At 62.2% G+C, this 95515-nt stretch carries 89 protein-coding genes, 1 tRNA gene, 1 other RNA gene and 1 pseudogene (1 of these 92 cut by a window edge); 42 read left to right on the forward strand and 50 right to left on the reverse strand.

The genetic code is table 11. The annotated features are described in order from the left end of the window. The 7 genes from rnpB to katG form a co-directional block, all read right to left on the reverse strand. Positions 1–122, reverse strand: an RNA gene (gene rnpB / locus JP75_RS25625) — RNase P RNA component class A; it reaches 267 nt to the left of the window's first position. A gap of 45 nt (positions 123–167) precedes the next feature. Beyond that, positions 168–914: a J domain-containing protein gene (locus JP75_RS23015; protein ID WP_051961237.1), complete on the reverse strand. Its 747-nt coding sequence runs from the start codon at positions 912–914 to the stop codon at positions 168–170. Between the two features lie 115 nt (positions 915–1029). After that, entirely contained in the window at positions 1030–1821 is a 792-nt protein-coding gene (locus JP75_RS23020; RefSeq protein ID WP_035087256.1) for a hypothetical protein, read from the reverse strand. A 127-nt stretch (positions 1822–1948) separates the two neighbouring features. Next, entirely contained in the window at positions 1949–2845 is an 897-nt protein-coding gene (metF, locus tag JP75_RS23025) for a methylenetetrahydrofolate reductase [NAD(P)H] (protein WP_051961239.1), read from the reverse strand. 4 nt (positions 2846–2849) lie between these two features. Further along, positions 2850–3800, reverse strand: coding sequence for an ArsR/SmtB family transcription factor (locus JP75_RS23030; protein WP_152565961.1), 951 nt, complete (start codon positions 3798–3800; stop codon positions 2850–2852). Positions 3801–4033: 233 nt separating this feature from the next. Further along, on the reverse strand, positions 4034–5179 hold the full coding sequence (locus tag JP75_RS25595; protein ID WP_051961241.1) for a DUF2336 domain-containing protein: 1146 nt from the start codon (positions 5177–5179) through the stop codon (positions 4034–4036). A 171-nt stretch (positions 5180–5350) separates the two neighbouring features. Then, positions 5351–7546: a catalase/peroxidase HPI gene (gene katG / locus JP75_RS23040; RefSeq protein WP_051961243.1), complete on the reverse strand. Its 2196-nt coding sequence runs from the start codon at positions 7544–7546 to the stop codon at positions 5351–5353. Between the two features lie 93 nt (positions 7547–7639). Between katG and JP75_RS23045 the strand changes: the two genes are divergently transcribed. Further along, complete coding sequence (locus JP75_RS23045; protein ID WP_152565962.1) at positions 7640–8536, forward strand: hydrogen peroxide-inducible genes activator; 897 nt, start codon at positions 7640–7642, stop codon at positions 8534–8536. Here JP75_RS23045 and rarD read toward each other — a convergent pair. Then, positions 8533–9477, reverse strand: coding sequence for an EamA family transporter RarD (gene rarD, locus JP75_RS23050; protein ID WP_051961247.1), 945 nt, complete (start codon positions 9475–9477; stop codon positions 8533–8535). The two genes, JP75_RS23045 and rarD, sit on opposite strands and share 4 nt — an antisense overlap. A gap of 190 nt (positions 9478–9667) precedes the next feature. Between rarD and JP75_RS23055 the strand changes: the two genes are divergently transcribed. Then, the gene (locus tag JP75_RS23055) at positions 9668–10117 is read left to right on the forward strand and encodes a host attachment protein (RefSeq protein WP_051961249.1); all 450 of its coding nucleotides are present in this window, start codon (positions 9668–9670) and stop codon (positions 10115–10117) included. 191 nt (positions 10118–10308) lie between these two features. Here JP75_RS23055 and JP75_RS23060 read toward each other — a convergent pair whose 3' ends face one another. The 9 genes from JP75_RS23060 to ettA all read right to left on the reverse strand — a co-directional run bounded on the left by JP75_RS23060 (position 10309) and on the right by ettA (position 17550). Further along, positions 10309–11145, reverse strand: a complete 837-nt coding sequence (locus tag JP75_RS23060) for an alpha/beta fold hydrolase (RefSeq protein WP_051961251.1) — start codon at positions 11143–11145, stop codon at positions 10309–10311. Next, complete coding sequence (locus tag JP75_RS23065) at positions 11145–11477, reverse strand: hypothetical protein (protein ID WP_035087261.1); 333 nt, start codon at positions 11475–11477, stop codon at positions 11145–11147. The genes JP75_RS23060 and JP75_RS23065 overlap by 1 nt, the downstream gene beginning before the upstream one ends. Then, positions 11474–11812: a hypothetical protein gene (locus tag JP75_RS23070; RefSeq protein ID WP_035087262.1), complete on the reverse strand. Its 339-nt coding sequence runs from the start codon at positions 11810–11812 to the stop codon at positions 11474–11476. The genes JP75_RS23065 and JP75_RS23070 overlap by 4 nt, the downstream gene beginning before the upstream one ends. A 136-nt stretch (positions 11813–11948) precedes the next feature. After that, the gene (locus tag JP75_RS23075; protein ID WP_035087265.1) at positions 11949–12326 is read right to left on the reverse strand and encodes a response regulator; all 378 of its coding nucleotides are present in this window, start codon (positions 12324–12326) and stop codon (positions 11949–11951) included. Positions 12327–12399: 73 nt separating this feature from the next. Further along, positions 12400–12993 carry a DUF6969 family protein gene (locus JP75_RS23080; protein WP_035087266.1) on the reverse strand — a complete coding sequence of 198 codons (594 nt, stop codon included), beginning with the start codon at positions 12991–12993 and terminating at the stop codon, positions 12400–12402. Continuing rightward, a complete protein-coding gene (locus JP75_RS23085; RefSeq protein ID WP_035087268.1) occupies positions 12993–13382 on the reverse strand; it encodes a hypothetical protein in 390 nt (129 codons plus the stop codon). Before JP75_RS23085 ends, JP75_RS23080 begins: the two co-directional genes overlap by 1 nt. After that, a complete protein-coding gene (locus JP75_RS23090; protein ID WP_035087270.1) occupies positions 13379–14593 on the reverse strand; it encodes a YeeE/YedE family protein in 1215 nt (404 codons plus the stop codon). The genes JP75_RS23085 and JP75_RS23090 overlap by 4 nt, the downstream gene beginning before the upstream one ends. Positions 14594–14796: 203 nt before the next feature. Beyond that, positions 14797–15702, reverse strand: a complete 906-nt coding sequence (locus JP75_RS23095) for a sulfurtransferase (protein ID WP_035087271.1) — start codon at positions 15700–15702, stop codon at positions 14797–14799. A gap of 192 nt (positions 15703–15894) precedes the next feature. Continuing rightward, on the reverse strand, positions 15895–17550 hold the full coding sequence (gene ettA, locus JP75_RS23100) for an energy-dependent translational throttle protein EttA (RefSeq protein WP_035087273.1): 1656 nt from the start codon (positions 17548–17550) through the stop codon (positions 15895–15897). A 148-nt stretch (positions 17551–17698) separates the two neighbouring features. Between ettA and JP75_RS23105 the strand changes: the two genes are divergently transcribed. Both JP75_RS23105 and JP75_RS23110 read left to right on the forward strand, forming a co-directional pair. Beyond that, the gene (locus tag JP75_RS23105) at positions 17699–19048 is read left to right on the forward strand and encodes a M16 family metallopeptidase (RefSeq protein WP_152565963.1); all 1350 of its coding nucleotides are present in this window, start codon (positions 17699–17701) and stop codon (positions 19046–19048) included. Next, positions 19045–20385 carry a M16 family metallopeptidase gene (locus JP75_RS23110; protein WP_035087277.1) on the forward strand — a complete coding sequence of 447 codons (1341 nt, stop codon included), beginning with the start codon at positions 19045–19047 and terminating at the stop codon, positions 20383–20385. The genes JP75_RS23105 and JP75_RS23110 overlap by 4 nt, the downstream gene beginning before the upstream one ends. A gap of 12 nt (positions 20386–20397) precedes the next feature. On the opposite strand, the gene JP75_RS23115 is transcribed toward JP75_RS23110, so the two are convergent. From JP75_RS23115 to JP75_RS23130, 4 genes are all read right to left on the reverse strand, one after another. Next, on the reverse strand, positions 20398–22569 hold the full coding sequence (locus JP75_RS23115; RefSeq protein ID WP_035087279.1) for an FdhF/YdeP family oxidoreductase: 2172 nt from the start codon (positions 22567–22569) through the stop codon (positions 20398–20400). Positions 22570–22746: 177 nt separating this feature from the next. After that, entirely contained in the window at positions 22747–23682 is a 936-nt protein-coding gene (ppk2, locus tag JP75_RS23120) for a polyphosphate kinase 2 (RefSeq protein ID WP_051961253.1), read from the reverse strand. Positions 23683–23846: 164 nt separating this feature from the next. Next, the gene (locus JP75_RS25600; RefSeq protein WP_051961255.1) at positions 23847–24662 is read right to left on the reverse strand and encodes a hypothetical protein; all 816 of its coding nucleotides are present in this window, start codon (positions 24660–24662) and stop codon (positions 23847–23849) included. Between the two features lie 351 nt (positions 24663–25013). Continuing rightward, on the reverse strand, positions 25014–26174 hold the full coding sequence (locus JP75_RS23130; RefSeq protein WP_035087280.1) for a porin family protein: 1161 nt from the start codon (positions 26172–26174) through the stop codon (positions 25014–25016). Between the two features lie 198 nt (positions 26175–26372). Between JP75_RS23130 and JP75_RS25605 the strand changes: the two genes are divergently transcribed. Further along, complete coding sequence (locus tag JP75_RS25605; RefSeq protein WP_051961258.1) at positions 26373–27011, forward strand: helix-turn-helix domain-containing protein; 639 nt, start codon at positions 26373–26375, stop codon at positions 27009–27011. 103 nt (positions 27012–27114) lie between these two features. Here JP75_RS25605 and JP75_RS23140 read toward each other — a convergent pair whose 3' ends face one another. From JP75_RS23140 to JP75_RS23150, 3 genes are all read right to left on the reverse strand, one after another. Continuing rightward, the gene (locus JP75_RS23140) at positions 27115–27441 is read right to left on the reverse strand and encodes a hypothetical protein (protein WP_035087282.1); all 327 of its coding nucleotides are present in this window, start codon (positions 27439–27441) and stop codon (positions 27115–27117) included. A gap of 140 nt (positions 27442–27581) precedes the next feature. Next, positions 27582–28508, reverse strand: coding sequence for a response regulator (locus tag JP75_RS23145; protein WP_035087284.1), 927 nt, complete (start codon positions 28506–28508; stop codon positions 27582–27584). Beyond that, positions 28495–31869 carry a hybrid sensor histidine kinase/response regulator gene (locus tag JP75_RS23150; protein WP_035087286.1) on the reverse strand — a complete coding sequence of 1125 codons (3375 nt, stop codon included), beginning with the start codon at positions 31867–31869 and terminating at the stop codon, positions 28495–28497. The genes JP75_RS23145 and JP75_RS23150 overlap by 14 nt, the downstream gene beginning before the upstream one ends. 238 nt (positions 31870–32107) lie before the next feature. Here JP75_RS23150 and urtA point away from each other — a divergent pair, with 238 nt between their 5' ends. The 5 genes from urtA to urtE all read left to right on the forward strand — a co-directional run bounded on the left by urtA (position 32108) and on the right by urtE (position 37791). Continuing rightward, on the forward strand, positions 32108–33406 hold the full coding sequence (gene urtA, locus JP75_RS23155) for an urea ABC transporter substrate-binding protein (protein ID WP_035087288.1): 1299 nt from the start codon (positions 32108–32110) through the stop codon (positions 33404–33406). 75 nt (positions 33407–33481) lie between these two features. Next, entirely contained in the window at positions 33482–35095 is a 1614-nt protein-coding gene (gene urtB, locus JP75_RS23160) for an urea ABC transporter permease subunit UrtB (protein WP_035087290.1), read from the forward strand. Positions 35096–35135: 40 nt separating this feature from the next. Then, the gene (gene urtC / locus JP75_RS23165) at positions 35136–36335 is read left to right on the forward strand and encodes an urea ABC transporter permease subunit UrtC (RefSeq protein ID WP_084587889.1); all 1200 of its coding nucleotides are present in this window, start codon (positions 35136–35138) and stop codon (positions 36333–36335) included. A 5-nt stretch (positions 36336–36340) separates the two neighbouring features. Continuing rightward, positions 36341–37090 carry an urea ABC transporter ATP-binding protein UrtD gene (urtD, locus tag JP75_RS23170; protein ID WP_035087292.1) on the forward strand — a complete coding sequence of 250 codons (750 nt, stop codon included), beginning with the start codon at positions 36341–36343 and terminating at the stop codon, positions 37088–37090. After that, entirely contained in the window at positions 37087–37791 is a 705-nt protein-coding gene (urtE, locus tag JP75_RS23175) for an urea ABC transporter ATP-binding subunit UrtE (protein WP_035087295.1), read from the forward strand. Before urtD ends, urtE begins: the two co-directional genes overlap by 4 nt. 53 nt (positions 37792–37844) lie before the next feature. Here the strand turns inward: urtE and JP75_RS23180 are convergent, their stop codons facing one another. Then, positions 37845–38177 carry a hypothetical protein gene (locus JP75_RS23180; RefSeq protein ID WP_152565964.1) on the reverse strand — a complete coding sequence of 111 codons (333 nt, stop codon included), beginning with the start codon at positions 38175–38177 and terminating at the stop codon, positions 37845–37847. 77 nt (positions 38178–38254) lie between these two features. Here JP75_RS23180 and JP75_RS23185 point away from each other — a divergent pair, with 77 nt between their 5' ends. From JP75_RS23185 to JP75_RS23260, 16 genes are all read left to right on the forward strand, one after another. Beyond that, entirely contained in the window at positions 38255–39109 is an 855-nt protein-coding gene (locus JP75_RS23185; protein ID WP_035087298.1) for an urease accessory protein UreD, read from the forward strand. Positions 39110–39119: 10 nt separating this feature from the next. After that, positions 39120–39422: an urease subunit gamma gene (locus JP75_RS23190; protein WP_035087300.1), complete on the forward strand. Its 303-nt coding sequence runs from the start codon at positions 39120–39122 to the stop codon at positions 39420–39422. 10 nt (positions 39423–39432) lie between these two features. Further along, positions 39433–40011, forward strand: a complete 579-nt coding sequence (locus JP75_RS23195; RefSeq protein WP_035087303.1) for a HupE/UreJ family protein — start codon at positions 39433–39435, stop codon at positions 40009–40011. A 10-nt stretch (positions 40012–40021) separates the two neighbouring features. Further along, positions 40022–40327, forward strand: coding sequence for an urease subunit beta (locus tag JP75_RS23200; protein WP_035087305.1), 306 nt, complete (start codon positions 40022–40024; stop codon positions 40325–40327). A gap of 102 nt (positions 40328–40429) precedes the next feature. Then, positions 40430–40849 (forward strand): hypothetical protein, encoded by a 420-nt coding sequence (locus tag JP75_RS23205; RefSeq protein WP_152565965.1) that lies wholly within the window; start codon positions 40430–40432, stop codon positions 40847–40849. Positions 40850–40963: 114 nt separating this feature from the next. Next, complete coding sequence (ureC, locus tag JP75_RS23210; protein WP_035087307.1) at positions 40964–42673, forward strand: urease subunit alpha; 1710 nt, start codon at positions 40964–40966, stop codon at positions 42671–42673. Between the two features lie 174 nt (positions 42674–42847). Beyond that, a complete protein-coding gene (locus tag JP75_RS25610) occupies positions 42848–43981 on the forward strand; it encodes a tetratricopeptide repeat protein (RefSeq protein WP_051961260.1) in 1134 nt (377 codons plus the stop codon). 62 nt (positions 43982–44043) lie between these two features. Further along, a complete protein-coding gene (locus tag JP75_RS23220; RefSeq protein ID WP_035087401.1) occupies positions 44044–44883 on the forward strand; it encodes an SDR family NAD(P)-dependent oxidoreductase in 840 nt (279 codons plus the stop codon). A 102-nt stretch (positions 44884–44985) separates the two neighbouring features. Further along, entirely contained in the window at positions 44986–45417 is a 432-nt protein-coding gene (locus JP75_RS25615; protein WP_051961261.1) for an MliC family protein, read from the forward strand. 6 nt (positions 45418–45423) lie between these two features. Next, positions 45424–46011, forward strand: coding sequence for a hypothetical protein (locus tag JP75_RS23230; RefSeq protein ID WP_051961264.1), 588 nt, complete (start codon positions 45424–45426; stop codon positions 46009–46011). A gap of 18 nt (positions 46012–46029) precedes the next feature. Next, on the forward strand, positions 46030–46503 hold the full coding sequence (locus JP75_RS23235) for an urease accessory protein UreE (protein ID WP_035087308.1): 474 nt from the start codon (positions 46030–46032) through the stop codon (positions 46501–46503). Then, positions 46500–47156 (forward strand): urease accessory protein UreF, encoded by a 657-nt coding sequence (locus tag JP75_RS23240; protein WP_035087309.1) that lies wholly within the window; start codon positions 46500–46502, stop codon positions 47154–47156. The genes JP75_RS23235 and JP75_RS23240 overlap by 4 nt, the downstream gene beginning before the upstream one ends. Further along, complete coding sequence (locus JP75_RS23245) at positions 47153–47584, forward strand: DUF3995 domain-containing protein (RefSeq protein WP_084587890.1); 432 nt, start codon at positions 47153–47155, stop codon at positions 47582–47584. Before JP75_RS23240 ends, JP75_RS23245 begins: the two co-directional genes overlap by 4 nt. A 15-nt stretch (positions 47585–47599) precedes the next feature. Continuing rightward, positions 47600–48232 carry an urease accessory protein UreG gene (gene ureG / locus JP75_RS23250; protein WP_035087311.1) on the forward strand — a complete coding sequence of 211 codons (633 nt, stop codon included), beginning with the start codon at positions 47600–47602 and terminating at the stop codon, positions 48230–48232. A gap of 2 nt (positions 48233–48234) precedes the next feature. Next, the gene (locus JP75_RS23255; RefSeq protein WP_035087312.1) at positions 48235–48699 is read left to right on the forward strand and encodes a GNAT family N-acetyltransferase; all 465 of its coding nucleotides are present in this window, start codon (positions 48235–48237) and stop codon (positions 48697–48699) included. 153 nt (positions 48700–48852) lie between these two features. Beyond that, positions 48853–49707 (forward strand): alpha/beta fold hydrolase, encoded by an 855-nt coding sequence (locus JP75_RS23260; RefSeq protein WP_035087404.1) that lies wholly within the window; start codon positions 48853–48855, stop codon positions 49705–49707. 39 nt (positions 49708–49746) lie between these two features. On the opposite strand, the gene JP75_RS23265 is transcribed toward JP75_RS23260, so the two are convergent. The 9 genes from JP75_RS23265 to JP75_RS23305 all read right to left on the reverse strand — a co-directional run bounded on the left by JP75_RS23265 (position 49747) and on the right by JP75_RS23305 (position 64950). Further along, complete coding sequence (locus JP75_RS23265; protein WP_035087313.1) at positions 49747–50475, reverse strand: metallophosphoesterase; 729 nt, start codon at positions 50473–50475, stop codon at positions 49747–49749. After that, positions 50472–52481, reverse strand: coding sequence for a glycogen debranching protein GlgX (gene glgX, locus JP75_RS23270; RefSeq protein WP_051961266.1), 2010 nt, complete (start codon positions 52479–52481; stop codon positions 50472–50474). The genes JP75_RS23265 and glgX overlap by 4 nt, the downstream gene beginning before the upstream one ends. Before the next feature lie 10 nt (positions 52482–52491). Next, positions 52492–54123: an alpha-D-glucose phosphate-specific phosphoglucomutase gene (locus JP75_RS23275; RefSeq protein ID WP_035087314.1), complete on the reverse strand. Its 1632-nt coding sequence runs from the start codon at positions 54121–54123 to the stop codon at positions 52492–52494. After that, positions 54104–55564, reverse strand: a complete 1461-nt coding sequence (glgA, locus tag JP75_RS23280; protein WP_035087406.1) for a glycogen synthase GlgA — start codon at positions 55562–55564, stop codon at positions 54104–54106. The genes JP75_RS23275 and glgA overlap by 20 nt, the downstream gene beginning before the upstream one ends. Next, positions 55564–56835, reverse strand: coding sequence for a glucose-1-phosphate adenylyltransferase (gene glgC / locus JP75_RS23285; protein ID WP_035087315.1), 1272 nt, complete (start codon positions 56833–56835; stop codon positions 55564–55566). Before glgC ends, glgA begins: the two co-directional genes overlap by 1 nt. A 55-nt stretch (positions 56836–56890) precedes the next feature. Further along, positions 56891–59080 carry a 1,4-alpha-glucan branching protein GlgB gene (glgB, locus tag JP75_RS23290; RefSeq protein ID WP_035087316.1) on the reverse strand — a complete coding sequence of 730 codons (2190 nt, stop codon included), beginning with the start codon at positions 59078–59080 and terminating at the stop codon, positions 56891–56893. 97 nt (positions 59081–59177) lie between these two features. Then, complete coding sequence (locus JP75_RS23295; protein WP_035087317.1) at positions 59178–61649, reverse strand: glycogen/starch/alpha-glucan phosphorylase; 2472 nt, start codon at positions 61647–61649, stop codon at positions 59178–59180. A gap of 95 nt (positions 61650–61744) precedes the next feature. Continuing rightward, on the reverse strand, positions 61745–63598 hold the full coding sequence (locus tag JP75_RS23300; protein WP_035087318.1) for a monovalent cation:proton antiporter-2 (CPA2) family protein: 1854 nt from the start codon (positions 63596–63598) through the stop codon (positions 61745–61747). Between the two features lie 101 nt (positions 63599–63699). Then, positions 63700–64950: an AI-2E family transporter gene (locus JP75_RS23305; RefSeq protein WP_084587892.1), complete on the reverse strand. Its 1251-nt coding sequence runs from the start codon at positions 64948–64950 to the stop codon at positions 63700–63702. A 141-nt stretch (positions 64951–65091) separates the two neighbouring features. Here JP75_RS23305 and JP75_RS23310 point away from each other — a divergent pair, with 141 nt between their 5' ends. Then, the gene (locus JP75_RS23310) at positions 65092–66033 is read left to right on the forward strand and encodes a nucleoside hydrolase (RefSeq protein ID WP_035087320.1); all 942 of its coding nucleotides are present in this window, start codon (positions 65092–65094) and stop codon (positions 66031–66033) included. Positions 66034–66211: 178 nt separating this feature from the next. On the opposite strand, the gene JP75_RS23315 is transcribed toward JP75_RS23310, so the two are convergent. After that, positions 66212–67798 (reverse strand): ABC-F family ATP-binding cassette domain-containing protein, encoded by a 1587-nt coding sequence (locus JP75_RS23315; RefSeq protein WP_035087322.1) that lies wholly within the window; start codon positions 67796–67798, stop codon positions 66212–66214. Positions 67799–67982: 184 nt separating this feature from the next. On the opposite strand from JP75_RS23315, the gene JP75_RS23320 reads away from it, so the two are divergent. Both JP75_RS23320 and JP75_RS23325 read left to right on the forward strand, forming a co-directional pair. Continuing rightward, positions 67983–68594 (forward strand): LysE family translocator, encoded by a 612-nt coding sequence (locus JP75_RS23320; protein ID WP_035087323.1) that lies wholly within the window; start codon positions 67983–67985, stop codon positions 68592–68594. Positions 68595–68628: 34 nt separating this feature from the next. Continuing rightward, complete coding sequence (locus JP75_RS23325) at positions 68629–68835, forward strand: hypothetical protein (protein ID WP_035087324.1); 207 nt, start codon at positions 68629–68631, stop codon at positions 68833–68835. Here JP75_RS23325 and JP75_RS23330 read toward each other — a convergent pair. The 6 genes from JP75_RS23330 to JP75_RS23355 form a co-directional block, all read right to left on the reverse strand. Beyond that, entirely contained in the window at positions 68832–69389 is a 558-nt protein-coding gene (locus JP75_RS23330; protein WP_035087325.1) for a DUF2087 domain-containing protein, read from the reverse strand. The two genes, JP75_RS23325 and JP75_RS23330, sit on opposite strands and share 4 nt — an antisense overlap. 191 nt (positions 69390–69580) lie before the next feature. Next, complete coding sequence (locus JP75_RS23335; protein WP_035087326.1) at positions 69581–71197, reverse strand: dipeptide ABC transporter ATP-binding protein; 1617 nt, start codon at positions 71195–71197, stop codon at positions 69581–69583. After that, on the reverse strand, positions 71197–72060 hold the full coding sequence (locus tag JP75_RS23340; RefSeq protein ID WP_051961269.1) for an ABC transporter permease: 864 nt from the start codon (positions 72058–72060) through the stop codon (positions 71197–71199). Before JP75_RS23340 ends, JP75_RS23335 begins: the two co-directional genes overlap by 1 nt. After that, on the reverse strand, positions 72057–72989 hold the full coding sequence (locus JP75_RS23345; RefSeq protein WP_035087327.1) for an ABC transporter permease: 933 nt from the start codon (positions 72987–72989) through the stop codon (positions 72057–72059). Before JP75_RS23345 ends, JP75_RS23340 begins: the two co-directional genes overlap by 4 nt. Before the next feature lie 10 nt (positions 72990–72999). Next, entirely contained in the window at positions 73000–74598 is a 1599-nt protein-coding gene (locus tag JP75_RS23350) for an ABC transporter substrate-binding protein (protein ID WP_035087328.1), read from the reverse strand. A 199-nt stretch (positions 74599–74797) separates the two neighbouring features. Then, positions 74798–74873 (reverse strand) — tRNA-Ile (locus tag JP75_RS23355). A 154-nt stretch (positions 74874–75027) separates the two neighbouring features. On the opposite strand from JP75_RS23355, the gene JP75_RS23360 reads away from it, so the two are divergent. The 7 genes from JP75_RS23360 to phoB all read left to right on the forward strand — a co-directional run bounded on the left by JP75_RS23360 (position 75028) and on the right by phoB (position 82374). After that, positions 75028–75783: an IclR family transcriptional regulator gene (locus JP75_RS23360; protein ID WP_035087330.1), complete on the forward strand. Its 756-nt coding sequence runs from the start codon at positions 75028–75030 to the stop codon at positions 75781–75783. Positions 75784–76057: 274 nt separating this feature from the next. After that, positions 76058–77080 carry a PstS family phosphate ABC transporter substrate-binding protein gene (locus tag JP75_RS23365; protein WP_035087332.1) on the forward strand — a complete coding sequence of 341 codons (1023 nt, stop codon included), beginning with the start codon at positions 76058–76060 and terminating at the stop codon, positions 77078–77080. 69 nt (positions 77081–77149) lie between these two features. Next, the gene (pstC, locus tag JP75_RS23370; RefSeq protein ID WP_035087334.1) at positions 77150–78523 is read left to right on the forward strand and encodes a phosphate ABC transporter permease subunit PstC; all 1374 of its coding nucleotides are present in this window, start codon (positions 77150–77152) and stop codon (positions 78521–78523) included. A 1-nt stretch (position 78524) separates the two neighbouring features. Continuing rightward, positions 78525–79892: a phosphate ABC transporter permease PstA gene (pstA, locus tag JP75_RS23375; RefSeq protein ID WP_084587893.1), complete on the forward strand. Its 1368-nt coding sequence runs from the start codon at positions 78525–78527 to the stop codon at positions 79890–79892. Positions 79893–79957: 65 nt separating this feature from the next. Then, entirely contained in the window at positions 79958–80740 is a 783-nt protein-coding gene (pstB, locus tag JP75_RS23380; RefSeq protein ID WP_035087410.1) for a phosphate ABC transporter ATP-binding protein PstB, read from the forward strand. A 23-nt stretch (positions 80741–80763) separates the two neighbouring features. Then, on the forward strand, positions 80764–81474 hold the full coding sequence (phoU, locus tag JP75_RS23385) for a phosphate signaling complex protein PhoU (RefSeq protein WP_035087336.1): 711 nt from the start codon (positions 80764–80766) through the stop codon (positions 81472–81474). Between the two features lie 198 nt (positions 81475–81672). Continuing rightward, positions 81673–82374, forward strand: coding sequence for a phosphate regulon transcriptional regulator PhoB (gene phoB / locus JP75_RS23390; protein WP_035087338.1), 702 nt, complete (start codon positions 81673–81675; stop codon positions 82372–82374). A gap of 4 nt (positions 82375–82378) precedes the next feature. Here phoB and JP75_RS25620 read toward each other — a convergent pair whose 3' ends face one another. Next, the gene (locus JP75_RS25620) at positions 82379–83518 is read right to left on the reverse strand and encodes a GGDEF domain-containing protein (protein ID WP_051961271.1); all 1140 of its coding nucleotides are present in this window, start codon (positions 83516–83518) and stop codon (positions 82379–82381) included. A 280-nt stretch (positions 83519–83798) separates the two neighbouring features. On the opposite strand from JP75_RS25620, the gene JP75_RS23400 reads away from it, so the two are divergent. Together JP75_RS23400 and rpsU are read left to right on the forward strand one after the other, a co-directional pair. After that, a complete protein-coding gene (locus JP75_RS23400; RefSeq protein ID WP_035087339.1) occupies positions 83799–84725 on the forward strand; it encodes an MYG1 family protein in 927 nt (308 codons plus the stop codon). Positions 84726–84850: 125 nt separating this feature from the next. Continuing rightward, entirely contained in the window at positions 84851–85126 is a 276-nt protein-coding gene (gene rpsU, locus JP75_RS23405) for a 30S ribosomal protein S21 (protein WP_035087341.1), read from the forward strand. 64 nt (positions 85127–85190) lie between these two features. On the opposite strand, the gene JP75_RS23410 is transcribed toward rpsU, so the two are convergent. From JP75_RS23410 to JP75_RS23425, 4 genes are all read right to left on the reverse strand, one after another. After that, positions 85191–85442 (reverse strand): hypothetical protein, encoded by a 252-nt coding sequence (locus JP75_RS23410; RefSeq protein ID WP_035087343.1) that lies wholly within the window; start codon positions 85440–85442, stop codon positions 85191–85193. Between the two features lie 606 nt (positions 85443–86048). Then, on the reverse strand, positions 86049–86255 hold the full coding sequence (locus JP75_RS23415; protein WP_035087345.1) for a cold-shock protein: 207 nt from the start codon (positions 86253–86255) through the stop codon (positions 86049–86051). A gap of 209 nt (positions 86256–86464) precedes the next feature. After that, positions 86465–86914, reverse strand: coding sequence for a YaiI/YqxD family protein (locus JP75_RS23420; protein ID WP_035087347.1), 450 nt, complete (start codon positions 86912–86914; stop codon positions 86465–86467). A 4-nt stretch (positions 86915–86918) separates the two neighbouring features. Beyond that, on the reverse strand, positions 86919–88544 hold the full coding sequence (locus JP75_RS23425; protein WP_035087349.1) for an MFS transporter: 1626 nt from the start codon (positions 88542–88544) through the stop codon (positions 86919–86921). Between the two features lie 404 nt (positions 88545–88948). Here JP75_RS23425 and JP75_RS23430 point away from each other — a divergent pair, with 404 nt between their 5' ends. Together JP75_RS23430 and JP75_RS23435 are read left to right on the forward strand one after the other, a co-directional pair. Next, entirely contained in the window at positions 88949–89446 is a 498-nt protein-coding gene (locus JP75_RS23430; protein WP_035087351.1) for a DMT family transporter, read from the forward strand. Next, the gene (locus tag JP75_RS23435) at positions 89443–89865 is read left to right on the forward strand and encodes a DMT family transporter (protein ID WP_035087353.1); all 423 of its coding nucleotides are present in this window, start codon (positions 89443–89445) and stop codon (positions 89863–89865) included. Before JP75_RS23430 ends, JP75_RS23435 begins: the two co-directional genes overlap by 4 nt. Before the next feature lie 59 nt (positions 89866–89924). On the opposite strand, the gene JP75_RS23440 is transcribed toward JP75_RS23435, so the two are convergent. Both JP75_RS23440 and JP75_RS23445 read right to left on the reverse strand, forming a co-directional pair. Next, the gene (locus JP75_RS23440) at positions 89925–91364 is read right to left on the reverse strand and encodes an aldehyde dehydrogenase family protein (RefSeq protein WP_035087355.1); all 1440 of its coding nucleotides are present in this window, start codon (positions 91362–91364) and stop codon (positions 89925–89927) included. Between the two features lie 55 nt (positions 91365–91419). Further along, a complete protein-coding gene (locus JP75_RS23445) occupies positions 91420–92571 on the reverse strand; it encodes a fumarylacetoacetate hydrolase family protein (protein ID WP_035087358.1) in 1152 nt (383 codons plus the stop codon). 269 nt (positions 92572–92840) lie between these two features. On the opposite strand from JP75_RS23445, the gene JP75_RS23450 reads away from it, so the two are divergent. After that, positions 92841–93554: an SIMPL domain-containing protein gene (locus JP75_RS23450; protein ID WP_035087360.1), complete on the forward strand. Its 714-nt coding sequence runs from the start codon at positions 92841–92843 to the stop codon at positions 93552–93554. Positions 93555–93738: 184 nt separating this feature from the next. Here JP75_RS23450 and JP75_RS23455 read toward each other — a convergent pair whose 3' ends face one another. Both JP75_RS23455 and JP75_RS23460 read right to left on the reverse strand, forming a co-directional pair. After that, the gene (locus JP75_RS23455; RefSeq protein ID WP_035087362.1) at positions 93739–94569 is read right to left on the reverse strand and encodes a sulfite exporter TauE/SafE family protein; all 831 of its coding nucleotides are present in this window, start codon (positions 94567–94569) and stop codon (positions 93739–93741) included. Positions 94570–94571: 2 nt separating this feature from the next. Further along, entirely contained in the window at positions 94572–94991 is a 420-nt protein-coding gene (locus tag JP75_RS23460; RefSeq protein WP_035087363.1) for a secondary thiamine-phosphate synthase enzyme YjbQ, read from the reverse strand. Between the two features lie 257 nt (positions 94992–95248). Between JP75_RS23460 and JP75_RS26375 the strand changes: the two are divergent. Next, positions 95249–95515: pseudogene (locus JP75_RS26375) on the forward strand (hypothetical protein); the annotation flags it as partial.

Here is a 95515-nt window from a genome sequence, read left to right on the forward strand (position 1 = left end):
TTCTGTGGCACTTTCCCTGGGGTCGCCCCCGGCGGCCGTTAGCCGTCACCGTGTTTCGAAGGAGCCCGGACTTTCCTCCGGCAGCAGGTTACCCCACTGCCCGCGGTCACCCGGTCAACTGGCGCGTCGATGTAGGGGCGCACCCTGCCCCGCGTCAAGCGCGAAGATCAGGTGAGGAGCGGCTGCGGGCGCGGCTTGGTGATGGCCTGATAGGCAAGGTTGATCGCAGCCATGCGGGCTGTGGCGACGTCGATCAGTTCCTCGGGCACGCCCTTGGCGATCAGGCGGTCCGGATGGTGCTCGGCAACGAGCAGGCGATAGACGCGGCGCACTTCCTCGGGCGGGGCTTCATGCGACAGGCCGAGGACCACATAGGGATCGACGCCCTCTTCGAGCATGACGTGCTGGGCCGCGATCTGCTCGAAGCGCACTTCGTCGAAACCGAAGATGGAGCTTACCGAACGCAGATAGTCGAGTTCGGCTTCGTGCACGAGCCCATCGGCCGTGGCGATGAAGAAGAGGCCATCGAGCACATGTTCCAGCGTCTCGGGCGTATCGGCGAAAAAGCGTGCGACCTTGCGGGCATAGGCCTCGTAGCCGGCGACATCCTGCTTGGCGAGATTGAACAGGCGCTCCACCTGGGGCTCCTGGCCCTTGGTGATTTCCACGGTGGCGTTGAAGGCGCGAACTTCGGAAGCGGTCACCGCGCCATCGGCCATGGCCATCTTGGCGGAAAGGGCGATCAGCGCGAGCGTGAAGGCCGCCTCGCGGCCACCGGGCAGCCAGGTATCGGGATCAAGGATATTGGCAATGTGGCCAGCCACGCCCGTGCGGCGCGAAAACGAGCCGAGGAAGCTCGAAAGCTTCTGCCAGACATCGCGATTTTCTTCCGCCTTGCGTACGCAGCACAACATCTGCCTGGCCCTCACGCCAATCGAGTCAGCCTAAAGAATAAGACGCGCAGATTATCCGGGCATTGCGCCTGGGTCCATGCCCTCCCGCGCATGGGAGCCGCCCATCCCTCGCCGATCAGAATGGCGTGTAATAGACGTCGTCGTCGCTATAGCGCTGGCTCCGGGGACCTTCGTCGAGCCAGAAGCCATTGCTGCCATAAGCCGGGGCCGGAGCGTTCTGCTGCACTCGATAGGTGGCGCTGCTCTGTTCGCCGCGACGGGCGAGGAATTCGTTGAGCGGGCCCGATTCCCAATCTTCGAGATCTTCCGCCGTAACGAAGTCGTTTGGCTGCTGCTGCACCGGCGCTGCTGGAGCCGCGGTCGGTTGGTCGATGATCAGCGGCTGGTTTGTGGCCAGGGGAACCGTGACGGGCTGCGGACGCATGGAAAGCGGCATGGGCGTCGGAGCGACCTTGGCAGGCAAGGCGGCAATCTGCTCGACAGGAGCCGGGGTTGGCGTCGCCGGGGCCGGTGTCGTGACGGCCTGCGTGGGCTTTGGCGCGGCTGGCTGGGTGACAGGCTTGGCCGGTGCAGCCGTCGACGGGCTGTCGCCCCCGGTGATGTAACTCGGGAGTGGCTTGCCTGACTGCTGGAAGGCCGAAACGGGGTCTGCAGCGCTGGCAACCACTTGTGGCTTGGCGGCGGGCGTCGGAGCGGTCTTGGGCGCGTCCGCCACTACAGGCTTGGGCGCGGCTGGCGGCACCACCGCAGCAGCCTCCGCGGCCACGGGCGAAGCGTCGACCACCGTCACGCTCGGCGTGCCGGAACTGGCAAAGGTGCCGGTGAGAAAATCGGCGGCAGGAATGCCGATGACGAGCAGCGCCCCGGCCCAGGCGAGGCCATTGGTCAGGCGACGATCCATCTTCATAGCTCTAGTCGGCTCCGCTTTGCGTCGCGATTGATCCGCCCTTCAAGGCGAACTTGGTGGCCATTTTATGAACCACCAGTTCACATCCTTTTGCCGCCAACAAGCTGAATGAAAGCTGAACGCGGGTTTAGTCCGGCCGACGGCCGAGCAAACGCGCCAGCGCCAGCACCAGATTGGAGCGGTTGAGCGTATAGAAATGGAACTCGGTGACGCCCTCATCGAGGAGCTCGGTCACCTGTTCGGCAGCGACCGCCGCGGCAACCAAAGCGTGGGTATCTGGATCAGCGTCCAGCCCGTCAAAACGCTCGGCCAGCCAATCGGGGATCGAAGCGCCGCAGCGGGCGGCGAAACCGGATATCTGCTTGAAGGAGTGGATCGGCTGGATGCCCGGCACGATCGGCGCGGTCACCCCAGCCTTGCGGGCACGCTCGACGAAACGCAGATAGTCCGCATTGCGGAAGAACATCTGCGTGATGGCGCGGTTGGCACCCGCATCGATCTTGCGCTTGAGATTGTCGATGTCAGCGTCCCAATCGGCGCTTTGCGGATGCTTTTCGGGATAGGCGGCGACGGAAATGTCGAAATCGCCCAGCTTGCGGATGCCGGCCACGAGATCGGCGGCATTCTGATAGCCCTGCGGATGCGGCGTGAACGGCTGGCCGATGCCTTCCGGCGGATCGCCACGCAGCGCGACGATGCTTTTGACGCCAACCTCGGCAAAGCCACGCACGACGTCGTCGATTTCGCCCTTGGAGGCGCCGACGCAGGTGAGGTGCGCAGCGGCCGGTACGCCCGTATCAGACGTGATGTGACGCACCATGCGCAGGGTGCGCTCGCGGGTGGTCCCCCCTGCCCCATAGGTCACGGAAACGAAGCGCGGCTTCAGCGGCGCCAGCTTGTTGATCGATTCCCAGAACTTTTCTTCCATCGCATCGGTTTTGGGCGGGAAGAATTCGAAGGAAATCTGCAATTCGGGGCGCTTGTCGGCGGTCAGGCGACTGGCGCGATGGTCGTCGTCGATCATGGTTCTATTCCGTCTTTGCGCGGTCGCTGAGGCGCCAGAGGCATACCGTCAGCCCGCCATCCTTGGTCTTGCTGGGAAATTCGCGCACCGATTGCACCTGCAATCCGGCGGCATCGGCCCAGCCCGTCATCTGTTCCCGCGACAGGCCAAGCCGGCGATGGGCGTGCTCGGTGCGCAGAAATTCGAGAGCATGCGGCGCAAAATCCACGATCAGGATTTCGCCGCCGCTCCTCAGCAGGCGTCGCGCCTGCCCCAGCATTCGGCCCGGATCGTCGAAATAATGCAGCACCTGGTGGATCACCACGACATCGGCAAGGCCGATGGCAGAATCGAGAGCGGCGATATCGCCGAGGCGCACCTGGGCCTGGTTGAGCCCGGCTGCCGCAAGGCGCGAACGGGCGACGGCCAGCATTTCGCGGCTCGAATCGACGCCAATGGCGCGCTTATAGGCCGGCGCCAAAAGTTCGAGCATGCGGCCGGTGCCGGTGCCGAGATCGACAAGGAGGTCGACGACGCGATTATTGAGCGTTTCGAGCAGCGCCGCTTCGACGGCCTCTTCCGGTACATGCAGGGTTTTGAGCAGGTCCCAGCTATCGGCCACCTTGGCGAAATAGGCTGTCGCCAGGGCCTGCTGCGCGGCGAGAGCTGCAGCCTGCCGATCCCGGTCGCGCTGGCGCTCGAGGCTGTTGTGATCGATACGGGCCACGAGCCAGCGCGCGAGTTCGGCACCATGACCGTGCGGGGCGAGACCATAGTAGGCCCAGGCACCCTCCGCATGGCGCTGGATAAGGCCGGCATCGGCAAGCAGCTTGAGGTGACGAGAAACGCGGGGTTGGCTCTGATCGAGGATCTCGGTAAGGTCCTTGACGGAATGATCGCCATCGGCGAGCAGCGCCAGGAGACGCAAACGCGTGTTCTCCCCCGCTGCCTTCAATACACCGACCAGTTCAGACACTTCACCCTCGCGAAACAGATATAAAGATATCTTTATATCTAGCGGAGAGACGAGGTCTAGTGGTTTCTTGGCGGAATTGAGGGGTGGTGCGATTAATCACCCACCATGCTGCCATTGGACTTGATCCGGTCACGCCCGAGGACAGCATAGGGGTTGAGAAGCAATCGACGGGATCAATCAGCAATTGCCGGCAAAACGAAAACGCCGCGTTGTGAACCGCGGCGTTTGAGTTCCTAGGCCGTCATCGCGTGCGACTCTTGCATATGAGATGACGCCGCGGCGGTGCGGCGCCGGAAGGAATGGGCGCGCCACAGCTCAAAGATGTTGCGGGCCTCCTCCTCGTCGAGCGCCTCGAAACGGCTGACCATCATCTCCTGATGATCCGCGGTCGGCAGGTCGCGCCAGGGCAAGGTGGGAGCGATGGCGCCGAAGAGGTCGGACTGGAGCCCGGCAGCGCGCAGGGCGACGGTGACAGCCGCATAGTCCTGGCTGGCGAGCCATTTCACTACGATTTCCGGAGCCACACGTAGCATCACCGCAATGGCGGCTGCGGCGTGGTGACCATAACCGAAGCGGGCAAAGCGGGCGAGTGCGCGATCATCGAGCTGCTTGCGGTCGGTCAGGGCGCGCACCTGATTATAGGCGACCTTCCATTCCTGCGCATTGAAGCCGGCGCGGTTGCGGATGCGCTTGTAGACGACGGCATTGACCTTGCCGGCGGTGATTGGGTCGAAGCGCCCATCGACCTCGCCGAGGGTTTCGAGAACCTTGTCGGCCACGGAGTCGATTTCGCCGCGCAGCGATTTCCAGTCGATCTCGGCCCGGTTGCGCAGGTCTTCGGCGATGGCCGCGTCGTGGCTGGCGCGCTCAACGAGCTTTTCGAGCGCGGTGCGGCCAATCTCGGCATTGGCATTGCGAACCAGCTTGATGACCGAAGAAGAATCGCCGTGCTCGACAATGGCTTCGCCGACGCGCTCGGTTACCGTGGCGCGGCCGGCAATGGCGGCACGATGCGCCTCGGATTGTTTTTCGATGATGTCGATCAGGTCGTCATCGCTGAGCACATTGGAAAATTCGAGCAGCGGCCGGGCGACTTCGATGTCGTCATTGGCGAGCTTGACCACCACGGTGCCAGGCGCCCGCTGCAGCGGCGCCAGGATTTTTGCCACATGGGCGCGGGCTTCGACCTCGACCAGCTCGGCAAGGAGACAGAGCGCCTCGTCGTACTGCACAACCTGTTCATCGTCGCACCGGTCGGAAACGAAGCTGAAGAGCTTGGCCATGTTTCGGATCAGTTGATCCCGCTCCGAATGGCTATCCTCGCCATTCAGCACACGAAAGCTCGCAAATGCGCGGCGGCCTTCTTCAAATTCACTCATAACCTTCTCCGGGCGGGATGCCGCATAGATGGAGTGAAGGTGCCCGCAGAGTCGCTTGGGAGTGCTGAAAGCATTAGGGAGCAATTGATTCAAATTGCCTTATCCCCGGCGGCGACAAAAAAGGCCTCGGGAATTTTCCCCGAGGCCCAAGAGCTTTTCGCCTAGTGCGAACTAGAGCAGATCGAAGCGATCCGCATTCATGACCTTGGTCCAGGCAGCCACGAAATCGCTGACGAACTTGGTCTGCGCATCGCCGCTGGCATAGACTTCGGCCAGGGCGCGCAGCACCGAGTTGGAGCCGAAAGCGAGGTCAACGCGGGTTGCCGTCCACTTGACTTCGCCGCTCTTGCGATCGGTGCCTTCGTAGAGCGTCTTGGCGTCCGAAGTCGCCTTCCACTGCGTGCTCATGTCGAGGAGGTTGACGAAGAAGTCGTTGGTGAGAACGCCCGGACGCTTGGTGAAAACACCATGCTCGGTGCCGCCGACATTGATGTTGATGGCGCGGAGACCACCAATAAGCACTGTCAGCTCCGGCGCCGTCAGTGTCAGGAGTTGGGCACGATCGAGCAGCACGACTTCGGCGGGAGCCGCCAGAGCCGGGTTCTCGTAATTGCGGAAGCCATCGGCCGGCGGCTCGAGATAGTCGAAGCTTGCCGCGTCGGTCTGCTCGACAGACGCGTCAGTACGGCCCGGCGTGAAGGGCACGGTCACATCGTGCCCGGCAACGCGAGCGGCCTGCTCGATACCGGCATTGCCGGCCAGCACGATCAGGTCGGCGAGCGAGATCTGCTTGCCGCCGCGAGCGTTCTGGTTGAACTCGGTGCGGATGGTCTCGAGAGCTTCGAGAATGCGGGCCAGTTCGAGCGGCTGGTTGACGGCCCAGTCCTTCTGAGGAGCCAAGCGGATACGAGCACCATTGGCGCCACCGCGCTTGTCGCCACCGCGGAAGGTCGAGGCCGAGGCCCAGGCGGTGCCGACGAGATCGGAAACCGTCAGGCCGGAGGCCAGAACCTTCTGCTTGAGCTCTGCGATGTCAGCGGCGTCGACGAGAACGCCGGTGGCTGCCGGGATCGGGTCCTGCCAGATCAGCTCTTCCTTCGGCACTTCCGGGCCGATGTAGCGCGAGCGCGGGCCAAGATCGCGGTGGGTCAGCTTGAACCAGGCGCGGGCAAAAGCTTCGGCAAAAGCCTGCGGATCTTCGAGGAAACGGCGCGAGATCTTTTCGTAGATCGGATCGAAGCGCAGCGACAGGTCCGTGGTCAGCATCGTCGGGCGATGCTTCTTGGACGGGTCGTGGGCATCCGGAATCACCGCGTCGGCGTCCTTGGCTTCCCACTGGATGGCGCCGGCCGGGCTGCGGGTCTGCACCCATTCGAACTTGAAGAGGTTCTCGAAGAAGAAGTTGCTCCACTGGGCCGGGGTCTGGGTCCAGGTCACTTCGAGGCCGCTGCCGATGGTGTCGGCGCCGTGGCCGGTGCCATAGGAGCTGGTCCAGCCAAAGCCCTGCTCTGCAAGGTCTGCGGCTTCCGGATTGACGCCCTTGTAGGATTCGGCCGAAGCGCCATGGGTCTTGCCGAAGGTGTGGCCGCCCCCGATCAGGGCAACGGTTTCCTCGTCGTTCATCGCCATGCGCTTGAACGTTTCGCGGATGAATTTTGCCGCCGAAAGCGGATCGCCATTGGCGCCCGGACCTTCGGGATTGACGTAGATGAGGCCCATTTCGGTGGCGCCGAGACCACGGTCGAACTTGTCGAGCGGACGGTGCTGCAGCCACTCGGTTTCGGTGCCCCAGTTGACGTCTTCATCCGGCTCCCACGTGTCTTCGCGACCACCGGCAAAGCCGAAGGTACGGAAGCCCATGGTTTCGAGCGCGACATTGCCGGCGAGGATCATCAGGTCGGCCCAGGAAATGCTCTGGCCGTACTTCTGCTTGATCGGCCACAGCAGGCGACGCGACTTGTCGATATTGACGTTGTCGGGCCAGCTATTGAGCGGCGCGAAACGCTGCTGGCCACGGCCGCCACCGCCGCGACCATCGCTGAGGCGATAGGTGCCCGCGCTGTGCCAGGCCATGCGGACGAACTGCGGACCATAATGACCGAAGTCGGCCGGCCACCAGTCCTGCGAGTCGGTCATGAGCTTGCGCAGGTCGTTCTTGAGCGCCGCATAGTCCAGCTTCTTGAAGGCTTCGCGATAGCTGAAGCCGGAATCGAGCGGATTGGACTTGGCAGAGTGCTGGTTCAGCAGGTCAACGCGCAGCTGATTGGGCCACCAGTCGCGGTTGGCGCGCACCTTGGCACTGCCGTGATCCACCGGGCACTTGCCGGCGGGGGCCTCGCCGTGAGGAGAATTCGTCGTGTCAGTCATATGGGGCTCCTTTGCTGCTGAGGCGCGTTATAGGCAGGTGGCTTTCATTAGGCCAATCGATTATTCTTTCTCCACCGATAGGAAGAAATTATCGTGACAATTACGCTCCGCCAGATGCGATATGCGCTCGCCGTCACCCGAACCGGCCATTTCGGCCAGGCGGCCGATGAATGCGCCGTTTCCCAGCCGGCCCTGTCCCAGCAAATCCTGGCGCTCGAAACGCTTTGCGGCTCGACGATCTTCGATCGCTTGAAATCGGGGGTAAGGTTGACCCCCTTCGGGCGCGATTTTATCGAACTAGCTCGACCCGCCGTGGCGGCATCGGAGGCGCTGGACAATTTTGCCATGCGCAATGTCGGCAAGCCCAACCGGCCCATCCGCTTCGGCCTGATCCCGACCGTCGCGCCCTATCTGCTGCCAGAGATTTTCCCGGCCCTGACCCGGGAGCTGCCGGCGCTCAAATTCACCATCAGCGAGAGCCGCACCGAAGCCATGCTGGAAAGCCTGGGCGATGGGAGCCTCGACATCGCGCTCATCGCCTCCGAGCCACCTGCAGGCGGCCCCAGGCTGGTGGTCTCCCCGCTCTTCGAAGACCCATTCGTGCTGGCAACGCCCAGCGACGAATTGACGGCGGAGCCGGTTTCGCTGGCCGCGCTCGAACCTGAGCGCATCCTGCTTCTCGACGAGGGCCACTGTTTTCGCGATCAAACCATCTCGGCCTGTCGGCTCGAAGGCGAGCGCTCGACCCGTACCTTTGCCGCGACTTCGCTCTCGACGATCGTGGAGTTCGTCGCCAGTGGGCAGGGCGTGACGCTGCTGCCGCAGATTTCGCTGCGGAAGGAGGCCAGCGACCCACGTATCGCGGTGCATCAACTCGATGATCCGCGCGCTGGCCGCCACCTCGCCCTTGTCTGGCGAGAGGCCACGCCGCTTGGCCGGACCTTCGAGGACATCGCGGCCGTGATCCGCGGAACGCGCCCCGGCGACTAGGCCCGCGCCAGGCTGCGTTGCCTGAAACTGTCATAGGAAAAGACGACCAGCGACAGCCAGATCAGCACGAAGCTCAGGAGGCGCATGCCATTGAGCTCTTCGCCGAAGAGGAAGACGGCGACGAGAAACTGGATGGAGGGCGCGAGATACTGGAACATGCCGATCGTCGTGAGCCGCAGGCGGCGCACGGCATAGGCAAAGAGCAGCAGCGGCACGGCCGTCGCCGGACCCGTAAGCACCAGCAGAATCATGGTCTGTGGGTCGCCATGCGGACCGATGCCGCGCGTCGCAAGGTCAAAGACCACATAGGCCAGGGCAAAGGGCGCGGCGATAACCGTTTCGGCGAAAAGGCCGGTGGCCGGACCCGATGGCGCCGTCTTGCGGAAAAAGCCGTAAAAGCCAAACGAGAGGGCAAGGCTCAGCGCCACATAGGGAATGCTGCCAAGGCCAATGGCCTGAATGGCGATGGCCGCGACGGCAATCAGGATGGCAATGGTCTGGAGCCGGTTCTGGCGTTCGCCTAGGAGGATCATGCCGATGGCGACGTTGATCAACGGATTGATGAAATAGCCGAAGCTCGCTTCAAGCACCTGCCCCGATTCCACGGCCCAGACATAGATCAGCCAATTGACCACCAGCAGAGTCGTCGAGAGCGCGACGACGCGAAACGTCTTCCAATTGCTCAGCAGCCGCTTCGCCTCCTGGAACCCGGCGCCGAAGGCGAGGATGCCGACAAGCAGGACCAGCGAGAACAGGGTCCGCTCCGCCACGATCAGCACCGAGCCGGCGGCTTCGAGCAGATGAAAGAGGATCGGCAAAAAGCCCCAGAGGAGATAGGCGCCGAGCGCGGCCATGACGCCGTTGCGGGTCTCTGTGGGATCGGACGACAGGGAGGACGGTGCAGGCTCGACCGTGTCGGGCGCCTGTTCGGGCAAGGTCATGGAAAGACTCCGCGCCACCAGGGCGCAGGTGAGCACTAACAGCCCCGGCCTTTCCCGACCAATCAGAGTTTGTGATCGCTTTGTCTTGCATTGCTGATCGAAAAGGCCAACCTTTCAGAGTGTTGGACGTTTGGCCTCAGGGAGCCGCGCAACACCCGGTTCCAGCCAGACCAACTTGCAGGAGCAGCGAATGAAAAAGACCGTCACCTGGATCTTGATCGCGGATGGTACTCAGGCCCGAGTGCTGGAAAATACCGGACCCGGAAAAGGACTGGCGACCGTGAAGGGGCTGGATTGGTCCATCGAGCCGCTCCAGAGCCAGGACATCAATTCCGACCGCCCCGGCCGCGGCTTTTCTTCTGGCGGCTCCGCCCGTTCCGCCATGGAGCCCAAGACCGACCCGGCCCAGCACCGGGAAGCCGAATTCGTGCGCTCGGTGGCCGAAGTGCTTGACCGCAAGGCCAAGGATGGCGCCTTCGATCGTCTGGTGATTGCGGCTGCGCCCATCGCCCTGGGCAATCTGCGCAAGGTCATGTCCGATCATGTGAAAAAGACCATTCTTGCCGAACTCGACAAGGACCTGACCAACCTGCCGACACCGAGCATCGACAAGCATCTGGATGGGATTATCGCCGTGTGAGCGGCGATTGGTTCACATCAACCAAAATTCCCCCTCAGTCGTCACCGCCCGGCTTGTCCGGGCGGTCCATGCTGCGGCTCGATGGATTGCCCGGACAAGCCGGGCAATGACGATGGAGTTTTAGATTTGCCACCAAGGGATTAGCGCCATCTGCGGAATCACCTCGCGAGGCCGATGAGTGCTGTTCGCGACTATTCGTCGTCGTCCGGCTCGAGATCCTCTCCCGCCAGCGCATCGAGAAATTCGTCGAGCATGCGGTTGATGAGATCGGGCCGCTCGATGCTGGGGATATGCGCTACCCCTTCGAGCACCGCAGCGAAGGAATTGGGCATGGTCTCGGAGAGATGCTCGTGCCGCTCGATCAGCGCGGTAAAATCCTCATCGCCGACGATCAGCATGGTGGGCGCCGTAACGGCATCGACACGGCTCCAGGCGTCGGGCCGCGGCTCTTCCCGCGTCAGTGCCGGCTTGGCCAGCGCCTTGGCGTTCATGTCGAGAAACAGTTCGCGCGTGGAGCCGCCGACGCGGCCGCTCTGGGCCCGCGGACCATCAAGCCATTCATGCGCCTGGACCTTGTTGAGAAGATCGAGATCGCCGCGCTCCCAGGCATCTTCCTCGGCCATTTCGATGGCGCTTTCCTCCGCCGTCGCAGTCCAGGGCGCACCGGTGATGGAGGTGCCGATCAGCACGAGGCCAATGACCCGGCCGGGGTTCTTCAAGGCAAAATCCACCGCCAGCCCGCCGCCCATGGAGCAGCCGACAAAGATGGCAGCATGAATATCGAAGGCGTCGAGAACCGCCTCGAGATCGTCGAGATGGCTGAAGGGTTCGTCGGCGCTGACCGCATCGCCATAGCCGCGCCGATCATAGGCGATCGCGTGCCAGCCATTGTCGGCAGCCAGCCGCATCTGGTCGTGCCACATGCGATGGTCGCACACGCCTGCATGCAGGAACACCACCGGCAGGCCATCGCCCAGTTCGACGCCCGTCAGTGTCGCGCCATCGATATCAATACTGAATTCGTCCATTACCACGCGCAGATTTCCGTTTCGGTCGCGTCGCTCTTCCAGCAGGCCCGGTCTTTCTTGGCCCTGAAATAGGTTCCCGGCAGGGGCACGGCGCGTCCGCCCGCTTCATAGGTGGCGCTGACAAAGCCCTGCCCGTCTGCCTCGATCCACAGTTCGAAGGTCGGCTTGCCGGCCGCAGAAATGCGGAAGCTGCCGGCCTCGTCGAGCCGCTGAAAGTCGCATCCATATTCGCCGTCGTCGGTGGTGAAGCAGCGCGCTTCCTTGGCCATCGCCGCCGGCATGACCATCAGCATGGCCAGCAATGCGGCGAAACTGGCGCGCGCCAGCTTCATTCGAACACCAGGGCGCAGAACTTGACCTCGTCCCGCTCCGCCTGCCAGCAGCCGGGTTCTTCCGCGAGCGGCGCGAACGTGCCCAGGTCGCCGGGAAGCTGTCCGGGCCTCGCGTCGGCCGCGATGAGATAGCCGAGCCCTTCATTTTCTTCGACAAGAACAAATGCGAAGGTCTGGCCGTCGGGCAAGGCGAAGGTCAGTCCGCCGCCATCGGTCTCCACCTCGCACTCGAACTCGTCGTAGCCCGTCAACGAGCACTGACCCGATACGGCCAATGCCGGAGCCGCGAGGGCAAGGCTGGCTGCCAGCATCGCCCCCGTGATCATAATCTTCATGCATTCCCCCAGAACGCCAGATAACCAAAGACCCTTGGGCCCTGGAAACCAAGCTTATGGCAGAAATCGCAGCAAACCCAATGTGTATTATTGCGCTTTGAAGACGATGGTAAAGGCCTGCTCTTGGGAAAGCGGCCTATTCGACGATACGGCCCGCCAGCAAGGGCGTCAGGGCCCGCTCGATATCCTGCTGGGAATAGGGTTTGACGATGACGGCATGGCTCTGCCATTCGGGTGGCAGACCGGCCCGGCCATACCCGGTTGCGAAAACCAGCGGCACGCCGCGCTCTTTCAAAATCTGCGCTACGGGAAACACAGTCGTGCCCCCGATATTGACGTCAAGGATGGCGACATCGACCGGCCCGAGCGTTTCCGCCACCGTAATGGCCTGATCGAGGCGCATCGCCTGCGCCACCACTTCGCATCCGAGATCGGCAAGCGCATCTTCGAGACCGAAGAGCACCAGCGTTTCATCCTCGACGACAAAGGCCCGGCTGCCGGCGAACTTGGCCAAGAACGACTCCCACACGCAATCGACGGCCGACTCATCCGACCATCGCGAAACTAACTGGCAGGCGCTTTGGGGCTCAAGACCCCGGTCGCAAAGCGACGATAAATTCCGACGTGACTTCCAGCGCCCTATCCTCCCGCGGCGCCACACCTTGCGGCGGAACGTGAGCTGCAAGCCAGGCGTCGCGAGCGCGGATCAGTTCGGAAATCTCGCTCTCATAGGCGACGAAGATAGCCGTAAGCCAGCGATTGACCAGATAGGACGGCGACGGCATCTGCATGTCAAAGCGGCCGAGAAGGTCTATCGTCCGCTCCGCATCGGCCCAGTCGTCGCCCACCACCCACTGATTGACCGTGAACAGCCGCAACAGGCGTCCGTTCGCGTCGACACCTATGGCGATGAGATGGTGGATGGCGCCATTGGGCCCATCGGGCCGGAGAAAGCAATGGAAGTGCCCGTGCTCGGCAGTGCCTTCTTCGGCCGGATGGCAGTGATAGAACCACTGCGCATTGCTGGCCGGGTCGAAGACGTCGCCGGGCGGATAATGTTCCCAGGCTTCGATATCGGAAACGCCGCGAAACGTGTCGCTGAGCACATTTAGGCCGCCCTTGGCGAGAATGGTCTCGCAAAAGGCGATCTCGTTGAGCGCATGTTCGCGGGCCGTGGACATCAGGCGCCGTCCACCACGAGGTCAGGGGCCTCCTGCCCCGCGGGCTTCGCCAGCGGTGGCGCGGGCGGAGCGGCCTTGGCCGGTGCCGCTTCGACCGGGCGCTGTGCCGGAGGCGGCGGTGGCGCGGCCTTTTGTGCCGGTGGCGGCGGCGGAGCCGCCTTGGCCGGTGCAGCAGCGGCGCATGGCGTAACAGGCGCTCCCGCAGCACAGGGCGCGACGGCCCCCGCAGCGCAGGGTGCAGAACCAGCCGCGCAAGGTGCCGAACCCGATGCAGCCGTGGCCTGCTCCGTCGGACGCGGCGGCACCGGATTGGTCACATGATCATAGGCGATGGCAGCAGTGGTGACGGCGAGCGCGGCACCGAAGAGCAGAGTGTTGCGTGCGCTCATTTCCTGGCGAACCCATCAAGACCGAAGAAGGGACGCAGCCAGACGCCCACGAAGGAACCGACAAAGGCGGCAGTGAACCACAGCCAGCCATGGAGGCTCCCCGTGGCAATGCCGGAGAACAGCGCCCCGATATTGCAGCCAAAGGAGAGGCGCGCGCCATAGCCCATAAGAAGGCCACCAATGATGGCCGCTAGCAACGAGCCGAGCGGCAAAGCCGCCTTCGGCGCGAATTTGCCGGCGATTGCCGCAGCCAAAGCCGCGCCGAGCACGAGGCCAAAGTCCATCACCGAAACGGTGTCGGCCAAGACGCTGGAATTCAGCGCCTGGGCCTGGGCTGGCCAGGTCCAGAACTCCCAGCTCGCAACCGGAATGCCAACCGCCGAAGCGATCTTGGCGCCCCAGAGGCCAAAGCCATAGGTGATCGACCAGGGGTGGCCCGCGAGCAGCAGCGTCGCGATATTGAGAAGGGCAAGCACCAGCCCTGCCCCGACCAGCGGCCACGGGCCATAGAGAATCCAGCTCCAACCCTGCCGCGCCGGAGCCGGTTCAGGTTCGATATTGCCGTGCACGCGCTTTTCGATCACCGCGGTGATCAGCGCCACGATGGCGAGCCCGGCAATGGTCGCCGCGATGGCAAAACCGACGCCCAGTTCAGCGCCCAGGCTGATGGCCGGCAGCGCCGGCTGCAGCAGCCAGAACGGCAGATGCGCCGTGCCGATGACGGCGCCGATAATGAAGAAAACCAGCGTGACCAGCATGCGTGCCGAACCGCCGCCGACGGTAAACAGCGTGCCCGAACCGCAGCCGCCGCCCAGTTGCATGCCGAGCCCGAAAATGGCCGCGCCGAGCAGCACGGAAACCCCGACCGGCGCCATGGCGCCCACCATAGCCTGACCACCGATATTGCCGGCAGCGACCAGCGGGATCATTGCCAGTGCCGCAACGCCGATCGTCAGCATCTGCGCCCGCATGCCGCGGCCGCGCCTCTCGACCACCATGCGCTTCCAGCCGCCAGTAAAACCGAACGAGCCGTGGTAAAGCGCCACGCCCAGAGCGCCGCCGATCAGAAACAGCGTGCCCTGGCGCAGATCGACCTGCCAGGTGATGAAAACAAAGCCGGCCAGCAACATGGCGGCAGCAACAAGAAGCGGCGCCCTATCCACCACGGCGGGCGGCAGGAATTTTGGCGCTGGTGCGGAAATATCGCTCATGATTCTCAAAATGCAGAAGTTCTAAAAGGTTTGGATGCTGCAGCCTTGCGGCGCAACATCCAATCTTCATCTCTATCGCTTCAGCCTCTCCCCGCGCGTCACCCTCGGGCTTGACCCGAGGGCTCTACACTTATGAAGGCCGGTGAAGTGAAGTCCCCTCGGGTCAAGCCCGAGGGTGACGACCGAGGCGTGAGGCCGCGATCTTACTGGATCGGGCGAGCCGGATCGGCAGCCCATTCGGCCATCGAGCCATCATACATGGCGGTATTCTTGTTGCCGCCCACTTCATGCAGGGCAAACCAGGCGATCGAAGCCCAGTGGCCGGTATTGCAGAAGACGATGTTCTTTTCGCTTTCGGCCAGGCCTGCACCCTTGGCGAGAGCAGCGATGGTTTCGGGCAGCGCGAAGCTGGCATATTCGGCGCTGTAGAAATTCGAGTGCGGGATGTTCACGGCGCCGGGAATGGTGCCTTCGATGCGCACGACCGGGCTCTTGGACTGACCAAGGAACTGCTCTTCCGGACGGCCATCGACGAGCTTAGTGCCGGCGGCAAGAGCAGCTTCCACGTCGGGCGTCGTCGCGCGCAGTTCCGGACGGACATTGACGGGGAACTCGGCCGCAGCCGGCACAGCCGCCTCGGCAACGCGCTCGCCGCCGACAGCGTCATACTGGCGCCAGCCGCCGTCGAGGATCGAAACGGCGTCATGGCCGAGATATTTGAAGGTCCAGTAGACGCGGGTCGCGCCACCAAATTCGGAGGAATCGGTACCCCACGGCACGATGACGACATGGTCGTCGGCATCGACGCCAAGGCTGCCGATGAGCGCCGCAATCTGCTCGGTCGGCGGGATCTGCCCCGGCACGCCATCGACCTCGGTGCGCCAACCAGCGCTCGCATAGGGCGCGACAGCGGCATTGGCGATGAACGGCAAATCGCCCAGGTCGGTCTCGTCGATCTTGTCACGGATATCGATGATCGCGACGTTCTCATCAGCAGCATGCGCCTTGAGCCATTCGGCGGTCACGAGCGGCGTGACATCAGAAGCAAAGGCAAAAACGGGAGCCGCAACAACAAAAGCAGCAGCGGCGGCAAACGATGCAAAACGCATGGCAATCCTCTAAAATGAATTGGAGGAAATCTATACGGGGCCGGTAGAGAAATCGAAGCGCAGGGGTCCAAAAGTCGCCGCGACGAGGCAAAAGTGCTCTCTGCGACACCCGCCTTTGAGAACGTTATTCCAAGGGCACGCTGCACACCGCAGAAACAAGAAGGGCGCGGTCTGCACCGCGCCCATAAAAGCTTATCGCGTCAGCGGCTTGTACGTCGCCCGCTTCGGGTTGACCGCATCGGCGCCAAGCCTACGTACCTTGTCCGCCTCATAGTCCTGGAAGTTGCCTTCGAACCATTCGACATGGCTATCGCCCTCGAAGGCCAGCATGTGGGTCGCCAGGCGATCGAGGAACATGCGATCGTGGCTGATGATCACGGCGCAGCCGGCGAATTCCTCCAGCGCTTCTTCGAGCGCGGCGAGGGTTTCGGTGTCGAGGTCGTTGGTCGGTTCGTCGAGGAGCAACACGTTGGCGCCCGACTTCAGCATCTTGGCGAGGTGCACGCGGTTGCGCTGGCCGCCTGAGAGATTGCCGACCTTCTGCTGCTGGTCGCCACCCTTGAAGTTGAAGGTCGAGGTATAGGCGCGCGAGTTCATTTCGCGCTTGCCGAGCATCAGCACTTCGTCACCGCCGGAAATCTCTTCCCAGACGGTCTTGTTCGGGTTGAGTGCATCGCGGCTCTGGTCGACATAGCCGAGGTGCACGTTTTCCGCGACGGTAACGGTGCCGCCATCGGGCTTTTCTTGTCCGGTCAGCATCTTGAAGAGCGTGGTCTTGCCGGCGCCGTTCGGGCCGATAATCCCAACGATGCCGCCCGGGGGCAGCTTGAAGGTCAGGTTGTCGATCAGCAGGCGATCGCCGAACGACTTGGAGAGGCCGTCGACGTCGATGACGTTGTGGCCGAGGCGTTCGCCCGGCGGAATGATGATCTGCGCGGTGTGCGACTGGGTGCGGGCCTCGTTGACCTTGACCAGTTCGTCATAGGCACGGATACGGGCCTTGGACTTGGCCTGGCGGGCCTGGGGCGACTGGCCCATCCATTCCTTTTCGCGTTCCAGCACCTTGGCGCGAGCAGCGTCTTCGCTCTTTTCCTGGGCAAAGCGCTTGGACTTGGCGTCGAGGTAAGCGGAATAATTGCCTTCATAGGGCACGCCGCGGCCGCGATCGAGCTCGAGAATCCAGCCCGTGACATTGTCGAGGAAGTAGCGGTCGTGGGTGATGATCAGTACCGCGCCTTCGAATTCGCGCAGGTGCCGTTCCAGCCAGGCCGTGGTTTCGGCGTCGAGGTGGTTGGTCGGTTCGTCGAGCAGCAGCAGGTCGGGCTTCGACAGCAGCAACGCGCAGAGCGCCACGCGGCGCTTTTCACCGCCCGAAAGGTTGGTCACGTCGGCATCGCCCGGCGGGCAGCCGAGCGCTTCCATGGCGACTTCCACCTGCGATTCCAGATCCCATAGGTTCTGCGCGTCGATGACGTCCTGGAGCTTGGTCGCCTCGTCGGCGGTCTCGTCGGAATAGTTCATCATCAACTCGTTGTAGCGGTCGACGATGTCCTTCTTTTCCTTCACGCCCATCATGACGTTGCCGAGCACGTTCAGCGCCGGATCGAGCTGCGGTTCCTGCGCGAGGTAGCCGACCTTGGCGCCATCGGCAGCCCAGGCTTCGCCGGTGAAATCGGTGTCGATACCGGCCATGATTTTCAGCAGCGTCGACTTACCCGAGCCGTTGGGGCCGAGAATGCCGATCTTGGCATCGGGGTAGAAGGAGAGATGGATATTATCCAGCACCTTCTTGCCGCCAGCATAGGCCTTCGACATTCCGTGCATGTGATAAATAAACTGGCGGGCCATGCGGGGTGATCCTCAGATGAGAAATTTGCGCCGTATTTAGGGGATAGGCCTCTCCTAGGCAACCGCAGACCGAACTGGCCGGTTGCTTCTGCCTGCAATCCCGCCGCACACATGCGCCCAGCCTCGCAAACGGAGAATGCGCCGAACCATGAACCGTCCGACGATTGCCTTTGTGGCTGCCCTTGTCACTGCCCTGCCTGTGGCAGCCCAGGACAGCCCGCCACCCGCCGTGAGCCATTTCACGCTCGATAATGGCCTCGAACTCGTGGTGATTCCCGATCGGCGCGCGCCGGTGGTGACGCATATGGTGTGGTACCACACCGGTGGCGCCGATGATCCCAATGGACAATCGGGTGTCGCCCATTTCCTCGAACACCTGATGTTCAAGGGCACGGCAAAATATCCCGCCGGCACGCTCGAAAGCGCGGTCAACGAGCTTGGCGGCCAGCTCAACGCCTTCACCACGGCCGATATCACGGTCTATTTCGAGACGGTGCCGCCCGACGCTCTCGGCCAGATGATGGATATCGAAGCCGATCGCATGCATAACCTCGTCCTGCCCGAAGAGGTGATCGATGCCGAGCGCTCCGTGGTGCTCGATGAGCGCCGGCAACGCGTCGAATCGCAACCCGGGTCGATCCTGGCCGAGCAGGTGTCGGCGACGCTCTTCCAGAACCACCCCTATCGTATTCCGGTGATCGGCTGGGCGCACGAGATCGAAGCGCTCGATCGCGAAGACGCGCTGTCCTTTTATGGCCAACACTATGCGCCCAACAATGCCCTGGTCGTGGTTGCCGGAGACGTAGACGCCGAGGTCGTCCGTCAGATGGCCGAAGACACCTATGGCAATGTCGGGCGTGGGCCCGAACTACCCCCGAGGGCACGCCCGGAGGAGCCACCCGCGCAGGCCAGCCGCACCGTTACGCTGCGCGACGCCCGTGTGTCGCTGCCGAGCTTTACGCGCAACTGGGTCGTGCCAAGCTATCGCCAGGCCGAAACCGGCGAAGCCGAAGCGCTCGACGTGCTTTCTGCAATCCTGAGCGATGGCGCGCAGAGCCGGCTCTATCAGGCCCTGGTGGTCGAGGCCGGCATCGCGGCGCAAGCCCGCACCAGCTATGACGGAGGCGCATTCGATTACGGCCGCTTCGTGCTCTACAGCGCCCCGCGCCCCGGCACGACGCTCGAGGCGCTTGAAGCCGCCATCGACACCGAGGTCGACGACATCATCACCAATGGCATTTCCGAAACCGAGCTCAATCGGGTCAAGACCCGCTTCATCCGCAGCACGATTTTCGCGCAGGACGATCAAGTCAGCATGGCCCAGACCTATGGGCTCTGGCTGACCACCGATCGGTCCATCGCTGACGTCGCCGAATGGCCCGACCGCATTCGCGCCGTCACAGCGGACGATGTCAAAGCCGTCGCCGCCAAATATCTGCGCCCGGCCACCGCGGTCACGGGCTATCTGCTTCCCCTCGCCGAGGAGAAAGCCCAATGATCACAACCATTCGCCACGCCCTGCCCGCGCTTCTCGCCCCGCTGATGCTCCTCGGCTTTGCCCTGCCAAGCCATGCCGACGTCGCTTTCAAATCCATCACCTCGCCGGGCGGCATCACCGCCGGCATGGTGGAAGACTACACGGTGCCGATTGTCACCATCGCCTTCGCCTTCCAAGGCGGCGCGGCGCAAGATCCCGACGACAAGGTGGGCCTCGCCTCCCTCATGTCGTCGCTGCTTGACGAAGGCGCTGGCGATCTCGACAGCAATGCCTTCCAGACCAGGCTTGATGATGTCGGCCTCGAAATGGGCTTTTCGGCCAATTTCGATTCCTTCACCGGCTTTGCGCGCATGCTGGCCGATCAGCGCGACGACGCCACCGAACTTCTGGCGCTCGCCGTCAACGAGCCGCGCTTTGACCAGTCAGCTATCGACCGCATGCGCGCCCAGGTCCTAGCCGGCCTTGCCTCGCGCTCCCAGGACCCCGGCTATGCCGCCGGCCGCATGTGGAACGAGGCCCTGTTCGGCACGCACCCCTATGCCCGCCCACAAGAGGGCACGGCGACGAGCCTGCCCGGGATCACGGCGGACGACCTCCGCCAGTTCCACAAGGCGCTCTTTGCCCGCGGCAACCTGAAAATCGGCATCGTCGGCGCGCTCGACGAAGAAGCCGCCGGCAAGATGATCGACGCCATCTTTGGCGCCCTGCCGGCAGAGCCCCAACTATCCGAAATCCCGCCGGCCAAACTGAGCTTTGGGCAGAACGTGGCGGTGGACTATCCCCTGCCCCAAACCTCGATCAACCTTGCCTATCCCGGCATCAGGGAAAGCGACCCCGACTTTTTCGCCGCCTATGTGATGAGTGAAATGCTGGCCGGCGATAGCCTGCTGTCCGAACTCAACCGCGAAGTGCGGGAAAAGCGCGGGCTGAGCTACGGGGTCTCCGGCGGTCTCGTCAATCTCGACCAGGCAGACGCCCTGACCATCGGCACCTCGACCCGTCCGGATCAATCGGTCGAAGCCATCGAGGTCATCAAGGCAACGATCGCAACGATGACCGAAGACGGCCCCGACCCGGCCGCGCTCGAACGCACCAAACGCTACCTCGTCGGCGCCTACCCCATCAACCAATTGCGGTCCTCGGTGGCCATTGCCACCACCATGGTGGTGCAGCAATTGCTGGATTTGCCCATCGACTATGTCGAAGAGCGCCAGAAGCAGATCGAGGCGGTGACGGGGGAAGACATCAAGCGCGTCGCCCAACGCATTTTCAGCACCGAGCCAAGTCTTTTGCAGGTTGGTCCCGGCGCGGAACAAGCCGAGGCAGCGACGCCCTAGGCGGGAAAAGCACTAGGCGGCCGCAACATCTACGGGCACCGACTTGAAGGCCGGTGTCTTGCTGCGCGGATCGACTTCCGTGCCGATGAGCACATTGGCCTCCGGATAGTAGGCGAGCACCGAGCCGGCCGGCAGATCGAAGCTGGTGGCGATGCCCTCCATCTCGCCGACGGCAGAGCGCACTTTTACCCTCTGTCCCTCGGTCAGGCCGCGCGCTGCCATGTCTGCCATGCTGAGAAAGATCGAATAGCGCCCGGCCTTGCCGCGATAGCTGTCGGTCTCTTCATAGATGATCGAGTTGAACTGCCCCTCGCTGCGCACCGAGGCGAGCATGAGCTTGCCTTTTTCAAGTGCCGGGATCGGCGTAACGACGAAATGCGCCTTGCCATCCATGGTGCCGAATTCGGGGACGTGCAGCACGCGGTTGCGAATGTGGAACTCACGCTTGGCAACGTCGATATCAGCCAACTCCTCCATGCCCGGCACAATGGCCGCAATGGCATCGCGCAGCTTGGCGTGACCGGAAAAGGCATCGAAATCCACGGGCGAATCCGGCAGGACGCGCTTGCCGATCTGGCCGAGAATCCAGCTTTCGGGCCGCACCGTGCTGATGCGGTCGATGCCGCCATCGGACAGCCGCACGAAATTGAACATGGACTCCTGGGTCGTCGGCTCCCATTCCTCGTCGCGCGCCGTGACCGGCAAAATGAGCACCTCGCCGTCACCCAGCCCATGCACATGGCCCTGGTTGAGCGTCGTCGTCAGGAACAGCTTGAAACCGATGGCCCCCATGGCACGGCTCGAGAACGCCGTGTCCGGCGTCGCCGCCCAGAGATTGCCGCCCATGATAACAGCGGCATCGATATTGCCGGCTTCGGCCCGCTTGAGGCAGGCCATTGTGTCGAGGCCTTTTTCCTCCGGGAAGCTGACGCCAAACACCTCTTCCATGCGCTTGAGAACATCGCGGGCAAGCACCGGCTTGACCCCGATCGTGCCAATACCCTGCACGTTGGAATGTCCGCGCAGCGGCAGGAGGCCGGCAAAACGCTTGCCGATCATGCCGCGCAGCAGCGCCAGATTGGCGATGGCTTCGACATTGGCGACGCCATGGACATGGTGCGTCATACCCATGCCCCAGGCAAAGACGGCATGCCGCGAGCGACCATAGGCCTCGGCCACGCGCGAAATCTCTTCGCGCGACAGCCCACAGGCTGCAGTGATTTCATCCCAGCCAAGCGTATCGATATCGTTACGGAAAGCATCAAAATCTGCGCCATAGGCGGCGATAAAAGCCCGGTCCTCCGTCCCCTGCTCCAGCACCGCTTTTGCGAGACCCTTGAACAGGGCAATGTCCGACCCGATGCGCGGCTGCAGATAGTCCGAAGCGATATCGCTGCCGCCCTTGAGCATGGAGAGCGGCGATTTCGGCACCGCGAATTTGACCAGGCCCGGCTCCTTGGCCGGATTGATGACGATCACCTGCCCGCCCCGCTCGCGGCAGTTCTTCAGCATGTGAATGAAGCGCGGGTGGTTGGACGAGGGATTGGCGCCGATGACGAAGATCAGGTCCGCCCCGGTCAGGTCCTCAAGCTCTACGGTAGCCGTTCCCTTGCCGATCGTGGTTGCGAGACCCTCGCTCGTCGCCTGATGGCAATAATAGGAGCAGTTGTTGACGTTGTTGGTGCCGTAGGCCCGCGCCAAAAGCTGGAACAGGAACCCCGCCTCGTTGGACGACCGCCCCGAGGAATAAAAGAACGTTCGCTTGGGGTCGGTTTCGGCCAGCCGATGTGCCGCATGATCGAGCGCAGCATCCCAATCGAGCGGCTCAAACTTGTCCGAGCCCGCCCGACGGAAAAGCGGCGTGCCCAGCCGCCCCAGCCGCTCCATCTCCCGCCCCGAAAGCTCGCTCAGTTCGGCAATGGTGTGCTCGAAAATCGGCTCGGGAATCGGCGGCTGGATATCGGTCGATTGCGCCTGCACCGACTTGTTGCAGACCGAGGGGAACTCATCGAGTTCATTGGTCATGCCGCCATGCTGCCCGCCCATGCCATAAGCACAGGCCTTGCAGGTGTTTTTTGCCGTCAGCGCCTTGGCAGCCTTGCCCACGCCCATCTTGCCGATGGTGGAAAGGGTATAGAGGACTTTCTTGGGGCCGCCGCCCACGACATTACTGGTATCGGCCACTTAGAACACTCCCGCAGTGCCCCTTATTTTGGAGCCGACAAGACGGGAGTGCAAGTCATCAACGGTCCTCCCTCCGCACGGTGTCATTCCCGCGAAAGCGGGAACCCCTGTTTGGTAACGGAGGTCCCCGCTTTCGCGGGGATGACACGGCGGAAAGCGGAGAGAGCGCAATGACCGTCAGTAAACCGCCTTCACATACATCTCCTGCGGCACCGGTCCACGATGGTAGTCGGGGTGTCGGATGCGCTCGGGCAGCACAATCTCGGGCTTGGGCACTTCGTCATAAGGAATGGCCTCAAGCAGATGCGCGATGCAGTTGAGGCGCGCGCGCTTCTTGTCGTCGGCATTGACGACCCACCACGGCGAATCCGTCGTGTGGGTGCGCACCAACATGTCTTCCTTGGCCTTGGTATAGTCTTCCCAGTGGCGACGACTTTCCATGTCCATGGGCGACAGCTTCCACTGCTTCAGCGGATCCTGAATGCGCATGCGGAAGCGGAATTCCTGCTCTTCATTGGTGATAGAAAACCAGAACTTGATGAGGATGATCCCCGAACGGATCAGCATCTTTTCGAATTCCGGGACCGTGCGGAAGAACTCTTCCAGCTCGTCGGGCGAGCAGAAACCCATGACGCGCTCGACACCGGCGCGATTGTACCAGGAGCGGTCGAACAGCACCATTTCGCCCGCTGCCGGCAGGTGGGGCACGTAGCGCTGGAAATACCACTGGGTCTTTTCGCGGTCGGACGGCGCGGGCAGCGCAACGACGCGGCAGACACGCGGATTGAGCCGCTGCGTAATGCGCTTGATGGCTCCGCCCTTGCCGGCGGAATCACGACCTTCAAAAATGACCGCAACCTTCAGTTTGTTATGAACAATCCAATCCTGCAGCCGCACCAACTCGTGCTGCAGACGGAACAGCTCTCGGAAATAGACATTGCGGTCGAGTGACTTGCGCTCTGCCCGCTCACCCTCTTCGGCGAGCGCCTCGAGCTGGTCGTCCTCGAACTGCAGCTCCAGCTCTTCATCAAAGCTGTCGGTAATCTCTTCGCGAATGCGGTTCAGTTCCGCCTCGAATTGGTCGAAGCGCGCGTTCTGGTCGAAGTCGTTCACTTGAGGGCCCTCCGGGTGCGGCACCATTGGCCACACCAGGATTGCACTTTTGTGACAGAAGCGCTTCCAGCAAAAGTATCGGTGTTTTGCATGTCGCCCAAGTCAAAGGCGACATGCCGTGATGTTAGGTGCTCAACCCAAATGCAAGCCGGATATTTCCGGCCTCAATAGACAAAGACCGTCAACTGATTGCCGCGCTGATGAACGGCAAAGACGCGGTTCGCATTGTAGGAAGACCGATCGATCGAAGCGCTCAGCAGGCTATCGCTGCTGATGGCGGAACGCAGTGAATTGCCGAGACCGGAATTGGTCAGGGCGGCGGCGAGCCAGGTCTGCAGTTCCGGGCACATGTCGACACGCTGGATCTCGACATTGCTGGCGCGCTGCCAGGAGCCGCCGATCTGCGTGCCTTGGATCAGCCGTTCGACCTGACGCGGGCTGGTGCCGGCACAGGCCGGAGCGTTTCCACCATTGGAAGCGGAGAAGGACGGAATGCCGCCATTGCCGACGCCGCCGTTTCCACCGCCGTTCCCGGGATTGCCGGGATTGCCCGGCGCACCGCCGCCGATCGATACGCCGATATTGGCGAGACTACCGCCACCCACTGTCGCGCCTACGCCAACAGTGCCATTGAGCAGCCCGACATCCGCATCGACAAGACTTCCACCGCCGACTGTCGCGCCAACCGTAGCTGCCCCGCCAAGCACGTTCGCATTCGCGCCGAGGGCGCTGCCACCGCCACTGCCGACTGTTGCATTGGCGATGCCCGAGCTACCGCCGATTTGCGCATCGACGAGCTGGTTCTCACCGCCAAGGCCGACATTAACCAGGCCCGTATTGGAAGCATCGCCCGAGCCAAGGGTGACCAGCGCGTCTTCGCCACTTCCACCAATGATTCCAAGCAGGTTCTGGGCCTGGGCGGGCGCCGAAACACTCGCGACAAAGACCAGAGGCAGAATAGAAAGCAATTTTCTTTTCATAACTCATCTCCATCTTCGCGACCAACTTGCCGCACTGAAATGACGGCCGAAGACAGACTTGAGTTTCAATTTGTGATTTGGTCTAACCCAACTGGTAAACGACAGACTAATACACAAATATTGAAGAGAATTAACGAAGCATTTGTCATAACAAAAAAGGCGCGGAACCGAAGTTCCGCGCCCCATCGGGGCTACAGCAAAGGAGCGTCAGCCTTCCTGCCACCGCCGACTTATCGGGCTGATCCCCGCTTGGGACCGCCGCGTGGCTTGCCACAGCAGAACTGTGGTTCGCTGGCACAACGACCCATTTCCACATCAGTTCCCGCCAAGCCGTTCACATCGGCAACCGCGCTAAAATTGCGTATTGATGGCCAGGGTGAAGCGATCGATCGTGTAGCTATCGCCTGACTCCTCCACCCATTTTCGCAAGGCCCTCAGCGACAGGCTCGCCTGATCGGCCATCGCATAATCGAGGCGCAGGCTGGCCGTCTGCACCTGCCGCGTCTGGCTCGCATCGAAAATCCCCATCTCGTCGCTGCGGCTCACCGCCGCCGAGAGCGCAATGGCATCCGTCATCCTGTACCGCGCGGAAAGCTCGATCTCGCTGGTGCTGCTGGCAACGGGATCGAGCGGATCGTCGAGATCGACGCTCTTTTCCGCCCGAAGCGCCAGCGTCCAGCGATCACCCAGCGCCAGTTCCGACTGCATCGCCAGATAAGGCAAAACCTCGCGCAGGCCGGGATCGATCAACGGCCAGACCAATGTCGCCCCCGCCAGGAATTCGACGAGAAGATTGTCCGTCTTGGTCCGAACGCCCCCAGCGACAGTCCCCGCAGTTCCCGGCAGGCGGCCATAATCGAACTGATCGGCTTCCGGAACACTCGAAAAATCCCCTTTGAGCCGGCCAAGCACCGCCATGGCGCCCGTCACCGCCTTTTCCCAATTCACCCCTACCCCGACAACACCCACTTGCGGGTCGAGCCGAACCGGTGGCAGCTCGATGGGCAGGCCGGAAATGACCGCATCCTCGGGATAGCGCCAGCTACCGTTCACGATCACATTGACCTGCTGGTCTTTCCCCATGACGGCCAGTTCCAACATGGTTTCGTGTGTCACCTTGCCGTTCGCAACGCCGATCATCGCGCCATCGAGCGGCAGGCCCTCGCCGACCCAGTCCCGGGTCAGGGCATAGCCGGCACGCAGCACCATGCCCTTGTCGAGCTCCAGCGCCGCTTCCACGCCGGCCGCGGCTGACATGTCGTCTTCCACCGAAACCGTCGCAAAACGCGTCTGCTCGAACAGCAATGTCCCGCGCAGCGACAGGGCGCCCATGCTGTGCGACAGCGAAAGCTCATGCTTGTGCTCGACGAACAGGTCCGACGGCCCGTCCACGGTTTCCGTGGCATTGCTGGTCCAACCCGCCTCGACGGCGCTCTTGAGCGCCAGGGCCTCCTCGCCCAAAACGGCGGAAACACTGACCATCCAGACCGCAATGCAAGAAAACCAGCGCATCCCAACCTCCGGCAGAGCCACCGGGCAAGAATGCTCATGGTTCAGTAACCAATATTTCACGTAGAGGGTCAGTAGATTTACCTGCCCGGCAGCGTTGAGATTAAGCGTTAATGCCGGAACTGGGTCGTGTAAGTAGTCTATTAACTATGATCTTCATCCCTGCTTCGGGATTTTGGCTCCACTCAAAAGGAGCTGGCCATGCCAAAACCGAGCGAACTTTGCACCGCCCTGCGCAATTGGCGCATCCGCGCCCGCCTGCAACAGGATGCCGTCGCCAAAAGCCTCGGCGTCACGCAGAGTCAGATCAGCCGCTGGGAAAGCGGCCGCGATGCGCCCCGTCCGCACAATATCGAGGCCATCCGCCGCCTCATCTGGGGCCCCGAAGCCGATCCGCTCGTGGCCCTGCGCTATTTCGTGGAAGAGTCGCACCAGAACCTGCTGCTGATGGATGCCAGCCACGCCATCATCGCCTGCAGCCGGCCGCTAAAACTGCCATCCGGCCCGCTCGACCGCTTCGGTTGGGTCATCGATCCGCAGAAAAACCCCGCCTTCGCCCCGGTCCATGCCCGCTTCTGCGAATTGCTGGCCCGGCCGGCCGGCGTCGTCAGCCTCAAGATCACCATCCCCTTTGTGGACAATGGCCGCGACTGGTGCGCCATCATCAACAAGACCATCCACACGGTCGTCGGCACCCGCCTTTGCCTCGTCGAACCCAGCTTTCGCGAGGCAACGGGCCTTGAAGGCAAGGAAATCCGGCTTGAAGAGGTACGGCTGACGCCTGACGAAGGGGAACGTCACTCGCTTACTCTCTGGCGCCAATTGGCTCCCGCCTCCTGATCCATTTTTTCTAAGCAAAATCAAAACAAAGAACCCGCGCCGGGGGGCTCCGGCGCGGGTCTGGCGTCCGTGGCGGGTTGGAGGTAACACCCCGCCGCAGGAGCTACCAGCCGTGCTTCTTGGTCTGGTTCTGGCCGCCGATGCCCAGAATGCCATTGCCGTTCAGCACACCATTGAGAATGGAATTGCCGTTGGCGGTATTGTTGCCGCTGAGGATGCCGGAGAGAATGCTGCTGTTGTTGCCGACAGCGACGGTATTGCCGTTGAGGACATTGATATTGCCCACATCCACGACGTCGGCCACGGTGGAGACCACGCCGGTGATGTTGCTGAGCACATTGTTGGTGCGCTTGGCGAAGAAGCCGCCGGCATGAGCGCCCGAAGTCATCGCCATGGCAGCCACGACGGAAAGTGCAATCACGGTCTTCATACTCGTTACTCCCTTGAAAACATGTCGGTTTCGACAGGCACGAGGAAGCCCGAGCACGCGCTTTTGGGCAATTGCAGGGAGCGATAATATGCGTTTCATGCGCACTAGGCGCGTTTCATGTCCCGGACTACGGGAAAGCCCTAAAGCTCAAAGCTCTCCTGCATCGCCTGAATGGCCTTGATGGCGGCCGAGGCGCGGTTTTCGACGCCAAGCTTGGCATAGACCTGCTCAAGGTGCTTGTTCACCGTGCGCGGGCTGAGGCCCAAAATATCCCCGATATCGCGATTGGATTTTCCGCGGGCGATCCAGAGCAGCACTTCGCTTTCGCGCTGCGTCAGCCCAAAGTGCTGGCGGAGATTGTCTTCCTGCCCCTCTTCCTGCGCACCGGTCAGGCGGAAAAGATATTCGTCGCCGCCGACCACGCCGAGAAAGGCAAACTGCAGTCCCGGGGCGCCCGGCAGAGTCACATCGAACCCGCTGCCCGGTGACGCATCGCCATGGTCGAGTCGCCAACGGGAAAAACCGCTCGACATCTCCGCCTGGCGATCCGCGTCCATACCGGAGCGTTCGAGCAGCTTGTTGGCCTGCGGCGTCGACCACAACACCGCTGCATCGGCGCCAAACGCCACCAGATGCCGCCCGGCAGCATCGAGCGCAATCCGCGCGCTCTGGGCGCGGCGGGCATTGGCAAGGTGCACCCGGATACGGGCCCGCAATTCATCGACATTGATCGGCTTTGAGAGATAATCGACGCCGCCGCTTTCGAGCGCATGGACGATATGCTCGGTTTCGGTCAGCCCGGTCATGAAGATGACAGGCACATGCGTGAGGGGCGCCATGGCCTTCAGCCGACGACAGGTTTCAAAGCCATCGAGACCGGGCATGACGGCATCCATCAGCACCACATCCGGCACGACGCGCTGCACGATATTGAGCGCCGCCTCGCCGCTCCGCGCCACCAGCACGGTCACGCCAGCGTCTTCGAGCGCCGTCGTCAGGAAACCGAGGGATTCCGGCGAGTCATCGACCAGAAGCACAATGTCCTGATCCCGCTCAATCCGGCTCATGGCTCACCCGTTCGAGCAGTTCGGCATAGCCATCGAAATCGAAGCTCTCCATATGAGCGCGCAGGGCGGTCACCAAAGGCTCGTTATTGGGATCGACGGCCAGTTCGGTCAATTTCGCTTCTATCCCCCTGATATGGCCGATCTGCCCCAGATTTGCCAAGTCACGCAAGTGCTCCACCCCTGGCGACCGCAGCTTTTGCGTTTTTTTGGCTTTTGGTGCCGGCGCCTCGAAATAGGTCCAGTCGAGAGCGAGTTGCGCGCCGATCTTGTCGAGCAATTGCGCGAGGTCGAACGGCTTTGCCAACGCATCATTATGCCCGGCATCGCGGCTCGCTGGCCCCGCCCCATCTCCGATATTGGCCGAAAGCATGACTATAGGTTCGGCAATACCCCGTTCGCGCAGGGCCGCAACGAGATCCCAGCCGCTCATCCCCGGCATGCGAATATCGACGAAGAAGAGATCAGGCCGCGTGGTGGCAACGAGATCGAGGCACGAGAGTCCATCCGCCGCCGTCAACACGACAAAGCCCAGCGGCGACAGCATTTCGCGCATCAGCTCGCGGTGGTCCTGATTGTCATCGACGACCATCACCACCCGCGCCGGTCCCGCATAACCGACGATCCGCCGCAGATCGGCCCGCCCCTGGCTCAGACGCTCGACCTTGGCCAGCATCAACCGCGCCTGGAAGCGCGTGCCGACGCCGACCGTGCTTGAGACGGTAATTTCGCCACCCAGCGTTTCCGTCAGCAGTTTTGTAATGGTCAACCCAAGCCCAAGTCCGGGCGTGAAGCGATTGTGCTCCGCCTCGCCGCGCACGAAGGGCTCAAAGATGTGGTCGAGATCGGCGGGAGAAATCCCGCTGCCGCTATCCGAAACCGTAAAGGTCGCCACCTGCATGCGATAAGCCACCTCAAAGCTCACGTGCCCTGAGCTGGTGAACTTGATGGCATTGGACAGCAGATTGACCAGAATCTGCCGCAGCCGCTTTTCATCGGTCCGCACATAGATCGGCAGCGCCTTGGCGCGCGTATGCCGGAACTCCAGCCCCTTGGCCTCGGCCTGAAGCCGAAACATATCGACGATCTGATCCAGAAAATCCTGAATATTGATCTCGTTAGAATAGACGTGGAGCCGCCCCGCTTCGATCTTGGAAATATCGAGCAGGCCATCGATCAGCCCCGAAAGATGCTCCGCACTGCGGCGGATCACCTGCACCGATCCACGCCGGTTCTCCGGCACTTCTGGATCGCGCTCAAGGATTTGCGCATAGCCCATCACCGCATTGAGCGGCGTGCGCAATTCGTGGCTGAGGCCCACGACATAGCGTGACTTGGCCTGATTGGCTGCCTCTGCCTTTTCCTTGGCGCGCTGCAATTCGGCATCGGTCTTGCCGTGCGCGTCGATTTCCTTGAGCAGCAGCGTGTTTTGCCGCGTGCTCTCTTCTTCGGCGACCAACCGGCTGTCATGCGCCAGCACGAGAAACCAGGTCATGATCCCCGCCGCCACCGCAAAGACGAAAAACACGACGAGCAGGGTGCCCCCCACCACATCCGACGTATCCGGCGCCGATTGGCTGGCGAAATAGTAGATAAGCCCTAGAATGCCGCCGAGGATCGCTGTGGCGATACCCATGGAAATCCCATAGCGCCCAATCCGGGTCTGCAATTTCTCGATCGCCCATTGCGGCAGCACGCTCGACGCCACCGCATGCGTCTGTGCCCGGAAATGTGCATGCGGCTTGCACATGTCGTGGCACCGCGCATCGAGCGAACAACAGAGCGAGCAGATCGGCGCCGCATAAGCCGGGCACCAGGCCATGTCTTCAGGCTCGAACGGGTGCTCGCAGATCGAACAAGTCAGCGAAGTTTTGTTCGCCCATGCTTTTCGCGGTTTGCGCGCCAGATAGTATTTACCCTTCGTCGCCCATGCGATGGCCGGCGAGGCAATAAAGCAAACGACCAGCGCAATATAAGGCGCCAGCGCCGCAGCCATCTCGCCAAACGCACCAAAATGCGCCGCCAGCGCAATCACTGCCGACAGCAGCATCGACCCGACACCGACAGGATTGATGTCATAAAGATGCGCCCGCTTGAACTCGATGCCCGGCGGCGACAGCCCCAGCGGCTTGTTGACGAAAAGATCGGCTGAGATCGAGCAGAGCCAAGCCATGGCGATGATCGAGAAGATCCCAAGCGTCTCTTCCAGCAACCGATAGATCCCCAACTCCATCAGCAACAGCGCAATGGCCACATTGAACAGCAGCCAGACCACACGGCCGGGATGGCTATGCGTCAGCCGCGAAAAGAAATTCGACCAGGCCAGCGACCCGGCATAGGCATTCATCACATTGATCTTGAGCTGACTGACCACCACGAAGACCGCCATCAGCATCAGCGCCACGAATTCATTGGGGATCATGTAGCCAAAGGCCACCGCATACATGTAACCGGGCTCTGACGCGTGCTCCGGCGAAACGCCGGACGACAGCGCCAGGAAAGCAAGGAACGACCCCGCGATCAGCTTGGGCGCGCCAACAACGACCCACCCCGCCCCCGCGAGAAAAATCCCGAGCTTCTGCCGCCACTTCGGCGCCCCCTCGGCAGGCAGAAACCGCAGGAAATCGACCTGCTCGCCAATCTGCGTCATCAGCGCCAGAATAACCGCCGACGCCGCGCCGAACTTGGCGATATCAAAGGGCGAAATCGTCCCCGCCGCACCCTCCGGCTGCCCCAAACCCGCAAATGCCCGCCAGAGGTCGAACTTCTCCCAATCCATGAAGGCGATGAAGAAGAACGGCAGGATGTTCAGCACGATCCAGATCGGCTGCGTCAGCACCTGAAAGCTCGAAATCATCCTGATGCCATGCGTCACCAGCGGAATGACGATAACAGCCGAAATGATGTGCCCCATCCAGAGCGGAATGCCGAAGGCCAGCTCCAGCGCGCTCGACATAATGGAAGCTTCGATGGCGAAAAGGATGAAGGTAAAACTCGCATAGATCAGCGAGGTGATCGTCGAGCCGATATAGCCAAAACTGGCGCCGCGGGTCAGGAGATCCACGTCCACCCCATGCCGCGTCGCATAGCGGGAGATGGGCACACCGACGAGCAGAATGGCGATTGACGCGACGACTATCGCAATCAGCGCATTGGTTGTCCCATATGACAACGTAATGCTACCGCCAATAGCCTCCAGCGCGAGGAACGAGATGGCGCCGATCGCAGTCTGCGAGATTCGATCATTGGAAAACCGCCGCGCCGACTTGGCTGTAAAGCGCAACGCATAGTCTTCAAGCGTCTGGTTGGCGACCCAGCGATTGTATTCGCGCCTGATGGGAATGATCCGTTGCCGCGCCATTATCCGCTCAAGCCTTAACCAATTTCATGCGCTGCTCAATTTTTCGCCACCACTGTCTTAGCACGGATTTTGCCAAAATCACGCGGTTTTTCAGGCCCTTCCGCGCCGCAGCGGAATCTCCTCGTCAGCCAGTTACGTCAATCGACGTATAGGGCAGCGTTAAAAAATCGTCTCAGGTGCCCCCATCGAGGCGCCTCCCTTGGCTGTCTCCTGGGGTCAACAAAACTAGAGGGACGAACACATGAACTTCACCCGCGCCAAAAGCGCCCTGCTCGCCGCGGCACTCGCCGGCAGCATTTCCCTGCCCATGGTTCCCGCCATGGCGCAGGAAGACACCATCAAGGTTGGTATCCTCCACTCGCTCTCGGGCACGATGGCGATTTCGGAAACCACCCTCAAGGACACCATGCTGTTCCTCATCGAACAGCAAAACGCCAAGGGCGGCGTCCTCGGCAAGCAGCTCGAACCCGTCGTGGTCGATATTGCTTCCGATTGGCCGCTGGCCGCCGAGCTCGCCCGCCAGCTGATCGAAGTCGACGACGTCGACGTGGTCTTCGGCTGCTGGACCTCGGTCTGCCGCAAGTCCGTGCTGCCGGTCTTTGAAGAACTGAACTCGCTGCTCTTCTACCCCGTCCAGTACGAAGGCGAAGAATCCCAGCGCAACGTGTTCTACACCGGCGCTTCGCCGAACCAGCAGGCGATCCCGGCCGTCGACTATCTCGCCGAAGAAGAAGGCGTGGAACGCTGGGTGCTCGCCGGCACCGACTATGTCTATCCGCAGACGACCAACAAGATCCTCGAGCAGTACCTGCTCGACAAGGGCGTCGCCAAAGAAGACATCATGATCAACTACACGCCCTTCGGTCATTCCGATTGGCAAACCATCGTTTCCGACATCAAGGCCTTCGGCTCGGAAGGCAAGAAGACCGCCGTGGTCTCGACCATTAACGGCGACGCCAACGTGCCGTTCTATCGCGAACTGGGCAACCAGGGCATCAAGGCCGAAGACATCCCGGTCGTCGCCTTCTCGGTCGGCGAAGAGGAGCTCTCCGGCTTCGACACCACCCCACTCGTGGGTCACCTCGCCGCCTGGAACTATTTTATGAGCGTCGACACCCCGGAGAACGAGGCGTTTATCGCTGACTGGCAAAAATTCATCGGCTCCGACACCCGCGTCACCAATGACCCGATGGAAGCCCACATGATCGGCTTCAACCTCTGGGTGAAGGCCGTGGAAGCTGCCGGTTCGACCGAAGCTGACGCCGTGATCGATAGCATCGTTGGCCTCGAAACCCCGAACCTGACCGGCGGCGTCGCCAAGATGCTCCCGAACCACCACATCACCAAGCCCGTGCTGATCGGTGAAATCCAGGATGACGGCCAGTTCTTTGTGGTCTGGGAAACCGAAGACCTCGTCCCCGGCGACGCATGGTCCGACTACCTGCCAGAATCCAAGATGCTGGAAGCCGATTGGACCGCCCCGATCAACTGCGGCAACTACAATACCGAAACCAAGACCTGCGGCGGCGCGGCTCAGTAAGCGAGCCACCTAACCCGGCAGGGGCGGCCTCCGCCCCTGCCTCTTTCTCTTGAACCGACAAGGACTTCCCAAGCGATGCTGACTCACCTTCTCCGCCTGGCACTCCTTACCCTGTCGCTTCTCCTACCCAGCCAGATCGCCCGCGCGCAGGACGCCGCCGTCGATATTCCGGCCCAGATCGCCGCGATGGGCGAGGCGAGCCTCAAGGAACTCACACAGATCGTCGTCGAGCTTGCCTCAACCGGAGACAACGGCGTCGTTCCGGTCCTCACCGCTCTCGCAGACGGCAATCTCTATCTCGATGAAGCCTCCGGCCGCGTCGTCATCCAGAACGGTTCGACCATCACCGATCCGCTGACCGGCGAGGCCGTTGATCTCGGCGCCGAAGCCGACCTCTCCCGCATCCGCGTCAACAATGGCCTCCGGCGCGATATTTCCGCTGCCCTCTCCGGCATGACGCTCATGAGCGACAATCCCGCGACGCGCCTTGCCGCCGCCCAGGGTTTTCTGTCCAAGCCAGACGCCGCCAATCTGCCGCTGCTCGACGAAGCCATTGCGGCCGAAACTGACGCCAATGTCCGCGGCGCCATGCAGGCCGCCCGCGCCGTCACCATCCTGACGAGCGAAGATGCCAGCATCGAAGACAAGAACGCCGCCGTGCCCCAGGTCGTCGCCGGCGCCGGCCGCAATGCCATCACCATTCTCACCGGCGCTCTGGCCGATGCACCAGATGAAGTGAAGCCGACCATCGAAGCCGCCATCGCTGGCCTCGAACAGGGCCGCGCCGTCTGGGGCGCCCTGCAAAACGTCTGGTTCGGCGTTTCTCTCGGCTCCGTCCTCCTCCTCGCCGCCATCGGCCTTGCCATTACCTTCGGTGTCATGGGCGTTATCAATATGGCCCATGGCGAGATGGTCATGCTAGGCGCCTACACGACCTTCCTCGTGCAGCTCGTCATTCGCCAGAATTTCCCGGGCCTGCTCGACTATTCCCTGCTTATCGCCCTGCCCGTTGCCTTCCTCGTCACCGGGGCCATCGGCGTCGGGATCGAACGTGGCATCATCCGCTGGCTCTACGGTCGTCCGCTCGAAACGCTGCTCGCCACCTGGGGCCTATCGCTTATCCTGCAGCAAACCGTTCGCTCAATCTTCGGCCCGACCAACCAGATGGTCATCGCCCCGACCTGGATGTCCGGATCGACCGACTTCTTCGGCCTCGCCATCACCTACAACCGCTTCTGGATCGTCATCTTCGCGCTGATCGTCTTCTTCATGCTGTTGCTGATCCTCAACCGCACGCCGCTCGGCCTTCAGATGCGCGCTGTCACCCAGAACCGCCGCATGGCCTCAGCCATGGGCATCCGCACCCCCTTCGTCGACGCCATGACCTTCGGCCTCGGTTCGGGCATTGCCGGCCTTGCTGGCGTGGCCCTCACCCAGATCGACAACATCTCGCCGAACCTGGGCCAGAACTACATCATCGATAGTTTCATGGTCGTGGTCTTCGGCGGCGTCGGCAATCTCTGGGGCACCTTTGTCGGCGCGCTCACACTCGGCGTCGCCAACAAGTTCCTGGAGCCCTATGCCGGCGCGGTGCTCGGCAAGATCCTGATCCTGGTGCTGATCATCCTCTTTATACAGCGGCGTCCGCGGGGCCTCTTCGCCCTCAAGGGAAGGGCGATCGAACAATGATCGCTTTCCCGCCCCGCACCCTGACTTCCGGAGACATCGCATGCTGACCCAAGCCCTGTTCCGTGCGCTCGACAAAAAGGCCGTATGGGTCATCGGCATCTTCCTCGCCGTGGCCGTCCTCGTGCCCATGGCCAATCTGCTGATCCCGCCCGGCCAGTTCGGCCACGTGCCGACCTATCTCGTCTCGCTGCTCGGCAAATACCTGAGCTACGCCATTCTGGCGCTCGCGCTGGACCTCGTCTGGGGCTATTGCGGTATCCTCTCGCTCGGCCACAGCGCCTTCTTCGCGCTCGGCGGCTATGCCATGGGCATGTATCTCATGCGCCAGATCGGCACGCGCGGCGTCTATGGCAATCCGACGCTGCCGGACTTCATGGTGTTCCTCAATTGGAAGGAACTGCCCTGGTATTGGCTCGGCTTCGACAATTTCTGGTTCGCCATGGCCATGGTCGTGGTTGTCCCCGGCCTTCTCGCCTTCATCTTCGGCTTCTTCGCTTTCCGTAGCCGCGTAACGGGCGTCTATCTCTCCATCATCACCCAGGCGATGACCTTCGCCCTGCTGCTCGCCTTCTTCCGCAACGACATGGGCTTTGGCGGCAACAACGGCCTCACCGACTTCAAGGACATTTTAGGCGCCCCGGTTCAGGCCCAAAGCACCCGCGTCATCCTCTTCGCCGCTACTGCCATTGCCTTGGCTCTCTCAGTCCTCGTCTGCTCGATGATCGTCAATTCCAAGCTCGGCAAGGTGATGGTCGCCGTGCGCGATGCCGAAAGCCGCACGCGCTTCATCGGCTACCGCGTCGAATACGTAAAACTCTTCGCCTTCACCGTCTCGGCCATCATGGCCGGCATTGCCGGCGCGCTCTATGTGCCACAGGTCGGCATCATCAATCCCGGCGAGTTCGAGCCCGGCAATTCCATCGAAGTGGTCATCTGGACTGCCGTCGGTGGCCGCGGCACCCTGATCGGCCCGATCATTGGTGCCATCGTCGTTAACCTCGGAAAGTCCTGGTTCACGAGCGCCCTGCCCGAATTCTGGCTCTTCGCCCTCGGCGCACTCTTCATCTTCGTCACCCTGTTCCTGCCCAAGGGTATCGTCGGCCTCTGGAAGCAGCTCTTCGGCATACGCCGCAAAAAGGCCGAGGAGCCCGCCCTGCCCACTCCGGCTCAGTCCGTCGATATCGAGCGCGGCGAAGACTCTGCCACCTTCGACAATCCTCAAATCCGGCCGGCGGAGTAAAGCCAATGAGCAAAGCGCAGGACACTATGCTCTACCTCAACGGCGTCTCGGTTGCCTTTGACGGGTTCAAGGCCATCAATAATCTCTCGATTATCGTCCGACCCACCGAAATGCTGGCCATTATCGGCCCCAATGGCGCGGGCAAGACCACGATGATGGACATCATCACCGGCAAGACGCGACCCGACGCCGGCGAGGTCATGTTCGATGGCCGCACCGATCTCACCAAGCTCGATGAAGCCGCCATCGCCAATCTCGGCATCGGCCGCAAATTCCAGAAGCCCACCGTGTTCGAGAGCCACACGGTCTGGGACAATCTCGAAATGGCGCTGAAGAAACCGCGCGGCATCTTTGCCGCCCTCTTCTACACTGCCAGCGACGAAGACGTGACCCGCATCACCGAAATCCTCGAAACCGTCCGCCTCCTCCACCGCAAGGACGAGTTTGCCGCCAATCTAAGCCACGGCCAGAAGCAATGGCTCGAAATTGGCATGCTGCTTGCACAAGATCCCAAGCTCCTGCTCGTCGACGAACCCGTCGCCGGCATGACCGACAGCGAAACCGAGGAAACAGCCAAACTGCTGCGCGAAATCGCCAAGACCCGATCCGTCGTAGTGGTCGAGCACGACATGAGCTTCGTGCGCGAACTCGGTTCGCGCGTCGTCTGTCTGGCTGAAGGCGCCGTGCTGGCCGAAGGGTCGCTGGACCAAGTGAGCGCCAATCCCGTGGTGATCGAAAGGTATCTTGGACGATGACCGCCGCACTCTCGATCTCAACTATCAACCTTCACTACGGCGCCGCTCAGGCGCTCAAGGGCGTGTCGATCGATTGCCAGTCGGGCCGGATCACTGCCGTGCTCGGCCGCAATGGCGTCGGCAAATCTTCGACTCTGCGCGCCATTACCGGCATCAACCACATCTCGTCCGGTGCCGTAACTTTCGGCAGCGAAGTGCTCAAAAAAGCGCCACCCTATAAACGCGCTCGCATGGGTATCGGCTATGTGCCGCAGGGTCGCGAAATCTTCCCGCTACTGACGGTCAAGGAAAACCTCGAAACCGGCTATGCCGGTCTCGCCCGCAGCGACAGAAACATTCCCGAATACATTTTCGAGCTGTTCCCCGTCCTAAAATCCATGCTTGGGCGGCGGGGCGGCGATCTCTCGGGTGGCCAGCAGCAGCAGCTCGCTATCGGCCGCGCTCTGGTCACCCGACCCAAAGTTCTGGTTCTCGATGAGCCCACCGAAGGCATCCAGCCCTCGATCATCAAGGACATTGGCCGCGCGCTGCAATTCCTGCGCGACGAAAAGGGCATGACCATTCTGTTGGTCGAGCAATTCCTCGATTTCTGCCGCGAAATTGCTGACGACATCTACGTCATGGACCGCGGCGAAATCATGCACAAAGGCCCGGCGAGCGATCTCGACCTGCAGGATGTGCGCAAACACCTGATGGTATGAAAAAGGCACCTGACCGAAGCCAGATGCCCTTCTTAGCCGCTGAAAGCGACAAATTATTGAGTAACGAAGCCACCATCGACACAGGCCTGCAGATCGATCGTATCGAGATCGATCGTCGTCGTGGCGTTCGCGCCTTCGTTAACTGCTGGAGCATCTGCTTCCGACGTGTCGGTTTCGCCAGAAACGTTATTAGCCTCCTCTGTTTCGTTGCCCTCGGAAAGAGCCTCAGTGCTTTCGGCCGTCGAAAGAGCATCACAGCGCTCCTGCACGGCCGGCATGTCCGCTTCGGACACAGCAACACCATTGATCGTCATGCCTTGCGCAAAGGCGGCACCGGTAAGAGCAATAGTAAGCGCAGCAACAGACAAAGCAGATTTAACGGTCATTTGAATAACCTCTTGAAAATTCTCTATGAAAGAGCGTTTGCTCGCCTAAATAACGAGGCGAACGCGGGATCGTTGCAATGAATTTTGCGACCAGGCCGAATTTCGAGGCAATTTCGTCTGCTCCCGTGATGCAGCGCGCCAGAGGCACTGCGCGCATCGGCACCAAGCAACGCGACGGAAAGACTTGTATCGACACGCTTTTTCAGGAGGGCTGCGGCAAGATCCGTCTGCCGCGCACGCATTCTTCTGCACTTGAAGCCGTTTTTATCAATACGGCCGGCGGCATTACCGGCGGCGATCATTTGCGCTGGGGCGCCGATATCGCCCCCGAAGGTCGGCTGGTCATCACCACCCAGGCCTGCGAACGCAGCTATCGCTCCACAGGCGACACGGCGCATGTGGAAGCCGATATCAATGTCGGCGCGGACGCACATCTCGATTGGCTTCCCCAGGAAACCATCCTCTTCGAAGCCAGCAAGCTCGACCGGCGCCTGACGATCCGCCTCGATGAAGGCGCTACCCTTACCGCCATCGAGGCTGTCCTGCTCGGTCGCGACGCCATGGGCGAGGAAGCGCGCGACGCACAATTCTCCGACACCTGGCGCATTTTCCGCGGTGATCGTCTGATCCATGCCGAAGCAACCCGCCTCACCGGCGATGGCAGCGAGCGCGATGGCCTTTCCCTGCTACGCGGCTGCCGTGCCTTTGCTTCTATCCTTCATGTTGCACCGAGTGCCGACAGAGCCGAACAGCTCCTCGATCGCGTTCGGGCCCTTCACCCCGCCGCCGGCCTGATCGCGGCCAGCGCCAACGGCGAGCGCCTCGTCATTCGCGCCATGGCCCGCACGGGCCTTGCCTTGCGAAAACTTCTGGTTCCAACTCTCATCGAACTGACCGGCGCCGGCTCCCTGCCGCGCCTGTGGCATCTCTAGGAAACGGCCGATGAACCTCACCCCCCGCGAAAAAGACAAGCTCCTCATCGCCATGGCCGCCATCGTCGCGCGCAAGCGTCTGGAGCGCGGCGTCAAACTCAACCACCCCGAGGCCGTGGCCCTGATCACCGATTTCGTGGTCGAAGGCGCCCGTGACGGCCGCCCGGTCTCCGAACTCATGGAAGCCGGCGCCCATGTCATCACCCGCGCCCAGGTCATGGAGGGCATCGCCGAGATGCTCCACGACGTGCAGGTCGAAGCCACTTTCCCCGACGGCACCAAGCTCGTCACCGTCCACCAGCCCATCCGCTAACGAGGCCACCATGTTCAAGCGCACGCTGATCGCCCTTGCCATTCTCGCCACCGCCACCATGCCGGCCTTCGCCCATCTTGATCCCGGCGCGCATGGATCATTCGCCGCCGGCTTCAGCCACCCGCTATTCGGGCTCGATCATATCCTGGCCATGGTCGCTGTCGGCCTTTGGGCCGCGATGCAGGGCGGAAAAGCTGTCTGGATCGTCCCCGGCGCCTTTGTCGGCACCATGGCCGTGGGCTTCGCAGCCGCCATTGCCGGTGTGCCCCTGCCCTTCGTCGAGCCGGTCATTCTCGCCTCGGTGATCTTCATCGGCATCGCCATCGCGCTCGCCCTGCCCGTCCCGACATCGGCCGTGGCCGCTATGGTCGGCTTCTTCGCCTTCTTCCATGGCCACGCCCATGGCGGCGAACTCGGAGAAGCCGGCGCCTGGGAGTTCGCTATCGGCTTCATCGCCGCAACGGCTGTCCTCCATGCCGTTGGCATTGGAGCCGGCCTCGCTCTCGGCCGCTTCGGCGGCAAGTGGCTTTCGCGCATCGCCGGTGCCGCGACCGCCCTCGGCGGCCTCTGGCTCACCTTCGGCGCGTGAGGCAAACGCCATGATCCCGGGCCAAGTCATCCCCGCCGCAGGCACGATGGAACTCAATACCGGGCTCGAACAGCTCACCATCGAAGTCGCCAATACGGGGGACCGGCCGATCCAGGTCGGCTCCCACTACCACTTCTATGAAACCAACGCCGGCCTCAGCTTCGATCGCGAGAAAACCCGCGGCATGCGCCTCGACATCGCCGCCGGCACCGCCGTCCGCTTCGAACCCGGCCAAAGCCGCGAAGTGCGCCTTATCCCCATCGGCGGTGATCGCAAGGTCTACGGCTTCCGCCAAAAGGTCATGGGGTCGCTGTGACCATGCGGGCACGCTTCGGCAATTCTTGGCTGACGCCATGGCAATCGCGGCCAAATGGTGGTTTAACCCCCGCCACGAAGACCTGCCTTTGCCTGGATGATCATGACTGCCGAAGCCCCGACAAAAGAAGCCCGCAATGCCGAATTCAAGCAGCGCTTCGCCGCAGTCCTGGTCGACATTCAGAAGACCGGTGCGGAAGACGGAGAGACCCTTGGGTTGATCGGTCACCTCGCCAACGATCTGGCCAAGAGCCTGCAGCAGCCGAACTGGTCCAGCGCCAAGAAGGTGATCACCCCGCAGACTTACAACGATCTGCTGAAAGTCTTCGAGCAGCGCGGCAACGAGTACCATCGCGCCGGCAAGAGCAAGCATGCCTATTCCATTCAGGTTTTGGCCATGTCCCTGATCGCCGGAACGATGCGCGCCGATCAACAGATGGTCGAGGGCGAAAAACTCCTCGACGCGGTCATCGACCGCTCGGTTTCGATCTATCAGTCGCTCAATCCGACCAAGCTCAACTAACCTCCTCTCACCCCCTTCATCGCAACGCGACCGCACGCACGACCCTACCGGGTCGGGCGCTTTCGCCGTTCGCCGCATCCATTCAACGCCTCTCCTGATTTCCGGAGCCTCGCCATGCCCGCCCGCATTTCCCGCGCCACCTATGCCGACATGTATGGCCCCACCACGGGCGACAAGGTGCGTCTGGCCGATACCGAGCTTTTCATCGAGGTGGAGAAGGACTTCACCACCTACGGCGAGGAAGTAAAATTCGGCGGCGGCAAGGTGATCCGCGACGGCATGGGCCAGTCCCAGCGCACCCGCGCCGAAGGCGCGGTCGACACGGTCATCACCAATGCGCTGGTCGTCGATTATACCGGCATTTTCAAAGCCGATATCGGCCTCAAAAACGGCCGCATCGTCGGCATCGGCAAGGCGGGCAATCCCGACACCCAGTCCGGCGTAGACATCATCATCGGCCCCTCGACCGAGGCCATAGCCGGTGAGGGCAAAATCCTCACGGCCGGCGGCATGGACGCCCATATCCACTTCATTTGCCCACAGCAGATCGAAGAAGCGCTGATGTCGGGCATCACCACCATGCTCGGCGGCGGCTCCGGTCCGGCCCACGGCACTCTCGCCACCACCTGTACCGGCGCCTGGCACATCGAGCGCATGATCGAGAGCTTTGACGCCTTCCCGATGAATCTGGCGCTCGCCGGCAAGGGCAACGCCGCTCTCCCCGCCCCGCTCGAGGAAATGATCCTCGCCGGCGCTTCGGCCTTGAAGCTGCACGAAGATTGGGGCACCACCCCCGCAACGATCGACAATTGCCTCTCCGTCGCCGACGACTACGACGTGCAGGTGATGATCCACACCGACACGCTCAATGAATCCGGCTTCGTCGAAGACACGGTCGGCGCCTTCAAGGGCCGCACCATCCACGCCTTCCACACCGAAGGCGCGGGCGGCGGCCATGCCCCCGATATTCTGAAGGTGGCGGGCCTGCCCAATGTCATCCCCTCCTCGACCAATCCGACCCGCCCCTACACAGTCAACACCATCGCCGAGCATCTCGACATGCTCATGGTCTGCCACCACCTCGACCAGTCGATCCCCGAAGACGTCGCCTTCGCCGAAAGCCGCATCCGCAAGGAAACCATCGCCGCCGAGGACATTCTGCACGACATGGGCGCTCTCTCGGTCATTTCATCAGACAGTCAGGCCATGGGCCGCGTCGGCGAGGTACTGATCCGCACCTGGCAGACCGCCGACAAGATGAAGCGCCAGCGCGGCAAACTCGCCGAAGAAACCGGCGACAACGACAATTTCCGCGTCCGCCGCTACATCGCCAAATACACGATCAACCCCGCCATCGCCCACGGCATGAGCCAGCACATCGGTTCCATCGAAGTGGGCAAGCGCGCCGACCTCGTCCTCTGGAACCCCGCCTTTTTCGGCGTAAAGCCGGAAATGGTGCTCATCGGCGGCTCCATAGCCGCCGCCCCCATGGGCGACCCGAACGCGTCCATTCCGACGCCGCAACCGATGCACTACCGGCCCATGTTCGGCGCCTATGGCAAACTGGTCAGCCGCTCCTCGGTCACCTTCATCTCCCAGGCCGCTCACGATGCCGGCCTGCGCAATCGCCTCGGCGTCGACAAGGACCTGCTCCCTGTCACCAACACCCGCGGCGGCATCGGCAAGGCGGCCATGAAGCTCAACTCGGCCACGCCCCATATCGACGTCCACCCCGAAACCTACGAAGTGCGCGCCGACGGTGTACTTCTGACATGCGAACCGGCTACGGTGCTGCCGATGGCGCAACGATATTTCCTGTTCTAGGACTTAGGCCGATTGGGAGATCGGCGACATCAAACATATTGAGCGGCGCAGCAAAGCTCCTGCGCCGCTCAATATGCGTAGGCGCGTTCACTAACCATTGCGCATCTGGGCGAATTTGTTTCCTATTGCGCAAAGGCCGGAAACGGCTGTCCTGCTCACGCAAAGGCCCCGCCCGTGACCCGACGCCCCTCCCCACCCCAATCAACCCTTCCATCCGACCCCATCCTTGCCCTGCGCGCAAACGAGCTCCTGGCCCGGGGCCGGCAGCTTGAGAGCCAGGGCAAGATTGCCGATGCCGCACGCGTGAGTGCCGAACTGGTCAATGTCGCGCCTGATCTCGCCGAGGCGCATCAGTTCATGGGCAGCATGGCCATGCGTACCGGGGCCGCCGACATTGCCGCCATGAGTTTTGAGCGCGCCTTGCAGCTCAAACCGCGCTCTGCCGATCTCCATATCGCCCTCGCCCAGGCCCTGCTTGCCCTGCAGCGCCCAGCCGACGCTGCACGTATCCTCGACAAGGGGCGCACCTTGCATCCCAACGACGCTGGGATTTTTCGCGAGCTGGGCCAGGCACAACTCGATCTCGGCCAGCCCGACGCTGCGCTCAAAAGTTTCTCGCGGGCGACAAAGCTAGTCCCCAACGATCTTTATTCGCGGCACATGGCCTCGGCCCTCGCGACGACAGGCGCGCCGAATCCCGGCTATGTCGCCGAGCTCTTTGACTCCTATGCCGGCACCTTCGATGCTCACCTGACAGGCAAGCTCGAATATCGCGTGCCCCAGGCCCTCGCCGCCGCGCTTGCCGAACACGGCCCCGTCGCCGGCCCAACCCTCGATGTCGGCTGCGGCACCGGCCTCGTCGCCACAACCCTGCCGGAAACCCTGCGCCCGATCGACGGCATCGATATCTCCGAAAAGATGATCGCCAAGGCGCAAGAGCGCGGCGTCTATCGCCACCTCCGCACCGGCGACGCCCATGCCGTTCTGGCCGACGAACCCGATTTTGCCGGTCCCTATGGTCTCATCGTCGCCGCCGACGTCTTCATCTATATCGGAGACATCGGCGACCTTTTCGCCAGCCTCGCTGCCCGCCTCGCCCCCGGCGGCATTCTTGCCTTTTCCATCGAATTCAACGAGGCGCAAGGCATCGCCATCCGCTCCAGCGGCCGCTTCAGCCACAGCCCCGCCTACATTCACGGTCTCGCCGCAGCCAATGACCTGAGCATCCTCGCCGAAGTTTCGCATCCCATCCGGCTCGAACGCGAAATACCCATTCCCGGCCGCCTCTTTCTCCTCAGGCGCGGCTGAGGCACGCATTCCTCCGCGTCAATGTTCATGATATGTTCAACTCCGACTCGGAGGAGCACATCATGAACACGAAGACGGTTGCGCTGGTCACCGGCGCCAGCCGCGGTATTGGCCGCGGCATCGCCCTCGCCTTTCTCGCTCAAGGCATGACCGTTCATGTCACCGCCCGTACGGTGACGGACGCCCAGGCCTCTGTTCATCCCCAGCAGGAAGGCTCCCTCGATGGCCTCAAGGCCGAGGCGAAGGACTTGCCCGGCGAGCTCATTGTCCACGTCTGCGATCACGCCGACGACACCCAGACCGAGGCCGCCGTCGCCGCGGCCCTGCGCCAGTCCGGCCAGATCGATATTCTCGTCAACAATGCCTGGCCCGGCTACGAAAACATGGTGGAAGGCACCGACTACACCTGGGAGCGGCCATTCTGGGAACAACCTATGTGGCGCTGGAATGCGATGATCGACGTCGCCATGCGCACCAGCTTTGTTGCCAGCCGCGCCGTCGCTCCCGGCATGGTCGCCCGAAAGACCGGCCTTATCGTCAACATCTCCTTCTGGGCAGCCCAGAAGCACCACGGCAACGCCATCTACGGCATCGCCAAGGCCGCCACCGACAAGATGGCGTCCGACTTCGCACATGAGTTGCGCCCCCACGGCGTCGCAGCCATTTCGCTGTACCCCGGCCTCGTCCGCACCGAAGCGGTGCTGCGCAACGCCGAATATTTCGACATGTCCAATTCGGAATCGCCGCAATTCGTCGGCCTCGCCATTTCGGCGCTCTGGGCCGATCCGAACCGGCTCGAAAAATCAGGCAAGGTGCATGTCACCGCCGAGCTGGCCCGCGAATACGGTTTTGCCGATATCGACGGCAAGAAAATCGTGCCCGCAAGCCTCGGAGACTTCTAGATTTCATCACGCTGACACCTTGCCAGAACAATCAATCACCATGATTGTGGAGACAGACTCCTGGGTGCTTCGCACTGTTTCCAACGAAATCGAGGAAAAACCATGATCGATTTGAGGAGCCTTTTCGCGGGCGGCGTTCTGATGCTCGCGGCCGGTGTGGCCCTGGCTCAGGAAGCCCCGGCGCCTGCCGAAACCGCGCCGACGCCGCCGGTCCTGCCGACGGTGACGGCCACCCTGACGCTGACCCTCGACGCCACGAGCGATATCGAGCGCCGCACGGTCATCTACCAGTGCGACAATGGCGATGGTTTCCGCGCGCAATACATCAATGCCGCGCCCAATTTCCTCGCCATCGTGCCGGTGGAAGGCGAAACGCATATCTTTGCCACCACCATTTCCGCCTCTGGCGCCCGCTATGTCTCCGGCCCCTATGAATGGTGGGACACCGGTGACGAAGCGACCTTGCGTGACCTGCGCTCGGGCGAAGACGAGGCCCCCCTTGCCACCTGCCTTGCGGCCGGCAACGCACCCTAGGCTGCCATGGAACCATACACGACTGCCGAAATATTCCCGCACATCCGCGTCGTCATGGGAACGGTGGTCGGGTTGGGCATTACCCGCCTGCTCATGACTTTCGCCAATATGGTGCAGCACCCGGATCGGCGCGACCGCTCGGTCCTGCACCTGCTTTGGATGGGTTCGATCCTGCTCGAACTCGTCCTTTTCTGGTGGTGGGAACTGGCCCTGTTCCGCCTCGACACCTGGAATTTCGGCATCGTCATCTTCATCATCTTCTACGCTGTCACCCTCTTCATGATGGCGGCCCTGCTCTGCCCGGACAATATTTCCGAATACAGGGGCTATGGGGATTTCTTCCTAAAGCGCCGGCACTGGTTCTTCGGCCTCCTCGCCACAACCTTCGTGCTTGATACGCTCGACACCTTCATCAAGGGCGGCACGCATCTGTCGCGCTTCGATGCGTCCTATTTCATGCAGGTGCCGATCGGCATCATTCTCTGCATCATCGCCTGGCGCTCGACCAATCAACGTGTGCATTTGTTTGTGGTCGGGGTGCATATCGTCTACCAATTCTTCCTGATCGGACGTTTCTTCTACGTCACCCAGTGATTCAGGGACTACCACCGCATGCTTCGTGCCGTTGCCCATTTGCCCGCCCATCACGGCCGCGGCGCCGCCATCGACAGCATCACCCTCGCCCACGACGAGCGCCGCCTGCGCCGTAAGCTGCTCACCGGCAAGAACGGCACCGAGGTCCTCGTCGATTTCCCCAATACGGTGACTCTTGACCATGAAGGCGCGCTCGAGCTGGAAGATGGCCGCCTGTTCGAAATCCTCGCAGCCAAGGAAATCCTCTACGCCGTCACCGCCGACGACGCCGCGCATCTCCTGCGCCTCGCCTGGCACATCGGCAATCGCCACACCCCAGCACAGCTTGACGCCGACCGCATCCTCATCAAGCGCGACCATGTGCTGAAAACCATGCTCGAAGGCCTCGGCGCCAAGGTCACCGACGTAACCGAGCCCTTCTTTGCCGAGCACGGCGCCTATCACAGCCACAACCACGCCGAACCGGCCCACGCCCTCCTCGCCCGCAAGTGAGCACCGATCTGCAAAAACTGCTGACCTGGCTGTCCCCCGCCTTCCCGGTGGGCGCTTTCGCCTGGTCAGCCGGCCTCGAAACCGCCATCGTCAGCCGCCTCGTGCATGATCGGAAAACCGCCGAAGACTGGATATCAGGCGCCCTGCTCCATGGCAGCCTCCGCACTGACGCCATCCTTCTAGCCCACGCGCATAGGGCGCCCCGCGCGCCGGAAAAGCTCCAGGAACTGGCTGATCTCTGCTTGGCACTGACACCGGCAAAAGAACGCCACGCCGAAACCACCATGACCGGCAATGCCTTCGCAACGGCTGGCGCCGCCTGGCCAGTTGAGCCGCCACTTGAGCTGCCCCTCCCCTGCCCCTACCCAATCGCGGTCGGCGCTCTGGCCGGCGCCCATGGCGTCGGCGCCCTCGATACGCTCGTCGCTTTCCTCACCGCCACGGTCCACAGCCAGGTGTCCGTCGCCGTGCGTCTGGTACCCATCGGCCAGACAGACGGCCTTGCCATCATGGCTGCGCAGGAGCCCAAAATCGCAAAACTGGCTGATATCTGCCAACATGCCACACTGGACGAAATCGGCAGCGTCGCCTATGGCGCCGATATCGCCCAGATGCAGCACGAAACGCTGCCCACAAGGATCTTTCGTTCATGAACATGTTCATCGCGTCCATGATGTTCATCGCCCTCTTCGCCGTCTCGCTGGCCCACTTCCTCTGGTCGCTCGGACGCACCTGGCCGATCCGCAACGAAAAGCTGCTCGCCCAAACCGTCGTCGGCTTCAAGGACATCGAGCGCATGCCGCCGCGCCTCGCCTCCTTGGCTGTTTCCATCGCCACCATCGCCGCCGGCATCTATGCCCTGGCGCTGGCCGATCATGACAGCGGCGGTACGCTGCTTGATCTCGGCGGCATTGCGCTGGCCGCCGTGTTCCTCGCCCGCGGCATTGCCGGCTACACCACCTGGTGGAAAGGCCTGACCCCGGAACCGAACTTCCGTCTCAACGATATCAGGGTCTATTCTCCGCTCTGCCTCGCCCTCGGCCTCGGCTTCCTCGCCCTCGTCGTCTTCCGTCATCTCTGATCAAGGAAACGTGCCATGACCAAAAGCCTCAATGGACCGCTCCGCATCGGCATTGGCGGCCCCGTCGGGTCGGGCAAGACGACCCTTTGTGAAATGCTGCTCAAGGCCATGCGCGATCGCTATTCCATGGCCGTGGTCACCAATGACATCTATACGCGCGAAGACGCCCTGATCCTCGCCCGCGTCCAGGCCATTTCCGAGGATCGCATCGTCGGCGTCGAAACCGGCGGCTGCCCGCATACCGCCATCCGCGAAGACGCCTCGCTGAACCTCGCCGCCATCGACGATCTCAACCGCAAATTCCCCGATCTCGATATCGTCCTGATCGAAAGCGGCGGCGACAATCTCGCGGCCACCTTCTCCCCCGACCTCGCCGATCTCACCATCTATGTGATTTCGGTCGCCCAGGGCGAAAAGATCCCCCGCAAGGGCGGCCCCGCCATTTCCCGCTCCGACCTCTTGGTCATCACCCACACTGATCTCGCGCCCTATGTCGGCGCCAGCCTTGAAGTGATGGAAAGCGACACGCAAAAAGTGCGCGAGGGCCGGCCCTATGTCTTCACCGACCTCTTGCGCCGCGAAAGCCTCGATCAGATCATCGGCTTCATCGAAAAGCACGGCGGCTTCCAGGCCGTAGCCGCGGAATAGTCTTGGGCGACCACATCCGCCTCCGCAAGCTGCTGGACGCGCCGATCCAACTACCGACGCTCCCGGCAGGCGTCGCCATCACGCCGCTCTGGCAGGCCAAGCCAATGGCCCTCCACGCCCTCCTCCGGGCCGCCTATGTCAGTGGCGGCGGCTCGGTGCCGGATTTCGACGCCTGGTGGTGGCCGCTCGTCGAAGACGAAGAATTCGACCCCGCCCTTGTCATCATCGCCAGCGCCGGCATCGAGCCCATCGGCCTCATCCAGTGTTGGACCAGCAGCTTTGTGAAAGACCTCGTCGTCGCGCCCAATTGGCGCAACCGCGGCCTCGGCGCTTATCTTCTCAACGCCGCTTTTTCGGAATTCCATCGCCGCGGTGCCCCCCATATCGACCTCAAGGTCGAGTTGTCGAACCCTGCCGGCCAGCGCTTCTATCACCGCCACGGCATGGTGGCCGCTGGGCCAGCCTGACCGGTCGATTCAATAAATCTACTAACCCAATAGACTTTCTTGTCATAAAAGTTTCCGCCGTTGAAATCGGCGGCAATGGCGTTTCTTGCCCGCAAATCGGGCCGCCACCTATCCTTGGCCATCCTGAAAAGACAGGCCTTGGGGACTGACCACATGAAGATTCTTGCCACTGCCATCACCGGCCTCGTCGCCGCCACGCTGGCCTTAGCACCCACCCTTGCCGCCGAGCGCTACGAGACCCTGCCCTACGCGCTCTCGCCCTCCTCCGCTCCGGTCGAGACCGGCACGGTCACCTCCAACGGCGCCGAAATCTACTACGAGATCTACGGCAAGTCGGGCGATCCGATCCTTCTTATTCACGGCGGCGCCGGCAATACCGAGACCTGGGGCAATCAGGTCAACGCCTGGCTTCGTTCCAACCGCGTCATCGTTGCCGACACTCGCGGTCACGGCAAATCCTCGGCCGACGACCAGCCCTTCAGCTACCAGCTTTTCGCCGACGACTTCATTGCCCTCCTCGACAAGCTCGAAATCGAAAAGACCGCCGTGGTCGGCTGGAGCGACGGCGGCATCATCGGCATCGACCTTGCTTTGCGTCATCCGGAACGCCTGACCAAGGTCGTCGCCTACGCCGCCAACGTCACCACCGACGGCGTGCAGTCGACCGTCCTCGAAAACCCGACATTCCTGAAATACCTCGACCGCGCCCGCGGCGAATATGCCCGCCTCTCGCCCACGCCCGATGGCTATGACGCCTATCTCGAAAAGATCGGCCAGCTCTGGGCCACCCAGCCCAACTGGACCGCGGAAGAACTGAGCAAGATCACGACGCCCATCCTCGTTCTCGCCGGCGACCACGAGGAAGCCATCAGCGAAGACCACACCCGCAAGATCGCCGCAGAGATCCCGGGCTCCGAACTGGTGCTGCTCGAAAACGCCAGCCACTTCGCCCATCTGCAGGACCCGACCAGCTTCAACACGGTTGTCGGCGATTTCCTGAAGGAATAAGAACACGAATGCCCGGCCCCAAAGCCGCGCATTCACCCTCTAGTCGACCATCACCACATGGCTCACCAGATTGCCGCCGGCGAAATGGTGCAGCAGCAGGCCTGGCGGATCGACGATCTCGCTCTCCCGCCCATCGAGCCGCAGCCTATTGGCCTTGGTCACCGACGGCGCCATGGTCGCCTGACGACCGGCAAAGCGTGTGAACATCGGCCGATGCACGTGGCCGCAGGTGAGCGCCAGGACCCTGTCCCCCGCCGCCTCGATCACCGCCGCCAGCCCCTCGCCATTGAAACAAATATTGCGGTCCTTGCCGTCGATACCCGTTGGGAACGGATGCTGGTGCTGAAAGATCAGCGTCGGCAAATCCGAGGCAGCCAGCTCTGCCGCCAGCCATTCGAGCTGCGGCCCAGCATCGCCGTGATGGGCCCCTTCCACGGTGACATCCAGCCCGATCAGCCGAAGCCCGTCAACCTCACCCACGACATTGAGCGGCCGATTGCTCGTCCAACCGAACCTGTCCCCAAAGGCCTGCCGTATATCGCTATGGTCGTCGACATTGCCGGGCACAACGAAATAAGGGCAGCCAAGACTATCGAGCCGCTCCTTCACGGCCCGATAGCTCCGGTCATGCGCCTCCTCGGCCAGATCGCCGCTGACGATGACGGCATCGGGCCGCATGGGGTGAAGCCAGCCCAGCACCTTGTCAAGCCGGTCGAGCCTTTCGCCCGACCCGTTCGCATGGATATCGCTGAGCTGGGCGACGATCATTGCGCGGCCGGCCTCACGAGAGCCAACACGGTGCGCGCGCCAACCTGAACCCGGCCATCGGCAATGGTGACGGATGTGTCCGGATCAGAGTCGATCCCGACCACCCAGTCCCCTTCCGGCAGCTTGGCGGAAACCGGATCGATCCGGCGATTGAACCAGATCAGGACCTCTTCGTCCTTGTGCCTCAGATGCATCCCAAGCACCGAGGCGCCGCCGTCGTTCCAGTCGCCCTCGGTCATCTCGTGGCCGTCGGGATGCAGCCAAACGACATCGCGAACGCCATGCCGCTCCTGCCCGGTCAGGAAATGATCGTGGCTGACGGCCGGATGGGCCTTACGGAAGGCGTTTATCGCCGCAACGAAATCCACCAGCGCCCCATCGGCGCCTTCCCAGTCGAGCCAGGTGATTTCGTTGTCCTGCGCGTAGGCATTATTGTTGCCCTGCTGCGTGCGATACATCTCGTCGCCCTGCTGGATCAGCGGCGTACCGCGCGACAGGAAAAGCGTCGCCAGGAGCGCCCGCACATCGCGCTTGCGCGCCGCATTGATGGCCGGATCGTCCGTCTCGCCCTCGACGCCGCAATTCCACGACTGGTTATTGTTGTGCCCGTCGCGATTGTTCTCGCCATTCGCCTCGTTGTGCTTGTCGTGATAGCTCACGAGATCGCGCAGGGTGAAACCGTCATGCACGGCCAGCATGTTGACGCCATGATGCGGCTTGCGGCCGGCAAAATCGAAAATCTCGGCCGAACCCGAAACCTTCCCCGCCAAAGCCCCGATCTTGGCCGGCTCGCCCTTCCAGAACGAACGCACTTCATCGCGAAATGTGTCGTTATGCTCCTGGAATTCCTTGCCGAATTTCCCGAGCGCATAGCCGCCCGGACCCGGATCCCAAGGCTCGGCCACTAGGATGCACTTCGAAAGTACCGGATCAGCCTTGATCTTCTTCAGCATCTCCGCTTCCGGGTTGAATCCCGGTTCCCGGCCAAGAACAGTCGCCAGATCGAAGCGGAAACCGGACACGCCCATTTCCTCGACCCAATAGCGCAAGCTCTCGATCACCAGCCGCTGCACGGCCGGATGATCGCAGCGCAGCGTATTGCCGGTGCCGGTATCGTTGACGAGGTGCTGTTTCCCGTCGACTTCCACGAAGCGGTAATATGTGTGCGCATCGAGCCCCATCATGCTCAGCATGGGCCCATTGGCGTCGCTTTCGCCCGTGTGGTTATAGACCACGTCGAGGATCACCGAGATGCCGTTCTTGCGATAGAGATCGGTCATCACCCGCAATTCCTGCGGCCCGCGCGGCGCCAACCGCGGATCGATGGCGAAATAGGCCACCGGATTGTAGCCCCAGGCGTTAGTCAGCCCCAGCGCCGGCAGATGCCCCTCGTCGATCCAAGCCGCCGTCGGCATGAGCTGGATCGTGTCCACGCCCATATGCTTGAAATGGTCGACCACCCACTTGGTGGTCAGCCCGGCAATCGTCCCACGTAGCGGCCCCTGCACGCTCGGATGGCGCATGGAGAAGCCACGCACATTGAGCTCGTAGAAAAGGCTCGGCGCCTTCTTGCGCGGCAGGATGTTTTCATTGCCCTCCCCGACCACAATGGCCTTGGGGATCAGCGGCGCCGTATCCACCGCCTCTTCGCGCGGCAGCCGCAGGCGCGGCGAGCGCACAAAGACGCGGTCGAGCCGCCGCGCATAGGGATCGACCAGCAGCTTGTTCGGATCGAAGAAATAGCCCCGGTCCGGATCATATCGCCCGTCGGCCCGCAGCCCGTAGCGCGCGCCCGCCCCGATGCCGGCGACCAGGCCGGCCCGGATATTTTCGGCATGCACATCGAGCTCGAAGCGCTCGATTTCCTGGTCCTGCTCATCATAGAGCGAGACCCAGATTGCCGTTGCGGCCTCGGAATAAACCGCGAAATTCACGCCCTCGGGCGTGATCGTGGCGCCGAGCTTTTCAATGCTCCCGGCGCCGGGAACGAGATGTGGACCCGTCAATTGCGTGCGCTCAAGTGATAACGCTGGGCTCGGTGCGCCCTGTCCGGGCTTTGATGCCGGCGAGGTCTTCGGTGATCCCGACAAGAGGCTCGAGGGCGCGTTGGACATCGAGATCGTGGTTTCCATTGGGGGGCTCATACTGTTCGAGGTAGACCCGCAACGTCGCGCCCACCGTGCCAGTTCCTGAGAGCCTAAGGACTATTCGCGAACCGTCCTTGAACCCGATCCGAATACCCTGCTTGGCGCTCGTCGAACCATCCACAGGATCATGATAGGTGAAGTCATCCGCGTAGGCGACTTCGAGCCCATTGAGCACCTGCCCCGGCAACGTCGAAAGCCGCCCGCGCAGGTTATCGACCAGCGCATTGGCGATGGCGCTGTCCACTTCCTCATAGTCGTGGCGCGTATAGTAATTGCGCCCATAGGTCGCCCAGTGCTCGCGCACGATGGCGTCGACGCTCTCCTTGCGCACGGCCAGGATATTGAGCCAGAGCAGCACGGCCCAGAGCCCGTCCTTCTCGCGCACATGGTCCGAGCCCGTGCCGGCGCTCTCTTCGCCGCAGATGGTAACGCGACCAGCGTCGAGCAGATTGCCGAAGAACTTCCACCCCGTCGGCGTCTCGTGCATTTCAATGCCGAGCTTTTCCGCCACGCGATCAGCGGCAGCGCTGGTCGGCATGGAGCGGGCGATGCCCACAATCCCCGCCTTGTAGCCCGGCGCCAGATGCGCATTGGCCGCCAGGAGCGCCAACGAGTCCGACGGCGTCACGAAGCGGTTCTTGCCGATGATGAGATTGCGGTCCCCGTCCCCGTCCGAAGCCGCACCGAAATCCGGCCCAGCCTCGGTCATCAGCAGGTCGTACATGTCCTTGCAATAGACGAGGTTCGGATCGGGATGGCCATGGTTGAACGTCGGCGACGGCACGCCGTTCTTCACCGTCCCCGCCGGAGCCCCAAGCAGCCCTTCGAGGATAGCCTTGGCATAGGGCCCGGTGATCGCGTGCATCGAGTCGAAGGTCATGGTGAAGCCGGACTTGAACAGCCCGCGAATGGCCTCGAAGTCGAACAGCGTCTGCATCAGCACCGCATAGTCCTTCACGGGGTCGATCACTTCGACCACCATGTCGCCGACCTGCTGCGTGCCGATCTTGCTCAGGTCCACATCGGGCGTATCGAGCGCCTTGTAGCTGTCGATCACCTTGGTGCGCGCATAGACCGCGTCGGTAATCTTCTCCGGCGCCGGCCCGCCATTCCCGACATTGTACTTGATGCCGAAATCGCCATCCGGCCCGCCCGGATTGTGACTCGCCGACAGAACAAGTCCGCCGAAGGCCTTGTAATGGCGAATGATATTACTCGCAGCCGGCGTCGAAAGCAGGCCACCTTGCCCGACCAACACCTTGCCAAAGCCATTGGCCGCGGCAATGCGGATCGCCTTCTGGATGGCGACGTCGTTGAAGAAGCGCCCGTCCCCGCCGATCACCAGCGTCTGGCCTGCGAGACCTTCGAGGCTGTCGAAAATCGACTGGATGAAATTCTCGACATAGTTGGGCTGGCTGAAAACCGGCACTCGCTTCCGAAGGCCCGAAGTGCCCGGCTTCTGGTCGGCATAGGGCGTGGTCTTAATGATCTGTATCGTCATCGGCTTTCAGTCCAATCAGCGATGCATAGAGCTGGGCATAGCGGGCGGCGCTGGATTCCCAGCTCACGTCCGATTTCATTCCCCGCCTCTGCATCTTCTTCCAGCTTTTTTCGTCGGCATAGAGGTCGAGCGTGCGCCTGATGGCATTGGCCAAAGCAGCCTCATCGGGCGGCGCGAATTGCACCCCCGTCGCTACCTCGGCCTGCAATGCGGCAACATTGGCATCGATCACCGTGTCATTGAGCCCGCCGACCCGGCTGACCAGCGGAATACAGCCATAGCGCAGCGCATAAAGCTGCGTCAGTCCGCAGGGTTCGAAGCGCGAGGGCACCATCATCACATCGGCCCCGCCCTGCACCAGATGGCTCAGGCGTTCGTTGTAGCCGGTCACAAGACCCACCCGCCCCGGATGCCGCATGGCCGCACCGCGAACCGCATTTTCCAGCTCCGCCTCGCCTGAACCCAGCACGGCAAGCTGCGCCCCAGCCTCGACCATCATGTCGATGCAATTGACCAGCAGGTCGATGCCCTTCTGCCAGGTCAGCCGGCTAACGACCGCAAAGAGCGGGCTATTGGACGGCTCCAGCGCAAACGCTTCCTGCACCGCCGCCTTGTTGGTGGCGCGGCTGCCGAGCGAATTGGCGGTATAGGTCGAACTCAGGCTCTGGTCGGTCGCCGGATTCCAGGCATCCATGTCGATGCCGTTGAGCACACCGAACACCGTGCCCGAGCGATTGTTGAGTAGCCCTTCGAGCCCCATGCCAAAAGCCTGGGTGCGGATTTCAGCCGCATAGGTCGGCGACACGGTCGTCACCACATCGGCGCATTCGACACCGGCCTTGAGGTAGCCGATACCACCAAAATATTCGACGCCTTCCATCGAAAAGGCATGTGGCGGCAGGCGCAATTGCGCAAAGATATCGGCGCCGAATGTCCCCTGGAAGGCCATGTTGTGGACGGTCATCACCGTCTTCAGCGTCGCCGAAGGCCCATACTTCACATAGGCGGCAACAAGCCCTGCCTGCCAGTCATGCGCGTGAATGACCTGCGGCCGGTAGCCTTCCACCAGCCCCAGCCCCAGTTCCGCCGCCGCCCAGGAAAGCGCGGCAAAACGTTTCCAGTTGTCCGGCCAGTCCCAGCCATCGGGCCCCATATAGGGATTGCCCGGCCGATCATAAAGCGCCGGCGCATCGAGCACGATCAGGTCTAGCCCCTCGGCCCGGCCGGCGATCAGCCTGCCGGTGACGCCGAAAAGGTCGCTGAAATAATAGACCTCGCGCGATTGCCCGAGCTTGGCCATCACCGCGGGATAGCCCGGCACCAGCGTTCGCATGGAAACGCCGTTCTTGGCGAGCGCAGCCGGCAGGGCGCCGGCTACGTCGGCCAGCCCCCCGGTTTTGATCAGCGGATAGACTTCCGAAGCAACGGAAAGAACTTCGATCATCGATCAGCCAGATACCTGTTGACCATCGCCTGGGTGACAAGGGTCACGCCGTCCTCAGTGCGCCGGAACCACTTGTCGTCGAATTCCGGATCCTCGCCGACAACCAACCCTTCCGGGATGGAAACGCCGCGGTCGATGACGACCTTCTTGAGCCGCGCATTGCGCCCGATATCGCAATAGGGCAGCACCACCGCCTCATCGAGTACCGAATAGGAATGCACCCGCGAACCGGTCGACAGCAGCGTGCGCTGCAGATGACCGCCCGAAATGATGCAATCGCCCGACACCAGCGAGTTCACCGCAGACCCACGGCGCCCGTCAAAGTCGTGCACGAACTTGGCCGGCGGCGTGATCTCGGCATAGGTCCAGATCGGCCAGTCACGATCATAAAGATCGAGCTGCGGATTGATATCGGTCAGGTCGATATTGGCCTTCCAATAGGCGTCGACCGTACCCACGTCGCGCCAATAGGAAACCGTCTCGTTACTGGAGCGCACGCAGGAGCGCGGGAAGCGATGCGCCCAGGCCGTGCCGTTCTTGACGATATAGGGAATGATGTCCTTGCCGAAGTCACGGCTCGAGCCTTCTGTCGCCGCGTCGCGACGCAGTTGTTCCATCAGGAAGCGCGTCTCGAACACATAGATGCCCATCGAAGCGAGCGCCATATCCGGCTTGTCCGGAATCCCCGGCGGGTCCTTGGGCTTTTCGACGAAATCGACCACCCGGTCGCGCCCGTCGACATGCATCACGCCAAAACCCGTTGCTTCCATGCGCGGCACTTCGAGGCAACCGATCGTCACGTCCGCGCCCGTGTCCACATGCTGGCGCAGCATGATTTCATAGTCCATCTTGTAGATGTGGTCGCCAGCCAGCAGCACGATGTAGCGCGCGCCATAGTCCTCGATGATGTCCATGTTCTGGTAGACGGCGTCGGCCGTACCCGCATACCACATGTCTTCCTTGACGCGCTGGCTCGCCGGCAGCACGTCAAAGCTTTCGTTACGCTCGGTGCGGAGGAAGTTCCAGCCACGCTGCAGGTGGCGGATCAGGCTATGCGCCTGATACTGCGTCGCCACCGAAATGCGGCGGATGCCCGAATTGATGGCATTGGAGAGCGCGAAGTCGATGATGCGCGACTTGCCCCCAAAATAGACAGCAGGCTTGGCGCGTCGGTCGGTCAATTCCATCAAACGCGTGCCGCGCCCCCCGGCAAGCACATAGGCCATGGCTTCGCGCGCCAATGGAGACGGTACTCGATAATCAGCCATTTATTTCCCTCCACTACTGCCCGCATTGAAGCGGGACGTATTCACCCGAGACGGATCACTCCGGCTCATATTTCAAAAACAGCGTTGCCAGCGGCGGCAAGTACAGTTCCATTTCCGCAGGCATATGCCGCCCCTCTACGGCATGGGCGGTCACCGCCCCCTGATTTCCCGTATTGCCCCCGGCATACCAGCCAGCATCCGTATTGATCCGCTCCACCCAGCGCCCCGCATGGGGCACCGGCACCTTGTACCCACTGCGTGGCACTGGCGTGAAATTGGAGATGACGATCACCGGATCGGCCCCCTCGGCCTTTCTCACCCATGCATAGACGGTATTGGTCTGGTCATTGCCGATCAGCCACTCGAAGCCCTCGGGCTCGCAATCGTGCTCATAGAGGGCCGGCAGGCTGCGATAGGCAGCATTGAGATCAGCCACCAGCCGCCGCATGCCCTCATGCGGCGCGGCATCGAGCAGCCACCAGTCAAGCCCACGGCTTTCCGACCATTCCTCGCGCTGCGCAAATTCCTGCCCCATGAACAGGAGCTTCTTGCCCGGATGCCCCCACATGAAGGCGAGATAGGCCCTGAGATTGGCAAATTGCTGCCAGTCATCGCCCGGCATTTTCGAGAGCAATGCGCCCTTCCCGTGCACCACCTCGTCATGGCTCAGCGGCAGCACGAAGTTCTCGCTGAACGCGTACATGAGCCCAAAGGTCATGTCGTTGTGGTGGTAGCGCCGATGGATTGGATTGCGGCTCATGAAACGCAGCGTGTCGTTCATGAAGCCCATGTTCCACTTGAAGCCGAAACCAAGCCCGCCATTATAGGTCGGATGGCTCACCCCGGGCCACGAGGTCGACTCTTCGGCAATCATGAAAGCGCCCGGAAACTGCCGATAGACCTCGGCATTCACTCGCTGCAGGAAGGCCACCGCCTCAAGGTTCTCGTTGCCGCCGTGCTTGTTGGGCACCCATTGCCCCGGCTGGCGCGAATAATCGAGATAGAGCATCGAGGCCACCGCATCGACGCGCAGCCCATCGATGTGGAACACCTCGAACCAGTAGAGCGCGCTATTGGTCAGGAAGGCCGAAACCTCCTTGCGCCCGAAATTATAGATCGCCGTGTTCCAGTCGGGGTGATAGCCCTGCCGCGGATCGGCGTGCTCATAGAGCGCCGTGCCGTCGAAGCGCGCGAGCCCGAATTCGTCTGTCGGGAAATGCGCCGGCACCCAATCGAGAATGACGCCCAGCCCCGCCTCATGCGCCGCATTCACCAGCCTCGCGAAGCCGGCAGGATCGCCATGGCGCGACGTCGGCGCAAACAGCCCCGTCGGCTGATAGCCCCAGCTCGGATCGAACGGATGCTCGGAAACCGGCAGGAATTCGAGATGGGTGTAACCCATATCGGCAGCATAGGGCACGAGCTGCTCGGCCAACTGGTCATAGCTCAGGAACGACCCATCCGGCCGCCGCCGCCACGACCCCAGATGCACCTCATAGATCGACATCGGCGTGCGCCGCCAATCATGGCTGGCGCGCTCTTCCATATATTTCTGGTCGGACCAGGTGAACGGCGTCGGATCGGGCACGACCGACGCCGTGCGCGGCCGCAACTCCGCCTGCCGCGCAAAGGGGTCCGCCTTGAGCGGCAAGACCTTGCCGTCCGGCCCGACGATTTCATACTTGTAGATCGTCCCGGTCCCGAGCACGGGAATGAACACTTCCCAAATGCCGTTGCGATTGCGCATAGGGTTGCGCCGCCCGTCCCACTGGTTGAACGCACCAACCACCGAAACGCGCTGTGCATTGGGCGCCCAGACGGCAAAATGCGTGCCGTGAATGCCTTCGAATTCCATCTCATGGGCGCCGAGCTTGTCGAACATCCTAAGATGGCTGCCTTCGCCGATATAGAAATCGTCCATCGGCCCCAGCACCGGCCCGAAGGAATAGGGATCGAACACGTCCCATTCCCCGCCGGCATTCTTGGCGCGATAGCGGATCGGTTGCCGCTGGTCAATCTCGACCTTGCCCTCGAACACGCCACCGGCGTGGCGAGGATAGAGGCCCCCGAGTTCCTTCCCATCGAGCGTGAAGGCGACAACCGATTCCGCATGCGGAATGAAAGCGCGCAACACCCATTGCCCGTCGACTTCGTGCAAGCCCAACACGCCGAAGGCATCCCTGTGGCGACCCGCCACGATTTCTTCGACGTCACGGCTATCGGCCTGCCAAGTTTCCCTGCTCACGCCCTATATCCCCCCATGACCGGCCGCTTCCATATCGGCGGTCGTACTCTGGAAAGGTCGCAGACCCGCTTTCGGATCCACGACCCGTCTCGTTTTCTTATGCGGTCTGCACGTTCCAGATATCGGCGGCATATTGCCGGATCGTCCGGTCCGACGAGAAGAAGCCGACATTGGCGGTGTTTCTGATCGCCATTGCGTCCCAGCGCGAGCGGTCGGCCCAGATCTTTTCGACCTGGGTCTGTGCCGTCCAATAGGCGTCGAAATCGCGCGCCACCATGAACCAGTCATGGTCATAGAGCCCGCCGATCAGATCGCGATAGCGATTGGGATCGTCTGGCGAGAACACACCCGAGGAAATCGCCTCCAGCGCCTCCCGCAGGCGCGGCGACTTGTCGATCGAGGCGCGCGGCACTTCGCTGCGGCTGCGCTTGTCTTCCACCTGCTCCGTCGTCAGCCCGAAGATGACGATATTGTCGTCGCCCACTTCCTTGTGCATCTCGACATTGGCGCCATCCATGGTGCCGATGGTGATGGCGCCATTGGCCATGAACTTCATGTTGCCGGTGCCCGAGGCTTCCATGCCCGCCGTCGAAATCTGCTCGGAAAGATCGGCCGCCGGTACGATCATTTCGGCAAGGCTGACATTGTAGTTGGGCAGGAACACAACCTTCAGGAGACCCCGCACAGCCGGGTCATGATTGATCACCTTGGCTACGTCATTGATCAGCTTGATGATCAGCTTGGCGTTCCAATAGCTCGGCGCCGCCTTGCCCGCGAAAATCTTCACCCGCGGCACCCAATCCTTCTCGGGATGGGCACGGATCTCGTCATAAAGCGCGACGGCATGAATGATGTTGAGCAACTGGCGCTTGTATTCGTGGATGCGCTTGATCTGCACGTCAAAGAGCGCATCGGCCGATACGGACACATTGACCCGCTCCTTGATCAGCTTGACCAGCCGCTCCTTGTTGGCGCGCTTAACCGCCGCGAACTGCTTCTGGAATCCCGGATCTTCAGCATGCGCACTAAGAGCATGCAGCTTGTCGATATCATCGAGGAAATCCGGCCCGATCCGCTCGCTCACGAGCTTGGTCAGCCCCGGATTACACTGCATCAGCCAGCGCCGCGGCGTAATGCCATTGGTCTTGTTGTTGATGCGCTCGGGATAGAGCTTGTGCAGGTCCGCAAACACCGTCTGCTTCATCAGCTCGGTATGGAGCGCGGAAACGCCATTGATCGAATGCGACCCGGCAAAGGCCAATTGCCCCATGCGCACCCGGCGCCCGCCATGCTCGTCGATCAGCGACACAGCCGCGATCTGCTGGTCCGTGAACTTGGCGCGACCACGCGCCTCCGCCAGCACATCGGCATTGATCTGGTAGACGATCTGCATATGGCGCGGCAGCAGCCGTTCCAGCAGCGCCACCGGCCAGCTTTCGAGTGCCTCCGGAAGCAGCGTGTGGTTGGTATAACCGAACGTGCCCTTGGTCAGCTTCCAGGCCTCGGCCCATTTGAGCCCGTTGTCATCGACGAGAATGCGCATCAATTCGGCAACCGAAATGGCCGGATGCGTATCGTTGAGCTGAATGGCCACCTTGTCCGGCAGCGAGCCGAGATCGCCATATTGCTGCAGATGCCGCCGCACGATGTCCTGCAGCGAAGCGGACGAGAAGAAAAACTCCTGCCGCAGCCGCAGTTCCTGCCCCGCCGGCGTCGAGTCAGCCGGATAGAGAACCCGCGTGATCGCCCCAGCCTTGGCGCTTTCTTCGAGCGCGCCGATATGGTCGCCGGAATTGAACTTGTCGAGCAGGATCGGATCGATCGGCTGCGCGCTCCAGAGCCGCAGCGTATTTACGCGCGCCCCACGCCACCCGACGATCGGCGTGTCATAGGCCACCGCCAGCAGATGCTCGTTCGGCCGCCATTCGTGCCGCACCGTGCCGTCGGCATCGGTGATCGGCTCGACATGCCCGCCAAAGCCAACCTCATAGGCGCTTTCACGGCGTTCGAATTCCCAAGGATTGCCATGCGCGAGCCAGTCTTCCGGCAGCTCAACCTGCCAGCCCTCGCTCATTTCCTGGCGGAAGAGGCCGTGCACATAGCGAATGCCATAGCCATAGGCCGGGATTTTCACCGAAGACATGGATTCGAGAAAACACGCCGCAAGACGGCCGAGACCACCATTGCCCAGAGCCGCATCGGGCTCGAGATTGATCAGGTCGCCGAGGTCGACATTGAGATTCTTCAATGCCTGCTGCACGGGCTCCATCAGCCCGACATTGCTGATCGCATCGCGCATCAGCCGGCCGATAAGGAATTCGAGGCTGAGATAATAGACGCGCTTGTTGGAGGTGCGCCAGGTCTCGCGCGAACTCTCCATCCAGCGGTCCATGATGCGGTCACGCACCGCCAGGATGGTGGCGCGCAACCAGTCATGCGGACGCGCGACAATCGGATCCTTGCCGACCGAATAGATCAGCCTTTCGAGGATTTCCGCCTGTATAGCTTCAACGGTAGAGGCACGGGGCTCGGGCGTCGGAGCATCGTAGACGATCGGCTTTTGCGGCATATCGCAATCCAGTGTTCATGACGATGTTCCCCTCTAATGTGCTCACTCTTGCACTTAATTTGTGCATCGGAAAGCCCCCTTGGAGAGGAGAAAAATCAGGTCCCCTGTGCGGGGACGGAATGGGCTACGGCGTCCTCGGCGCTCTCTTCGGAAACCGATACGCCGCTCTCGCGCGCCTGCTCCTGCGCATTGCTGACCAGTAGCCTGCTGAGGTTTCGCCAGTCTTCGCCACCCAGTTGCAGTTCGAATCGCTGCCGGTCGCGGGCGCGCACGCCTTCCAACACTTCGGCGACCTCCTCCTCGCTGGCACCGAGCATGGCGATAGCCTCGCCGCCGAGAATGACAGCCGATTCGAAGGTTTCGCGAAGCTGGTACTCCACTCCCGCCTGGATCAATTCGATGCTGTGCTGTCGATCGAAGGACCGCGCCACCACCCGCGCCAACGGAAACTCGTCGCGCAGCAATTCGGCGATGCGCGTCGTCTGCTCGCGTTGGTCGGTACAGATCAGGATCAGGTCCGCCGTACTCGCGCCGGCAGCACGCAGGATATCGAGGCGCGTCCCATCACCGTAATAGACCTTGAACCCGATCTGCGCCGCAGCCCGGATCATGTCCGTATCATTGTCTATGATCGAAACCGAATGGCGCATGGCCAGCAAGGGCTGGCTGGCGATCTGCCCGAAGCGCCCGAAGCCAATGATCAGCACCCGGCTATTGAGCCCATCGGCCGTCTCGACGCCATCCATCGATTCCACGCGCTTGGGCATCAGATAGCGCAGGCCGATCATGGCGAATGGCGTCAGCACCATGGAAATGATGACCGTCGCCGTAAAAATCGCATTGCTTGGGCCATCGATAAGCCCCGCCGCAACGGCAGTCGTATAGAGCACGAAGGCGAATTCGCCGCCCTGCCCCATCAGCACCGCCCGCTCCAGCGCCTCCCCATGCCCCGAGCGCAGCAGCCGCGCGATCACATAGATCGCCCCCGCCTTGACCAGCATGAAGGCCAGCACGCTGACCGCGATGAGCTGCCAATTCTCCCCGACAATCCCCAGATCGAGCGACATGCCCACGGCCAGAAAGAAGAGCCCGAGCAAAAGGCCGCGAAACGGCTCGATATCGGCCTCAAGCTGGTGCCTGAAAGTCGATGTCGACAGCAATACGCCCGCAAGAAACGCCCCCATGGCCATGGAAAGCCCGCTGACCTGGAACAACAGCGCCGCGCCCAGCACCACCAGCAGCGCCGCCGCCGTCATCACCTCGCGCGCCTTGGACGAGGCAAGAATGGCAAAGAACGGGTTCATCACCCGCCGTCCGAGCACGATCAGCAGCAGGATGGCGCCGATGGCACTGCCAAAGCCGATGGCGCGCGTCAGCATGGATTGATCCTCGGCCGCAGGCGCCAGGATCGCCACGACAGCCAAAAGCGGCACGATGGCGAGGTCTTCGAGCAGCAGGATAGACACCATCTTCTGCCCGCTCTCGGACGCCAGCTCCCCGCGCTCCGCTAGTATCTGCATGACGATCGCGGTCGAGGTCAGCACGAAGCCCATGCCGAAAATGAAGGCAACGACAGGCGCAAATCCGAGCAGCAGCCCGACACCGGTCAGCAGCAACCCGCAACAGGCGACCTGAATGACGCCAAGCCCGAAGATTTGCTTGCGCAGGGCCCAGAGCTTGCTCGGCTCCATTTCGAGCCCGATGATGAAAAGAAACAGCACCACGCCCAATTCGGCCAGGTGCAGAACCGAACTCGGATCGGCAATCAGCCCGATGCCGGATGGCCCCAGCAGCAGCCCCGCCGCCAGATAACCCAGCACCGAACCAAGCCCAATACGCCGAAACAGCGGAACGGCCACCACGCCGGCAGCCAGGAGTGCCACGACGGGAACGAGATCGACGCCGCTATGCGCGGCCTCAGCCGCGTGGATGACAGCTTCTCCGGCCATGATTCGTAACCCCCGTCTCGTCCTGATCAGAACGACACTGGTCGGCAGAGGCACTTTCCGTCAAGGCTTCGGACTGCAAGGGTGCCCCGCGCCGGAAAACGCTAGGAAGAGGTTTCGACCCCGGTCGGCGCCGTTCCATCGGGCGGCTCCATACGCTCCTGCTTGCGCTTTTCCGCGCTGTCCTCGGCTTCCTGCCGCTGTTCCCTGATGGCCTGTGCTGCATTGGCCAGCAGCGCCTCGCGCTCGGTCATCCTGCTCGTGCGCCGCACCGGCCGCTTCGGCATCACCGGTTTGCTCGGCAGCGTATGGGTCAGGATCGAGGTCGCGATCAACAGCGTCGGCACGGCCACAAGCCCACCCACCGGCCCCCAGGCCCAGAGCCAGAAGGTGATCGAGAGAAAGATCACGAAGGGATTGAGCGTCATCGTCCGACCTATGAAATGCGGCGTAACGATCTGCCCCTCGACGAAATTGACGCCCATATAGCAAAGCGCCGGCAACACGATCTGCTCAAGCCGCGTCTGCGTCCCGAGCCCGACAGCCAGCAGGATCAGGATCATCGTGCCCTGCCCCACATAGGGAATGTAGTTGAGCACCGCCGCCAGCGCCCCCCAGAGGATCGGCGAGGGCATGCCGATGGCCCACATCACCAGCGTCACCGCCAGCCCCACGCAGCAATTGATGAAGGTGATCGAGAGCAGGAAACGGCTGACCTTGGCCTCGACATCGCGAAACACATGCGCCGTCCGCCACCGCATTTTTCGCGTCACGCAGAGCGACAGGACCGAAATGCGGATATGATCGCGCGTCGCGACGAAGAAATAGAGGCTGGCCAGAAAAATCAGGATTTGCGCCAATAGGGTCGGCGCCAACAGCGCCACGCTCGTCACCGCGCTGCCGTCCTCGACATTGACATTCATCGCGGCCGAGCCGCCGCCGAAAACCTCGCTGAGCTGCGACTGGAACTGCGAAAACGTCTCGAGCGGCTCCTTCAAATTTGCCAATTGCCCCTGCAGCTTTTCCCAGATCAGAGGCGCACGCGCCACCCATTCGCTGAGCGGCAAGGCGAAGGCTACGATTCCCGCCCCAATTACGCCGAGCAGCAACAGCACCACCACCGCCGCCGAAAGCGCCGGCGGCACGCCCACCCTTTCCAGCCGGTCGGCCACCGGCCCGAACATCAGCCCAATGACGATGGCCAGCGTCACCGGCGCCAGAAACATCTGCCCCGCCTGCAAGACGAACAACAGCACCACGGCTCCGATCGCCACCACCGACAGCCGCGCAGCATTGTCGAGCACACGCTCGAACTGGCTTTCATTCATGTCGTCGGGCGGAGATGGGGCTTTCATGGCAGCTTTCGGGGCTTGGTGACGCTGCCCCTACAACGTTGCCTGTCGATGAGCGTTCCTTTGGCCTATTGCCCTGTCGACCGCCGCTCTTCGCCTCGTTAAAGTCCCGCCGTTTTCATCCGGTTTGTCCAGGGACTATTCATGCCGCGCAAGATCATCATCGACACCGACCCCGGTCAGGACGACGCCGTAGCCATCCTTCTGGCGCTGGCCTCCCCCGAAGATTTCGACGTCATCGGTGTCGTCGCCGTGGCCGGCAATGTCGGCCTCCACCACAATGCCAATAATGCGCGCAAAATCGTCGAACTCGCCGGCCGTCCCGACGTCCCCGTCTATGCCGGCTGCGCCCGCCCCATGCGCCGCACGCTCGTCACCGCCGAGCACGTCCACGGCGACACCGGCCTAAACGGCCCCGATCTGCCGGCGCCAAAAATCGAACTCCAGCCCCAACACGGCGTCGATTACATCATCGAAACCCTGCTTAGCGCCGAGCCCAAAACCATCACGCTCTGCACCCTCGGGCCCTTGACCAATATCGGCATGGCCCTCGTGAAAGAGCCGAAGATCGCCGAGCGCGTCGCCGAGATCGTCATGATGGGCGGCGCCTATTTCGAAGTCGGCAACATCACCCCGGCCGCCGAATTCAACATCTATGTCGACCCCGAAGCCGCCGACATCGTCTTCCGCAGCGGCATCAAGATCACCGTGCTACCGCTTGATGTGACTCATCAAATCCAGTCCACCCCGGCCCGCCTCAACGCGATTCTGGCGCTCGGCAATCGCTCCGGCCAGGCCGCCTACGACATGCTGACCTTCTCCGAAGGCTTTGACCTCAAGAAGTACGGCTGGGAAGGCGCCCCGCTCCACGACCCCACGGTCATCGCCTACCTCATCGACCCCACCCTCTTCGAAGGCCGCGAGTGCAACGTGACCGTCGAAACCGCAAGCGAACTCACCGTCGGCATGACCGTAACCGACTACTGGCACGTCACCGACAAGCCGCGTAACGCGACCTACCTCCGCAACGGCAACGCCGAAGGCCTCTTCAAGCTCCTCACGGAGCGCCTCGCCCGCCTGCCATAAGACAGTTGAGCGTACGCGCTTCCAAACCCACCAATCTCATCCCGCGAAAGCGGGGACCTCCGTTCCACTTCGAAGGAAAACAGAGGTTCCCGCTTCCGCGGGAATGACACCGAGTTTATGGAGCCCTTCGCCTCCCTCCCCCTTGTGGGGAGGGATTGAGGGTGGGGGGTATCGGCAATCACCGCGCCCCCAACTCCACCTCCCGCGTCACCCCAATATTCTCCAAAAACGTCCGATCATGGCTGATCACCAGGATCGCCCCATCGAACGCCCTGAGTCCCGCCTCGATCTTCTCCACCGCCTCGACATCGAGATGATTGGTCGGCTCATCAAGCACCAGCAGCATCGGCGGCGTCTTCCCGCCCACAGCGCAAGCCAGTCCCGCCCGCAGCATTTCCCCGCCGCTCAGCGTCCCCACCTTCTGCAGCGCCGCATCCGCCCGAAAGCTGAACGCCGCCAGCAATGACCGGCAATCATTCTCCGAACTCTCGCGATTAAGTCGCCCAAAATTCTCGACAATGCTCTCGCCCCGGTCCAGCAACCCCACCTGCTGATCGAGCAGCGCCATCGGCCCGCCGATCTGCACGGAGCCCGCAAACGGCGCCAATTGCCCGGTGAGCAGCTTGATCAGCGTCGTCTTCCCAGCCCCATTGGGCCCCGTCACCGCCACCCGCTCGGGCCCGATAATCTCCATATCGAAATTCCGGATCATCGGCGCCGCCTCGTCATAGCCCCCGGTCAACCCGCTCGCCCGCAGCACCACCTTGCCCGAAGGCAGATTGCTCGGCGCCAGTTTCACCGCGAATGGGGTAAGAACCTCGATCCGCTCCCGCGCCGCCCGCGCCTGCTCGCTCGCAGCACTCGCCATCTTTTCCGCCAGCGCGTCGAGCCCACCCGCCGTCTCCTCGGCCCGTCCTTTCAACCCGCCGAGCACGATCTTCGGCATGTCTCCCTTGGCGCCCTTGCGCCGTCCCCCAGCATCGCGCTGCGCCTGCTTTTCCCGCGCCTCCTGCGCCTTGCGCGCCACATCGCGCACCTGCCGCTCGGCCACATCGCGATCATGCTCGGCCGCCTGTAATTCCAACGCCTTGCGCTCGCGATAAAGGCTCCACCCGCCGCCATAGGTCTTCGCACCCAGCGTCGTCAGCTCAACAATCGCATCAACCTGTTCCAGCAAGCCGCGATCGTGACTCACGACAATGGCCGCACCCCGCCACCCCGCCAGCAGTTCCGCCACCGCCGCCCGGCCCTCGACATCGAGATTATTGGTCGGCTCATCGAGCAAGATCAGGTCCGGCTCGGCAAACACCAGAGCCGCCAACGCCGCCCGCGTCCTCTGTCCACCGGACAGAGTAGACAGCAACGTCTCCGCCGTCACGGGCAGCCCCAATTGCGCCACCGCTTCATCCAGCCGGGCCTCCAGCGTCCAGTCGGCCTCGGCCAATTCATCAACCGTCGCCTCCCCGCCCATCGCCTTGGCGAGCAAAAGCAACTCCGCGCGAACCCCAAAGAGATCGGCAACGGTCTCCCCCTCTGCCGGCTGCACCTGCTGCCGCAGCACACCCATGCGGCCCGTGCCGCTGATCGTGCCGCCGCTCGGCGTCAGTTCGCCGGCAATCAGCCGCAGCAGCGTGGTCTTGCCCACGCCATTGCGCCCCACAAGGCCTGTGCGGCCCGGGCCAAAGGTCAGATCGAGATCGGAAAAGAGTTTGTGGCCGTCAGGACCGGTATAGGAAAGATGCGAAATCGTTACGGAAACGGGCATGGATCGAGAATTCTCCAAGGGCAAGGCAGGTCGGCATTGCGTTGGAGAAGCGTTCCATCAGGCACCATCCGGTCGGGTTACGGTGCCCCATAAATAGCGCAGCGACAGGCAGCGTCAACCGCCCTCTGGCAAATCATCGGCCTCGGGAGTAGTGTCCGGCCTCTCTTTTCAGCGGACCACGCCCATGGATCTCTTCACCCTCGCCGCCTTCACCGTCGCCTATGCCATCGCCGTGCTCGTGCCCGGTCCCGGCGTAGCCGCAGTGGTCGCCCGTGCGCTGGGCGGCGGCTTCAAGGGTGCCTTCCCCATGGTCCTCGGTATCCTCGCCGGCGATCTCGTCTATTTCGTTTTCGCCGTCTTCGGCCTCGCCGCCATCGCCACATGGTTCGGCCCGATCTTCGTCATCGTGCGCTGGGCCGGCGCGGCATACCTGCTCTACATCGCCTGGAAATTCTGGACGGCAAAGCCCGGCGCCGAGCAGATGAAGCCCAAGAACGAAGACCCCTGGAAGACCTTCCTCGCCGGCTTCTCCCTCACCATGGGCAATCCGAAGACCATCGTCTTCTACCTCGCCATCCTGCCCACCGTGATTCCACTCGACCAGATGAACCCCGTCGCCTTCATCGAACTGACCGCCATCGTGGTCGTCGTCCTGCTGCTGATCGGTTGCGGCTATGCCTGGCTCGCCTCCGCAGCCCGCGAAATGTTCAAGAGCGAAAAGGCCTTGGGTCGTCTCAACAAGACTGCGGGCGCCATGATGGCAACGGCGGCAGGACTTGTCGTTCTTCAGCATTAATCTGGAAGTAACCAACACTTGCCATGCTCGTCCTATGGCAAGTCTCAGCACCATCTCCCAGATGTCTCGCTACGAGCAGATGAACTACTACCGCGAGAAGCGGAAGGCTGCCTATTCCCAGTTGCAAGCGCTGAACAGCCAGGCCAATGGCTTGGTCTCGGTCAAGCTTTCCGAGTCCCAGGGCCTGGGCAATCTGGCCGCCAAGATCGCCTATCAGCGCAGCACCAATAAGACGGCCTAAGCCACCTCTTCCGCCCGCCGGACCCGCCGCAACAACGGCGACAGTTCCACCGGCGGCTTCTGCTCGATCCGCTGATAAATCCGCCCATCCTTGCTGCGCACAGCATAGCCCAGCGACACCAGCGCCCGCCGCAGCAGCGCATGGTCGCCAAAGCTGGCCCATGCCGTCAGCAGCGCCGTCATCTCGGCATCCGAATAGATCCTGCCCGCCTCCATTCGGCTCCACAACGCCCAAAGGCAAAGCGGCTGCAAACTGTTCTTCGCCGGCCAGCGCATGAGCACACCGCGCTCATCAAAGTGCCGCGCCACCCGCTCGATCAGTTCGGAATCAGCCTTCGGCGCCGGTGCCACCTGCTCGGCAGCATCACTCTCGGCCCGGAAATGCTGGTAGTTCTTATACCCCGCCGACTTGCTCAACAGATTGAGCATCTCAACGTGGCCCAGCGGCGCAGTGCGCTCGCGGGGCGGCGCCTCGCGCTGCGCCAGAGCTTCCCGCAAAGCGCGGGCAAAAGCCGAGAGATCGGCGATAGTCAGTGCGTGAATTTCTCGCGACATGTCACATCCTTGTACATGCCTCAACCGCCAGTTAGGCAGTGTCGATGGTCACCGGCTTTCGACGAGGCACGAGGACGTCCTGTCGGTATTTCAATGAGCAGGTTTAGCTTCCCTCGCGGGACGGCGACGCCTCGGTGAACTGCAGACCGTGCCCCCGAAATACCCCGGCGACGCCGGAAACTCAAGACACCCTAGCCCGCCACGCCCTCCGGCAACCGCGGCTGCGCTGCCAGCAGCGCCCGCGTGTAATCGTGCCGCGGCGAAGCCAGCACCTCTTCGACCGCCCCTTCTTCGACGATCCGCCCCTCGTTCATCACCACGACGCGGTCGCTGACATGCTGCACTACACCCAGGTCATGCGACACAAAGACGATCGTCAGCCCCAGCCGCCGCTTCAAATCCAGCAACAGATCCAGCACCTGCGCCTGCGTCGACACATCGAGCGCCGAAACGGGCTCGTCGCAAACGAGAATTTCTGGCTCCATCGCCAGCGCCCGCGCAATCGCCACACGCTGCCGCTGCCCGCCCGACAATTGCCGCGGCCGCCGCGAAAGATGCGCCTCCGAAAGCCCCACCGACTTCAGCAGCGCCAACCGCCGCTCCGACCAGCTCGACCGTTCGAACCCACGCGCCTCCAGCGCCTCATCAAGGATTCGCTCCACTGTAAACCGCGGATCGAACGCGCTCATCGGGTCCTGCGACACCAATTGCACCAGATGCCGTAACGGCCGCCGCTGCCTCTCATGCAGCGCGGACCACTCCTCTCCCTTGAGCGTCACCGAGCCGCTATCGGGCGCCTCCAGCCCCATGATCAACCGCGCTAGGGTTGTCTTGCCGCTGCCCGAGGCCCCGACAATCCCGAGCGTCTCGCCGGCCACCACGGTCAGCGAAACATCATCCACCGCCGCCCGCTTGCCAAAAGTCCGAATGGCCCCATCAACCTCCAGAACCGGCAATCGCGGCACGAGACCGACATCAGTGCTTTCCCCACCTCCGCTCCCGGTCACCAGCGACCGCCCGCGCGTCCGCGCCGACGGAATGGCCGCCAGCAGCGCCCGCGTATAGTCATTCTGCGGATTGGAAAAAATCTGCGTCGGCGTGCCGCTTTCGACAGCCACGCCATCCTTCATGACAATGATCCGGTCCGCCAGCTCCGCCACCACCGCCAAGTCATGCGAAATCAGCAGCAGCGCCTTGCCCGCCTGCTTCATTCCATTGAGAAGCTTCAGGATTTGCGCCTGCACCACCACATCGAGCGCCGTCGTCGGTTCATCGGCGATCAGCAAGCCGGGATCGCCCGACAACGCCGACGCAATCAGCGCCCGCTGCCGCAAACCGCCGGACAATTGATGCGCATAGGCGCCAAGTCGGGTCTCAGCATCGGCGATCCCCACCTGAGTAAGAAGCTCAACCACCCGCCCCTTGACCTCATCCCGCGGCAACAGTCGATGCCGCTCGATGGTCTCGGCAACCTCCCTGCCGATCTTTCGCAAGGGATCAAGCGACACGAGCGCATCCTGCAGCACGAAGCCGATGTTCCGTCCTCGCACCCCGAGCCAATCCCGCTGCGACAGTTTTAGCAGCTCCCGCCCGGCCAAACTGACGCTGCCCGCAACCAGCGCATTGTCCCCCGCAAGCCCCACCAGCGCCCGCGCTGTCGCGGACTTGCCCGATCCGGACTCCCCGACGATGGCGACGCATTCCCCGGCATCGAGCGAAAAGCTCAAGCCTCGCACCGCCTGCACGTCGTCCTCATGCGAACGGCCCAAAAAGCGAATATTGAGATCGCGTACTTCAAGCAGCGCCATCACGCTCTCCCATCGGTCAGAGCCTTGATGTACCGGCCAAGCACGGTGGTCGAAATGATCGTCGCCGTCGCAAACACGCCCGGGAAAATCCCGACCCACCAGCCACGCCGCAAATAGCCCTGCCCTTCGGAGAGCATCAGCCCCCATTCCGGCGTCGGCGCCTTCGGCCCGAGCCCGAGATAGCTTAGCGCCGCCGATTGCAGGATGGCGCTGCCGATCCCCAGCGTCGAGAGCACGATCAGCGGCCCCACCGTATTGGGCAGGATATGCCGCAAAAGCGTCCGCATCGGCGGTTGCCCCAACACCCGCGCTGCTTCGACATAGCCCGAAGTGCGCACCACCATCACCTGCGCCCGCACGATGCGCGCATAGCCGGGAATGGACGCAATCGCGATGGCAATGAGAATATTGGTCACGCCCGTGCCGAGAAACGCCACCACGGCCATCGACATAAGAAGGCCCGGAAACGCCAGCAGCACATCGATAACGCGCATCAGCGCCAGATCGATGACCCCACCGGCAACACCCGCACTGAGCCCGATGACAATCCCCGCTGCCACAGCCAGCGCGGTCGCACAAAGCCCGATATAAAGCGAATAGCTGGCCCCATGCACCACGCGCGAGAAAATATCGCGCCCGAGTTGATCGGTCCCAAAGATATGCGCCCAGGACGGCGGCTTCAGCGACGCCAGCAGATCCGGAGCATAGGGATCGTAAGGCGCGACAAATCCGGGTGCCAAGGCGCAGACCACCATGAATGTCAGGATCAGCCCCGCCAGAAGCACACCAAGCGGCACGCGCCCACGCCGCAGCTTCCCGGCCGCTCTGCCGGCGCCGCCCATTTCAATGGAAAGATTGGTCATGCACGGGCTCGCAAACGCGGATCGACGACGCGATAGAGCAGATCGACGATGATATTGATGGTCACGAAGACGAAAGCCGAAAACAGCACGACGCCGAGCACCACCGGAATGTCCTGATTGCGCACCGCCTGCAGCGTGATCCGCCCCAGCCCCGGCCGTCCAAACACCTGCTCGGTGATGATGGCACCTGCCAGCAGCGCCCCAAACGTCTCTGCCGCAATTGTCAGCGCCGGGATCAGCGCATGCCGCAAGGCATGGCGCCAGCGTACCGCCCAAAGGGAAAGTCCTCGCGTCCGCGCCGTCAGCGCAAAAGGCTGCTCCAGCGCCTGATCCATCTCATTGCGCATCACCTGGCTCAGCGTCCCGAACAGCGCAATGCCCAGCGTCGCCACCGGTAGCACCAGCGATTTCCAGCCCTGATCTCCCACAACGGGAAAGATCGGCCATTGAAACGAAAAGAAGGTCAGCAGTAGCAGCCCGATCCAGAAGGCCGGCGTCGAAACGCTCACCAGCTCCAGCGATGAAATCACCCGCCGCAGCCAGTTGTCCCGCCCCGCCGTTGCCAGTGTCGCCAACACCGCCATTGAAAACGCCAGCAGCACCGCAAGGCTCGCGAGCGTAATCGTCGAACCCAACTCGCTGGTAATAATGGAAACCACCGTTCGCCGCTGCTGATAGGACGTCCCGAGATCGCCCGTCACAGTGCGGCCGACAAACCCCGCATATTGCCGCCAAAGCGGCTGATCGAGCCCGAAATCGGCGCGAATACGATCGCGCATTTCAGGCGTAACGGTGCTGTCCGCCCCATAAATCACCTGCACGGGATCGCTGGGCAACAGTTGCAACACGATGAATGCTAGAGAAGCGGCGGCCCAGAGGACCGCCGCTCCCGCCAGAAGGCGTGTAAAAAGCTCTTTGGCCAAGGCCAAGTCTAAAATCCTACTGCTGCAGCCAGACGTCGTAATAGCTGCCGACCTGGCCCGAAGTGCCGAAGGTCACACCCTGCACGCGATTGTTGACCGCGATCAAGACCTGCGGATTGGCAATCGGGATCAGGTAGGCATTGTCCTTGATGATCTCCTGAGCCTTCACATAGTGCCCAATACGCTCATCACGATCGGTCGTTGCCAGTGCCGCTTCAAGCTCGGCATCCAGCGCCGGGTCGTTCACAAAACCCCAATTGGTATTGGTTTCCCAAAGCTGCTCGGACTGGAATGCGCCGAACAGCAGGTTCGGTTCGGCCGCCGACTGCGAGGTATCGACGAGGTCATATTCATTGGCCTTGAAGCGCGCATCCACCGTGGCGAAGTCGAGCACTTCGCGGGTGAATTCAACGCCGATCTGCTGCAGATTGGCCTGGATGCCCTGCGCAAAAAGCTCACGCTGCTGATTGTTCCAGTTGACCGCCGAGAGGCTGACAAGGCTCAAGCGCTCGCCGTCCTTCTCACGAATCCCATCCGAACCAACCACCCAGCCTGCCTCATCAAGCAGCGCCGCAGCAGCCGCCGGATCATACGACCAAGAGCCTTCAAGCTTGGCGTCATAGCCAAACGAAATCCCCGGCGTCAGCGCCGAATAGGCCGGCGTCGCAGTGCCAAGGAACACGGCCTCGATGAGGCTCGGATAGTCGACGCCAATGCGCAGCGCTTCACGAACCTTCACGTCGGCCAGAGCAGGCTTGGACTGGTTGACCCAGAACGACCATGGAATACCCGGCTGTTCCGTCCGCAGCAGTGTCAGGCTGTCATTGGCCTCCACGTCTTCCACGGCAATCGCCGGAATACCCGTGGCGATATCAGCCTGGTCGGATTCAACCGCACCAACACGCACCGCATCTTCGGTCAGGAAGCGCAGTTCGACGCGATCGAGATACGCCGCGCCGTCGTGCACGGCATTCTCCGGCGCCCATGCATAGGCGTCATTGCGCTCAAGGATCAGGTCCTGCCCCGAGGTGCGGGCCACCACCTTGAACGGCCCCGAACCCACGGTGATGTCAGGACCACCAGTGCAGCGATCTTCCTTGGAATATTTTTCGATCGAAGCCGGCGACACAAAGCCCAGCACCGGCTCGCTGAGATCATGCAGCAGCGGGCTGTAGGCCGACTTGAGCGTCACAGTGACGACATTGCCATCGACGGCAACGCTCTCGACCGGCACGCCACCGGCACCCTTGTCATCCACCCAGCGCTGCAGGTTCACACGCACCGCTTCCGCGTCGAGCGCCGTGCCGTCATGGAACAACACGCCATCGCGAATGGTGAAAGCATAGCTGAGCCCATCGTCCGAAATCGCCCATTCGCTGGCGATCCAGGGATGGAACTGGCCTTCGAGATCTTCGGAGACGAGACGATCATAGACGTCCTGCAGCGCCGTCTGCGTATTGCGCGACGAGCCTTCGTTCTGGTCGAGGCAGAGCGGCTCATAGGTCACCACGCGCAGCGTTCCGCCGGTCTGGGCGTCCTGGGCAAAACTCGGCACAGCGGCGAGCATCGTCCCGCAAAGCAACAGCGAAAGGCCTCGTGCAACCGTCTTGGTCATCTTCTTCTCCTGATCACCGCGGCTTTCCCCGCAGCCCCTTAACTCTGCAAAATCCTACCAAAGGAGTCGAGAAAAGCGCTTGCGCGCCATGGCGTTGCCGGCGACACCGTTTTCCAATTTCGGCATCCAAGCCGAAATTAGATCGTACGACAACATGGATTCTATCCGGAAACGTTGGTCGTCATATCTGGAAGAAAGATGGTGCGCCCAGAGGGACTTGAACCCCCAACCAGACCGTTATGAGCGGTCGGCTCTAACCATTGAGCTATAGGCGCATTTGGGTTTTCCTAGGGTCTGACACCGCGAGTGGCAAGCTGATTTTCTCGGCCACCCGCAATCGCTGGATAAGTCAGCCCATATCGAACGACCTAGGGCCTTCCCTTCGCCCCCCATCCATGGCACCTCAGGCCATCACCACCCGAGGCCACCATGCGCGACGGAGACATCATTCACGGCCTGGCTCGCGGCCTCGCTGTCATAGAATGCTTCGATCAGGAGCACGCCCGCCTCTCCATCACCGAGGTTGCCCAACGCACCGGCCTCGAACGCGCCACCGCCCGCCGCTGTCTCCTCACCCTCGTGCACCTCGGCTACGCCACCTATGACGGAAAATTCTTCCAGCTCACCCCGCGCGTCCTGAATCTCGGCCACTTCTATCTCGCGGCAAATACCCTGCCGCAAATGATCCAGCCCTTCCTCGACGAACTCTCCGACGCGACAGGCGAAAGCGGCTCCGCCGCCGTCCTCGACGGCACCGACATTCTCTATGTCGCCCGCGCCGCCACCCGCCGCGTCATGTCGATCAATCTTGGCCCCGGCGCCCGGCTTCCGGCCTATTGCACCTCCATGGGCCGCATCCTCCTCGCCGCCCTGCCTCCCGAAGAAGCCCGCGCCATTCTCGATCGCTCCGATCTCGTCGCTTATACCAGCCGCACCAAGGCCGACCTCCCAAGCATCACTACCGAGCTTGCCGTCGTCGCCGCGCAAGGCTTCGCCGTCATCGATCAGGAACTCGAACTCGGCCTCTGCTCCATCGCCGTGCCGCTCTACAATTCCGCCGGCAAGACCATCGCCGCCCTCAATATCGGCGCCCAGACCGCCCGCGCCTCCACCTCGCGCATGATCGCAAGCTTCCTGCCGCTGATGCGAAAGATCCAGTCGGACCTCCGTCCGCTTCTGCGCTGAGCGAGGAACGAACTGTCACAATTGCCGACTAAGCTCATCTCCGACAGACCGGGAAACTTCGCTTCCATAGAGTCACAAAACGCTTTGTCATTTTGTGTCACAAAACTGATACTGTCAAAAATAACCCGATAAATCAGTTACTTGAACTGTCACAAACCAGTCACCTATCTGCAATAAAACCGTCGCTGGGCCCCAATATGGTCTGCCGCGTCACAGGGCGGCCTCAAGCAACGGCTGGCCATGTTCCAGAACCGAATTCCGAAAGGGAACTTTCATGAAGACCGCACTTTTCGCCAGCGTCGCCGTCGTCGCGCTCGCCGCCTTCGGCACGCCTGCTGCTTTCGCCCAGTCGCGCGACACCATCCAGATCGCCGGCTCCTCGACGGTCCTGCCCTTCGCCTCCATCGTCGCTGAAGAATTCAGCGCCGCTTTCCCCGAATTCAAGACCCCGGTCGTCGGTTCCGGCGGCACCGGCGGCGGCCTGAAGCAGTTCTGCGAAGGCACCGGCGACAACACCATCGACATCGCCAATGCTTCGCGTCAGATCAAGGAAGCCGAACTCGAGGCTTGCACCACCGCTGGCGTGACCGACGTTCGTGAAGTCCAGTTCGGCTTCGACGGCATCGTCTTCGCCTCGGCCGCTTCCGGCGCCGACTTCGCCCTGACCCCGGTTCAGGTCTACAAGGCCATCGCTGCCAAGGTTTATGTTGACGGCGCTCTCGTCGACAACCCCTTCAAGACCTGGAACGAAATCGACGCTTCGCTGCCGAACCAGCCGATCTCGCTGGCCATCCCGGCCTCGAACCACGGCACCCGCGAAGTCTTCCAGGAGAAGGTCGTGACCGCTGGCTTCAAGGAAGCCGGTCACCCCGAAGGTCTCTCTGATGAAGAAGTCCTGGCTCTCGAAACCACCTTCCGTCAGGACGTGGTCATCGAAATCTCGGGCGACTACACCGAGACCCTCGCTCGCCTGAACTCCGATCCGAACACCGTCGGCGTCTTCGGCCTCTCGTTCTACGAACAGAACACCGACACCCTCAAGGTCGCGACCGTCAACGGCATCGTTCCCTCCAAGGAAACCGTTGCCGCTGGTGAATACCCCGTCTCCCGTCCGCTGTTCTTCTACGTCAAGGGTCAGCACCTCGGCGTGATCCCGGGCATCGAAGAATACGTCCAGTTCTTCCTCTCCGAAGGCATCTCGGGCAATGGCGGCACTCTCGAAGCTGCTGGCCTGATCCCGCAGCCGGCTGAAAAGACCGCTGAAGTTCTCGCTGCTTTCGAAGCTGGCGCTCAGTAATAGACTTCTCGCGGGTCGCACCATTCCGGTGCGGCCCGCTCTTTCGTTTTCCCGCGGGGGCGCATCGCGATGAATGCTCTGGTCGTAGCCGGCGTACTAATTGTCCTTCTAGGCATTTCCTATCAGACCGGCTGGTCGAAGAGCCGAGGCCTCGTTACGGCCGATGGCGTCAAGGTTCACTCTCGCCCGCAATATCACGGGTCCTTCACCGCGATCTGGGCCATGGTCCCGGCGCTGGTTATCCTGCTGCTCTGGGCCTGGTTCGGCGGCGGCATCACCCACAATTACACTGTCTCGCAGATCCCGCAGGACATCCTCGTTTCGCTTGATCAGGCCGGTCTCAACGGCGCGATCATCCGCATCAATGCCCTGGCATCCGGCTATGGCGTGGCGGGCGAAATTGCCCCTTGGGAACAGGCCGCCGGCGACGCCCTGCGCTCCTTCAATTTCCTCACCTTCGCCGGCACGCTGATCCTCGCGGTCGTTGCCGGCGGCGCAGGCCTTGCCTATGCCCGCTCCCGCATCACCGCGCGCCTCCGGGCCCGCAATTCGGTCGAGCGCGTCGTCAATGTCCTGCTGCTCGCCTGTTCCGCCGTCGCCATCCTGACCACTGTCGGCATCGTCGCCTCGCTGGTCACCGAAGCGTTCCGTTTCTTCACCTTCATTAATCCGCTCGATTTCTTCTTCGGTACCGTCTGGGCCCCGAACAATGCCGGCGGCACCAATTACGGCTCCTACGGCCTCCTGCCGTTGCTTGCCGGTACACTGATGATCACGGCCATCGCCATGCTGGTTGCTGTGCCGGTCGGGCTCATGTCGGCCATCTATCTCAGCCAGTACGCACCAAAGTCGTTCCGCGCTGTCGCAAAACCCCTCATCGAAATCCTCGCCGGCATCCCGACCATCGTCTTCGGCTTCTTCGCCCTCGTCACGGTCGGCCCGTTCCTCCGCGATTTCGGCAATGCCATCGGTCTCCAGATCAGCGCCACCTCGGCCCTGACGGCGGGTATCGTCATGGGCATCATGATCATCCCCTTCGTGTCGTCCCTCTCCGATGACATCATGAACCAGGTGCCCCGCACTCTGCGCGACGGCGCCTACGGCCTCGGCGCCACCCAGTCCGAAACCATCCGCAACGTGCTGCTGCCCGCCGCCCTCCCCGGCATTGTCGGCGCCTTCCTCCTCGCCGTCAGCCGCGCCATCGGTGAAACCATGATCGTGGTTCTCGCCGCGGGCAACGCGCCGATCCTGCGCGGCAGCCCATTCGAGCCGGTTTCGACCATTACCGTTTCCATCGTCAACCAGCTCACCGGCGATACCGATTTCACCGGTCCGCAGTCGCTCGTTGGCTTTGCCCTGGGTCTCACCCTCTTCGTCGTGACCCTCTGCCTCAATATCTTCGCCCTCTACATCGTCCGCCGCTTCCGGGAGCAGTACGAATAAAATGGCTACTGACATTCAGACTTCCCCCGAAAAGGCCTCGAACGATCGCACGCGCATCATCCGCGATGGCCTGCGCCGTCGTCACACGAGCGAACAGATCTTCCGCGGTCTCGGCATTGCAGCGATCGCCATCGCTCTCGGCTTCGTCGCCCTGCTCTTCGTGGACGTGTTCCGCAAGGGCGTCCCGGCCTTCGTGCAGTCCAACCTGCACCTTTCGGTGACCTTCGATGCCGAAGTCATCGATGTGGGCCCGGCCCCGGCGCGTGCCGATTTCCCGTCGGACGCCGAATACACCGCTGCCAGCCTCAAGTGGCAGCGTGACCTGGCCCTGCTGAACTGGAACACGATCGTCGAAGCCTCGCTCCGCAAGGCCGCGCCGGAAGGTTTCGAGATCGACAGCCGCCAGATCCAGTCGATCCCGGAAACCAACGCCCGCCACCAGATCCGCGAAATGTTCGTGCGCGATCCGTCCCTTCTCGGCCAGACTGTTGAAGTCGACGTGCTCGCTTCGGCCAATGCCGCCAACTGGATCAAGGGCAATATCGACCGCAGCCTCGGCGACGCCCAGCAGCAGCTTTCCGCTCCCGCCCGCCAGCTCATCGATACCTTCGTCGAGAACGGCACCATCTCGAACGGCTTTGCCTGGACGATCTTCACCAATGTCGACAGCCGCGCGGCTCCTGCCTCGGCCGGTCTCCTCGGTGCCTTCGTCGGCACGCTGTGGATGATGCTGATCGTGGTTCTCCTCGCCGTTCCAATCGGCGTGGCCGCAGCCATCTATCTCGAAGAGTTCGCGCCGAAATCGCGTCTCACCGACCTCATCGAAGTCAACATCAACAACCTCGCCGCCGTCCCCTCGATCGTTTTCGGTCTTCTCGGCGCCGCCGTGTTCATCAACTGGTTCCACCTGCCGATTTCGGCACCGCTGGTCGGCGGTCTTGTGCTGACCCTGATGACCCTTCCCACCATCATCATCGCCACCCGTGGCGCTCTGATGGGCGTCTCCCCGGCCCTGCGCCAGGCGGCTCTCGGCATGGGTGCCTCCAAGACCCAGATGGTGTTCCACCACGTCCTGCCCACGACCTTCCCGTCGATCCTCACGGCCACCATTCTGGGCGTCGCTCACGCTCTGGGTGAAACCGCGCCGCTGCTCTTGATCGGTATGAAGGCTTTCGTAGCCTCGGTTCCTGCCACTCCGCTCGACCAGGCCGCCGCCCTCCCCGTCCAGATCTATCTCTGGCAGGGCAATGAAAACCGCAATTTCTTCGAACCCCGCACGGCTGCTGCCATCATGGTACTGCTCGCGGTCATGATCCTGCTCAACGGCGCAGCTATCTATCTCCGCTCGCGCCTTGAAAAGCGTGCTTAAGGATGAGCCAAATGGATATGCTTGCCGGCAAGGTTAAGAAGACCTCTCTGAATCTGGACTCCGCCATGAACCCGACAGACGTGCTCGAACGCCCCATCCGCCTCACCGCTCGCGACGTGACCGTGCACTACGGCGCCAAGCAGGCTCTGCACGGCATCTCGATCGACATCCCCGATCGCGCCGTCACCGCCTTCATCGGGCCGTCGGGCTGCGGTAAGTCCACGTTCCTGCGCTGCATCAACCGCATGAACGACACCATCGAAGGCGCCAAGGTCGGCGGCACCATCAAGCTCGACGGCGAGGACATCTACGCCCCGGCGCTTGACGTCGTCGAACTGCGCGCCCGCATCGGCATGGTCTTCCAGAAGCCGAACCCCTTCCCCAAGTCGATCTACGACAACGTTGCCTATGGCCCGCGTATCCATGGCCTCGCCAAGTCCAAGTCCGACCTCGATGAGATCGTCGTGTCCTCGCTGCGCAAGGCTGGCCTTTTCGAAGAAGTGAAGGATCGCCTGCAGGAGCCCGGTACCGGCCTTTCCGGTGGCCAGCAGCAGCGTCTCTGCATTGCCCGCGCCATCGCCGTCGGCCCCGAAGTGATCCTCATGGACGAGCCCTGCTCGGCCCTCGACCCGATCGCGACCGCCGTCATCGAAGAGCTGATCGACGAACTGCGTGAGAACTACACCATCGTCATCGTGACCCACTCGATGCAGCAGGCTGCCCGCGTTTCCCAGCGCACCGCCTTCTTCCACCTCGGCAACCTGATCGAACAGGGCCCGACCGAGGACATCTTCACCAATCCGGTGAACAAGCAGACCCAGGACTACATCATGGGCCGCATCGGCTGATCGCGGAACGAGGAACCAACGTCATGCCCAATACCGCATCCGACCACATCGTCTCGTCCTTCTCCGACGAGCTCAACACCCTCGCCCAGGCCATTGCCGAAATGGGTGGCCAGGTTGAAGTCGCCATCGAGAACGGCACCAAGGCCCTTCTCAAGCTCGACCGCGAGCTGGCCGACCTCACCATCATCGCCGACCAGCGCATCGACGACATGCAGCGCCGGATCGACGACATGTGCGTCTCGATCATCGCCCGTCGTCAGCCCATGGCCAGCGACCTGCGCTCGATCGTCACCGCCATCCATGTCGCCAACGACCTCGAACGCGTCGGCGATATGGCCAAGCAACTTGCCCGCCGTTCGCTCAAGCTCGAAGGCATCAACCTGCAGCCGACCTTCTACAATGGCGTCAAGAACATGACCGCCCTTGTGCTGCGTCAGGTCAAGGACGCCCTCGACGCCTATGCCAATCGCGACGCTGCGGCATCGGTGGAAGTGTGCAACCGCGACGACGAAGTCGACGCCATGTACACCTCGCTCTTCCGCGAACTCCTGACCTATATGCTGGAAGATCCGCGCAACATCACCACCTGCACGCATCTGCTGTTCTGCGCCAAGAACCTGGAACGCATCGGCGACCACGCCACCAACATCGCCGAGCGCGCCTACTACCTGCAGACTGGCAAGCAGCTCACCGCTGACGTGCAGGAACTGCATCGCACCCAGATCAAGGCATAGCCACTCTCGCCTTGTGACCACCCCAAACCGGCCATCATCCGCTTTTGGGGGCTTCGAACCGTCCCGAAGGGCAAATCTCTCCAGTGGAGAGATTTGAGGTGAGAAGGCCATGAGAGCTGTGCTCGAATGGCGAAGAGGATGATGACAAAACCGAACGAATGACGGCAGCATGCGGCTGCCGATCGATGGAGCACGCCTATGCCCGCGACCATTCTCGTTGTCGAAGACGAGGGCGATATCGCCATCCTGCTGCGCTACAACCTCGAAGCCGAGGGTTTTCGCGTCGTCACCGCTGAAACCGGCGACGAAGCCCAGCACGCCATTGCCGAAAAGCTGCCCGACCTGATCCTGCTCGACTGGATGCTGCCCGAAATTTCCGGCATCGAACTCTGCCGGCGCCTGCGCGCCCGCGAGGAAACCTCGCGCATCCCGGTCATCATGCTGACCGCCCGCGGTGAAGAAGAAGAACGCGTCCGCGGTCTCTCCACCGGCGCCGACGACTATGTCGTAAAACCCTTCTCGGTCCCCGAGCTGGTCGCCCGCATCCACGCCCTCCTCCGCCGCGCCAATCCCAATCTGGTTACGGCAGCGCTGAAGGTTGGCGATCTCGAACTCGACCGCACCACCCACCGCGTCCGCCGCTCCACCCGCGACGTACACCTGGGCCCCACCGAATATCGCCTGCTCGAGTATCTCATGCGCCATCCCGGCCGCGTCTATTCGCGCGAGCAGCTTCTCGATGGCGTCTGGGGCAATGACGTCTATGTCGACGAACGCACCGTCGACGTCCATATCGGCCGCCTCCGCCGCGCCATCAATCGTGGCCGCGAAAACGACCCGATCCGCACGGTCCGCGGCGCCGGCTATGCCTTCGACGAGCGCTTCGGCCAGCCGGCTTAAAACCTCACGCAGCTTCGGTCTCGGCTTCGGCCGGGACCTCTGATCTCACCACGCGATTGCGGCCCGCCGTCTTGGCTTGATAGAGGGCCGCATCCGCCCGCCCAAAGGCGCTTTGCGGCGTCTGGCCCGCCCCATATTCGGCAATGCCAAAGCTGGCACTGATCCACCATTCCGGCGGCATGCCGGCATGCTGGAGATCCTTGAATTTCTTGCGCACCCGATCCGCCTCGATCATGGCGGCCTGCCCCGAAAGCCCCGGCACGATCACCGCGAATTCCTCGCCTCCGACCCGCCCGGCCTGATAGCCGCTCGCGCGCAGGAGATCGGCAAAAGCGCAAAGCGCCTTGTCTCCGGCCAGATGCCCGAACCGGTCATTGATCGTCTTGAAGTGATCGATATCGCAAAAAACCACGCTGCCCCCGACCTTGCTGACCACGCCGCCCAATTGATGAAAGGCCTGGTGGTTCAGCAGTCCCGTCAGGCTGTCGCATTCGGACCGCCGCCGATAGTTGACGATCACGCCATTGATGATCCGCGCCAGCAGCAGGAACATGGCCAGCACCGAAAACACCGCCGAAAACAACAGCGTCGCGCGTTCGAGCATGCTGGCGCGCAGCACGCCATAGGCCATATCGGCCGGAAAAATCAGCGGATAAGCCACGCCCCGCAGCACGAAAATGGCAATCACGCATCCGACGACCGCCAGCAGCACGTTCTCCACCACCCTGCGCTCGCGAAAATTCATCAGCCGCTGCAAGCTGTCAAACAGCGCCAGCGCACAGGCAAACTGGAAAACCGGCGTCCGCAACACGAAGGGCACATCCGCGAGCTTGAGCCCAATCCCAAGCACCGTCAGCAGCGCCACCGCCACATAGAGCCAGCGGTTCTGCTCATCCCGCCCCAGAGCCGCGCGAATGGATTGGCCGAAACAAATATAGGCGAGCGGGGTCAGTATGGAGACCGCGATCGAGCTCAGCACCATTTCATGGGCGTCGGCAAGAAAGGCGGTCTGCACCGTGGCAGCCACTGCCGTGGCCGTCAGCCAGGCGAGCGACGTCAGCCGTCGCATACCGAAGAAAACGCTGACGCAGAGCACTGCCAGAATGGCAAAGCCCCCAGTCGTCACCCAGCTGAGACTGACCATCTATCCTCCCGTGGATGAGGTTTGCCTGTCGCAATTGACCGCGCTGCGGGCCTGCACGCCTGCTGCTTGCGGCGGAGACATAAAGATGCCGGGTTAATGGGATGCTTATGGTTTTGTCGTCCCATCGTCGCAATCTCGCGCCAAGGACAATGCCGGCCCCATATCTTAACGCTTTCTTAACGATGACATTGCATCCCGCCGCCGAAGCAGGATAGCAAGAGCTGTCGAGCCCGCGTGGGGTCGTGACGCCCCGATAGAAATTTGCAGGACCGCCCCAGAGATGACACCAGCATTCCTCGTCACCCACTCCGGTGGATTTCATGCCGACGAACTGCTGTCGAGCGTCATCCTGACCCGGCTCTTCCCAAATGCCGAGATCGTGCGCAGCCGCGCCCCGGAATGGATCACCCCTGCCCCCGATCGCATCATCTACGATGTCGGTGGCGCCTATGATGCCGACCTGAGGATTTTCGACCACCACCAGCGCGGCGCTCCGCTGCGCGACGACGGCCAGCCCTATAGTTCCTTTGGCCTCGTCTGGAAGCACTTTGGTCGCGACTACATCGCCTCGTTCAATGTTCCGGCTGAACATATCGAAAGCGTACACGCTTCCGTCGATGGCAACCTGGTGCTCCCCATCGACCTCGTCGACAATGGCGCCATCAGCCCCTCCGGCCCCCTGGCAAGCCTGTCCCTCTCCTCTCTTCTCGAAACCCTGAAGCCCGATTTCGACGATCGCGACGGCGATGCCGACAATCAGGCGTTCCAGAAAGCCCTTGTCGTCGCCCGCAGCTTCGTCGAAGCCGGCGTTACCCGTAGCGCCGCAAAACTCCGCGCCGAAGCCCTGGTCACGAAGGCCATCGAGGCCACCGGCCCCGGTCGCGTGCTCGAACTGCCCATGGGCATGCCTTTCCGCGCCGCCATCGTGAAGGCCGGCGCCGATCACCTGCTGTTCGTCGTCCATCCGCGCGACAAGGATTGGTGCCTCACCGGCATCCGCCGCAGCGAAGACGGTTTCGAGCTGCGCGCCGACCTGCCCGCCGCCTGGGCCGGGCTCACCAATTACGATCTGGAAGTGGCGAGCGGCGTCGAAGGCGCCACCTTCTGCCACAATGGCCGCTTCATCGCCGCCGCCAAGACGCGCGATGCCGCTCTGGCCATGGCCGAAATCGCCGTCGCCGAAGCTCTGGGCAGCCGCGCCGCCTGATAGACCATCACAACCCCACTTCACGGGTTGGCAGCGCGGATCGGGCCTGATAACGAAGGGCACCGATCACAGATCGACTCCGCCTGCCTTTGATGGAGAAGGCGCACACCAAGTTAGGAAATTTTTTGCAGGTCCAGGTACGCGACAACAACGTCGACCAAGCCCTCCGCGTTCTCAAGAAGCGTCTTCAGCGCGAAGGCGTCTTCCGCGAGATGAAGCTTCGCAAGTATTTCGAGAAGCCCTCGGAAGAACGCGTCCGCCGCAAGGCCGAAGCCATTCGCCGCAACCGCAAGGCTGCGCGCAAGCAGGCCATTCGTGAGGGTCTGATCGCAGCGCCCAAGCGCCCCGCAGGCAGCTTCGGCGGTCGCGCTGGCGGCTCGGGTCCACGTTCGCAGGACTAAGAACTGCCTTCGAAACTGGATACCAGTTCGGAACAAGCAAACGCCGGCCTCTTGGCCGGCGTTCTTATTGGCGCGTTCCGCGCGCCTGGCCGATGATTTCCATCTGGCGATGGAGGGACCGGATCTGATCCGGGCCAAGTGTCTGGCCATCGATCTTGAGCATCGCGCCGTGAAGGCTCACGGGCGCCGCCTGTTCCATGGCGAAGCGTACGGCCTTGGCGGCCGACGAAAAGCGCCGTGCCCCCTGTGCCAGCGCCGTTGCCACGTCGCTGCCGAGGAACAATTCGCTCGGGCTATTGAGTATATACGTATTCATTCTAGTCTTTCTGCCGGCAAATAGCCGGTTTTGCGCAGCGCTCTTCGCACTGCCTTCTGATTCACTTTCGCAATATTGCTTGGTGATTGTCTCAGCCGCGTGACAGTGCCGGCAACGGCGCCATGCGCCGCGCTTCGGGGCAAGAACACTCCTGGCCCGGCGCTAACCGGAACCCGCTGAGGTATCGATATCAGCCGTTGGCTGACGTCTAGCGCTTGTTTACAGCGATGCTGAAGACGCTGGCGCCTTCTGCACGAGCCGACCTGGACGCGTCGCTGGGCGACAGATCGCCCTCTTCGACAACGCGTTCATTGGTCTCACCGCGAGACTTTACCCGATAAAGTACCGGGCCAATCTCATGTGGGAGACAGGAAATCACTTCGCAAGGGCCCGCTGGCCGGTTGCTGTGACGCGGGGCGGAGCGCAGGTCGAGCATCTGGCCGACTTTATAGAGGTGAGACATCGAGCGCTCCTTAAGAGCCGGGGCGCGGAGCGCCCCGACGAAACTCAAATGGAAAGCGCTTTCAGAAAAGTGGAGACCACGGTCTGAAAACGCGACACAGCAAAGCTTTAGCCGTCGCGATCCCTCGGGGATCGCAAAACGCCTTAAGCGAGCTGTACGTTGATGGCAGATTCACGCCCGTCACGACCCTTTTCGAGGTCGAAAGTCACCTTCTGGCCATCGGCAAGGCTGGAGATACCAGCGCGTTCCAGCGCAGAAATGTGGACAAAGGCATCCTTGCCGCCATCATCGGGCGAAATGAAACCAAAGCCCTTGGTCGAGTTGAAGAATTTCACGGTACCATTGGTCATGGCGTTTTCCTGAATTGGCTCGAAGCAGTGCAAGCGAGCAGTTCTCCTGCAGCCACATGCCACAGGAGCCTAGTAACGTTTGCAGTTCGGAAGGAAAGCCAAACAACCGGACATACCGGGAGGGTCAGTTCGCCAACAGGGGCAGAAAACGTATTCTCCTATACTCTACGGCAAATGCGCCAAAGTCAAGGCGTCGGCCGCTTCGGCCCCTAGCCCCGCTTTGCGCGCTGCACCAGCGCATCGAACTGCTGCAGAAAGTTGAAGCGGTCCTTCGCTGAAAAGGCCGCATTGAATCCCCTGCTTTCACCCGTCTCACGAAGATGCTGGTTCAGGTCCCGCATGGCGAGCGCCATGCCAATGGAGTCCGTCGTAAAGAGCTTCCCCGTCGGCCCGATCGCCGCCCCGCCCTTGGCGAGGATACGGCTCGCCAGCGGAATATCCGCCGTCACCACCACATCCCCCGCCGCCGAATTCTCGACGATCCAGTCATCGGCCGCATCGGCGCCCTGTGGCACCATCACATTGCGCACCATGGGATCGTGCGACGGCCGAAGCCCGAAATTGGCGACATAGGTAATCACGAGCCCATGCCGCTCGGCCACCCGCGCCGCCTCGTCCTTTACGGGACAGGCATCGGCATCGACGAAAACCGCAACCATGGCGCTAGACCTCCGGGCTATCGCGCAGCGGCGTCGTATCGTCGAGCGGCACCGTCTGCCGCTCGATCATCCGATGCACCACCGGCATACCCGGCCCGCGATGCAGCGCCCGCAACTGCTCCGTATTGTCCGCATCCGCCTTGGTGCGCCGCAGATTGTGCCGGACATAGTCGACCCAGGTCGGCACATGGTAGCTTTCCACCCACACATAGGGCTTTTCGAGATCGCGCAGCAGACCCCATTGCCGTGCCCCGTCACGAATGCGAATCCGCCGCCGCTCGCTCATCAGCGCCAGGAAGCGCGGAATATCCTCCTGCGCAATCTGATAGTCGATCATGATCATGATCGGCCCGCTACGCGGCATCAGGTCGAGTTTTAAGAGCGGTTCATTGAACGTATCGAGCGGATTGAGGTCCCGTTCATTGAACTGCGGCAACGGAAGCCTCAACCCCACGACGAGACAAAGCACCAGCACGCCCGCCGCCAGCACCAGCGCCCATTGCGGGTCAGCCGCATCGGCCGTCAGACCCCAGACCCAACTGCCCCCGGCCATGCCGCCAAAGGTCGCCGTCTGGTAAAGCGACAGCGCCCGCCCCACCACCCAGCGCGGGGCGGAAAGCTGGATCGACACATTGAACAGCGAGAGCGACAGCACCCAGCAGGCGCCCGCCGGCAGCAGCACGAAATGGCTCAGGATCGGATCGCGGCTGAATGCCAACCCCAGACAGCTCAGCGCAAAGCCGAGGCAAGCGATGCGGACGATCACCTCATTGGAAAAGAGCTGCCGCACCCGTCCATTGACCACGGCCCCGGCAATTGCCCCGAGCCCAAAACACCCCAGCAGCGTGCCATAGACCAGCGCCCCGCCGCCCACATATTCCTCCGCCACCGAAGGCAGGAGCGCCATGATGACGATGGCGGCAAAACCAAAGAGAAAGCCGCGGAACAACACCGAAAGCAGGTTCGGCGACAGCGACACATAGCGCACCCCGGCCCACATGGCGCTGCCAAGGTGTTCGCGCGGCAACCGCGCCTTGACCTTTTGCGGCTTCCACCGCCACAGTGCCCCGATCAGCGCCAGATAGGACACGGCGTTCACGGCAAAAGCCGCGCTCGCCCCGGCAAAGGCCACGATCATGCCGCCCACCGCCGGACCGACGCTGCGCATCATGTTAAAACCCATGGCATTGAGCGCCACCGCGCCCGGCAGATCCTCACGCGGCACGATATCGCCCATCGAGGCCTGCCAGGACGGATTGAACAGCGCCGTCCCGCAGCCGATGAGAAAGGTGAACATCAGCAGCAGCCATGGGTTGAGCAACCCCATCCAGGCCGTCACCGCCAGCAGCAGCGACACCAGGGCCATGCCACTTTGCGCCACCAGCATCACGCTACGCCGGTCGAAATTGTCCGCCAGCGCCCCGGCCGCAATGGAAAACACCATGATCGGCAGCGTGTTCGACGCCTGCACCAGCGCCACCATATTGTGCGACGTGGTCAGCGTCGTCATCATCCAGCCCGCGCCGACCGCCTGTACCAATCCCCCGAGATTGGAGAACAGGGTCGCCAGCCACAGTGTCCGAAAAGTCTCGTGACGGAATGGCGCCGTAATGGATGTGCGCTCGGCCATGATGATTCAACTCCTGCCCCTGTCATGGGCGAGTCTTCGATCCGTGCCAAAGGCAAAATCACTCCGGTGGAGCGATTTTAGGAGAGAAGGCCATGAGAGCTAAGCTCGAATGGCAGCCAGGGTGGCAAGCTTCGAAACGTCCCGCAGGGCAAATCATGCCGATGGCAATGCCTGAGCCGAGTGGAACGTCAGAAAGCAGTCCGCCACCGCAGGCCACGACTATCTCGTTCCCACACCATCTCTCCCCACCACAATCTCCCTGCCCCCAAAGCCTCTCCCCAACCCCAAGCCCGTGACACCTAAAACTCACAACAAACGACCGATGCCCTTCGCGCCGAATCCCGTTTGTTTCCGGCCCAGTCGTGCCTAAAGTCGCCACTAACCTCCCTTATTCGAATCGAACCATGACCTCTCCCCCAACCCAGCGGACCAACCCGCTGCATTTGCTTGCGGCCTTCGCCAGTGGCGGCATCCTGACCCTCGCGATCTTCGTCAATGGCGAGGCCGGCCGCTTCGGCGGCGCGATGTTCTCCTCCTGGCTCGCCCATGGCACCGGCACGGTCGTCGCCATTCTCTTTCTCGCCGTCGTCTGGCGCGGCCAGCGTGCCGCTGCCGCCGAAGCCACGGGCAAAATCGGCAAGGCACCCCTCTGGGCCTATGCCGGCGGCCTCTGTGGCGCCGTCACGGTCATGCTGACCTCGACCTCCGTAAATTCCCCCCTCGCCCTCGCCGGCACCCTCGCCCTTGGCCTCGCCGGCCAGGTCGTCCTCAGCCTCGCCGCCGATTTCTGGGGCCTTCTCGGCCTGCCCAAGCGCAAGCTTGACCTGCGCGATGCCGGCGCCGTCATCCTCATCGCCGCCGGCAGTCTCCTCATCATCCTCTTCGGGCTCGGCGCCGCATGATCATCCCCATTCTCGCCGCTTTCGCCGCCGGCCTCCTCGTCATCCTCAGCCGCCAAGTCAATGGCCGGCTCTCCATGTCCACGACGCCACTGATCTCCTCCTTCTGGAACCACTTCGTCGGCTTCGCCTTCCTCACCGTGGTCGGCCTCGTCATCGGCGGCCTCATCCCCGCCAATATCGCCGAAATGCCCTGGTGGATTTACACCGGCGGCGCCATCGGCGTCGTTTTCGTCGCCGCTGGCTCCTGGCTCATCACCCGCATCGGCGCCGTCAACTCGACGCTGCTGGTCATCGCCGGCCAGATGGTTTTTGGCGTGATTTTTGATCTCCTGCGCGGCGCACCCGTGACAATCTGGGCCGCCGCGCTTGGCGTTGTCCTGATCCTCGCCGGGATGTGGCTCACACAGCGCAAACGGTAACAGTCTGCTAACGAAAACGGGGCCCGAAGGCCCCGTTGCTAACGCGATTTTCGCAAGTCTTAGCCGGCCGCGGTATAGGCCGTCTTCACGATGGTGAAGAACTCAGCCGCATACTTGCCCTGCTCCCGCGGACCGTAGCTGGAACCCTTGCGACCACCAAACGGCACATGGAAATCGACACCGGCGGTCGGCACATTGACCATCACCATGCCGGCTTCCGAATTGCGCTTGAAGTGCGTCGCATACTTCAGCGAGGTCGTCACGATACCAGCCGAGAGACCAAACTCTGTGTCATTGGAAGTCGCTAGCGCCTCTTCGTAATCCTTCACCTTAATGACGGCAGCCACCGGCCCGAAGATTTCTTCGCGCGCGATACGCATCGAGTTCGTCGCTTCGGTGAACAGCGTCGGCTGCAGGAAATAGCCCTCCGTCGCCCCCTTCACGCGCTCGCCACCGGCGACCAGCTTGGCGCCTTCGCCCTTGCCGATTTCGATATAGTCCGTGTCTTGCTTGAGCTGGCTCGGATCGACCACCGGCCCGATTTCCGTATTCTTATCAAGGGCATCGCCAACACGCAGATTGCGGGTGCGCTCGGCCAGAGCCTCCACGAATGCATCGTGAATGCCTTCCGTAACGATCACGCGCGAAGCCGCCGTGCAGCGCTGGCCGGTCGAGAAGAATGCCGACTGCGCAACGGTTTCAACAGCAACCTTGAGGTCCGCATCGTCAAGCACGATGGTCGGATTCTTGCCGCCCATTTCGAGCTGGAACTTGCGGTTATGCTCGATCGAAGCCGCCGCCACGCGCTTGCCCGTACCCACCGAACCGGTGAACGAGATAGCGTTGACGTCCTTGCTATCCAGCATGGTCTGGCCAACCACCGAACCCTTGCCCATCACAAGGTTAAGCACGCCCTTGGGGAGGCCCGCACGCACCAGAATGTCAACGATCGCCCAGGTCGAGCCCGGCACGAGATCAGCCGGCTTGATCACCACGGTATTGCCATAGGCCAGCGCCGGAGCGACCTTCCAGGACGGGATGGCGATCGGGAAATTCCACGGCGTGATGATGCCGATGACCCCCAGCGGCTCGCGGGTGATTTCAACGCCAACGCCCGGACGCACAGACGGCAGCACTTCGCCCGAGAGACGCAGCACTTCACCAGCGAAAAAATCAAAGATCTGGCCGGCGCGGGTCACTTCGCCAATGCCTTCGGGCAGGGTCTTGCCCTCTTCGCGGCTCAGCAATTCGCCCAGTTCCTGCTTGCGGGCGAGGATTTCGTCGGCAGTCTTGCGCAGGATGGCGTGGCGCTCAAGGATGCCCGAACGCGACCAGGCCGGGAAAGCGGCCTTGGCAGCGGCAATAGCCTGCTTGGTTTCTTCAACAGTCGCGCGGGCATAGACACCGACAACTTCGTTGAGATTGGACGGGTTGATGTTCTCGACGCCATCGGCGCCGACCCATTCGCCGTTGATCAGGTTCTTGTGCAATTCGCTCATGTGGGAAGCCTTTCAGAAATGTCGTGCATCGCCCGTGGGGAGGAGGTCAGCAGGGCTAGAGGAGGTCGGCGCGGGCAAGATCGCGCAGCAGGTGGCTCGAACCATAGGTCCAGGGCGGACATTTGGTCGAAAGATTGACTGTGTTGGTCAGCGTACCGAGCGACGGCGTCGAAATGGAGACAGTGTCGCCGAGCTTGTGGGTAAAGCCCTTGCCGGCGCCGTCGCGATCCTTCACCGGCGCAAACATGGTGCCGAGATAGAGCACCAGCCCATCGGGATATTGGTGATGCCCGCCAATGGTCGCGGCAACGAGAGATTCCGGCGTACGCGAAATCTGCGCCATGTTCGAAGCGCCTTCCAGCACGAAGCCGTCGGTGCCTTCCACGCGCAGCGCAATCTCGGAATTCTTCACCGTCTCAAGCGTAAAATCGCCATCGAACAGGCGAATGAATGGCCCGAGCGAAGCCGAGGCGTTGTTGTCCTTGGCCTTGCCCAGCAGCAGCGCCGAGCGCCCTTCGACGTCGCGCAGATTAACGTCATTGCCCAGCGTCGCGCCGATGATCTCGCCCTTGCTGGTCACCAGCAGCGCCACTTCCGGCTCGGGATTGTTCCAGCTCGAAATCGGATGCAGCCCCACCTCGGCGCCATAGCCAACCGAGCTCATCACCTGGCTCTTGGTGAAGATTTCCGCGTCAGGCCCGATCCCCACTTCGAGATACTGGCTCCACACGCCCTTCTCGATCAGCGCCGCCTTGACCTTCATCGCCGGCTCGGAGCCCGGCACAAGCTGGCTGAGATCGGTGCCAATCAGGTCCAGAATTTCAGTGCGCAACGCATCCGCACGAGACTTATCCCCGCGGGCCTGTTCTTCGATTACTCTCTCGAGCAGCGAAACGACGAAGGTCACGCCGGAAGCCTTGATGGCCTGCAAATCGATGGGAGAGAGGAGAACGGGCAAATTTTCACTGGTCTGACCAGCGACGGAATTGGCAACCACCGCTGCGGCATCGCCAAGCAGCACGCCTGTGGCAGCCTTCACATGGGCCGCGGCCTTGCCGCTTTCGGCAATGTCGCGCACGGTCGCAAAACCCTTGGCCGTGATGTCGACGAGCTTCCCATCGCGCACCGTCACGATGCGCGGCTCGGAATGGCCTGGTACGCGGGCGCGACCAAGTAGAATACCCTCGGGAATGACGTTCGCGACCATGCTGGCTCCCCCAACTAAAATGTTAGCTGTGACTACCCCAGCGGAACCGCACGGCGCAAGCCCGACGTCTAAATAATCATACTTATTGCCAATGCCAAGAGCCCCTGGTGGCCAATCTTTTTCTTCCGAGAATCCTTGCCAATTCCGGCGATTTCCCAACGTCCACAGAAACATAAACGGCTCGTTCAACTGGCGTTCATGTGCGCCCCAATACTGACGCATTGGCTGAGGAATGAATTGCCTCACCAAACACACATACGGAGTTTGCCATGCGTCTCGCGATTGCCCTCGCCCCCCTCGCCCTTCTTGCTGCCGCCGTTCCCGCTTTTGCCGGTACGATCACCATTGAAGGCCGCGGCGAAGTCCGGGCTGCGCCGGATATGGCGCTGATCAATTCGGGTGTGACCACCCAGGGCGCCACCGCCCGCGAAGCACTCGATGCCAACACTGCCGCCATGGCCGAGCTCATCGCCGCCCTCAAGGAAGCCGGCATCGAAGCGCGCGACATCCAGACCTCCGGCTTCTCGGTCAATCCGAACTATGTCTATTCCGACGCCCGCGATGAAAACGGCTATACCCTGCCGCCCAAGATCAACGGCTACCAGGTGTCCAACACCGTCACCGTTGCCGTGCGCGATCTCGAAGAACTCGGCGGCATCCTCGACAAATCGGTGAATGTCGGCGCCAACACCATCAATGGCGTCAGCTTCTCGGTGACCGACCCGACCGAGCTTTATAATGAAGCCCGCAAGGCCGCCTTTGCCGATGCCCGCAGCAAGGCCGAACTCTACGCCACCGCCGCCAATGCGACGCTGGGCGAGCTCGAAGCTATCTCGGAAAGCCAGAACATCAACAGCCCGATCCCCATGCCGATGTATGCCCGCGCTGATGTAGCTGCCTCGGCCGTTCCGGTGGAAGCGGGCGAGATGACCTTCGAGATCGGCGTCAATGTTCAGTGGGAACTGGACACCAAAGCAAACTAATTCACGTCGGTGGCCTTGAACCGGCCACCTTCATGGCACACCTGCCACCTGAACCGGAGCCATCGGTTCAAGCCTTTCCGAGGTAGGTGGCATCCAGATTTCCGGGTTCCCCCTGTTGAGGGGGGCTTGGACGGTGGGGGCGGACCACCGTAGTCACCCGCCCCCACCTGCCCTTTCCGGCGGCTTAGCCCGCCAGCACTTTCCAGAGCATGTTGAGGCCCACGGCCACGAGGAACGCGGCGAAGACGTATTTGAGCGTCTTCTGATCGAGCCTGTGCGCCAGCGCGGCCCCCAGCGGGGCGCAGACCGCGGCCATTGCGCCAACCAGCACCAGCGCGACAATATTGACATAGCCCACGCTCAGCGGCGGCAGGTCGCTTACGCCCCAGCCCGAGATAAGAAAGCCCAGCGTACCCGACAGGGCAATCGCCACGCCGATGGCCGCGGACGTGCCCACGGCCTTGTGCATGGTATGGCCGAAGGCCACCAGCGTCGGCACGGTCAGCGAGCCGCCACCGATCCCCATCAACGACGAGAGATAGCCAACCACGAACGCCGCGATGCGATGCGTTGGCTTGGAGCCGTGCAGATGCCCCATGAGCTTGGTCTGGAATGAGAAGACGATATTGGCCGCGATGACAAAGGCCATGACGGCGAAGACGATGCGCAGCACGTCGCCCGAATACCAGCCGGCCATCAGCCCGCCGATGAACGTGCCCGCCACGATGAACGGCGCCCAGAGCTTGAATACCTCGATATCAAGCGCCCCGCGCTTGTGGTGCGCCCGCGCGCTCATGATCCCGGTGGGAATGATGATGGCGAGCGACGTCCCCACAGCCACATGCTGCACCACATCGGAATCAAAGCCCATCCACAGCAGCGCTGTGCTCAGCGCCGGGACAATGACCGCCCCGCCGCCAATGCCCAGCAGCCCCGCCGCCACGCCTGAAACCACACCCGTGGCCAGCATGCCGAGCACAAACGGCCAGTAGCCAATAATGGTGGCCCAATCCATGTTCATTCCCCGATGATATGCAGCACCACGCTCCGCTGATGCGGTCGCCTACGGTGCTCGAAAAGATAGATGCCCTGCCAGGTCCCGAACACCGTTTGCCCATCGACCACGGGGATCGAGATGGAGGTCTGCGTCAGGGCCGACTTGATATGCGCCGGCATGTCGTCCGGGCCTTCGGTGGTATGCACCAACCAGTCCATGCTTTCTGGTGCCAAACGCCGGAAAAAGCCCACGAGATCGGTCTGCACGTCCGGATCGGCATTTTCCTGGATCAGCAGCGAACACGAGGTATGGCGCACGAAAACCGTAAGAAGACCCGTCGCAATACCCGATTCCGCCACGAACCGGTCCAGCGCATCGGTGAACTCGTAAAGTCCCTGCCCTCTTGTGCAAATGCTGATGCTGTGGACGGCCTGCTGCATAGTTTGGGCCTAGCATGCCCTCGCCTGTGGAACCAGCGCATGACCAACCCAAACCGTCCACTTTGCCCCACTGGCGCCATGTTCGCTCGATCAACCTCGTGCCATCAGCCCGGAGGAACCAACGCCAAATCCAGGCGTTGCGGGCTTTGCGGGGGCACAGCATCACGTAAAGGGCTCTTCCAAACCATTCAGACTGTGTTCAGGATGGCGCCGCGATGCTTGTCTCAAATGTCACTCGACATAAAGGAAGAAGAACAATGCGCCTCAGAAACTGGCTCTTCGCCGGCACAAGCCTCACCCTTCTCAGCATGGCACCTGGTAGCGCCTTTGCTCAGGACGCGGCCCCGGAACTGCCACAAGCCTGTATCGACCTGGGCTTCGAGACGCTTGAAGAGTGTATCGCAGCTCAACCAGCCGGCGAAGCGCCTGCGGTAGAAGCGCCCGCTCCTGCAGAGGCAGCTCCCCCGGCCGAAGAACCCGCGCCGCCCGCCGAGCCCGCACCAGAGCCAGCGCCCGAGGCGGCT

It is taken from the genome of Devosia riboflavina (assembly GCF_000743575.1).
GTDB classification, from domain to species: Bacteria; Pseudomonadota; Alphaproteobacteria; order Rhizobiales; family Devosiaceae; genus Devosia; species Devosia riboflavina.

Bases quoted from the DNA above. Each gene is read 5' to 3' on its own strand.
- JP75_RS23055 (WP_051961249.1), top strand. From the start codon at position 9,668: ATGAAAAAGACCGTCACCTGGATCTTGATCGCGGATGGTACTCAGGCC.
- phoB (WP_035087338.1), top strand. From the start codon at position 81,673: ATGCCCGCGACCATTCTCGTTGTCGAAGACGAGGGCGATATCGCCATC.
- JP75_RS23320 (WP_035087323.1), top strand. From the start codon at position 67,983: ATGGATCTCTTCACCCTCGCCGCCTTCACCGTCGCCTATGCCATCGCC.
- JP75_RS23140 (WP_035087282.1), bottom strand. From the start codon at position 27,441: ATGAAGACCGTGATTGCACTTTCCGTCGTGGCTGCCATGGCGATGACT.
- JP75_RS23450 (WP_035087360.1), top strand. From the start codon at position 92,841: ATGCGTCTCGCGATTGCCCTCGCCCCCCTCGCCCTTCTTGCTGCCGCC.
- JP75_RS23145 (WP_035087284.1), bottom strand. From the start codon at position 28,508: ATGAGCCGGATTGAGCGGGATCAGGACATTGTGCTTCTGGTCGATGAC.
- JP75_RS23130 (WP_035087280.1), bottom strand. From the start codon at position 26,174: ATGCGCTGGTTTTCTTGCATTGCGGTCTGGATGGTCAGTGTTTCCGCC.
- JP75_RS23335 (WP_035087326.1), bottom strand. From the start codon at position 71,197: ATGGCGCTGCTTGAAGTACGCGATCTCAATATTCGCTTTTTGGGCCGT.
- JP75_RS23195 (WP_035087303.1), top strand. From the start codon at position 39,433: ATGTTCAAGCGCACGCTGATCGCCCTTGCCATTCTCGCCACCGCCACC.
- JP75_RS23020 (WP_035087256.1), bottom strand. From the start codon at position 1,821: ATGAAGATGGATCGTCGCCTGACCAATGGCCTCGCCTGGGCCGGGGCG.
- JP75_RS25595 (WP_051961241.1), bottom strand. From the start codon at position 5,179: ATGAGTGAATTTGAAGAAGGCCGCCGCGCATTTGCGAGCTTTCGTGTG.
- JP75_RS23315 (WP_035087322.1), bottom strand. From the start codon at position 67,798: ATGCCCGTTTCCGTAACGATTTCGCATCTTTCCTATACCGGTCCTGAC.
- JP75_RS25605 (WP_051961258.1), top strand. From the start codon at position 26,373: ATGCCAAAACCGAGCGAACTTTGCACCGCCCTGCGCAATTGGCGCATC.
- pstA (WP_084587893.1), top strand. From the start codon at position 78,525: ATGGCTACTGACATTCAGACTTCCCCCGAAAAGGCCTCGAACGATCGC.
- katG (WP_051961243.1), bottom strand. From the start codon at position 7,546: ATGACTGACACGACGAATTCTCCTCACGGCGAGGCCCCCGCCGGCAAG.
- phoU (WP_035087336.1), top strand. From the start codon at position 80,764: ATGCCCAATACCGCATCCGACCACATCGTCTCGTCCTTCTCCGACGAG.
- ureG (WP_035087311.1), top strand. From the start codon at position 47,600: ATGACCAAAAGCCTCAATGGACCGCTCCGCATCGGCATTGGCGGCCCC.
- urtC (WP_084587889.1), top strand. From the start codon at position 35,136: ATGCTGACCCAAGCCCTGTTCCGTGCGCTCGACAAAAAGGCCGTATGG.
- JP75_RS23260 (WP_035087404.1), top strand. From the start codon at position 48,853: ATGAAGATTCTTGCCACTGCCATCACCGGCCTCGTCGCCGCCACGCTG.
- JP75_RS23295 (WP_035087317.1), bottom strand. From the start codon at position 61,649: ATGCCGCAAAAGCCGATCGTCTACGATGCTCCGACGCCCGAGCCCCGT.
- JP75_RS23190 (WP_035087300.1), top strand. From the start codon at position 39,120: ATGAACCTCACCCCCCGCGAAAAAGACAAGCTCCTCATCGCCATGGCC.
- rarD (WP_051961247.1), bottom strand. From the start codon at position 9,477: ATGACCTTGCCCGAACAGGCGCCCGACACGGTCGAGCCTGCACCGTCC.
- JP75_RS23265 (WP_035087313.1), bottom strand. From the start codon at position 50,475: ATGATCGTCGCCCAGCTCAGCGATATCCATGCGAACGGGTCGGGCGAA.
- JP75_RS23180 (WP_152565964.1), bottom strand. From the start codon at position 38,177: ATGACCGTTAAATCTGCTTTGTCTGTTGCTGCGCTTACTATTGCTCTT.
- JP75_RS23245 (WP_084587890.1), top strand. From the start codon at position 47,153: ATGAACATGTTCATCGCGTCCATGATGTTCATCGCCCTCTTCGCCGTC.
- JP75_RS23440 (WP_035087355.1), bottom strand. From the start codon at position 91,364: ATGAGCGAATTGCACAAGAACCTGATCAACGGCGAATGGGTCGGCGCC.
- JP75_RS23410 (WP_035087343.1), bottom strand. From the start codon at position 85,442: ATGAATACGTATATACTCAATAGCCCGAGCGAATTGTTCCTCGGCAGC.
- JP75_RS23420 (WP_035087347.1), bottom strand. From the start codon at position 86,914: ATGGTTGCGGTTTTCGTCGATGCCGATGCCTGTCCCGTAAAGGACGAG.
- JP75_RS23325 (WP_035087324.1), top strand. From the start codon at position 68,629: ATGGCAAGTCTCAGCACCATCTCCCAGATGTCTCGCTACGAGCAGATG.
- JP75_RS23455 (WP_035087362.1), bottom strand. From the start codon at position 94,569: ATGGATTGGGCCACCATTATTGGCTACTGGCCGTTTGTGCTCGGCATG.
- JP75_RS23365 (WP_035087332.1), top strand. From the start codon at position 76,058: ATGAAGACCGCACTTTTCGCCAGCGTCGCCGTCGTCGCGCTCGCCGCC.
- ettA (WP_035087273.1), bottom strand. From the start codon at position 17,550: ATGGCCCGCCAGTTTATTTATCACATGCACGGAATGTCGAAGGCCTAT.
- JP75_RS23230 (WP_051961264.1), top strand. From the start codon at position 45,424: ATGGAACCATACACGACTGCCGAAATATTCCCGCACATCCGCGTCGTC.
- JP75_RS23070 (WP_035087262.1), bottom strand. From the start codon at position 11,812: ATGAAGATTATGATCACGGGGGCGATGCTGGCAGCCAGCCTTGCCCTC.
- JP75_RS23300 (WP_035087318.1), bottom strand. From the start codon at position 63,598: ATGGCCGGAGAAGCTGTCATCCACGCGGCTGAGGCCGCGCATAGCGGC.
- JP75_RS23060 (WP_051961251.1), bottom strand. From the start codon at position 11,145: ATGGACGAATTCAGTATTGATATCGATGGCGCGACACTGACGGGCGTC.
- JP75_RS23220 (WP_035087401.1), top strand. From the start codon at position 44,044: ATGAACACGAAGACGGTTGCGCTGGTCACCGGCGCCAGCCGCGGTATT.
- JP75_RS23275 (WP_035087314.1), bottom strand. From the start codon at position 54,123: ATGACGATACAGATCATTAAGACCACGCCCTATGCCGACCAGAAGCCG.
- urtD (WP_035087292.1), top strand. From the start codon at position 36,341: ATGAGCAAAGCGCAGGACACTATGCTCTACCTCAACGGCGTCTCGGTT.
- JP75_RS23310 (WP_035087320.1), top strand. From the start codon at position 65,092: ATGCCGCGCAAGATCATCATCGACACCGACCCCGGTCAGGACGACGCC.
- JP75_RS25620 (WP_051961271.1), bottom strand. From the start codon at position 83,518: ATGGTCAGTCTCAGCTGGGTGACGACTGGGGGCTTTGCCATTCTGGCA.
- metF (WP_051961239.1), bottom strand. From the start codon at position 2,845: ATGATCGACGACGACCATCGCGCCAGTCGCCTGACCGCCGACAAGCGC.
- ureC (WP_035087307.1), top strand. From the start codon at position 40,964: ATGCCCGCCCGCATTTCCCGCGCCACCTATGCCGACATGTATGGCCCC.
- JP75_RS23330 (WP_035087325.1), bottom strand. From the start codon at position 69,389: ATGTCGCGAGAAATTCACGCACTGACTATCGCCGATCTCTCGGCTTTT.
- JP75_RS23435 (WP_035087353.1), top strand. From the start codon at position 89,443: ATGATCATCCCCATTCTCGCCGCTTTCGCCGCCGGCCTCCTCGTCATC.
- JP75_RS23185 (WP_035087298.1), top strand. From the start codon at position 38,255: ATGAATTTTGCGACCAGGCCGAATTTCGAGGCAATTTCGTCTGCTCCC.
- JP75_RS23415 (WP_035087345.1), bottom strand. From the start codon at position 86,255: ATGACCAATGGTACCGTGAAATTCTTCAACTCGACCAAGGGCTTTGGT.
- JP75_RS23340 (WP_051961269.1), bottom strand. From the start codon at position 72,060: ATGACCAATCTTTCCATTGAAATGGGCGGCGCCGGCAGAGCGGCCGGG.
- JP75_RS23015 (WP_051961237.1), bottom strand. From the start codon at position 914: ATGTTGTGCTGCGTACGCAAGGCGGAAGAAAATCGCGATGTCTGGCAG.
- JP75_RS23460 (WP_035087363.1), bottom strand. From the start codon at position 94,991: ATGCAGCAGGCCGTCCACAGCATCAGCATTTGCACAAGAGGGCAGGGA.
- JP75_RS23200 (WP_035087305.1), top strand. From the start codon at position 40,022: ATGATCCCGGGCCAAGTCATCCCCGCCGCAGGCACGATGGAACTCAAT.
- JP75_RS23425 (WP_035087349.1), bottom strand. From the start codon at position 88,544: ATGGCCGAGCGCACATCCATTACGGCGCCATTCCGTCACGAGACTTTT.
- urtB (WP_035087290.1), top strand. From the start codon at position 33,482: ATGCTGACTCACCTTCTCCGCCTGGCACTCCTTACCCTGTCGCTTCTC.
- JP75_RS23090 (WP_035087270.1), bottom strand. From the start codon at position 14,593: ATGAGCGATATTTCCGCACCAGCGCCAAAATTCCTGCCGCCCGCCGTG.
- JP75_RS23430 (WP_035087351.1), top strand. From the start codon at position 88,949: ATGACCTCTCCCCCAACCCAGCGGACCAACCCGCTGCATTTGCTTGCG.
- JP75_RS23400 (WP_035087339.1), top strand. From the start codon at position 83,799: ATGACACCAGCATTCCTCGTCACCCACTCCGGTGGATTTCATGCCGAC.
- JP75_RS25600 (WP_051961255.1), bottom strand. From the start codon at position 24,662: ATGAAAAGAAAATTGCTTTCTATTCTGCCTCTGGTCTTTGTCGCGAGT.
- urtE (WP_035087295.1), top strand. From the start codon at position 37,087: ATGACCGCCGCACTCTCGATCTCAACTATCAACCTTCACTACGGCGCC.
- glgC (WP_035087315.1), bottom strand. From the start codon at position 56,835: ATGGCTGATTATCGAGTACCGTCTCCATTGGCGCGCGAAGCCATGGCC.
- urtA (WP_035087288.1), top strand. From the start codon at position 32,108: ATGAACTTCACCCGCGCCAAAAGCGCCCTGCTCGCCGCGGCACTCGCC.
- JP75_RS23105 (WP_152565963.1), top strand. From the start codon at position 17,699: ATGAACCGTCCGACGATTGCCTTTGTGGCTGCCCTTGTCACTGCCCTG.
- JP75_RS23205 (WP_152565965.1), top strand. From the start codon at position 40,430: ATGACTGCCGAAGCCCCGACAAAAGAAGCCCGCAATGCCGAATTCAAG.
- JP75_RS23065 (WP_035087261.1), bottom strand. From the start codon at position 11,477: ATGAAGCTGGCGCGCGCCAGTTTCGCCGCATTGCTGGCCATGCTGATG.
- pstB (WP_035087410.1), top strand. From the start codon at position 79,958: ATGAACCCGACAGACGTGCTCGAACGCCCCATCCGCCTCACCGCTCGC.
- JP75_RS23085 (WP_035087268.1), bottom strand. From the start codon at position 13,382: ATGAGCGCACGCAACACTCTGCTCTTCGGTGCCGCGCTCGCCGTCACC.
- JP75_RS23235 (WP_035087308.1), top strand. From the start codon at position 46,030: ATGCTTCGTGCCGTTGCCCATTTGCCCGCCCATCACGGCCGCGGCGCC.
- JP75_RS23350 (WP_035087328.1), bottom strand. From the start codon at position 74,598: ATGACCAAGACGGTTGCACGAGGCCTTTCGCTGTTGCTTTGCGGGACG.
- pstC (WP_035087334.1), top strand. From the start codon at position 77,150: ATGAATGCTCTGGTCGTAGCCGGCGTACTAATTGTCCTTCTAGGCATT.
- JP75_RS23305 (WP_084587892.1), bottom strand. From the start codon at position 64,950: ATGAAAGCCCCATCTCCGCCCGACGACATGAATGAAAGCCAGTTCGAG.
- JP75_RS23360 (WP_035087330.1), top strand. From the start codon at position 75,028: ATGCGCGACGGAGACATCATTCACGGCCTGGCTCGCGGCCTCGCTGTC.
- JP75_RS23110 (WP_035087277.1), top strand. From the start codon at position 19,045: ATGATCACAACCATTCGCCACGCCCTGCCCGCGCTTCTCGCCCCGCTG.
- JP75_RS23095 (WP_035087271.1), bottom strand. From the start codon at position 15,702: ATGCGTTTTGCATCGTTTGCCGCCGCTGCTGCTTTTGTTGTTGCGGCT.
- JP75_RS25615 (WP_051961261.1), top strand. From the start codon at position 44,986: ATGATCGATTTGAGGAGCCTTTTCGCGGGCGGCGTTCTGATGCTCGCG.
- JP75_RS23080 (WP_035087266.1), bottom strand. From the start codon at position 12,993: ATGTCCACGGCCCGCGAACATGCGCTCAACGAGATCGCCTTTTGCGAG.
- JP75_RS23445 (WP_035087358.1), bottom strand. From the start codon at position 92,571: ATGGTCGCGAACGTCATTCCCGAGGGTATTCTACTTGGTCGCGCCCGC.